This window comes from Gilliamella sp. B3892 (assembly GCF_026536305.1).
GTDB lineage: Bacteria > Pseudomonadota > Gammaproteobacteria > Enterobacterales > Orbaceae > Gilliamella.
On the sequence record NZ_JAFNOK010000004.1, the window covers coordinates 1 to 115343 of the forward strand.

A 115343-nucleotide genomic window follows, 5' to 3' on the forward strand; every position below is an offset into this window, starting at 1 on the left:
ACAATATAACGAGCTATCAATGAATAAGCCAACACAACGCTACTCACTTTATATATCGGAAGAGGGCATAAGATTTAACCGCACCGCCGGTGAAATTACAGCAACGGATGATAATTCAATGGTGCTGGCAAAACCTACGCATACAGAGAGCAAACCAATTTATACGCTTGAAGAATACAGAGGACTGGCTTATGCATAAAAACACGGCAGTTAATGAATTTATTAACAAGGTGATTGGTACAAAATGGGTAGATAGAGCATGTACTTTTAATGAAATGGATTGTTGGGGGGCTGGTGGTTCTTTATTATCGACATGTTTTAAGAATCCAACTAAAAACAATTACAGGTTATCAATCATAGAAAACGACAATTCAAAATTAAGCCATCCCAGAATCACTTAGAAACTGGAAACCATGTGAAAAGAGTAACAATGCAGTGTTTCTTGTTTATGTTGGTGATCTTCCGTCTCATGTGGGTGTTGTGATAGATACCCATATGTTGCACGCTAAAGGAAATGAAATTCAAGGCGGACAAGTTCAATATAACAAGCTGGAAGCAATAGAAAAAGCCTATACAAAAGTGGAGTACTACCAATATGCTGATATATCATAAAAACCCCAACGGACTGACCGAAAAAGAAATATATCAACTCGACACCTCTCTTTCACTTCTTCAAAATATTTGCAATAAATTTCCAAACGGCTTTGATAACAACATTACAGATGTCTAATTAAACAATGAAAAAAAATCCGCTTGATTATGATTTATCCAGAAAAGCGAGTGTTTTTGATAAAGTTGTCATTGTTAATCGTCACCAAGCGTCAGTCGTTGTTAGCCTAATTGTTGCTGTATTCGCCGCTGTTGTTGCATATGCATTAACACCAACACCAAAAATGCCAAATGCTATTGGGGAGCAGAAAGACAGTACTAATTTTTAACGCGATTAATACAATACTTAGAATTAACTTAGAATAAATTTCCTAGATGTCATTGATCAACAAATTCAGGCGTGGTACAAATATTAATCTATTATTCTAATGCTAACTTAAACTAATTATATAATCCGAATATGAGCTATTTTAACTATCATGCAAAAGCAAAAAAATTAATCAATGAAGGCTTTTTGGTGCGCTATGAATTTGTTGATAATTGGAATGGTATTAAACCAGCTTTAGTGTTGTATTTCGAAAATGCTAAACCTATGCCAATTCGAGAATACCGTTGGAATGAATATCTACCATTAATTTATAAAGATGATTCGTTATAGCGTTTAATAATCAAACGTGTTTTAATTGATTATTGCTTTTTTGCTTAATCTATCATTTGTCATCAATTAAATAATGTTTTTAGTTTTATTAATTATTTTAAAAATAACAAATCTTTCGTTTGTCCTTATCGAATGGGTAATAGTACGATGTTGCGTATTATTACCCATGAAAACTAATCGCTTTAGTTTTATGTTTGGCTAATTTTGATTAAACGAGCAATATTTTCACTTGTTTGCTCAATATTTTTAAAGCCGTTTAATAAGAGTTCTTCAATTGGTGATGCGGAAGGAATAATACCGAAAATTGCATCAATTCCATTTGGATAGAGCTCTTCAATATTTTTCCCGATAGTCCCCGCTAGTGCAATCACTGGCACATTTTGCGCTTTAGCAACTTGCGCAACACCATAAGGTGTTTTACCAAATTTAGTTTGATAATCAATGCCGCCTTCTCCTGTAAAACAAAAATCAGCACCTTTTAATTTTTGGCGTAGTTCACTGTAATGGATAACAATGTCGATTCCTTTTTGCATTTTACTGTTTGTAAATGCCATTAAACCTGCACCAAGCCCGCCGGCAGCACCTGCACCGGGAATCGTTGCTACATCTTTACCTAGCTGTGATTTAATGATTGAAGCATAATGTTGTAAATTCTGATCTAATTGTTTAACCATTTCAGCCGTCGCCCCTTTTTGTGGACCAAATACGCAAGATGCGCCTTTTTCGCCACATAATGGGTTGCTTACATCACTGGCAACAATGATTTCGATATTGCGTAAAAGTGGGTTAACTTCCATTATGTCTATTTTGGCTAATTTACCCAATGCACCACCACCTTTAGGCAGTTCTTTACCTTCATTATCATAAAATTTTATACCCAATGCTTGAGCCATTCCTGCTCCACCGTCATTAGTCGCACTTCCACCGATACCCAGTATAATTTTTTTAACGCCATGTTTTAGGCATTCAATGATTAATTCTCCGGTGCCGAAGGTTGTAGTAATGAGTGGATTGCGTTTTGTTTTTGGCACAAGATGAATCCCACTAGCGCTTGCCATTTCAATGACGGCGGTAGTTTTATCTCCTAAAATTCCATAATGAGCTGTGATTTTATCACCTAGGGGACTGGTGACTTGGCAAGCGTGTAATGTTCCATTTGTGGCATCAACTAAAGATTGAGTGGTTCCTTCACCACCATCAGCCATGGGAACATGGATAAATTTTGCATCAGGGAACACTTTTTTTAATCCGGACTCCATTGCTTGGCAAACCGCTTTAGCGGTCAAACACTCTTTAAAAGAATCGGGTGCAAGTACAAATGTTTTGTGTTTCATAATATTATTCCTGATATTAATAAATAAATGCGTAGAAAATTGTTGCAACTAATGTCATTGTTCCACCAACAAGCGCCTCATAGGGAATCAGCTTCATCCGTTGTTTTATTGACATGTTCATGCTATTGGCTGTGACATGGAAATAGTTGCCCTGTGGTAAGGAGTCAATAACTGTAGCGCCTGTGTGCATCATCACGGCAGCACTAATTGTTGGAACGCCCATATCCATAATGGTTGTCCCAAAAGCGCCGGTTGCAATAATGACGCCTGTTGATGTCGAAGCTGTAGCGGCTGCCATTAAAGTTCCCGAAATGGGGGATAAATAGTAACCTGAAATACCCATTGATTCGATCATTGCTATAACTTGACTGGCTAAATTTGATGATGCGATTAATCCAGCGATTGCACCTGCACCAATTAAAATTAGTACGGTTGGTGTCATTTTTTCAATTCCAGATTTGGTAAATAAAATAATTTTGCTCTGTTGTCCCATTGCTAGCATGCCAATCATTCCAGCGAGTGGCAATATAAATAATGCGTCTATTTTTAAATTGGCAAGGAATTGAATATGTAAAATATTACCGATAGGGTTAAGCATTAATAATAAAATTGCCGTGGCCGGTGCCACAATCGCTTTCGCTAATGATGGGGTGTCTAATTTATCTTGCTCTTGATTTTTTAATGCCATGACTTCTTGATTTGTAATTGTGTCACTTTTATTTTTAATCAAAGAAGCGATCAGTACTGTTGCTAATAGTCCAAATAGTGCCGGTAAAAAGCCTGCAATCATGACATCGCTTAAGCTTAAATTAAATCCATTAGCAACGGCAATGGTATTGGGATTGGGTGAAATAATGTTTCCTGCTTTTCCGCCACCGGATAAGGCTAATAACAGCGCTAAACGAGATATCTTCATTTTATTGCCAACAGATAGCGCAATTGGTGCAACAATTAAAACAGCAACCGGTATAAACACCCCTGAAGCCGTAATAATGCCAGTTGCTAAGGCTAAAGCTAGCAGTGCTTTTTTTTCACCTAATTTTTTTACAACAGCTTGTGCTATTGTTTCAGCAGCACCGGATTCCATCATCACACCAGCAAGGATGCCGGCAGCTAGTACCCGTATCACTGTGCCCATGATGCTTTGTGTTCCGTTAGTTAAAATTGCAACAGTTTGAATTAAATTCGCCCCGCCAATAAATGCTCCAATGATAGCGCCAAAGAATAATGAGTAGACCGGATTTATGCCCCTTAAAATTAACAATATAGCCAGGAATAATCCAATCAGCGCACCATACCAGTTAATCAGTTCTGACATTTGTTTTCTCCTCAACAATATAATTACAATAAATTTTGTGTATAAAATAATTAATGCTTGGATTTGTTATTAACTTTATGCGTTTAGTTAAAATACATAAAAAATTTTTGATACAACTGAATATTGTGAATTGATGTGAGTATTGTCATACTTTAATGTAAAAATCGTTTTCTTTACATCGAACATTTGTGATGTTTTTGGCATTTTTAAATATATTTGCCAAGCACAATGCTAAAGCGTAAAATGCCCAACTTATTTTGCTTAACCTATTACTAATAAGTAATACTGACTTGAAATCAGAGGCATTTTTTAATGACAAACTTGTATACAAAACCAGAGTTACTTTCTCCTGCTGGTTCTCTTAAAAATATGCGTTATGCTTTTGCATATGGCGCTGATGCTGTTTATGCAGGGCAACCACGTTATAGTCTACGTGTTCGCAATAACGAATTTAATCATGAAAATCTCGCTATCGGGATTAATGAGGCGCATGCTCAAGGTAAAAAGTTTTATGTTGTAGTAAACATTGCGCCGCATAACTCAAAGCTTAAAACGTTTATCCGTGATTTAGAACCGATTGTCAATATGAAACCGGACGCTTTTATTATGTCAGATCCTGGTTTAATTATGCTAGTTCGGGAACATTTTCCTGAAATGGAAATTCATTTATCGGTACAATCCAATGCAGTAAATTGGGCGACAGTTAAATTTTGGCACAAAATGGGTTTAACCCGAGTGGTGTTATCCCGTGAGTTATCGCTTGATGAGATTGCTGAGATACGAGAAAAAGTTCCGGAAATGGAATTAGAAGTGTTTATTCATGGTGCGCTTTGCATGGCTTATTCTGGCCGTTGTTTATTATCGGGTTATATTAACAAACGTGATTCAAACCAAGGTACGTGCACTAACGCTTGTCGCTGGGAGTATAAAGTTGCTGAAGGTAAAGAAGATGAAGTAGGGCAGATTGTCCATAAATGTGAACCTATACCGGTACAACAAGTTGAACCCACTTTAGGCATTGGTCCAACAACTGATAAAGTATTTATGCTCGAAGAATCCGGTCGACCGGGTGAATATATGCAAGCTTTTGAAGATGAGCATGGTACTTATATCATGAATTCTAAAGATTTAAGAGCTGTTGAATTAGTGGAAGATTTAACAAAAATCGGTGTTCATTCTTTGAAAATTGAAGGTAGGACTAAATCTTACTATTATTGTGCCAGAACAGCACAAGTTTATCGACAAGCAATTGATGCGGCATGCGAAGGCAAACCTTTTGATCCGCATTTGTTAGCTGAACTTGATTCATTGGCTCATCGAGGATATACCGAAGGCTTTTTGCGTCGTCATAAGCATGAAGATATGCAAAATTATGTGCATAGCCATTCGGTTTCAGAACGACAACAGTTTGTTGGTGAGTTTAGCGGTGAGCGTTTAAATGGGTTAGCTGAAATTATTGTTAAAAATAAGTTTTCAGTGGGTGATAGTGTTGAAATGATGACGCCAAAAGGCAATATAACCTTTGTTATTGAACGAATGGAGAACAAAAAAGGTCAACCGGTGCCTGCCGGATTAGGTGACGGTCATATTGTTTACATCCCAATTCCTGAAGATATCGATTTAAATTATGCATTGTTGATGCGTAATTTTGACTAGATCAAGCCAAATAGCTGTTCGGCTTTGCCGAACAGTGTGCTAGATTCATTCTCGTATTAAATCATCACCAAAACCTATCCATTTATAGGTTGTTAATGCTTCAAGTCCCATTGGACCTCTGGCATGCAATTTTTGAGTACTGACCGCAACTTCGGCTCCTAACCCAAATTGTCCACCGTCAGTAAAACGTGTAGAGGCATTGACATAGACGGCTGCGGCATCAACTTGGTTAACAAATTGCTCAACTTTGGCTAAGTTACGGGTCAAAATAGATTCTGAATGGCCACTCCCATATTCTCTGATATGTTTTATTGCACAGTCAATTGAGTTTACCAACACCACATTGAGATCTTTTGAGAGCCATTCTTGGCGTAATTGTTCGTCACTGACCAGTTCGACTGTCGCTTCACCCGATTTTAATTGTTCATAAGCTTTTTTATCAGCATGTAAATTTACCTGATTATCAGCCATTGTTTGACTTAATTTAACTAAAAATTCCGGCGCAATGTTTTGATGAACTAACAGTGTTTCAACGGTATTACAAGTACTTGGGCGCTGAGTTTTAGCATTGACAATTATGGGTAGCGCTTTTTCTATATCGGCACTTTCATCAACAAAAATATGGCAGACGCCAATCCCACCGGTGATCACCGGAATTGTGGATTGCTCTCGACATAATTGATGTAATGCTGCTCCACCTCTTGGAATAATCATATCGACATATTTATCTAGTTTGAGTAACTCAGAGATATATTTACGATCAGGATTATCGATTGATTGAATGGCAGATTCAGGTAAGCCTGCTTGATTTAATGCTTGTTGAATAATCGATATGATAGCCGCATTAGTATTAACCGTTTCTTTTCCACCACGAAGTATCGCTGCATTACCTGTTTTTAAACAGAGAGCCGCAATATCTATAGTAACATTAGGGCGAGCTTCATAAATTACACCAATCACCCCTAGCGGTACTCTTTGGCGTTGTAACTTTAAACCACTTTCTAATGTTGAGCCATCAATAATTTGCCCAATAGGATCGGTTAAGGTGACAACTTTGCGAACATCATTGGCAATAGAGGATAGTCGCTCTGGAGTTAATAATAAACGATCAAGTATTGCCTCACTTAATCCTTGATTTTTTGCTATAGCAATATCTTTTTGATTAGCCTCTAAAATACTTTGAAAGCTTTGCTCCAATAAATCAGCAATACTAATTAAAGCCTGATTTTTGATTTTAGTTGGGCACTGTGCTAATTGATATGAGGCTTGTTTTGCTAACTTTCCAATTTGGTTTATCATTACTTAACCTTAATAGATTTTACTCTCAACTGTGTTTGACAGAATACAGATTCTCTAACAAATAATTTATCTAATGATATTATACAGGTTATCCCACTCTAATCCTTATTAATAAAACCTATATAATAATTAATAGATTTAAAAAGGTAAGCGCTGTCACTTTAAACAAATTTTGCTAATAGGAATCAATTTATTCCAACAATAATGTATTTTTCAGGTGATTGTCAATTATGAAGCTTAAAAGCAAGCAGAGATAAGAAGGTATTTGATGTAAAAAAGAAGCCAATATAGCAAGTAAACAAATTTATCTGTTATAAAGGCTGTAAAATATGTTAATAAAGTACTCAAATTTGATCATCTATCGCTAATTTACACAATAGTTCTCAATACTCATTAGGTAACTTTTTAATTATGTTTTATTGATAAGCTGCAACCATTAGTTAAATATTTAAATTCATGATCTATATCATTCAATAATAATTAATTTCAATTACAGCATTGGCAATATATTATAAATTCATAAAATAAACTTTTAAATTAATAAAAAAGGTATGGCAAAGATCCCTTTTTTGCATAAAATTATAATTTTATAGTTTATTTTTCTTTATCTTTCAAGATGATATGTAAAGTGCTTAAAAGCTTCTCTTTTTCCGCGACTTCCATAACTGATAAAGGTATCTTTACAGTGTATTGCTTGTTACTAATTTTATTTATGTAATTGATTATCACTTTATTATTTTTATAACTAACTGATGTGATTTCCTTAAAAAGTATACTTATACTACTTCTTATTGGAGCTGCAGGTCGATAAGTAATAAAATCTTCTCCAATTGAAATATAAACCAATTTGTATTGCCAAAAAGCACGAATAACTAGGATTATGGGCAATCCTAAACTTATCTTTAGCTCATCAGGTAAAGACAAAGCAACAAACAAAGTAACAATACTTAATATAATTAACAGTACGACGTGTCGTCTGGCATGAAAACATTTTATATTTTGAGAGTCCATTCATGTCCTTAAAATTAATATCCAATTTTCTATAAATTACGTTTTTCTTCTCATATTTTTTCATCAACTTTGTTAATTATTTTTCTTCCACCAAAAACCCCTATTAAACCTAAAGGGATAAAGGGTATACTGCCAATAATAATAAAAATACTCGCTATTTTTTGATGATATCTTGCAAATAAAATACCTAATGTACTAATTAACGCAGATATTATTACATACGGTAATATTATTCGATAACTTGAGTTGTATAGTGAATTCGAGTAAATAATTAATACACCAAACCAGTTGGCTATTACACCACCTATAGCCAGTTCCATTTTAACCTCCTTATTATTTGATAATCATATCATTCCAATGTATGGCTACAGAGCCATATTCATAGCTAATAATTTGACTAATTTCTTGTGAGTGATGTCCTGCTATTTGTTTAGAACATCACTATTATAACGGCTTACACCTCGTTAGATTTGTTTTTCTGACCTGAACTTATATTTAGGTTATTTGGTAAAGACAAAGAAACGAACAAAATAATTATACTTAATAGAATAAACGGTATGACATGTCGTCGAGCATGAAAACATTTTATGTTTTGGAGTCCATTCATAACCTTAAAATTAATATCCTATTTATCTAAAAATCACGTCTTTCTTCTAATGATTTTTCATTAGCTTTGTTAATTATTTTTCTTCCACCAAAAATCCCTATTAAACCTAAAGGGACAAAGAGTATACTGCCAATAATAATTAAAATACCTGCTAATTTTTGATTATTTCCTGCAAATAAAATACCTAGAGTACTTATTAATGCAGATATTATTGTGTACGGTAATAATATTTGATAACCTAATTCATTTAGTGAATTCAAGTAAACAATTAATACACCAAACCAGTTGGCTATTACACCACCTATAGCTAGTCCCATTTTAACCTCCTTATTATTTGATAATCATATCATTCCGATGTACGGCTACAGAGCCATATTCATAGCCAATAATTTGACTAATTTCTTGTGAGTGATGTCCTGCTATTTGTTTTAGCGCATCACTATTATAACGGCTTACACCTCGTGCGATTTGTTTTCCTGATTTATCACAGATGTTTATTACTTCTCCCCGTGAAAAATCTTTTTCAACCGCTATAATTCCTTTTGGTAATAGCGAACTACCATTATTTAAAATAGCATTTATAGCACCGTCATCAAGCAACACCTTCCCTGCATTAGGTGCACCATATAGCCAATGTTTTCGATGCTCTAATGGGGTTTTCTGTGGTAAAAAACGCGTGCCCACCGATTGATTATTGACTGCATCAATAATCACATTTTCTTTATTCCCTGCTGCAATTATTACTTCTATTCCTGCACTACCTGCTACTTCAGCTGCTTGAATTTTTGTGCTCATACCGCCGGTTCCCAGCCCTGAAACACTATCACCAGCTATGTTTCGTAAACTCTCATCAATATGAGAAACTTCTTTTATTAATTGAGCATTGGTATCAGATCTTGGATCGGCAGTATATAATCCTTCAATATCTGTCAGTAATATGAGTTTATCGGCTTCAGCTAAAATTGCCGCTAGTGCTGATAGGTTATCATTATCACCCACTTTAATTTCGGCTGTAGCTACAGCGTCATTTTCATTGATAACAGGTACAATATGATTATCTAGCATCGCTTTTAGTACATCTTGTGCATTTAAAAAGCGTTCACGATCCTCTAAGTCAGCTCGTGTCAGTAACATTTGTCCAATAAAAATTTTATATATTGAAAACAACTGTTCCCAAAGCTGGATAAGTTTACTTTGACCAACAGAAGCAAGTAATTGTTTTGATGCTACAGTATTTGGAAGGCTAGGGAAGTTTAGATACTCTCGACCAGCAGCAATTGCTCCCGATGTAACTATAATAATTTTGTGACCAATTTGATGTAAATAAGAGCATTGCCGAATCAGTTCAACTATTCGAGCACGATCTAGCTGTTTAGTTCCACCAGTTAAAACACTGGTACCTAACTTAATAACGACAGTTTGCTTTTTTTTATTAGTCATAGCAATAATCTTATTTAAATCATCTATTACAAATAGATTCCATCCATTTGACTGATTGAGTTAAAGCGTTTTGTAAGCCTTTTTGTAACGGTGTTTTAGGAATAGTCACAATTTTGCTTAACTTTGAAGATTGGATTAATTTTGCTTCAGTTAAATTACTCAACTTATCCTCTTCAAAGATGACATTCATGATTGGCACAGGACAACAATGAGTTAATAAACCCTGATTTTTTAAAGAAAAGTAATTTAATTCAGCTGCTAACTGCTGATTTGATACTGATGTTAAACCTAAACGACAAGCTAACATATCTTTGTAACAATTTGGTAGATTTTGTTGTAAGGCTTTATCAACAAATATTTGATGCACAAAAGGTGTGAAGTTGAAAAGTCCCTTTATTTTATTTGGCATCAAATAAGCAAGACGTGTTGCAATGTGTGAACCAAAACGGAATCCTGCAACAATTACACGATTGCTATCGACCCAAGGTACTGTCGCTAGTTGTTCAATTATTGCTTGATGAATTTGGCTACTATTTTGAGTTAATACAAAATTTCGACTAAAGCCTACTGTTGGCAAATCTACTGTTAGCATTGCAAAACCTTGTGGAGCTAAGTATTCACTAAAGTAGCGATAATAGTCGATTTGTAAATTACCTAATGCATTACAGACTAACACGACAGGGCATACGCCATCACAGTTTTCGGGTAAATGTAAAAATGTTTTAACACTGCGATTTTCAACTTTAAATTCAATCTGTTTTGTTGTGTAAGGCGAAAACTCAAGTGCCTTTAGATAAGATTGATATGCACAAGTTTGGGCATACATCGCCAGTTCGTCATTTTTAAAATGCGGATAGCTCGCAATACTTGAATATTCACTGGCTATTAAAAAATAATCATGTAATTTTTTTCTATCTTCATCAGTCAGCGTTGCCAGATCGAAACTATCTGCTTTAGCTTGCCATTCGGCTGCTTGGTTTAAAAATTCATAAATCCAATTACCTGGTTGATACCCAATGACTGAATCAAGCCATTTATCATTGGTGTGACGTTTGGTTGAAGCAGCGATCTTAGATAACACGGCTTCAATTTCTAATTTGGGTAAACCACGCCAGAACCATAAAATAGGGTTGATGATTCGGTACCATCTGGAATCAACATCCCCGTCAAGCGGACTTATGCTACTACCGTTACTACTGTCTAACCGATTGATCAGTGATGATGTTTCTGGATAATCATACTGTGGTTTAAATATTTTTTCAGATAAATTTTCGGTAGTAGCCATAATGATGATTGATTCCTTGTTGACTATTTATGATCGCTGATTGGTTTTACAAACATAACACCTGTGTCCCAAGGTTGTTCAATCCATGTATCTTGATCAATATCAACAATATAATCATCGACTAATGGTTTGCCGGCTGGTTTGGCAAAAATTGTAACAAAACGTGCTTTAGGGTACATATCACGAATTGTATGTGCGGTGCTACCTGTATCGACTAAATCATCAACAACAATAAAGCCTTCACCGTCGCCATTAGCTTGTTTAAGAATTAATTTTTCACGTTGATGATCATGGTCATAACTTGAAATACATACAGTATCAACATAACGGATACTTAATTCACGAGCTAAAATTGCTGCTGGAACTAAACCACCGCGGCTAACGGCAATAATGCCTTTCCATTGATTAGCGGGTAATAGACGTTTAGAGAGTTGGCGCCCGTAGGCTTGTAGCATTTCCCAAGTGACAGTGAATTTTTCTTTTTCAGCAATAAGCTCTGCTTTGTGCTGTTTTTTTGCTTGAATTTCGTCTTCTGTTAATGTTTGTTCTATTGACATGAGTAACCTGCAATTTTAATCGAATTTACGATTTTAATAAATTAATATTAATGGACTAGAAATAGATGTAAAATTGCACCTTATTATAGAGTGATTAGACAAAAAAAACCACTCATTAATTTATTAGCTATCTAATATTGAGGATAAAATATGCTTTCACACTTAAATCCAAAATTTGTTTGGCAGATCTTTAACGATATTTGTAAAATTCCACACCCTTCTCATTATGAGCAAATGATAACTAAATATATTGTTGATTTTGCCATTTCTCATCATATTGAACATAAGATCGATAAAGCAGGTAATATTTTATTAACTAAATCTGCCACCAAAGGTATGGAAAATTGTCCTTCAATTGCCTTACAAGCTCATATGGATATGGTACCGCAAAAAAATGAAGGAACTAACCATGACTTTTTTACCGATCCTATTAATGCTTACGTTGACGGTGAATGGGTTAAAGCAAAAGGTACAACGTTAGGCGCAGATAATGGTGTCGGGCTAGCCTCTGCATTGGCTGTATTAATCGATCCTGCTGTTGAACATGGGCCAATTGAAGTGTTAGTCACCACATCAGAAGAGACAGGTATGCATGGTGCATTTGGTTTGCAACCTAATTGGTTAAAAAGTCAGTTTTTAATTAATACTGATTCTGAAGATGAAGGCGAAATATTTACCGGTTGTGCTGGTGGTGTTGATTTTACGACAACTTTTGCTGTGACTTATGCCGTAATGCCGGAAAAACATGATTGTTATATGCGCATTTCTCTTAAAGGCCTTAAAGGTGGTCACTCAGGCTGTGATATTCATCTAGGACGCGGAAATGCGATTAAACTAATGGCAAGATTTTTAGCTGAATATGCTCAAGATATCTCGTTTAGGTTAGCTGATATTCAAGGTGGCTCATTACGCAATGCGATTCCAAGAGAAGCATTTGTCGAAATCACACTAAGTAAAGAAGATTTACCTAAACTTAAGTCAATCATTGAACAGTATCAGCAAGTGTTACAAAATGAGTTTGGGCAGGTAGAACCATCATTATCAATTACGTTATCTGATGTTGAATCGGACAAAATTAAACGTGTTTTAACTACTGAACATCAAAATAAAATCATTAATTGGTTGAATGCAGCGCCTAATGGCGTGATTCGCATGAGTAATCAAATTCATGGTGTTGTTGAAACTTCATTGAATTTAGGTATTTTAAATATTTTAGATAATCAACTTAATGTTCATTTCTTGATTCGATCTCAGGTTGATAGTAATAAAGATGCCGTTGTTTCTACATTGGTTTCGCTTAGTCAATTGGTCAATGCTAATTATGAAATTAGTGGTGGTTATTCCGGTTGGGAACCAAATTTGAATTCGACCCTTTTACAATTGGCTAAAGATAAATATCAAGAAATTTTCTCTCAAAAAGCGAAAATAATGGTTATTCATGCAGGTTTAGAGTGTGGTTTATTTAAAAAATCTTATCCGGATATGGATATGATTTCGATTGGACCAACAATTGTATCGCCTCATTCTCCTGATGAGAAAGTGAATATTCAAAGTGTTTATCGTTATTGGGAGCTACTTATTGCGATATTAAAATCAGCCAGTCTTTTGAAAAAATAACCTTGTACTTCCAACCTGCTGAATTTTCAGCAGGTTGATATCTTTTTAAACTCATAAAAAGATTCCCATAATTAATATCAACGTTATCTGAGTTGCTCATAATAATGTTGCTTATGATAAAAATCGTTTATCATCTATAACACAACAAAGTGAAAATAAATTCATTAAAAGTGAATAAAAATTCAATTTGTGCTTGTATTTATTTTCTAAATGACCTACTATATCTTAATAATTATTAAAGAAAGATAAGGAATAGTATGTTAAAAGCAATAATTGTTGGAGCGAGTGGTTATGCAGGTGCTAAATTAGCTTATTATTTAAAGAAGCACCCAAATGTCGAACTGGTCGCATTGACGGTATCAGAAAATAGTCAAGATGGCGGTAAGCTACTTTCTAATTATGACTTATACCCACAATTAAAAGGTGTCGTTGATTTACCTTTAATTGCCACTAAAGACTACACTTCGCTCATTAAAGATATCGATATTGTTTTTTTAGCAACTGAACATTCAGTTAGTCATGATATCGCGCCTTTTTTCTTATCGCAGGGTTGCACTGTTTTTGACTTGTCGGGCGCTTTTCGGGTCAATTCTTCCTCTTTTTATACTGAATTTTATGGCTTTACACATAAGCATCAAGAGTGGTTAGAAAAAGCAGTATATGGATTAGCGGAGTGGAATTTCGAAGCAATTAAACAAGCGCAATTGATAGCCGTTCCGGGCTGTTATCCTACCGCCTCACAATTACCTTTAAAGCCTTTACTTGAAGAAGATTTACTCGATAAAACGCAATGGCCAATCATTAATGCCATAAGTGGGGTAAGTGGTGCCGGGCGCAAACCTTCACATAATAATTTGTTTTGCGAAGTGAGTTTGCATGCTTATGGATTATTTACTCATCGTCATCAACCTGAAATTGCTACCCATTTAGGGCAAGACGTTATCTTTACCCCGCATCTTGGTAGTTTTAAACAAGGTATCCATGCAACAATCAATTGTAAAGTAAAAGAAGGGGTGACATCTGACGATGTTCTTGGGGCATTAAATAAATATTATGACAATAAACCCTTTATCCGGGTTTATCAAAAAGATTGGCCAGCTTTAAAAGCCGTTGTCGATTTGCCATATTGCGATATTGGATTTGTTTTAAAAGGGCGCCATTTAATTTTAATTTCTGTTGAGGATAATTTGTTAAAAGGGGCTGCTGCACAGGCAGTGCAATGTATGAATATTCGATTCGGGTTTGATGAAACAACATCGCTGTTATAAAGGTAGCTGATAGTAAATGTTAAATTCAAACAAAATGTGATTAACGATAACCCAAACTAATAGGAAATTGAAATGAAACCATTAATTATCAAACTTGGTGGCGTGTTGCTCGATAATCAAGATGCTTTAAGTAAGTTATTTGTTGTTATTGGTGAATATAAAAAGCGTTTTGCACGCCCGCTGATTATTGTTCATGGTGGTGGTAGCCTGGTTGATTCTTTAATGGATCGTTTATCAATGCCAGTTGTTCGGCGAAATGGGTTGCGTGTGACACCAGCAGATCAAATTGATGTGATAGTTGGTAGCCTTGCAGGAAGTGCCAATACAAAGCTTCTTTCAGAAGCTAAAAAACAACAAATTCCAAGTGTTGGGCTCTGTTTAGCTGACGGTAATAGCGTGAAAGTTAAACAGATTTCAGAAGAGTTAGGTTATGTTGGTCAAGCTGATGCGGGGGATGCGACTTTAGTCAATCTGCTTATTGATCATGGCTATTTACCAATTATGAGTTCTATCGGCATTACCGAAGAAGGAAAAATGATGAATGTTAATGCCGACCATGCTGCTGTTGCTTTAGCAAAAACATTAGATGCAGATTTGATTCTTCTGTCAGATGTTGTAGGTGTATTAGATCAGAATAAAAAACTTATCGAATCATTAACCCAGTCACAGGCGGATCAGTTAATCGCTAGCGGCGTGATTACAGATGGCATGATAGTTAAGGTAAATTCTGCATTTGAAGCCGCTAAATCATTAGGAAGATCAATTGATATAGCAAGTTGGAAAGAAGCTGATAAGCTTGAAGAATTATTTAATGGTAAATCAGGAATAACCGGCACAAGAATTATTGCTTAAATATAAATCAACCAGTATATTAAACTGATAATTTATATTTATAAATTGACACAAAAAATCTTTAACGCATTTAACTATCGAAAGTTAATTTAGAAAGGGTATATCATGAAAAAAAGTGGAACTAAAAAGGTTGTATTAGCCTATTCAGGTGGTTTGGATACATCAGCAATCATTCCTTGGTTGAAAGAAAATTACGGTGGTTGTGAAGTGTATGCTTTAGTGGCAAATGTTGGGCAAGATCCCAAAGAGCTCAAAGATGTAGAAAAGAAAGCTAAAGCATCGGGCGCGGTTGCTTGTAAAGTTGTTGATCTACGAGAAGAGTTTGTTAAAGATTATGTTTACCCTGTATTAAAAACCGGCGCTTTATACGAAGGAACTTATTATCTCGGAACATCAATGGCTCGCCCAATTATTGCTAAGGCTCAAGTTGAATATGCTTTAGAGGTTGGGGCTGACACACTTTGCCATGGCGCAACCGGAAAAGGTAATGATCAAGTTCGTTTTGAAACAACTTATACGGCACTTGCTCCACAACTTAAAGTTATTGCTCCTTGGCGTGAATGGGATTTGCGTTCGCGAGAGGCTTTAATTGATTATCTAAAAGTCCGTAAAATACCAACTACTGCAACCGTTGAAAAAATCTATAGTCGTGATGAAAATGCATGGCATATCTCAACTGAAGGTGGAGTGCTTGAAAGTACATGGAATCAAGCTAATTCTGATTGTTGGGCGTGGACTGTATCGCCGGAAGATGCACCAAATAAACCGGAGTTTGTCACTATTGGAATCGAAAAAGGGGAAGTTGTTTCAGTTAATGGTAAAAAACTTTCGCCATATAACTGTGTTGCAACACTCAACAAAATTGGTGCAAAACATGGTGTAGGTCGGGTTGATATCATTGAAAATCGTTTAGTCGGTATTAAATCTCGTGGTTGTTATGAAACTCCGGGTGGTACTATTATGATGACCGCATTACGTGGTTTAGAGCAGTTAATTTTAGATCGTGACAGCTTTAAATGGCGTGAACAATTAGGTATTGAAATGGCTTATGTGGTTTATGATGGTCGTTGGTTTGCGCCATATCGCCGTTCAATTCAAGCTGCAGCCGACGTTCTTGCAGAAGATATGACCGGTGAAGTCGTCATCAAACTTTATAAAGGTAATGCAACTGCTGTTCAGAAAAAATCGCCAAATAGTTTATATAATGAAGAATTTGCGACTTTTGGTGAAGATGAGGTTTATGATCATAGTCACGCAGGTGGTTTTATTCGTCTATTCTCTTTATCATCACGAATTCGTGCCTTAAATGAAGAAAAGAAAAAACAACCGGCAAAAAAAGCGGTAAGCAAAAGCGTGAAAACCGATTCTAAAACGAAGACAACGACAAAAACGTCTGCTAAATCTAAGTCTGTAAGTAAAACTAAAAAGTAATATTAAAACTTTTTAGTGTGCAACTTTAAATGATATATACAGGCATAGTCCTGTATATATTTCTTTTAACGTATCGAAACAATTTAGCATCAAAATCAGAATGAATAAAAGTTGATAATTACAATCATTTTGCATTAATTTAAAGATTATATTTGAGGTATTTATGGCATTATGGGGTGGGCGTTTTAGCCAAGCAGCAGATCAAAGATTTAAACATTTTAATGATTCGTTGCGCTTTGACTATCGTCTTGCAGAGCAAGATATTATAGGATCCATAGCTTGGTCTAAAGCATTGGTGACCGTTAACGTTCTATCTTATGATGAACAAAAGAAATTGGAAAAAGCTTTAAACGAATTACGCATATCGGTTAATCAAGACCCTGAACAGATTTTACGAAGTGATGCTGAAGATATTCATAGTTGGGTTGAACAACAATTAATTGAGAAAGTGGGTGATTTAGGTAAAAAATTACATACTGGTCGTAGCCGAAATGACCAATCAACAACTGATCTTAAACTATGGTGTAAAAAAGAGATTAATCATTTGATTGAATCTGTAGATCATTTAAGAAAGTCTTTAGTCATTACAGCTGAACAACATCAGCAAGCTATTATGCCGGGTTACACTCATTTACAACGAGCTCAGCCCATTACTTTTGCACATTGGTGTTTAGCTTACTATGAAATGCTGACTCGTGATAAAGATCGTCTGCAAGATACACTTAAACGCTTAGATATAAGCCCGTTAGGTTCAGGTGCTTTAGCCGGAACAGCATATCCTATGGACCGTGAAGAGCTAGCGCAATGGTTAGGGTTTGCTAAAGCAACGAATAATAGTTTGGACTCGGTTTCAGATCGTGACCATGTGCTTGAATTATTAAACACGGCTTCAATTAGTATGATCCACTTATCTCGTTTTGCCGAAGATTTAATTATTTTCAATAGTGGCGAAGCCAATTTTGTTGAACTATCAGATCGCGTTACATCCGGCTCTTCATTAATGCCACAAAAAAAGAATCCCGATGCATTAGAATTAATTCGTGGAAAAGTAGGTCGAGTAGTTGGTGCGTTAACCGGTTTAATGGTCACTTTAAAGGGATTGCCACTTGCTTATAATAAAGATATGCAAGAAGACAAAGAACACCTTTTTGATGCAATTGATACCTGGCATGAATGCTTAGATATGGCTTGTTTAGTTCTTGAAGATATCAAAATAAACTATGAAGTTTGTTTAGAAGCTGCAAAACAGGGCTACTCGAATGCAACTGAATTAGCTGATTATCTTGTGGCTAAAGGGATTCCATTTAGAGAAGCACACCACATTGTTGGCGAGGCTGTTGTTGGTGCAATAGCTAAGCAAAAAGCATTGGAGGAACTCTCTTTAGACGAACTTAAATCATTCAGTCATGTTATTGAAGATGATGTTTATACTATATTATCGTTGGATTCTTGCTTAGCAAAACGGTGTGCTAAAGGCGGTGTTTCACCACAACAAGTAAGAATCGCTATTGCAGCAGCCAAACAACAACTCTCCTTATAGTTTAAATTTTATTTCTTGTTTGCCGGTTTATGCCGGCTTTTTTATGCCAAAACGTATAGTAAATCTGAAAGATCTTGTCAAAAATTTGATTGTATATACTTTAAGACAGTGTAAAAATATAACTTTATTTTTATAAATGGATTAAAGTGAATTGCAATGAATAAAAGTTACAACTTTAGTGCCGGTCCTGCTAAATTACCTGCTGATGTTTTAAAACAGGTACAAGCTGAGTTATTAGATTGGCAAAATACTGGCGCATCTGTTATGGAGTTAAGTCACCGTGGTAAGGATTTTGATGCATGTGCAATTGAAGCTACTAATAATTTACGAGACATACTAAATGTCCCCGATAATTATAAAATTTTATTTTGCCAGGGTGGAGCAAGAGCACAATTTGCCGCTGTGCCACTAAATATTTTAGGCGATAAAACGCAGGCTGATTATATCAATAGTGGCTATTGGAGCCAATGTGCTGCTAAAGAAGCAGGAAAGTATTGTAACGTTATCGAGCAAAACATCGTTGTTAAGACCGATGGAGTTACTTCGCTAAAACCTATGTCGGCATGGCAACTAAATGATAATGCCGCTTATATACACTATTGTCCAAATGAAACTATTGATGGGGTTGAAATATTCGAACAGCCTAATTTTGGCGATAAAATTGTTGTAGCTGATTTATCATCGTGCATTTTATCTCAACCAATTGACGTCAGCCGTTATGGAATTATCTATGCTGGCGCTCAGAAAAATATTGGTCCTTCAGGTATTACTATTGTCATAGTTCGGGAAGATTTGCTAGGGCACGCAAAAAAGGTGTTACCGTCGGTATTAGATTATAAAACTCTTTTCGATAACGATTCGATGTTTAATACACCGCCAACTTTTGCATGGTACTTATCTGGTTTGGTATTTAAGTGGATTAAAAATTTGGGCGGATTAAATGCGATGCAACAACGAAATCAAGCTAAAGCTCAATTGCTTTACCAGTTTATCGATCAGTCTGATTTTTATCGTAATTGCGTGGCTACCCCTAATCGATCAATCATGAATGTAACCTTCTTATCCCCAAATGAGGAACTCGATAAAAGGTTTGTTAGCGAAGCAACACAAGCAAATATCATTGGAATCAAAGGTCACCGAATTGCTGGCGGAATGAGGGCTTCGATTTACAATGCGATGGATATTGAAGGAGTCAAGTATTTAATTGATTTCATGAAAGCTTTTGAAAAACAAAATGGCTAATTATATTGGTAAAGTTCAATAAAAAAGGGATAGCATAATATCCCTTTTTTCATTTTACGATTGTTTATTTACAACTAAACACTTCACCAGTCATCACTGCATCTGTTGGCGCTATATCTGAAACATATTGTAATGATGCATCTTGAGCGTTATAAATCACATTACCACCCATTGACGCAGCTTTATTCATAAGATCGGTTGCTGCATCACGAATAAGCTCACTATGTGTTTTTAAACCTGAAAAAAGTGTATTACGGCGGCCTTCAGCTTTACCCAAAAATTGGCAGCTAGCCGCAGGTTTAGTATCAATAAATTGAACGTGTTGACCTGCTGATGTGAGTTGATAATTAGAATTGCTACAGGCGTTTAAAAATAAAGCACTAGAAAAAGCCGCACCGATAAATAGTAATTTTTTTATAGACATAATATTTCCTCAACCAGTAAAACGATAAATAATGATAAGCGTTGTTATTGTATCAGTTTAATAAAATAAAAAGTATCAGTTATTGTTAATGATTAGAATGCATTAAATTACAGTTTAATAATTAACCAAACCAACCCGTTTAGTTAATTAATTGTAGCAAATTAAAATTTTCTCCATTATAATCGCAACCCTACTAAGTCAGTAGAACCTCAAAAAGGCCCCTTAGCTCAGTTGGTCAGAGCAGTCGACTCATAATCGATTGGTCACTGGTTCAAGTCCAGTAGGGGCCACCATTTATAGCTAATATAATCAATAAGTTGTCCTTAAATATTTAATGCTAAAAATAAGCGTATTTTATCAAGTGGCATTAAAAAGGTGTTCATTTTTTTTGATTAAATTGCATTTTGTTATACAACCCAGATGGATGAATTAGAATATCAGTATATTTTGTCGCTTGCGGCTGCTGAGTGGTACTAGTATTTTGACTATTGGGTCTAGTCTTGCACTGGCTACGATAGTTTCAAGAACAGATTGCATAGTGGTGAATGTGTGATCGCAATAAATATTTGAGCATTGGTTGTATTGTTTTCTGGTTAAGTTACTGATCTCTTCAGTTGATCGAATGTAGGCTTTTGATCTGTTGTGTGGACATTTTATCAATATTGTCACTTCTTTTTTGAAGTTTTGATTAATTTTATGTTAACTTATTTCTAATTCTATTGATATTAATCGCTGGTTTTATTATTTTCTGCGTCAGTTTGATCTAACTTTTCTTTTGATTTTTAATCACCTTTTAACTTTATTTGAAAGCCGGTATTGATCGCCAGATTTTTGCCTTATTGTGACGGTTGGGATTGTTTTGTTACTTGTAGTTTGTACTACTCCTTTTATCAATTTAATTAACATGCCAATTTCAGTGCAACACAGAGTTAAAATCATTTAATATCCGAGTTAGGAGTGAAGCATCGGATTCTTTTGTTTGGTCAATCTGAAAAATATTCGCAAATTAGATCTATTTATGAATTCGATATCCCAACTATGTTTCTTTACAATATCAGCAACAATGACACCGAGCCATGTATTACCATCGTGCTTTTCTCGCTTTTCATTAAAAGGTCTCGCATAATGTCATTTCCAATCAAATTAAAAAACTAAGATAGAAAAGAAAACTCTTGTATTACTGGTTACATGGTATTAATGAGTTCTTCACAAAAACACTAATAGTTTCCCAATGCTTACGAATAAGTAGGGTAGCACTAATAATGGCAGTAATAACTCAATCGATAGGACTTATCGACTCTTGCAAATATAGTGTCTGATGTTTTAAAGCTTACACAAATAAAAGGCATTCCTGCCTTTGTGCTATATAATAATCCGCGAAAGTTTTTAAATGCAGATCCTAACTTTTAGACTTTAGTGCTCGAAAAAGCTAAAAAGTTTTTGCCAAGAGACCTTATTCTACCTCTGACAAGTCTTGTTTTTTGAATAGCCCACCGAGAGATAATCCTACTAGTGATAATATAAATCTGGCCATGAGCATAAGATCCAAGATGCTCATTAATAAAATGGCTAATCCACCTAAAGCGTTGGTCATAACCGCAAGTACGGATCCAAGCATAAATAAGGCTTTACTATGCGTAAAGCACCCTCAGCGTAATGTATGTACCATCTACAACGTAATATTTTTATATAAGGTTGCGCACAAGGTTGGAACGATAAAAATTCAAAACCCCCAATAAAATACCCGAAAGTTACGGTTAAAAATAGCCAAATGTTATTTAATCAATTTAAACGCGTTGTTGATGATGTGGGAAGATATAAAGAGTATCACTAACTCAAAGATGCAATGATTGCTGCACTGGTTATAAGACAGCGCAGATCTAACATTGCGACAGTCAAAAAAATAAAATGTAAAACGTAATTATCTTTTCATTGAACAATTCAAAACAGAATCAAAAATAGCATTGACAACAAAAATTAAAATACAAAAAAATAGCTGTAAGCATACGGGACATTATTCTATCCTTTACTTATGACTATCTGATAAATAAGAACTTCCAAACAGTTTTACCGGATGATACAATAAAACGATTTGCAAAGATTTAAGATAGGGTATTCAAGGGAAGTCATGGGCATGATACGCCTACATTTTTTATGAAACAAGATCACTTTCTGGAAGACTTTATAGAGATCAGAAGACCAATACTAAGGCATTACTTGGCCATAAATCACAAGCTATAACAGGCCTTTATAATGACACATGCGGGTGAGTTGGAAATGTTCAAATAGGTACACCACTCTATACGCTCAAAAATCTTGGATAATGGGAGACGTTAGGGGAGAACAAATATGCTCACTTAAATTTTGAACATATGCTTGAATAGTGCAAATAACGTGATATCTACAACGCAGTGATTATTTGCGTACTTATTAATTAGTAATTATTCAAATTTATTTAATTGAATGTTAAAATTTCACTATTTTTTGGAAAGTTAAGGAAAATTAATGCGTTACATAGTTCATTTATTCATAATAATAATACCTTTAATTTGTTTTCACTCATACGCAGATTATGAAGGTAGTGATTCACTCCCAATTAAAATAATAACGAAAGAAAATTATAATTCATTATTGCCGTCACTTGAGGATACTAATAAAAATGGTGGATTAATTATTTTATCATCCGATCTACCAAAAGAACCACTTCCTATATTACCTAATACTAACACAAGGATTTTAGATTTCCGTTACAATAATGGAATTCATTTTATTAAAGGTAACCATCCTAGACTTGATGGTTATTGGACACAATATTCAGGATTGAAAACAGGTCTTGGTAAAAATATTATTATAAGCGATGTGTTGCCATATGATATGCAAGTAGAATCAGCAACAGGGGAAAAAATGATTCCCCACGATGATAATAAAAACTTACATCAAGACTCGAATGAATATTCGAACACTCATAACCATTATCAAAATTTTCTAAGTGAAGTTTGGAGTTTTTCGCCAACTGTGAACGCAGTTTCTATTTGGGGGGACAGCGGTTCATTTTTTCCTGGCAGCAAATCATGGGGTGGGTTTTTAAGTGCAAGATCATGGCCTGTTCATTGGCAAAAATTTGTTCCTGAAGGAACGCCAACTTTCGAAGATAAAGATTTTGATGCTCAACTAGTCGGACTTGAAATAGATGTACTTAATGGTGGACTGCCAGATGGAACAATATCTCCAATTATTGGACGTCCATTATCTAAAAGTGGTTTGCAAATTGTAGGATTTGGAAATAGAAATACTGCTGCAATTGAAATTAGAACCGAAGATTCTGATGACCACTCAAAAAGCTCTGACGAACGCAAAGGCACTTGGAAATACGGTATTATAGCATACAATTCATTAAATAGTGATTCAACATTTATATTCTCTGCAACACCAACAGGTAAAACTGGGGTTGATTTAACTCAAACAACTTATTCTGATTCAGCTATAAAAATAAATTCAACAGGAACAAAAACTGGATTATCATTTAATGAATATGCTGCTGGTCAAATTTTTTCAGAAAATGACAAACTTATACTTGAAACAGGTAAAAAAGGATTTGAGTTAAGATCAAAAAATGGCTCTGTTATTTTAGATGTTGACGATCACGGATGGGTATCAATGAAATGGTATAAATTAAATCCAGCCTATTTATGTGTCTTTGCCATTATTATAGCTTTATTAATTTATATGACTATCCAGTTATATTTATTAAAAAGAACTATTAGACAAATGCAAAAGAGATAAACTAAATAATCACAAGATAACCAATAAAGGCTATTGGTTATCTGTGTAATTTAGCTCATTATGACTAAATCATCAATTGAAATCAAATATCCGTTTTCACCTGAAATAATGGCTGCATTGTGTGGATTGTCTAACAGCATAAACCAAAATGAAACATAATTACGGTCTTCTATTTATGTGCCAATCGGCGTAGTTAAAATATCTTTTACTGATTGATTAATATCATAGAGAATCTGTAATAGTTCTCCCTCTTTTCGTTCTCATACCTAAATTATTGTTGTTTACCTGTTGATTCACCGCCCATCTATACTTTTGTATAGCCAACTCTACCGCCACCTGTTGCACAAAATGATTTATAGGTGATTTGGTTTGTATATAAGGCTGTTGGCATATCAAGTATAATAAATATTCCTGCTTTTATAGTAACGCTAGTTTCTGCATCAATTAATACGGTTTTAATGCCTTTATTTGTTAATGCTATGTTGTAATTTCATATTCAAATGTTGCCCAGTCCGGAAATTCGAAAAAAAATCGTCTTCAGATATTGAATGCGTAGGATTAGCATAGCAATAAAGACTCGGTAATATGCAATCCAATCCTAAGTTACGTTAGAACTTAATATAAAAACTAGCCAACAATCATGTAAGGATTTTTTCTGCTTGAAGGGTCAACCATGGTAACCATAAAGTCACATTATTATCCGAATGCACTTTAATCCGATCACTTTTGGTTTCACATATAACATCTTGGCGGATCAGGTTTTCAATTTTATGTAATATTTTGATTAAGTAGGCAGGATGAAAATTTTTTTATAGTGCTAACATTATGATTAAAGGCAAAAAAAATAATGCAAGCTCACTTGTAAAAATGGATTCATCTACAAGATGGTAGAGGATAATATGTTGGATCATGTCATAGCCTTGCTGATTTATACCGCGTAGTTGCTGGGGGATATTTAACTGTCCAATTGTTGTTTTTATTGTCTCTAGTCTGTAATGATGAATATGTGTCATGCGAGATGCAGAGTTAATAAAATTAAGATATTGTACTTTTAATAATGCATTAGCCGAAGAATGACCGCATGTTTATACAGAATTAAATATCTAGAATCGTCGTTGATTATGTCGTCGGTTAGTTCGTTAATTGAATTTAACTTGTCAACTTGTTTGGTGAAATGCTAGCTATATAAATCTGCATTGGTATTGATGATGGCTTTTTAAGTCGTTCGGTTGTGATCGAGCCATCTAACCATTATGTGTCTCTCATATCTTTGATTTTAATTGCCAGGAAAAACAAAATATTACTGATTTCTATATCTTTTACTTAGTTGGCTTTGGATATAGCAATGAAATCGCTCATAAATTGCCTTGTATCTGAATTGTGAACGGGGCGGACAAAGGCGCTAACGTGCAAAATATATTTATTGCGTTTGTGTCGCTGAGGTGTAAGGGTTCATCTGATTGATAACCTTCCTTATTAAAGGAATTTTTTAAATATTTAATTTTGGTGTTGATACCTATTTTTTCATCTAGCACCAATACTCGCTCTAAATAAGCAAGCTTTTTTCTGGCTATGAAGTTTTGAGTGCCAAACTTAATGCTTTGTTCAGTTTAGCTTATGCCTCGTTAAATATATCTTTGTCATGCAAAATTTCTTGAATTTGAGTAATTTTTCAATGTCCACGGATTGTTTTGCTTGTCAGAGCTAAACGGTATTGACTAACTCTTAAGCAAATAAGGTGACTGTTTGTTGTTGGTATTCGTCCGGTGTTACCCAATTATACTTGATGACGTGTTCCGCAAGCGGATAATGCTTAGTATCAATCAATCAGACAAAAATACGGTTTACCTCTCAGGAAAGATATTGATGATTACGCCTTAAGAAGAAATGTTAAAACAATGAAAGTTGATGAGGATAATTTTTATCTTATATTTAACCTTTTTCAAATTATGTACATATTTTGCCCATAACTTTTTATCCTACAGAGTCTAATGAAAGAGATTCCGGATATACTAATGATGCGGATTTAAGTTATTTTTTCTTTTTTGAAACTGCGGAAGCTTCTTTATCAAGAGTATCAAAAGGAATGAAAAAATTATTTTTAATGAGCAGTTTTAAATGTCGGGGATTAAAATCTAAATTTAATATTAAAAATTAAAAAAATAATGTAATACGATATCCATATTAGCGATGTCAGTTGTGGTAAAATGACGGTTTAGAATGATTTTATAGGATTTAATGTGCCAATATATGCATATTTAGCTCCTTAATTATTGTTTATGAACGTCAAATTAAAGAAATTATAATCGATTGGTCACTGGTTCAAGTCCAGTAGGGGCCACCAACTAAAAAATTATATAGTCAATGAACTGTTAATGAGCAAACTTACCGAGCAGGTGAAAGACATCAAACGGTTTATTCAAAGTTTCACCAGCAATTCAAAATCCCACGTTTTCAAGATTACCAGCTAGTAGATTGAGGAACCCATTGTGGCTTGGCAGGTTACACTCTAGAATTGGCTTATCAGATGAAGATTTATATGATTTAGCATAGTTATATAAAACTGCTGAAACAATGCGATATCAAATAGAATCGGTACAGCCTGCATTACGTGTGATTGATTCAAGTTTTAGCGGTACTTTTTACTCTATAGCTCGTGAATATAAGCGAACTTTAAATGATACTAGAAGAATAATCGAACGAAAAACAGAGCATATACAATCTAAAGGAATAGCCGATAATTGGAATAGAGTTTTACCGATCATTAGGTTAAAAATGTCTAAATTAGCATAATCAATTATTATAAAAATAAAACAACCTAAGGGTAGTTCTTATTGCTTTAACTCGTTAAATAACATACCATTAATGAAAAATTAAGGAGATGGTATGCAGAAAAAATTATTTATAATTCTGTTTTGTTTTCTAAGCATTGGTTGCAATAAAAAAGAAACTAAAATTGAACTACCAAACCAACTGAAATGGGGAATGAGTGTTGATGATGTAAAGCATATGGGGGTTAATATTTTTTACAAAGGGGAAAGTGAGGATCATAATTTTCAGTATTATTTAATTAAATCCGATTCTTTTCCTGAGCTGGATTTTAAATCGGTTGTATTTAAAAAAAATGATGGATTAGTTAGTTATAATCATAATAATAATTACTATTCCTCGCCGGGACTGGATAGTGATACTAACTATGATTCAACAGGTGAAAAAGCTATATCGTTATATAACTCGTATATTAGTCAATTTGATAAATTATATTATTCGAGTTCAGCTCACAAAAACGTTGAACCTTATAATAATTTTTGGATTAACCCCATTTGTGAAGAAGAGGAACTCTGTATAATTTCAGAAAAAACGTACAAAGATAATATCGATACTGAATTAAAAATCGCCATATCCGTAATCAAAGCGGAAAACAGCATAAATAACATAGGTATTGTTCGGATTTCTTTTATAAAAAATGATAACTTTAATTAAATATTAAACTCTTTTGTTAAAAGCCGTTCCGGCGGGCTTTTTTCATGTCTAGAGAAATCAAAATTATGGAAACATTTCACTGGAGACCGTGCGGTTTAGAAAACAAAGCACTTGAAAGTTTAAACGGATATATATGACTATAATGCGGTTTCAAACGCATAAAATATAAGCTCACTTAATAGATGGGCTTTGTATTATTCATATGTGAGTAATTTTATGAGAACAAGAGCATGTAGACGACATCAAGTTAAGTAACAGTTTCAAATGAGTGGCAACAAAATATAAGCTTTTACACCTAAACTTTAAAAAATTCACGAGCAGTTATAAAAAATAACTGCATATTTAATCAACAGTCGTCTTGTGTGGCTTTTTATTTTTAAAGGTAGCATATGACAAAGGGCGAAAAGAAAAAATAGGTCGCCCAAGTGAGCTACCGATTGTTTGACTAAGGTTAAGGAGTATTTACTTGGAGGCAATAAAAAATTTGGTGATGTAGTTCTAAGCTTTAGAGGTTTAGCTTGTTTTCTTGGTAAGTATAAGTCTTCAATGTACAGCAATACTGAGTAAAGTAAGGAATTTTCCGACACGTTTGAAGCAATTAAAACGTTAATAATTTGTTGGTCACTGGTTCAAGTCCAGTAGGAACCATCAACTCAAAAAGTATGTAGTTAACAAATTATTTATAATCATATTTTATAATAATCTAATCTGATAAATTCAAAGTAATTTTATTCTTTTAATTTTAGATAGTTATTAAAAATAGATTAATAGACTTTGTCATCTTTGTTGATCTTACAATTAAGGATAGATATAAAAAGCATGGTTTAAATTGCCTTATAATCAAGAGAGGTGAATTTATAAAACCGGTTAATTCGCGAAAAAAATAACTATTTAATACCAAAATAATTTGCAACAATCGTAAATTATTACTAATGCAATACAGTGAATATAATGGAGTATGCTTATATTTTTGTTAAAAGAGTAGGGTATATTAATTTAATTAAAAATCAATTTTATGTTTTCCAACCCCAAATAATAACTAGGGTCCCGAGTAGGATAATCATGGTACCAATTAAATCAAATGTTGATAATTTGACATGATCAACTAACTTAAGCCAGATAATAGATGTTACCACATAAATACCACCATATGTTGCATAAATTCGACCACTAGCTTCAGGATGTAAAGTAAGTAGCCAAGCAAATAACATAAGACTTAATGCAGCCGGTATTAGAAACCAGGCAGAAACCACTTTTTTAGCCCAAATATAAACAAAATAACAGCCTGAAATTTCAGTTAAAGCGGTAAATATAAATAATACGATAATTTTTATCATAATTAAATTAAACTACTATTATCATTATTAATAAAATTGAGTTTAGTATAAACAAATTTAGATTGGTTTGAACCTTATTTCTGTTTTATTTTATAAACTTTTAAAGTTTAAAATGGAAATTAATTATTAACCAATGTTAATATCAAATTAATAAATTAAAGGGAAGATTGATTTATGACTACAAAAAAGAATTGTGAATTAGGAATGATTCATTTTCTATTCAAAGATCGGAACTTACTTTATGCACACGGTTTTTTTTATGTACTTATGTTTATAATTTTTAGGATTTCCATGGAGTTCGGCAGAGGCGGTTTTCATAGTTATTCTGAAAAGTTTGATCCTTTTATTATTATTTTTCTAGTTGCTACTCTAACCGTGCAAGTGATTTTATTTCTGTCGATGCTAATAAAACTCTTCACCAAACCAAATACTCACAAACTAACTTCTTTTCTTGGATTATATATTGGTATTTTTGTATGTTTTATTTGGTTTGCTATATTGGTAGCCTATTTTGAGAATAATGACAATAGTTGGGGATTTAATGGGCTTGCTTTTATGTTATTATCAATTTTGCCAAGCGTTTCAAGCATTTGTGGCTATATTTTGTTAATTCTTATTAAAGCGATTAGAAGTGGTATTTGTTTGTTAATCAATAAGCAAAATAGCGAGGATATGAAATAGATATTAATGCTATAGATAGAAAATAGCTTGAATTAGATATATAGCTTCCAGTGAATTTTTTAATGTTTCGAGTGGTGTGTATGTTTGTACATGGTAACTTGCCTAAGTATGTCGCAGGTCAGGAAAATGAAATATCTTAATTCCAGCTCTTTTTTATAAATTAGATTGACAAGAAAACCTATATTCAAGTTTTTTCACAGAAATATGTATAAGATAGTTTTGATGGATAAATAATATATGCTATTATAATTACACGCAGGAAGTGTATTTTGTAGGCGCATCATGGGACGATACCGTACTAATCCGATGAAATCTTTAGTGTTCAAGTTCATTAAGGAAGAGGATTTCCAAAATAAATTAAATATTATTTCAGAATTTAATTTTGTTCACTTTGAAAAATGGTTCCAAATCGAATTGGCATGTTATTTTAAGAAGAAAAAATTTTTCAACTATTGTCCTTTTAAATGGACAGCAGAATATTCTCATACTAATAAAAAAGGAAAAATTATTCCTGATTTTACTATTTTTTATAATACAAGTGGTAATGAGTTTTATACTGAAATAAAGCAATATGATAGTTTTATAACATGCTTTAATAAAATGGTTGATGACTTTTATAAAGTGAAAAATGCCGTTGATAAAAAAAATAGTGAGAATATTAATTGTATTGGTGTTTTTAAAACAGAATATTTTAGCGAAGATAAGTTATCAAATTTAAAAGATGGTTTTAAAAAAGATAAACACCTCATTACCAAAATAGAAGAAATCAAAATTAAAGAAATACCTAATACAAAGTATTCTTTAATGTATTTTTAGATTCTAATATGAAAATCTGATTTAGATGTAAGTCAAAAAAGAATTACATCATCTATAAAATTTTTGGACTGAATTTGTGTATGTTAGATAATTGGTTTTGGTTATTGTGATTATTATTGGCTAGACATTACTAACAGAACCTCAAGTTAGTAATAAGGCACCAGTAGGATTAATAATAATTTCTGTAGTTTAGTGATCTTGCCGATACTTTATATACTTAAGAGCCGTCAAAGGATGAGGTCTCGGCATTCTACTTAAAAGAAGTTGATTACGCAGATGAATATCTAGAATATCGCAATTTAATTCATATATTTTAAATTAATAAAGGCAATATTTACTCAATGGCGTGCAGGTATTGGTGTTGCCACAGGGCTTGATCACAATTGCCTCATGTGGTTAATAAAAATTAATTATATCTGTAAAATGGACGCATTTTTTGATCTACAAATCATGCAAGAATAGTCAGTGAAATTAATAAATAAAAGTAAATAACCACTTTCGAGTGGTTTTTTATTGCCCCAAACCTTTAAATAACATACCATTATCAAAAACTATGGAGAATGGTATGAAAAAGATTTTACTAGCTGGCTTAATTGGTTTCGCTTTAGTCGGATGTGTGAGCGATGTTAAATATAATTATGTGCCAGAAATTACTCAAAAAAGCTATCCTGATCTTAATGTAGTTACAACCACGTATGTAGGTGATGACATGGTTCGTCAAGGCAACGTTAAAACAATGGATGTGATATCTTTTCCAGTAACAACTCAAGTTAATAAATTTTGGTACTCTTATATCATTGATGCAGGCGATTATCCAAAGTTAGGTGAAGATAAAAAATATTTATTTTTTGCGATAAGAAGTGTAAACGGTAATTCTATTGTGAAAAGTTTCAATGTTGCTGTGGCTCCGGTAGGTATAAGAGTTAGTAAAGATTCATCTAAGAATCAAGTCTGTATATCTTTTCCAACAGGGACTGATTTTTGTGAGAATAATAAACAGTTTACTTATAAAAAGGTTAATGTGACGAGTCAGGATGGATTCCAGCAAACATTGATTTATAACGGTAAGGTTGGTAATAAAATTAACATAGGGTATCGAGAATTTAATAACGATATTGCTCGTCCTGCATTTTCCAATAATGTTGAATATGATTTATCAGAGTCAAAAATTATAAGATACAAAGGTGCAGAGTTAGAAATAATAAAAGCAACTAATCAATTTATTCAATATAAAGTATTTAGAAATTTCAATCATAAATAAAAAAAGCTCTTTCGGGCTTTAATTTTATCTATCATTTATATGATCAATTCTAGATAAGTACTTTTAAGAGAAGAGCAGTATACATTGTCTTAAGCATATAACAGAAGTCACAATAGAGTAATTTTATAGGGCATCTTCACATATACAATCCAAACCAATAGCAAATAATTCGCATAGTGTATTGCCTGAGAATATAGACATTAATTCAAAATGCAACAACATCGATGATGTGAGTTGTCTTTTATTTGAATTAAATTTACGTAGATCAATTAATCTAATTAAAAGGTAAATTTTATCATATTTTATAAAAATGAATATGTGTACTGTTAGCTGTATTTATTATCATGTAAGGGTTATTTATTGTCTATATTATAATTAATTGATTAAATTATTCGGGATAAACAATATGACAGATGCTTTTAAAAAAACATGTACCAATTGTAATAGTGATTTAGATGTTAATGGTGTTTGTAGTGATTGTGGGTATGATTCATCAATAGAACAAGAAGCGGTTGAATATTTGCCTCAATTTGCTATTACAGCAGATCTGAAGCGAGAAAATTCTAATTTTAGCTTTATACTTGGTAAATTATGGAAATTAACAGATAACGATATTTTGGAATTCATCGCTAAAGTAGATGAAAAATTCAAAAGGCATAAAAAAAATCATAGTTACATCTATAAAAGTATAACTAATACTAGTGTAGCTGTTAATTTATCTAAATATTCAAAAAGAGAATTAGAATTTGAATCTCTAGTTTCAACCATAATGGAAAAACTTTGTTCCGAGGCTAATGCTGATAGGCGAAGCAAAAAGGGAGGTTCAATAATATTTATTCATTACAATATTGAAAGTGAAGAAGATTCTTTAGGTAGGTTGTTTATTTTGATGGTTGATAATAATAATGGGTTTAATTTTGATGATGATTTAATCCCAAAAATGTTTTCAACTATTAACTTGGATTCGTTGAGACAGGCTGCAATGATTGATTTAACTTTATTTGATGCTACTTATCCTGATAATAAAGAAGAGCCTTACCTTCAGTTTATCACAGGTAAATCAACGAGTAACTTCTTTAAGAGAGCTTTGGGGTGTAACGAAACACTTGATAGTACTCTAAGTATTGACGAGGCTAAATGCGCTGTTATAGATTTTTTGAAACATTTTAATGTTAAAAAGAGAGATAAAGATAATGTTCAAGAAGCAATATCAAAATTATTGGAAAATACATTAAAAAGAAAAGCTGATAGGAAATTATCGATAGAAAATTTTCAAAACATTATAGACAGCACATTAGATGATGAAACAATTAAAGGAAAATTTAGTGATTTTGTTGCATCTAGGGATTATAAGATTAATGAATTTTTTGAACCTACTCCATCATCTAAGAAAATATTTGAAACGTTAACATTGGAAGATGCAGAAAAAGATTATTGTTGTCAAATTTCTTATAGTGCTTTAGGTATAAATAATAAAGAAAAAAAATCACTTACTTCCAGCAGATATCCTATTCATAGGGCAGCGTACTAAATTGAATTAACTGCCGATAAACAAGTAAATTATTAAACTCTTCATAAGGTAATTTACTATAGTTTATTTTGAGATATATTGAATTAAAAATCATATAACAGCAAAAAATAAAACAAATTCTGATAGATTAATGTTTTGTATGTACTGGCTCTAATATTAATGACTCATCTATCATTTTTAGGCACACTAATTAGTAAACATCCAGGGTGGTTAGAAAAAGTAACCGATTACAGTATTAACTATTTATGCAAGGGTAAATGCTATGAATACTTTAACACCAAAACAAGGATCAATTGTGACTATTTCCGCTTCTATGTCTAAGGGCGATATGACTGGATTAAGACAGGCTTTAATTGATGGTTTAAACCAAGGGTTAACCATTAATGAAATTAAAGAAATTTTAGTTCAGCTTTATGCCTACGTTGGTTTTCCTAGGAGTTTAAATGGGCTGAGTGTTTTCAAAGATCTGCTTGAAGAACGTCAAAGAGAAGGCATTACTGACACAGTTGGTTCTACGTCAGCGCCATTACCCACTAATATAAGCGTTTTAGAGTTGGGTACTAAAATTCAAACAAAAGTTGTTGGCAAACCCGTTACCGGCGGCATTATGGATTTTTCACCTGTTATCGATCTATTTTTAAAAGCCCATCTTTTTGGCGATATTTTTGGTCGAGATATTTTAAGTTATGAAGATAGAGAGATTGCGACATTAGCTGCGCTATCAACATTGGTAGGTGCCGATAGTCAGATTAAATCTCATATTCAAATTGCGCAAAATGTCGGGGTATCTTTTACTAAATTAGATGCCATTGCTAATATTTTAAAATCAAAAATTGGTGAAATGGAATTTGAACGGTTTAACCGTGCAGTAAAAGGCCAATAAAAAAATTATAATTAAATGGATATATCAATATTATATATGCCCATTTTCCACAGAATAAGTTCTTTTACACAAATAACTTTAAATCATTTCCTGACGAGGATAGTTATTATGAAAATAATCAGTCAATCTGAATTTGAAAAAAATAATATATTTGGCAAGGGCGAACCTAATGTAAATTATGCTAAATATTTTATTGGTCATTCATATCTTTATTAGAAGAATACCAAAAATTAAACAAATTTTCTAAACTCCAAAAATGTAAAGGATTACTTTAGCCTACGATCGAAAATATTTTAATTTTCGTAGATAGAATATTTAAATCTAATCTGTCAAATTAATACTTCCCTTATCTAGATTTATCTGTTTGATATGCCTTACAAAGTCGTAAAATTCTTAACAACTCTTTACATAAAATTCAGATACAAACTACCTTATCTAATTTATTATTGTGAAACCGATTTCAGGTTTGCTCATATCCTATTCTTATGTCAAACAAATCGTTTTAGTACTACCTCGAGATGGATCTTGTTAATTCAAAAAAAAACATAAAGAGAATCAAAAGGAGTAGTAATTCATGATAGCATTAAGTTGTACACAGTCTTCAGATATTTCAAGCATTAATCAAAAATATTCACCTCATGTTAGACATATCAGAAAGCGAAAATATACCACCGTTCTTTTTTATTTATCAAGTTATATAACCTTAAGCATCGTTGCTAATTCTGTTTCCGCACTATCAAACCAAACAGCAAAATTTATTAATGGTACTGCACCTTATTTAACTTTTGATAATGGTCAAACAAAAAGTACAGATACTAAAGCATTATCTTGGATAAGTTATATGGAAAATGGTCAAGAGGTTAAATATAATCAACCACCCAAGGATTCTAATAATAATCCCTTACCTATTGCCATTCCAAATAGTATTGCTACCTTTGCTGATATACAAACAATCGTTCCGGTTAGCTCTTCTATGGATAGTGATAAAGTACAATCAATCGATTTCAGTGCGATATTGCAAGCACCTTATAATTATGGTCGCGATGATGATGGTGATTTGGTAAATGCAGGGACCGGTAAAATTTCTATGAGAATTACAAATTCTCTAGGCCAAAATGTAGCGCGGACTGATGCTGTCGACAAATGTTTAGCGCCATATTATATCAATTTACATATCGAAAACAGTAGTATTAAGACTCAATATGGTGTTCCAGATTCAACAACATTTAGTGATCTTGATGATAATTATTTCCTTAATGTTGGTTCAAGTTCATTTTATACTTGTTTTGTTCAACCGAGAACATTAACACAAAATAAAGGTGTGTCTGGGCAATGGGACCAATATAAAAAAGTTTTTTTAGTCCAAAATGTTAATGATCCAGAATCTAACTTTCCTGCAACGGGCGCCAATGATCTTAATTTTAGATTGATTGTAGCGGGGTTGAAAAGTTATCGCCAACTTAGTTATACCAAAGAGCCTAGCAATTCTAATGTTGATTTAGAATTTAGTGAATCTGATGAAGTTGCTGTTGTGAAGTTAAAAGGCCCAAACTCTAATTCTCCTTCATCTAAAATGAGTTTTGTGCCAACACAATTTACCATTTATGCTGATCCAGGGAAGACTATTCCAATTTATCGATTTAAATTGCGCCACTGGTTTATTCCCCAAACTGATAGGAATGGTCGAGATACAATCGAGAACAAGTATAATAATGCTTTAAGTTATTGCACAAGCTTACCAGGTTATAGATTACCGATTGTGTCAGATCTGACTAATGGTAATGGTGGTGGTTGGACTGGCGGCTATCCTGGAAATGATCAAAAAAAATATAGACAAATTAATGGTGGATTGCTTTCAGAGTGGGGCTCATTAAAAAATTTAGATTATGGTAGTTCTTGGACTGTCTTTACCTTTTGGACAAGTTCACCAAGTCCATACGCTGATCAACATTATATTGTGTCCTCTGATGGTGACACAATTAGTGCTTTGAAAAACCAAATAACTCAAGCGCTTTGTGTTTCACCTTAAATAAAATTTAAGAAATATTTCCAGAAGTATTATTTTTAATAACAGTCAAAAAGGGGGAGAATAATACCCCCTTTTTAATTTTGTTATATTAATAGATAATTAACTATCAATGCTATCATTTAAAAGTAATTAGAGAATGTTTTAAATCAACTCAATCATTCCTATTTATCACCGAAAGCTGTTTGCTTGGCTGTTGACACAAATTGTACATTATCTTTTTTCAGCCTCCGGCTTCAAGATAGATTTTAGGAAAAGTTAGTTTATTTATTTAATGAAATATAAAATCTCAATTATCGAAGAATAATCTACTCAATTAATATTGAAAACGTTTTTTTGCGTAATTTTTGACAAACTAAAAAAGTCTTATTACAACAAACTTGTTGATGATAAGATCTCAAAATTTAGTAACCTATCGAATTTCGGAATTATAAAATTATCCAATTTATTTTAAATAATACCCTTAATCGTTTTGTTGATAAAAATTTTATACTTCCTCTATTTTTATACTGAAACGTAGGTATTTTCTGAAAGATTTTGACAAGATTTCCTATATTATTATCAAAAGATTGCTGGTGAAATAGTGCTTAAATTGTAGTTTTGTTTCAAATAATGATGTTAAATTCATTTAATAAAAAACGGTAAAATCGGGTATGATTAAAAAACATACTTGCTTTTTTTTTTATCAGAGCTTATAAATATCACTGATAAGTATTGGCTTATCTTAAATATAACTATACTGGAGGAGCTTATAATGGTACAAAAATTTGCTGCATACGGTAGTGATGTTTCAGCCGGCACTTATAAATGTGCTGACTGTGGATATATTTATTCCAACCAAAGTAAGAAATCGTTACCCCCTTGTCCGGATCATAATAAAAAACCACATAGTAAAAATGGTTGGTATATAGTTAGTGGGCAAGGTGATTCAGTTAAAGATCCTCATCCATCTAAAAAATAGTTTGTATATTTTTAAATCAAAAGGTAACCGGTTGTGTTACCTTTTATTTTCTGATCAATTTGATAAAAAATTTAACAACAATTTAGATCAATACGTAGCCTTTAGATTTTTTGATCCAGATGACTAAGAACAGCGTCCTTCCTAAACTGAATAAAATATATGAAAACCATAATCCATTATTTCCCCAAATTGGCACGCATATATATTGAGCAATCAACCAAAGTAATAGTGCGAGAATCATTGAATCTCGGATTGATGATGTATAGCTGATTCCGGAAAAAACACCATAGTAAATCAAACCACCTGCAACTGCTATTGGAAATATCATCAACCATAATTGATATTGCTGACACAACCCTATTATTTCTGTTTGATTCGTCAATAATTTTATAATTGCGGTATCGAAAGCTAACCAAATGGCAATTAAAATTATCGGACAGATTATGCATGCCTGCAATGACCATTTAAGGGTTTGATTATATAACGTAATATTTTTCGTCCCTTTAGCTTTGCCACTAAATACGCTTGAAGCATTAGCAAACCCATCAAAAAGATATGCCATTAAATAGTGAATTTGGAACAATACTGCATTGGCGGCAAGCACTTGAGTGCTGAAGCTAGAACCAATTGATATAAAATGGTTAGTGACAATTAAAAGACAAATAGTACGGATCATCAAGTTAGTATTGACTAAAATTACCCCTTTTAATGACTGCCAAGATAATATTGCTTTTAAATCGGTTTTTTGTTGTGTTTTTGGTAGATAACGATAGATATACCAAAATCCTAATAAACTACAGCTGATCTGTGCGCTTAAGGTCGCAGAAGCTACCCCTTCAATGTCTGAATGAAATCCCCAAACTAAGATTATAGCCAAAATAATGTTAAGTACATTAATAAGTACTTGTAAAAACAAAACCGCTTTTATTTTTGCCATTCCCATTAGCCAACCGACTAATACATAGTTGATAAGCACAAAAGGGGCGCCCCAAATCAAAATTGAATAGTAGGTTTTTGCGAAATGTGTGACTTCCTTATTCGGTTTAATCACTTGCATGGCCGCATCAAAAATAGGTTGCTGTAGAATAATAAATAAGATACCTAAAAATATAGCAATAACTAGCGGACGAATAAGCGAAGAACGCAATAATATAGGATCACTTAAAGCTTGTGCAGCAAAACCCGTTGTACTGACTCGCAAAAAGCCGAATAACCAATAAATGGTATTAAAAATGACTGCACCAACAGCGATACCGGCTATAAATGCTGGATTAGGTAAGTGCCCCACTAATGCTGTATCAACTACTCCAAGTAGTGGGGTTGTAATGGTTGAAATAATAAAAGGGATCACCAAGGCTAAATAGTCTTTAAAATAAAACTGTTTGTTGTTTTTTAATTCGGTTGTCATAAATTTAAAAACCTAATACAGATTCAAGAAGTTGCTTAGAATAAGCATTTTTAACATTGCCTAATTGTTCGATATTATCAACATGTTCAACAATTTGTCCCTGATAAAAAAACATGGCTCGATCACAAAGATAAGTGATTGTTGTTAAGTCATGTGTAATAAAGATACTGGTTAAATTTAATTGTTTTTGTAAATCGGACAATAACGATAAAATTTGTGCTTGCACTGAGATATCTAATGAGCTGACCGCTTCGTCGAATAAAATGAATTGAGGCTGACAAGCAATTGCTCGGGCAATACAGATACGTTGTAATTGGCCACCACTCATTTCATGAGGAAATCGGTTAGCAAAAGTATAATTTAAACCAACTTGCTCTAACAGTTCATCAATTCGTTTTTTACGTTGTTTATTAGGTATTTTTTCATAAATATCAATTGGTTCTGCAATAATATTCTCAACGGTAAAATAAGGGTTAACCGAAGCATTATAATCTTGAAATACTGCGCTAAGATTACGTCGCATCACTGACTTTTTCCAGGCTCTTTTTGAAATGTCTTGCCCATTGAAATAGATTTTACCACTGTCGGGTTTTTCCAGTCCAAGGATCAATTTCCCGAGTGTACTTTTACCGCTACCGCTTTCACCGATAATGCCCAGACACTCACCGTGTTTTAACGATAAAGAAACATTATTGATCACTTTAGTTTTTTTTCGACTAAATAATCCTTGATCGGGTTGGACAAATGATTTGTTTAAATTTTCAACTTGTAGTAAAACGGTCATTTAAATGCTCTCCAAGCTAACATTAAGAGGTTTAGGCTTAACTGCAGCGTTGAATTTTGTTACTAATTGTTTTCGAGCATTGATTAAGTACTGGGTATATTGATTTTTAGCATGATAAAAAATCTCATCTCGCGTTCCCTGTTCAACAATAGCGCCGTCTCTCATTACAATGATTTGATCTGCTATATGATGAATCACACCTAAATCATGTGAAATAAAGATCATGGCTGTTTTTGATTGTTGCTTAATTTGTTCAAACATCTTAAGGATATGATATTGACTAATCGTGTCTAAAGCCGTTGTCGGCTCATCGGCAATAATAAGCTCGGGTTCTAGCATTAGAGCAATTCCGATCATAATTCTTTGCAGCATGCCACCACTTAATTGATGTGGATACTTGTTGTAAATTATCTTAGAATTATCTAAACTGATGGTTTCAATCATGCATAGGGTTTTATTAATTGCTTCACTTTTAGTCATTTTACGGTGAGCAAGTAGCGTTTCAACAACTTGCTTGCCAATACAATAAAGTGGATCAAAAGCATTCATCGGGTGCTGTAGGATAACTGAAATAGTGTTGCCACGAATATTACGTAATACTTCTTTACGTTGTTTCAATAGATCAGCACTTGATGAAAAATGTCTGTTTTTTTGTTTTGGAAAAAATAAAACTTCGCCCTTAACTCGAAAATAGGGCTCTAGCAAGCCCATAATTGCTTTACATGTTAAGCTTTTACCGCTTCCACTTTCACCCACAATACCCATGCATTGATAATGGTCTATACTAAAAGATAGATTATCTAATAGTGTTTTGCCATTACTAAGTGTTACGTTAAGATCCTTGATCTCAAGTAATTTATGACTCATTTGATTTGTCCTTTGGATCGAGAATATCTCTCAAACAGTCGCCTAACATATTAAAGGCTGCCACCACAATTAAAATAGCTATTCCGGGAAAAACCATTTGCATTGGGTGTTGGATCATCACATTTTTTGCCTCGCTCAACATAAGCCCCCATTCAGCCGTAGGGGCTTGAACCCCCAATCCGATGAACGATAACGCCGAAATATTTAAAATAACCCAACCAGTATCTAAAGTTGCTAATACCACCAATTCAGACATAATATTTGGCAATAAATGACAGCGTATGATGAAGGTATTGGATGCGCCAATGGCTCGTGAAAAAAGAATATAATTTTTTCGACTGTGTTTGATTACCGAACTTCGTATCATGCGGCTATACCAAGCCCATTTAACGACAATATTAGCAATAATAACATTTTCAATTCCAACACCTAGCACCCCAACTATGGCCAGAATCATCACTTGACTAGGAAAAGACAGCATAACATCACAAAGGCGCATAATGCATTCATCAAGCTTACCACGTTGATAACCTGAAATCAGACCAATAACGGTACCAATGACAATGGTGATTATCATCGTAAGCAGTGATAAAAATAGGGTAGAGCGGATACCATAAAGTAAACGAGAAAAAATGTCTCGTCCTAAATGGTCACAGCCCAGCCAATGTTCGCCAGACATGCTAGCATATTTACGCACTATACGAACTTTATTCGGATCAAATGGGGCAATATAGGGTGCTAAAATCCCAAGAATAATGATTAAAGTAATCAAAACGATACAACACAAAGCCGTTTTATTTTTGATAAGTTGCTTTAGTATAATCATCTGATACCACCACTATCTCGTAAACGAGGATCGAGCAATTGATGAACGACATCAACAATGAAATTACACACCACAAATAAAATCGACATAATTAAAATATAAGCTTGGATAACCGGATAATCTCGATTCATAATGGCTGCAATACACAAACGTCCAAGCCCTGGCCATGAAAAAATATATTCCACAACAAAAGATCCCGCTATTAATTGGGGAATTGTCATACCTAATGCCGTTATGGTGGTATGTAATGAATTAACTAAGACATGTTTTAAAATAATTGAGCGTTCTTTTAAGCCTCGGCTACGTGCATAAAATACGCTGTAGTTATGCATATTTTCGAGCATATTATTACGAATAAATCGGACGTAGGTTGAGATATAAACGAAAGATAATGTTAAAGTTGGCAAAATTAAATTTTGCCATGTGCCATAGCCGTTAGTGGGTAAAAGATCTAAATAATTGGCAAACAACCATATAAAAAGCAGACCAAGCCAATAACTTGGCATAGCGGTACCTAAAAATATGATTATCCGTACAATATGATCGAATACCGAATTGGCGAAAATAGCACATAATACGCCTAAAATAACACTTACAATCAATGTAAAGATAAAAGACGAAATGGCTAAAACAACTGTTGGAACTAGGCTACGTAACATTTCATCCCAAACTAATCTGTCACGATGTATAAACGAACGCCCAAAATCAAGGTGAAAGACGTTATATAGCCAGGTAAAGTAACGACTCCAAAAAGGTTTATTTAATCCGAGTTCCTCTCGCATACTTTCAATAGCATCCGGTGTTGGCATGATTTCATTAAGACGCAAAGCAACTTCAGCAGGATCGGAAGGCGCTAAATTGATAAGTAAAAAAGCGATAAATGAGATACCAAATAAAATTGGTATCATCATTATTAAACGTTTTAAGATATAACTTAACATGCTAATTGATCAATAAAACCAGTAGATTAATAGTGCATTTTTTCAAATGGTATATCAAACTGAGAAGGTGCAAATTCGATCCCTTTTAATGATTTTACTGCAATAGCACGATTTCGTTCATAAGTTAGTGGGATATAAACCGCTTGATCATGCAGGGTTTGCAGTACATAACGATACAAGTTTTGACGTTCTTGCTCATCAGTCGAAATTAGCGCTTTACTAATACTGGCATCGATTTGAGGTTTTTCTTTTAATCCTTGTTGTGCCATATAGTCGCCATAAACCGGAAGTTTCATGCCAGATAGGAATGATTGAGGGTCATAAGGCATTCCCCATGAGATATCAAACACCATATCAAAATCGCCGGCTTTTTGACGATCACGATAGCCTTGTTCTTCCTCGCCATGAATATTGAGCTTTAATCCAACTTGCTCAAATTCGTCTTGCATGTATTGTGCAATGGTTTTTTGTGACGCAGTATTACTATCATAGTAAAGGGTAATTTCAAAAGGTTTGCCATCTTTTTGACGGTAATTTTCACCGTTTGCCTTAACCCAACCAGCCTGATCAAGTAATTGTTCAGCTAATTTAGGATTATACTCATACGGTTTCAGCCCTAGATTGGCATAAGGTATATTTGTTGCCATTAAGGTATCAGCTGGCGCTTCACTATTGTTAAATATACCTTCTGATATATCTTTTTTACTGATGATATGCTCAATAGCTTGTCTTACATGGATATCACTTAAAGCCGGTCTTGTGGTATTCATTAAAACTATACGGCTTGAAACAGGCTTAGACATTAGTGTCTGAAACTTATCCATTTTGGAAAACCGCTCATAAGAATCTGCATCAACCATGTTTTTACCATAAATGAGATCAATTTCACCTTTTTCCAGTGCCATTAAGCGACTCTGATTATCAGCAATAACTTTCATGGTGACTTTTTTGATTTGCGGTTTATTGCCCCAATAAGTCGGATTAGCCGTAAATATGGCATACTGATCTTTTTTATGATCAGTTAATACATAAGGACCAGTTCCGATATAAGCATTAACTCCATCTTTGGTTTCACCGTTTTTCATTGAATTTGGGGAAATAAAACGCATAGGGCGTGTCACTGCAATTTCAATCAAAAATGGATAATAAGGTTCGGATAGATTCACCTGCAACGTATAATCATCTATTGCTTTTATATCGGTAATTAAACGCACCATTTCAAGCCATGTATGACGAACTTTATTCGATAGTACAGCATCCCAATTAAGTTTTGCGCTATGTGCATCGAATTTTGCACCATCACTAAAGGTGACATCTTGTCTCAATTTAAAAGTATAGGTTTTACCTTGATTGGTAATTGTCCAACTCTCAGCTAACCAAGGCGAGAATGTACCATCTTCATTGTAGTGTACTAAAGATTCATAAAGCATGTTTTGTGCCCACATTTCACCAGAGTAGAGATGAGGGTTTAAATCACGAATATCACGAAAGTTTGCAAAAGTGATATCATCTTTAGCAAAGCAGTTAATACTAACGGTCGTTAAAATTAACGCTATTAGTATTTTTTTTGTACGGCTGAAATTAAAAAGCATACATAGTCCATTAATCAATTACAATTGGGGGCGAGATAGTAGCATAAATGGAAATGATAATAAATATCATTTGGGTGGTTTTTTATCAAAAACATTTTAAAAATCAGGGTGTTCATTTTTTATAAATTGCTATTTATTGAGTTAAAGCGAAGTAATCGTTACAAAAAATAGTCTTATCTTTTCGACTGTTATTGTTTGATACACAATGTTTTGATTCAGTATCGGTAAATAATCAAACAATTATAGTCGAATTGTTTTATAATAATTTTCGATAATTCAATTTTCGTTTATTTAGGAATCATTTCATGTCATTTGACTCTCTTGGCTTAAGTGTCGAGATTTTAAAAGCAGTAAAAGAACAAAACTATAACCATCCCACTCCAATCCAACAAAAAGCCATTCCAGTTATCTTATCAGGTAATGATCTTATGGCTAGCGCACAAACAGGAACAGGTAAGACAGCCGGCTTTGCATTACCTATTTTACAAAAGTTAGTTGAGCAACAAAATAATGCACCTCAAAGAACGACTGGTAGAAAAGGTAAACGCCCGTTGTATGCCTTGATCTTAGCGCCAACACGGGAACTTGCTGCGCAAATTGGCGAAAATATTCGTGATTATAGCCGCTATTTAGCAGTGCGTTCGTTGGTGGTATTTGGTGGGGTAAGTATTAATCCACAAATGATGAAACTTCGAGGCGGAGTTGATATTTTAATTGCCACTCCTGGGCGCTTGCTTGATTTGGTTCAACAAAATGCGGTTGACCTTTCAACTGTTAAAACGTTAGTACTGGATGAAGCTGATCGAATGCTTGATATGGGCTTTATTCATGATATTCGACGAGTGATTGCAAAATTACCCAAAAAGCGCCAAAACTTACTGTTTTCAGCGACATTTTCAGATGAAATTAAATCATTAGCAAATACAATTTTACATTCGCCCGAATCGATCGCTGTAGCAAAAACTAATAGTGCATCTGAGCAAATTACTCAATATATTCATCGGGTTGATAAACGGCGTAAACGTGAACTTCTTTCTTATTTGATTGGTAAAAACCAATGGCAGCAGGTGTTAATTTTTACGCGTACTAAATATGGAGCTAATCATCTTGCTGAACAGTTAACTAAAGATGGTATTAAAGCTTCTGCGATTCATGGTAATAAAAGTCAAGGGGCAAGAACCAAAGCCTTAGCGGACTTTAAATCGGGACAAATACGAGCACTCGTTGCTACCGATATAGCTGCGAGAGGGTTGGATATTGAACTATTGCCTCATGTAGTCAATTATGAATTGCCACAAGTAGCAGAAGATTATGTACATCGTATTGGTAGAACAGGGCGGGCACTAAATCAGGGGCAGGCAATATCATTAGTTTGTATTGATGAGCTTCCTCAATTAAAATCAATTGAGAAATTGATTAAAAAAACAATCCCGGAAATTTTTACTCAAGGATTTGAAGTTGATCCTCGAATTAAAGCCGAATCAGTAAAAAAAGCGACAGTCAAACAGGTTCCGGCAAAAAGAAGACGTGTTAGTCAAACACGAACTTCTAAAAATAACCAGAATAGTATGAAGCAATCTAGTCATCATACATATTCTAAAACTAACTAAATTATCTAAAGTAGAAGGATATCATTATGGCTAAGGTTAATCGCAGTCGTCGTTTAAGAAAAAAATTACATATTGAAGAGTTTAAAGAGCTAGGTTTTACTGTCAGTTGGACATTTGACGAAGGCACTAGCGAAGAAACTATTGATAACGTTGTCGATCAATTTATCATTGAAGCGATACAAGCAAACGGTTTGGCTTACGAAGGTAGTGGATATTTAAATTGGAAAGGCATCATTTGTACTCAAAAATTGGGTAATTGTACCGAAGAAAATCGTGACGTTGTCACAAAATGGCTTGAAAGCCATGGGCTTAAAAATGTTAAAACCAGTCCATTAATAGATATTTGGTGGGATGAGTTAGAGTTTTAATTTATCTAAACATAATTAACCTAAAAAAATAGCCACAGATGTGGCTATTTTATTAATCAGACGATATCTTTATTCGATCCCTTGGCTGCGCAAGTAATCTTCATAATTACCGGTATAATCAATCACTTTTTCCGGCGTTATTTCAACAATACGAGTTGCTAATGAGCTAACAAATTCACGGTCGTGCGACACAAAAAATAAAGTTCCTTGATATAGCTCTAATGCCATATTTAATGATTCGATCGATTCCATATCCAAATGATTTGTTGGTTCGTCCATGACAATGATATTTGGACGTTGCATCATCAATTTACCAAATAGCATACGGCCTTTTTCACCACCGGAAAGCACTTTAACTTGTTTTTTAATATCGTCTTGAGAAAACAGTAGTCGGCCCAAAATACTGCGAACGGCTTGCTCATCATCGTTGGGTTGTTTCCACTGACTCATCCAGTCAAATACAGTTAAATCTTCTTCAAACTCATATTCATGATCTTGGGCATAATAGCCAATATTGGCATTTTCCGACCACTTTATATCGCCTTGTTCAGGGATAATCTCCCCCATTAATGTTTTTAATAATGTTGATTTACCTATCCCGTTAGTACCCAAAATTGCGACTTTTTCACCCACTTCAACCATGAGATTTAAGTTTTTAAATAACGGGCCATTATCAAAACCTTTGGTAAGGTTTTCCACTACCAAAGCATTACGGAAAAGTTTTTTATCCTGTTCAAAACGAATAAATGGATTTTGCCGACTCGATGCTTTGACTTCTTCGAGTTTGATTTTTTCAATCTGTCTTGCTCGTGATGTTGCTTGCTTAGATTTTGAAGCGTTGGCACTAAAACGACTAACAAATGATTGTAATTCACTAATTTGCGCTTTTTTCTTAGCGTTGTCAGCTAATAGTCTTTCTCGAGCTTGGGTTGACGCTGTCATGTAATCATCATAATTGCCCGGATAAATACGAAGTTCACCGTAGTCCATATCCGCCATATGAGTACAAACCATATTTAGAAAATGGCGATCATGCGAAATAATGATCATGGTACTTTCACGTTCATTTAATGTCTCTTCTAACCAACGAATAGTATCAATATCTAAGTTATTGGTTGGTTCATCAAGAAGTAAAATATCCGGATTTGAAAAAAGTGCTTGAGCTAAAAGCACACGTAATTTCCAGCCGGGTGCAATTTCGCTCATAAGTCCATGATGTTGTTCAACCGGAATACCCACCCCAAGTAAAAGTTCTCCAGCTCGAGCCTCAGCACTATAACCATCCATTTCTGCATACTGTGTTTCTAAATCGGCAACTTTAAACCCATCCTCTTCACTCATTTCAGGTAATGAATAGATACGGTCACGCTCCTGCTTAATGTGCCATAGTTGAGTATGTCCCATGATAACCGTATCGAGCACTGTAAACTCTTCAAAGGCGAACTGATCTTGGCGTAATTTACCTAATCTTTCATGAGGATCTAAAGCAACATTCCCGGATGTTGGAACTAAATCGCCGCCAATGATTTTCATAAAAGTCGATTTACCGCTCCCATTTGCTCCAATCAGCCCGTAACGGTTTCCGTTACCAAACTTAACTGAAATATTTTCAAATAGCGGTTTACTACCAAATTGCATGGTGATGTTGTTTGTACTTAACACAAATATTTACTCTCTTTAACATGCGCTTGTTCGTAAAAGTTATCAAAAACTTTTTAGCAAAGTCGCAAAAATATAATTTGGCGCACATTATGCCACAATTGAACTTTTTTGAGGATGATTGTTTTTGAAGATGATTGTTTTAAAAATTGCTATTTGTTTAGCAAAGTTTAGGTAATATGACTTATTCGTCGGATTTATAATCCAATATATCAGAAATTATTGTTCTTTATAAAAGCAATCAGTAAATATTTTCATTATTATTTTATCTGTTGTACACAATTCAAATCCCATAATGTTTACAAGTGTAAGATGAATTGATACGATGCAGCCCATTTATCATTCTTTATTGTTATCAATTATGTCTTATCTTATTTTCGTGACCATTGTTTGGTCATTTTCATTTAGTTTAATTGCGATTTATATAAGTGGGCAGGTGGATACTTGGTTTGCTGTTGTGATTCGAGTGTTATTGGCTTTTGTTACTTTTATTCCTTTTTTACGTTTTGGCAACATTTGCCTTAAGCAAATGCTGTTATTAATGGGAGTAGGGGCGTGTCAATTAGGGATTATGTACTTTTTTTATTATAACTCTTTTCAATACATATCCGTGCCGGAAGTTTTATTATTTACAATTTTTACGCCAATTTATGTGACTGTCATTTATGATTTATTGCAAGGACATCGTCTCAGAGTAAATTATCTACTTACCGCTGTTCTAGCTGTCATTGGTGCAGCCATTATTCGCTATGATCATATTAGCCAGGATTTTATTATTGGATTTTTACTTGTTCAAGGCGCAAATATTGTCTTTGCTTTGGGGCAGGCTGGTTATAAACGCATTATGGAACTCTACCCTTTACCGCAACATCAAGCATTTGCTTGGGTTTACCTTGGTGCGGTAATTGTCGCAAGTTTAGGGTGGTGGTTATTTGGTGATTCATCCAAATTACCCACAACCAATATACAATGGATAGTCATTGTCTGGCTAGGCGTAATTGCATCAGGGTTGTGCTATTTTTTATGGAATTATGGGGCGACAAAGGTTGATTCGGGTACGTTAGCTATTATGAATAATGTCGTTATCCCGTCAGGCATTTTAGTTAATGTTATTGTTAGTCATCAATCTATTGATTGGGTGCGGTTTTTAATTGGTAGTGCAGTCATCGTTTTAGCATTAAAATTACACTACAAAGTGAAAAGTAATGCTAGCAAGGGTTAATTAAGTAAAAGGTAGTTGCATCATAATCGATAAAATCAACGGTGTTGTGATAGACGACAATGCCGTTGAAATTAGCAAACTCGACGCAATAGGTCCTTGAAGTACTTCAAATTGTCGAGCCATCATATAACAATTTATAGCTATCGATACTGAGCTTAATAAAACAACGACTTGCAGCTCTAGTGTTGGCAAACCGATTATCTTAGCTAAAATATAAGTAACAATCGGTAATATGGCTAATTTTAATATACAAATAGAGCCGGTAAGCAATAATTCATCCCGAATTTTATATTCTGCCAGTCCCATTCCTAATACAATCAATGACAATGGCGCAGTCATATCACTAACCATTTTGGCTGATTTATCAATAAATTGAGGTAATGGTATGCCGGTAAAGTTGACTACAATTCCTACAAAAATACCTAAAATAATTGGGTTTTTTGAGACATTTTTAAAGGCTTTAACAAAACCTTTAGTTGAAAGTTTCCCCATTTGAACAAACTCAATGCAAACTGTGGCAAGTGTCCAAAGTATCAGTGCATTGAAAATAACAATTATGGCAACAATTGGAATGGCGTTATCGCCTAACAACATTTTAATTATCGGTATACCGACAAAGACGGTGTTTGTGTAAATACCGCCCATTGCAAACATAGTGCTTTGAGTTCCATTTAATTTAAAGCATTTCGAAGCAATGATGCAGCCCAATGCAAAAACAATAAAGGAACTTCCAAAAAAGACCAACAACAATTTAATATCGATTTGCGAATGCTCAGAAAAATGGCTCATAATTTGAAAGAGCATAATTGGAAAAGCAATATAAAAAGTAAATTTAGTTAAACTATCGGTTACTGTTTTTTGCCAACGCCCAATTTTAATCGCTAAGTATCCTAATAAGATCAGGACAAATAGGGGCAAAGTCGCTAAAAACTGTTGTCCTAATGTTGTGAGAAATTCCATCTATCTTTGTCTATCGTGTTATGCATGGTTTCGAATAAAGAACCATTCTAATTCAGTTGAACGTTTTGAATCAAACTGATAACCTTCTAAATTAAAACTTTTAATATCATTACTTTGATTAATATTATTTTTGATAATAAATCGGCTCATTAACCCACGGGCTTTTTTAGCATAAAAACTGATAACTTTAAATTCGCCTTTGCTTTTATCTAAAAATACAGGCTGGATGATGCTTGCTTTGAGTTGTTTTGCTTTTATTGCCTTAAAGTACTCGTTAGACGCTAAATTGATCAAAGTTGGATTGGCTGATTGAGCAAGTTCCTTGTTAAGATAATCAGTTAACTTATCACCCCAGAACTGATAAAGATTAGAATTATGATCATTTTTTAATCTTATGCCCATTTCCAATCGATAAGGTTGGATCAGATCAAGGGGTCTTAATACACCATAAAGCCCTGATAATATTCTTAAATGGGATTGAGCAAAACTCAAATCTTTATCCGTAAAATCTTCGACATGAAGACCTTCGTAAACATCGCCTTTGAATGCTAATATCGCTTGTCTGGCATTATCAGGGGTGAAATTAGCATGCCAATCTTGAAATCGTTGATAATTCACTTCAGCCAACTTAGGACTGATGGACATTAATTTAGCTAATTCATTAGCTGAAAGTTTTTTACACACTTCAACCAATTGTTGAGTTTCTGGCATAAATTGTGGTTTAGAATAATCAGAAGTGATTAATGGACTTTGATAGTCAAGCGTTTTTGCAGGTGAGATGATCGTTAACATAAAGCTATTGCCCTATTGTAATTTGGATGAATTGGGGTTATTTTACACTTAATCTAATCAAATAAGGAGTCTTAATATGAATTCTACCAAAAAAGAAATACATGATATTCGTTCTTGGGCAAGTATTCGCGAAACTTCTATTGAAATTGCAGAGGCTATTTTTGAGTTAGCAAACTATGATGAAAAATTGGCTGAACAGATTTGGTCGGAAGGCAGTGATGAGGTTTTACCACTAGCATTTTCGAAAACCAAAGCAGATAAACTATTTTGGGGCGAACAAACTATTGAACGCAAAAATATCTAAAACATTATGAAATTAACTTTTTTGGGAACCAGTGCAGGGTCGCCGACACAAGAACGTAATGTCAGTAGTATTGTGTTAGATCTGCGGGAAGAGAGAGGAAAATTATGGCTTTTTGATTGCGGTGAAGGAACACAAATGCAAATGTTAAAAGCTAAATTAAGCCTTTCAAAACTTGAAGTTATTTTTCTTACTCATCTACATGGCGATCACCTGTTTGGTTTACCTGGGGTACTTACCAGCCGTTCTTTAATGCAACACCAATCTGCTTTAACGTTAGTTGGACCTAAAGGAATTAAGCAATTTATTCAAATAGTTATTGACTTGAGTTATTCATGGCTATCTTATCCGCTTAATATTATTGAATTAGAGCATGATTGTCTGGTTTTCGATGATAATAAGTTTTTTGTCGAAGCAAAATTATTGCAGCATCGAGTGCCAAGTTTTGGTTATCGAATTATCGAAAAAGATTTGCCGGCCAGATTAAACATCGATAAATTAAGAGCAGATAATATTGATATTGGCCCACTTTATTCACTTTTGAAAGCGGGGCAGAGTGTAACGCTTAATGACGGTCGAGTGATTAATGGTTTTGACTATCTGGATGAAGTGAGGAGCGGGAAAAAGATTGCTATTTTAGGCGATACTATCCCTTGTGATGCCTCGATTGAATTAGCAAAAGAAGTAGATCTATTAGTTCATGAGGCAACGCAAGAACATGCACTTGAAGAAAAAGCACTTGAGCGAGGGCATTCTACCACTATTCATGCAGCAACGATTGCTAAGCAAGCCAATGCTAAACGACTGATTATGACACATATTAGCCCTAGATATAGTTTGGAGAAAAATGAAAAATTAGTGAACGAAGCAAAAAGCATATTTAATAACAGTGAAATAGCTATAGATTTTGCTTCATTCAATATTTAATTTCTTTTACTTAGATTCGGCTAATTAAAGGCAAAAATCTTTAATCAATCTTTCAAGTGTCATTTTTGTTGGTTTCAAAAAGTCCATTGAAATAAATTCATCTGGTTGGTGTGCTTGTTCAATTGACCCTGGACCGAGCACAATGGTTGGTGAAATTTGATTTAAGTAAGGTGCTTCGGTACTGTAATTGACAGTTTGCGCAGTGTGACCAACCAGTTTTTCAATATGCTGTAGAGCCGGATGATCTTTTTTACATTCATAGCCGGGAATTGGTGAAACTTCGTACTCAATAGCAACCCGATTTGGGTATTGTTCCATAACTGGTTTTAGCGCTTCACAAAGTGCGTTATATAACGAATCAACATCATTATTTGGTAAAACACGAATATCAATAATAAGTTCACAGCATCCACATATACGGTTAGCCGCATCTCCACCATGAATAACACCCAAATTAAGCGTTGGATAGGGCACGCTAAACCCGTCATTATGATATTGCTCTTTGAATTTTTGTTTAAGGATTAATAAACGTTCAATGACTAAATGCATTACCTCAATAGCATTAATTCCTTTATCGGGATCACTTGAATGTCCCGATTTACCAATTACTTTTATCGAGTTAGAGATAAATCCTTTATGTGCTCGTATCGGAATTAATGAAGTCGGTTCGCCGATTATGGTACAGTCGGGTAGAAGTTGGGTATTTCTGGCAAAAAATGATGCACCGGCCATGGATGTTTCTTCATCGGCAGTAGCAAGAACATATATTGGTTTAGTTAATTTTTTTAGATCAATATCGCGTAGCGCATCTAAGATAAAAGCAAAAAAGCCTTTCATATCGGCTGTACCTAAACCATACAATTTATTGTCTTCTTCAGTTAATTTAAAAGGGTCTTTAGTCCATTGACCGTCATCAAACGGAACAGTATCACTATGTCCACTTAATAATAATCCACCTTGTGTTTTATTATCACTGTTGGAGTAGGTTGCTAACATATTGAATTTTTGGCGCGTATTAGGAACGGGCTGAATTTCAATTGTAAAGCCTAACTCTTCAAACCATGTTGCTAATTTGTCGATTAAAGGTTTATTGGAATAATCTAATTTTTCATTAGAAACATTACTAATTGTCGGTGTTGAGATTAATTCGTTATAAAGCGTTAAAAAAGAGGGTAAAGCCATGAAATTCACCTTTAAATAAAAATATACAATAGATCCATTTAGAATTTTCTAAGCATAGCATTTACTTCATTATTTGCCTATAACTAACCGATAGAGTTTAATCGCTTAGCTAAAATTAGCTTTTATTGCGCTTATTTCATGTCTTGATTTAATTTATAATAAACATTTGCTATTATTTAACAAATTATGGACAAATAGCATATAACGATTAATTCTTTCGTTAAGCTTGATATTAAAAATTAATCAGTTTAAAACAAGGTATTGGTTATGAAAAAAATAAGCAAAAAATGGATTATTATTGTACTTGTTATTATTGCTATTAGTTTTATTTTATGGCAACAATTTAAGCCTGAAGGTTATGGCGCCGATTTTACCAATGGAAATGGGCGTATTGAAGCAACTGAAATTAATATTTCAACTAAATTAGCCGGAAGAATTGAAAAAATTAATGTCGATGAAGGCGATTTTGTTAAAGCAGGCCAAGCGCTTGTTGTGATGCAAACTGATACTTTGCAAGCACAATTGAATGAGGCTCAAGCGCAGCTTTTGCAAGCAGTCAGCAATGAAACTAGTGCGAAAGCTCAAGTCGCCATTAAAATCAGTGATAAAGCAGTCGCATCAGCAGTAGTTAATCAATATGCCAGTGATTTAGATATCGCCGAAAAACATCTTCAACGAACAAAAACCCTTTCCCAAAAAGGGGCATTATCCATACAGCAATTAGATGATGATACGGCGAAAGTAAACAGTGCCAAAGCTACCCTAGATTCGGCAAAATCCAAAGTAGTTGCTGCCGATGCAGCAATTGACGTTGCTAAAGCTGAATTACAAAGCGCTCAATCTGCTATCCAAGTTGCTCAAGCGAGTATAAGACAAATTCAAGCAGACATTGATGATAGTACTTTAACTGCGCCTGTTGATGGACGTATCCAATACCGTATCGCTCAATTAGGGGAAGTTTTACCTTCTGGAGGTAAAGTCTTAAATTTAGTTAATTTATCTGATGTTTATTTAACCTTCTTTTTACCTGAAACAATAGCCGGGAAAGTAGCCATTGGTGATGAGGTAAGACTGGTACTTGATGCGCTACCTGAAAAACCAATCTCAGCCAAAATCTCTTTTGTTTCTAGCGTCGCTCAATTTACTCCGAAAACAGTGGAAACCAAAGATGAGCGTCAAAAATTGATGTTTAGAGTAAAAGCCCAATTAAGTCCGGAATTATTGAGATGTTATATCACTCATGTTAAAACAGGATTACCTGGCGTTGCTTGGGTTCGACTTGATCCTAAAACTGAATGGCCAGCCGGCTTATCTGATATTGCTAAATGTCCAACAAAATAATTGGAGATAGCTTATGTCAGAATCAGACAAACAGGATTTAGTGAACTCCGCAGAAACTAGCTCCGAAGATGATGCTGTCGTCAAAATCAGCGATGTTAGTTTGCATTATAAGAAAAACTGTGCGTTATCCAATATTAATTTAGCTATTCCACCTCGATGCATGGTTGGATTAATTGGTCCTGATGGTGTTGGTAAATCTAGCTTACTTTCACTCATTGCAGGTGCTCACGTTATTCAAGAAGGATTAGTCTATGTTTTAGAAGGTGATATGCGTGACAAAGACCATCGTAAATCGGTTTGTACTCGTATCGCCTACATGCCACAAGGGCTTGGAAAAAATCTTTACCCCACCTTATCTGTTGAAGAAAATCTTCAATTTTTTGCCCGTTTATTTGGTAATGATGCAGCAGAGCGACGCCGTCGTATTGATGAGTTAACACGAAGTACCGGATTATATCCTTTTTTATCAAGACCTGCTGGCCGTTTATCTGGCGGTATGAAGCAAAAAGTCAGTTTATGCTCTGCTTTAATTCACGATCCGGATTTGTTAATTTTAGATGAGCCAACCACCGGTGTTGATCCACTTTCAAGAGCGCAATTTTGGCAATTAATCAATAAAATTCGTAAACAAAGACCACAGATGAGTGTCATTGTTGCAACGGCTTATATGGATGAAGCACAAAACTTTGATTGGTTGGTTGCTATGTATGGGGGAAAAATCTTAGAAACCGGCACGCCTAAATCATTATTAGCTAAAACCGGTAAAGATAATTTAGATGATGCGTTTATTCAGCTAATGCCTGAAAGTGCCAGACAAGGTTATCAAGCGGTTGAAATTCCACCATTAGATCTAAATAAAGATTTGCAAATAGCTATTGAAGCTAAAGGATTGACTAAACAATTTGGCGATTTTATAGCTGTAGATCACGTTAATTTTTCTATTAAGCAAGGTGAGATATTTGGTTTTTTAGGCTCAAATGGTTGTGGAAAATCAACGACAATGAAAATGCTGACCGGGTTATTGCCCATTTCATCGGGTGAAGCATGGTTATTTGGTAAACCTGTAGATGCCAGTGATATTAATGTCAGACGACATCTTGGCTATATGTCGCAAGCTTTTTCTTTATACAGCGAATTAACTGTCGAGCAAAACCTGGTTTTACATGCTCGCTTGTACGGTATCAATGAAAGTAAAATTCCTGCACGCGTACAAGAACTACTCAAACGTTTTGGTTTAGTGCAAGAAGCGCAATATCTACCCGATAGTTTGCCTTTAGGTGTCAAGCAGCGATTATCTTTAGCCGTTGCGGTAGTGCATAATCCAGAAATTCTTATCCTTGACGAGCCCACTTCCGGTGTTGACCCTATCGCACGTGATGACTTTTGGCGTTTGATCATTGAACTTTCTCGCAAAGATAAAGTTACCGTTTTTATAACGACACACTTTATGAATGAAGCAGCAAGATGTGATCGCATCTCATTAATGCATGCCGGTAAAGTGCTAGCCAGTGATACGCCAGATAATATTATTGCTGCTAAAGGGGCAAAAACGCTAGAAGAAGCTTTTATAAACTACTTAATCGATGCAGGCGCAGACGATAATCATACTGAAGAAAATTCAACCACAGCCGAGAAATCTTCGCCAGAAAATCAAATACAAAAAACGCAAAACCCGCATTTTAGTGGCTTTAGTTTAACACGGATGATTGGGTGTTTATGGCGAGAAACGCTTGAATTATCGCGCGATCCCTTACGAGCTCTATTGGCTTTGTTAGGTTCGGCTATCTTAATGTTAGTCATGGGGTACGGTATTACAATGGATGTTGAAGATCTACGTTTTGCTGTTCTTGATCGTGATCAAACAGTGGTTAGCCAAAATTACACGCTTAACTTATCGGGTTCTAAGCGATATTTTATTGAAAGGCCACCGCTGACTAATTATGACGACATGGATGCACGATTACGTAGTAATGATATTGCGCTGGCGATCGAAATTCCCCCTAATTTTGGACGAGATATACAACGTGGTGATCCGGTTGATATTGCTGTATGGATTGACGGCGCTATGCCACTACGAGCTGAAACGATTAAAGGTTATGTTCAAGGCATGCATCTTGCGTGGTTAAGCCAAAAAGTGAAAGAAACCACCGGAAGTGATTCAACTAGTTTGGCCAATATTGAAACTCGATATCGTTATAATCCGGATATCAAAAGTTTGCAATCAATGGTGCCAGCCGTTATTCCTATATTACTTCTTATGATCCCTTCAATGCTTGCAGCATTATCTGTTGTTCGTGAAAAAGAGATGGGATCTATTATTAATCTCTACGTGACGCCAGTGACAAGAGCAGAGTTTTTATTAGGTAAACAGGTACCATACATTATCATTTCGATGTTGAGTTTTCTGTTACTACTTTTTATGGCTATCACTATTTTTGGTGTGCCGATAAAAGGAAGTCTCTTTACTTTATGCCTTGCGGCTTTTGCATATTGTATCATTTCAACAGGACTAGGCTTACTTGCTTCAACCGTCACTCGTAGCCAAATCGCCGTTATCTTTTTGACCTGTGTAGGCACAATGTTACCAGCAATTCAATTTTCAGGATTACTTAACCCGGTTGCTTCTTTAGAAGGAAGTGGTCGTTATATTGGTGAAGTTTATCCAACCACGCATATGTTAATTATTGCCAGAGGCGTATTTAACAAAGCACTAGGGCTTATTGATTTGCACCATTCTATTTTGGCTTTAATCATCACAATTCCAATTGTGCTTGGTGCCAGTATTTTGCTTCTTAAAAAACAGGATGGATAGATATTATGCAAAGTTTAATTAATATTTATCGTTTAGGTATTAAAGAGCTTTGGGGACTACTACGTGATCCTATTATGCTGTTGCTCATTGCTTATTGTTTTACCTTTGATATCTATATTGCCGCGACCGCAACATCAGATTCATTACATCACGCCTCAATAGCTGTTGTCGATGAAGATGATTCGCCACTATCAAGACAAATTACTGCCGCTTTTTATCCACCGATGTTTAACAAACCTGTTAAGTTATATTCCATGGATGAAGTGGATCGTGGAATGGATACTGATAGTTACACTTTTGCGTTAAATATCCCACCTAATTTCCAACGTGATGTGCTAAATAATCAAAGCCCTGAAATTCAACTCAATATTGATGCAACGAGAATGGGGCAGGCTTTTGTTGGAAATGGTTATATTACTCAAATTATTACTGGTGAAGTTACACAATACGTTAATCGTTATAGTCAAGCAACTAATTTACCTGTTAATATTCAAGTTCATACAGCTTTTAACCCCAATTTAAGCCGATCTTGGTTCGGTTCTGTTATGGAAATTATCAATATTGTCACAACGTTATCGATTATTCTTACCGGTGCGGCTTTAATGCGAGAGCGAGAGCATGGCACAATTGATCATCTTCTTTCCATGCCAGTGACGCCATTTGAAATCATGATCTCTAAAGTTTGGTCAATGGGGTTAGTCGTCTTGATATCAACATGGGTAGCTTTGCTGTTAGTTGTGCACAGTTGGCTTAATGTACCAATTGCTGGCTCGATTACGTTGTTTCTTGTCGGGGCGGCACTGCATTTATTTGTGACAACGTCACTTGGAATATTTATGGCAACGGTTGCTAAATCAACAGCTCAATTTGCGATGTTACTTATTTTGATATTGCTGCCATTGCAAATGTTATCTGGCGGTAGTACACCAAGAGAAAGTATGCCTGAGATCGTTCAAAATATTATGATGTTTGCCCCTACCACTCATTTTGTCGAATTAGGGCAGGCAATATTGTATCGAGGAGCTGGTCTAAATGTCGTTTGGACTTCTTTTGCATGGTTATTGGCAATTGGGACAGTTTTCTTTTTATTTGCTTTAAAACGTTTTCGTAACTCCATTGTTAATATGGGATCCTAAAAGCGTTGATATAAATGTAAACCAACAATCCGGTATTGTTGTTATTATTGCGCCATTATGAAATGCTGATTTACCTTTATGATTTGAAAATGCCTATAGTGAACTAGAAACATCAGCCCAAATTATTTGGCGCATTGCCATAATCGAGTTATTTGTAGAATATGTTAAGATTGTTTAGGAAAATATTATCTCACTAATGGTAATTCGTTCCAACGAGTAGTATAACGTTTACTTAATAGCTCTCGTTTGATTTGCCATGGTGCTGCTTTTCTGGTTCCACCTAATGAAATGGTATTTTTCCCCATTTTTTGATTTATCAGATCAATTGTTTTCATTAACTGATCATTCTTATGTTGTAAAGTTATTGATTGTTCAGTAATAAATAAATCAGACTGACAATAGTTATCTTTCGCCTTTAGATCAAGTAACATCACGCCAGATTTCATAAACATAAATCCCTTTTTATAAATTGTTTGTAACCCTTTTTGTGCTGCACGAATAATTAATCTTGAATCGTCAGTTGGCGAACTAAGCGGTACAACTATCGATGGATTATATTGAGCTAAATCCTGACGAAAGTGGTTTGTTTTTAAAAAAACAAGTACAGCATTTGCGACTGATTTTTGTTGCCTTAGTTTTTCTGCCCCTCGGCTTGCATGAATACGAATAGCTTCCTGTAAATCAAATAATTCGCCAGTTAATTGACCAAAACTACGAGATGTCATAATATTTTTTTTCGGGGTAGAAAGATCATCCAATTCTATACAGCTTATTCCATTTAGTTCAAGTATTGTGCGTTCAAGTACGACTGAAAATTGTTGCTTAATTTGTTTTAAGTTAGCACGACGAAGATCTAACGCAGTAGTAATACCTAGGTTTTGCAATTTTTGAGCAATACGCCTACCAACTCCCCAAATTTCATCAATAGGAAATGTTTTTAATATATTATCCAGTAAGTTGGGATCATCAGGAAGACAATAAACGCCTTGATGAATGGGTTGTTTTTTAGCAATATGATTTGCTAACTTTGCTAAAGTATGGGTATGACCAATACCGATACTCACCGGAATGCCTGTATCACGTTTTACAACTGCTCTTAAGTTTTTGCAATGTGTTGTGACATTTGTAAATCCGGTTAATTGAATAAACGCTTCATCAATAGAGTAGGGTTCAATATCAGCAGTATAATGACGAACTGTATCAAATACACGCTCACTCATATCACCATAAAGTTCATAATTAGAACTCAATAATTTAATTTTTCTTCTAATTTTGGGTTCAATTTTGTAAGCTGGCATTCCCATTGGCACTAAAGGTTTGAGCTCATTAGAACGAGCGATAACACATCCATCATTATTGGATAAGATACCAATGGGTTTTCCTTCTAATTTTGGGTTAAAAACACGTTCACACGAAGCATAAAAATTATTACAGTCAATTAATCCTATCATCAATGGCCTCGTTTTCGTAACGAATGAATGGTATGTATTACCACTCCCCAAATGTGGACATCTTTACCAGTTAGCGAAATAGGGGGATACTGTTTATTGCCGGATAATAAGTAGTATTGTTCTTCAATTATACCTAAACATTTACAGGTTAATTCACCGTCAACAGCAGCAACAACTATATCGTCTATTTTGGGTTCTAAAGATCTGTCAACAACTAATAGATCTCCACTGTAAATACCATAATCAATCATTGAGTCACCTACAGCTTTAATATAATAAGTCGCGCTAGGATGTTTGACTAAATGCTGTGTCAAATCAAGCTTGGTTTCCAAATAGTCATCGGCCGGTGAAGGAAATCCTGCTCTAACCGGTGTATCAACTAAAGGTAAATAGTTTTTGATTGAATTATCTACAATCCCTAATACTACACAATATTTATTCAAGAAAATTCTCCTAAAAACAACACGAAATTCATCAAATATTTTTATATCTGTTGATGCCATGTATAAATATACAGTATTTGTTGCCTGATTCAATAAAAAGAATGTAAAAAAAAAGAAATCCAAAATAATTACTGTTTAGTAAGTTTTTTTCCTTATTAATAAATTTTGTTATATGCTGTAGATCATAAAAAAGTATATTGCTTAAAATCTAAACGCCAAATAACTTAGATAAGCTTTATTACTTAAAAATTTTCTGTTGTATAGCTAAACTTTTATTATGATGATAAACAAAAAGGGTAAATAGGGATTGTTATTTAGAAATGATGATTTTTAGTGCCTATTTGATTTGAAAAAAGTTAAAATATATCCCAAATAAAAAATAAATTAATTGAGAAATATATCGGTTTACGGTCTAACGTAAAAAGTAATGCACTGCTGTCTATTCGTTTTTTTAGGTTCTATACTTTTTTAATTCATTAACAAAAGGAATAATACCATGAAAAGATTTTTGAGATTAGCATTATTGTTTTCTTGGATTTTTACCATTTCTTATGCTTATAGTGCTCAATTACCACCTGTTGCTAATATTACAAAAGGGTTAGCTGATAGTGCTAAAAATTCACTATTAGGTCCTAAGGAAAAATTCCCGGTTAAAGTCGAAGGCGGCTATGAAGTGGCTAATATTTTTTCTTATCTCAATTATGTTATTTTTGAATATAATATGCCAACAGATAGTCAAAGTATGTCTATTAGCGATTTTTCAGAAAATATTCGACAAGGTCTTAGTGACCAATTTTGTGATAAGCCAGATGTGATTGACGCATTAAGATTATATGATATTCGTTTTTTATTTCGCTTCAAATTTACCGATAATCGCAATATACCTTCCACGTTATCAATTGATGAAATTTGTGACAATAAATAGATTGGAGCAGATTAAAAATCCAAAAAATAGATATCGCCCTCATGTTAAACAGAGGGCTTTTTTATGTTCAGCGTATTTTTAAATTTATCGAAGATATAAATTAATTTCAAATTTTGCTATTTATTTATACCCAAAAAACCTATACTTCCTAACTCTCATATGATAATGATTATCATTATTATTTATGTGGGTAATATTAATTTAGTTGTGTTTATTTAATAACTATGCTTTTTAAAAGGAACTAAGTATGGGATATAAGAAAATAAGTATACTGTTACTCTGTATGAGTTTTTCTCTTCAAGCAGAATCTTCAACTGGTGAGAATATTTCATCAGAAAACAAAGATGAACAAGAATTACAGACAAAAAGGAATAAAAGTAACGTAAATAGTGAAGATATCGATGATGTTATTACCGTGATAGCAAGATCAAACTCACAAGATCAATTGAAAAAAATTAATAGCGTTATTGCGGGGCGATCAACACTTACATCAGGTTTGATAGATCAAAAACAAGCAGATAATGTAGCTGAATTACTCAATACATTACCAGGCGTGAGCGCCGCCGGTTCGGTTAGACCCGGTGGACAGACGTTAAATATTTGGGGATTTGGCAAAGTAGAAGATGTAAAAATTATTGTTGATGGTGCACAAAAAGGTTTCCAAAAATACCAACAAGGCTCGGTTTTTGTTGAACCTGAATTGCTTAAACGGATTGAAGTGAATAAAGGCCCGCATGATGTCAAATTTGGCAATGGTGGATTTGGTGGGGTAGTAACTATGGAAACTAAAGATGCGATTGATTTACTCGATCCTGATAAATATGTTGGTGCTTTAGTTAAATATAGTTTCCATTCAAATAATCATCAAAATATGGTAACAACTGCTGTTTACGGTAGAACAAAAGATGATATGTTTGATGGACTGTTTTACTACACTAACCGCGATAGTGGCAATTTTAAAAGACCGGATGGTTCTCGATTTGTATTCCAGAAGATGATATGGACACCTATATGGGGAAATTAAATTTTAGACCTAATGAAGAGCATACGTTCACGATATCCGGTATCCGCTCAAAACGAGATTCATGGCAGCCATGGGCAGCAAAATATGTCGAAAAGATGACGCCGCCAACGCCTGCTCAAATTAAAAAATATGGATATAAAGCAGCTTGGCTAAGAAAATTAGTCAAACGTGATCAAACAGATGAATCAGCGCAATTTAAATGGAACTATCAACCAACTTATAATCCGTTAGTCGATTTTACCTTACGTGCCACATATTCAAAAACAAAGCAACATGACACGAGGCCGGCCAAATATAATCCGGTTTCTTCTTTAGGTACCATGGGCAATGAGAGTTGGGTCAGTTACACTGATAAAACTGTTGAGCTTGAAAATAACAGTATTTTTACTACAGGGCCAATTGATAATGTTCTAAAAATTGGTGCGCAAGTGCATTTGCATGATCGTGATACGTTGATGTATTACAAAAATTATGAGAAAAAACCAAATTATAATCATGGTTATTTCCAACCTGCTTATATGCCTTCCGGAAAACAACAAAATTATAGTTTTTATCTACAAGATGAATTATCGATTAGCAATTTTGTCTTAACGCCAAGCCTTCGATACGATTATGTTCGTAATCACGGTAAGAAAAATTATGCATCAGCTTATAATGATCCGGATCCTCGTTATGGACACAATTATTCGCCTGTTACCTATGCCGGTTGGACACCTAGACTGGGTTCATATTGGCAAGCGACAGAAAATATCGGATTTTTCGGTGATATCAGCTATGCATGGCAAGCACCGACTATTGATGAAACTTATGAGGTTCAATTCACACCTAAAAATGGTGGTAGTGGTAAAATCTCTGCAACCAGTCGCAATTTAAAAAAAGAGCGTGATTTGTCGATTCGAGTGGGAAATATCCTCGATTTCAATAATCTAATGTTAGACGATGATAAATTACAAGTTCGAAGCACTTTATTTAGACAGCGTGTTACTAACGAAATTTTTGTTACTCGTGGTTTTAATGGCTCTATTTGTGGACCCGGTAAATCGTGTCCGGTTGGCCAATCTAATTATCGAAATCTGCCCGGAAAGTTAGTGGTAAATGGATTTGAACTAGAAACTTTTTATGATAGTAAATATTGGTTTGCCAGTGCAACTTATTCCATTCAAAAAGGAGAGCGAGACACCGCGCCACAAGCTCCATGGATGCATAACAAAACTTATGTTGCGACAATTTCACCTCGTACAGCAACTTTAACTACCGGTTTTAAAATTCCTCAATGGAATTTAAGAGCAGGTTGGAATGCTCAATTTGTCAGAAAACAAGATCGAACAGGGTCAGAAGATAGAAATCATGATGGACTTGCTGATCTTGGCGCGTATGGTTTAGGTCGTTCATCAGGTTATTCATTACATAATTTATTTGCAACCTGGCAGCCAACATTTTTACCAAAAGCTGAAGTTAAACTGGCCGTTGATAATATCTTTAACAAAGATTATCGACTATATTTAGGTGAAAATACTTATGGTTTAGCACGCAACTTTAAAGCAAGTTTTTCATATAAATTTTAATACTTATCTAACATTAAACTGTTAATTGGTAAGTTTAAAATAATTGAAAAAGTATTGCAGGATACTTGTTGAAAAAACGAAGTGTTGATGCCTTATTTATATTAAATAAGGCATCATTTAAAATTACTGCGGAGTTAAAGACATAATAACTGTTTCAAAAGGATCGAGTGTAATCATTGCTGATTTTTTAATTGATGTCGGCTTTTGAGCATAAGATTGACTATGATAATCAATGCTAATTTTGAAGGTCTGACCGGCATTTTCAGGTAACTCTAAATCATTCTGTAAATCAAGGTAATAAACTTGTTGTTTATCTGAAGGATTGCGTAATGTGATAATGGATTTATCCGGTGTCCAACCAGCCCAGCCATATACGCCTAGTTTTGTAGGATCTTTTCCAATCCAATGAGTGTCAAATAAAACCTTTTGATTATCTCTCGACCATTGTGCGGCAGCGGCAAGCGTATCCCAATCTTGAGCACTTAATAGTTCCGGTGTGATATACAACTCTTGTAATTGCGTTCCGGTACCAAAATAACTCCAAACTTGATCGGCGAAATCATTAGCACTTTCCTGTTGTAAATGTTTAGCCTGTTTAGCATAAACAATACCGTGTAACATTAATGAATTTAAAGGAAATAATGGACCTTTCAATACTATTGAGCGGTAAGTTTCTGCATCACGATAAGTTAACCACTGTTGTACTTTACTACCCGGACCATAATAGTTTACATCATCGCCACCACGCCAAATTGAATCGGCATAAAACAGCCAAGAAGGTGTCGCTTGAGTACCGGTCGTTAGATTAATATATAAATTATGATTAGCTTCACGCATATCTTTAATTAAATGAATCGCAGCATCGAAATCACTGGTAAATTGACTGCCTTTAATTACTTTATCGGCATTACCAGTACCATCAAGTTTGAACATGGTAATATTTTGATTATTGATTAATTCTAAAATACGTTTATGGAAATTCGCATAATACTTTGGACCAGATAGTGCTAATTTACCGTCCATTGTCTCATAACCAAAAGTTGCAGCATTAGCGACTCGAGTATCACGTGGTTTATTATATCCGCCCCATGGTGATAACCAAATACCAAGTGAGGCATGATATTTTTCTGATGCTACCTTTAACTTATTAAACTCATCAGGAAAATTATCACCAAAGCCCCAGTTACTCTTTAAGTTATCCCATCCATCATCAAACAGATAACCATCTAGTTTAACATGACGTTTTTCCACTAATTCTTGACCATATTGATCAATACGTAATAGGGCTTCTTTTTCAGTATAAGGGTTGAAAAATCCAATATCTAGCCACGAATTATAGTGTAGATAAGGTTGGTAAGGGCGCTCTCTAACATTATTAATAAATTGATTTATATTACGTCTTAACTGACCATTTTCATAAGTACCAATATAAGTTTTATAACTTAGAGTATGGTTGGCTTGTAGCGGGATTGCTTGAGGAATTTTTTGCGAAACACCACCTTCGTAAGCCACAGTATTGGTTAATGGATTTTCAGGAATGATAAAAAAGGTGTCGCTAATTATTGGAGAGCTAACCACAGAACCATAAACAAAAGGGGCTTGAGAATGAAATGGCATCAATGAAATAGATGTCATTGAAAGCGCATCTTTTTTAGGGGTAATTTGTAATTCGTAGCTGGCAAAATGCTTGTCGTCTTGTAAATTAAGAACCGTTTCAATGGTCATATTATGGCCATTATAGTTTAAATAAATACTATTATCTTTTTGCTGTAGACTGTCTAAACTAAAATCTTTATCCGTTAATTTCTGACCGGAATCTAATGTGATTTCAAATAATGTTTTGACATCAATTAAATCGTTGTTTTTGGGGTTAATAATTTTAAAAACAGTAATACTTTTTTTATCATCACTATTGCTAATCTTGATTTGAGTATTTTGACCAGATAATTGATAATCATCTGCGAAAGCAGAACTTATGGGCAAACATAATGAGGAAAGTAATCCCAGTTTGATCCATTTTTTTAAAGATTTTTTCATTTCAATCTCCTTAATATTAAACAAAGTTTGGTGACTTCAACTACCAAAGTTATCTGTAGTATAGGCACAGGTGCATTATGAAATTGTGATCTTTATTACAAATTATTAGGATTTTAAAAAATGGAAAAAATACTTTTGTTTAACAACAAATGAAAAATAACTATTCAGACTTTAAAAAAACAAAAAATGATTTTTATTAGATCTAACCTATGAATTAGAGAAGATTTGGCTTATAAAAACTGAAAGAAAATGACATCAACTTACCAAATCCTGCTTTTAATATCTAGCGTGATGAAGATCACAGTTCGAAAAAATTTTGATTTTTTTTGTGCCCGGAATTTAATTTTATATTTAAGATTTTGTGTGAATTTGAAACGTGCTAATAATTACATAAGAGGTATTTACATATCCATGTAAATACCCAAAATTAAATTTATTATTTTAAATTAGTTGTTATTATCCTCAATAAATCCTAATAATTTTAAATCTGAAATATATTTTCTGACTAACGATAATGTAATATGTGGTATTTCAAGATTATGTTTCTTAATATCACTTTTGAATCTTTCAGAAGGTATAATCGAACCTGCAATTACTTCTTGTGGCTCTTCAATACCATATAGTAGATGAAGATATGAATATTGTTTCAGGTTTTCAGAAAAATGAATCATTGAGTTTTCAAATTGTTTTATCCAATCTTTATAGTTTTCAACTTTATTAATAATAATTCCTGATTCAATAGCCCAATCCACTACGGTATCAAGCGATATACCATCATCATGTGGATTGACTAGATTATATGTAAGATGATTGTCATGATTATCTTTCGATAAAGCTAAAATGGCCGTTACCGTAAAATCTACAGGTAAACCATCATAGTGAGGTTTAATATTAAGTGATTGTTTATAAAAAGATCTAGGCGCTATTTTTGATTTTACAACACTTAATAATAACCGTGTAAACATATCGTTAATGTTAATTTGTTCATCATATTTACTATGCGCAAGTATCATACTCGATCTAAAAACGGTAACAGGTAAAGAATATTTTTCATGAGCTTCTTTTAACAACACCTCACTAGCCCATTTACTAATTGCATAACCACTTGCGTAATCAGCATTTATTTTTTGATTGGGAAGGCTTACTCTTATATCAGAGTACTCATCTAAATGTGAAGTGGCTGCAACGGCTATACTAGACATAAAAATAAATTTCTTAACACGTTTAGTTAATGCTAGCTCTATTAGCTCTACTGTACCTAAAACATTTGCATCAAATATATTCTCATAAGATAAAACATGATTAACTAATGCCCCAATATGATAGATTGCATCAATATCCGTAGCAAGATTTTCCCATTGTTTATTGGTTAAACCAAGTTTCGATTCTGAAATATCTCCTATTAATATTATTAAATATTTATCTGCAAGTGATTTAAAATAAGCATATAATTTTTTATCAGATGATGCAAAAGAGTTGTAAAGCCGTTGCCTAGCAGATTTTTCGTTTTTTCCTCTCACAATACAAATCAGTTTACCATTCCTTGTACTTAATTCTTCTAATAACTTTAAACACAAAAAACGTCCTAAAAAACCACTGGCGCCGGTAAGCAATATTTTTTTTGGAGGTAATTTATTTTCTATTTCTAATTGGGTTGCTTTTTCAAGAATTGTTTTATCTATAAAGTTATTCAACATTAACTGATTCGCATATACAGCTGTAGCTGTACTGCCATGTATTGAAGTAAAATCAGGTCTCGTATTAGTTGAGTCTTTTTGAGAATCAAGATAATTTGCAATATCATTCAATGTAAAAACTGGACTAACAATTTTATCTACTGGAATGCGCATTCCCAAAACTTCTTCTAATGTAACAGAAAAAGTTACTGCAGTAAGAGAATCTCCGCCAATATCTCTAAAGCTCAAATTGCCAGAAATATTTGTTTTATCTATATCTCCAAGCAAGCTACTAGCTATTTGAATTACTGTCTCAATGGTGCTTTGTGAATCTTTATTTTTATAAATTTTATTAAGTTCATTTATCTCATTAATAGATAGTTTTGCATATAATTTATTAAGATCTTCTTGGTAATACGATTTCAATTTAGGCCAAATAGGTTTACCGTGATCTGATAGCAATCCATTTTTTTGAGTGAATGGTTCTGATTCTATAATAAAGTCTCTTGGTATTTCATAAGGTTTTAATCTATGTTCACTTGCAATTTTTCGAATTGAATCTCTTATCAAAAGTTTTAATTCTTTATCTTTTGAATTGTAATGTTGTAGTACTTGAGGTGTGGGAACAATTACTGCTAATAAACTTGACCATGTACCATCCCCATAAACAAAAATTTGTTTAATTAGTGTGCTTGAACTAAAAATAACTTCAATCGCAGATAAAGTTACAAATTCTCCTTGTGAAAGCTTGATTACATTTTTTCTTCGTTCTATAAAATTCAGATTTGAGTCACTAATTTCTTCGATAATATCTCCAGTGATATAGTACCCGTCTTTGTCAAATATTTCGTCGTTTAATTCCGGCATTTTATAATATCCAGGAATTATTGATTTAGTTTTCAATAACAGCTCTCCTCTTGGATGAGGTTTATCTGTTGAGAAATAGCCTAATTCTGGGACATCAATGATTTTATAATCCATTACTGGAGGTTTTAATAATTGATTATCAATCCAAATAACACCTGCCTCTGTTGAACCATAAATATTATGGAGTTTTATTTCTAAAACTGATTCCATGAAAAGATACAATTCTTTGGATAAAGGCGCTGATGCACATCCTGCCCATGAGATTCTTCCACCTAAAAGATGATTTTTAATTTCTTTTTTTAGTTTAGTTTCAAGATTTAACCCATTATGCTCAGCTAGTCTATGTTTAATTATTTCACTATTGTAATATTGATAAATCATTTCACATACTCGAGGTACAAGTGATAGTTCAGTAGGTCTCACAAGTTGGATGTCTTCGAAGAAACTTGATAAATTACTTTTTGATGTAAAGTAACTAATTCCACCTCTAGCTAAAGTATTTTTAAGAGAAGAATGCCCCGCTACATGGCTCATTGGCATATAATGGATAGTAATGGCTACTTCGTCAGAAAAAATTTTAGACCAGCTTCCTCCCCACATTGCTGATGCTAATCGTTCTGTATAAATAGCTCCTTTGGGAGAACCTGTGCTACCTGATGTATAAATTAACATTGAAATGGGATCTTCTATGTTATTGTCTGGTAGAGGAGCTAAAGGTAGAGTAGCGCCTATTTTTACGATATTTGTTAAAGGATCTATGGAGATCGAAGATTTAGCATCTTTTAAAATAGAATTCAATTTATTGAGTTTATTTATATGTTCATCTACATTTTCATGAAAATCAAATACTATTATACGTTTTATAAACGGAGATTCTTTTGCTAGTTGCTTAGCAGTCTCTATATGTTCTACACTAGCTGCAATTATTGAAGGCTCTGTTTGATTTAAAATTTTTTGCATTTGCTCTTTAGTTGAACTTGTTTGTAAATGAATAGATATAGCTCCTAACCTAATACAAGCAATATCAATGCAAGCATAGTCGCTACTAGTAAATGCTAGCATCGCAACTTTATCGCCATCTCTTAATGGATACTGAGGATGATAGAACAATTCATTTGCGATATATTCAACCTTATTCCAAAGTTGCTGGAAAGTTATTGTTCTATATTTTGGTAATAGTTTGATTGATATTTCTTTTGTGATCGGGTCTTGTATGTACTGATAATCTCTTTCACCAATAGCGGGACGAGATGAATATTTTTTCATTAGATCAGATATCATATGAATTAAACGCATTATTAATATTTCCTTTAGATTTTATTTAGAACGTGAGTTAGGGATCCAGCATATAGCTAAAACACCAACGGTAAGAGTTAATATGCTTGCTACGACAACAGCTATATGCATTCCATCAACAAAGGCAAGTTTGGCTTGGGTGATTAATTCAAATGATATATTTGGATAATCAAGTGTTTCATTGAGAGTCCCCGCAAGATTAGGGCCAGAAACTCTAAAACAAAAAGCTGCTAAAGAGCCCAAAACAGTAATTCCTAATGCATTTCCTATTTCATTACTCGTTTCTGCTAATGAGGCAGCAGCTCCTGCATTAGTAGGAGGAACGGCTGAAACAGCTATTTCTGCCACCAGACTGAATGATAGACCATATCCTACTGCTGCAGTAATAGATGAAGTAATTACAGCAATAATACCATTTTCAGTATTTGTAAATAAAAGAATTGCAGATCCTATGCTAATAAATAAATGAGTCATAACTAATGAGCTTTTTTTTCCAATTCGATAAGCAATTTTATTTGTCACAATACATGTGATTATTAATACAATTGCTCCAGGTAAAGCTAATAATGCTGCTGAAAATACGGTAAGTCCTAAAACAGATTGAAGATAAATACCGGTCAAATACCCCGAAGCTGACCAGACAACTAAAGATAGTAATCCAGTGGCAATGGCAATAGAAAATACACGATCCTTAAATAAAGAAATGTTCAATAATGGATATTTAATATAATTTTGTCTTCTAATAAACCAGATTAAACAAACAATACCTATAAAACCAATTACGAGCTGTAAAGTTGTTAAACCATAAGCTGCCGCTGTTTTAATTGAATAAGTAAATAGTAAAATTCCTATGAAGGATAAAATTAAACTTAAAAAATCAATTTTTCCATAATTTGGTTGTTTTACTTCTCTTAAAAAGATAGGTGAAGCAATTAGAAATAAAATGATAACTGGAATGTTAATAAAAAATACGACACCCCAATCAAATTTACTTAGAAGAAATCCTCCTATAATTGGTCCTATAGCAAAACCTCCTGCAAATGTAGCTGCGAATATTCCAATTGCTTGTGCAAGTTCTTTGGGATTAAGAAATAAATTACTAAGAATAGCCAATCCTGAAGGTAATAATGTGGCTCCTCCAAGCCCCATAATTGCTCGACTAATAATTAGCATTTCAGGGCTTGTAGAAAGCGCTGCACAAATAGAACCGACACCAAATGTTATTGAACCAAATATAATTAATCTCAGTCTTCCATAATGGTCACCAATGTTTCCAAATGCGACTAACAAAGACCCAACAACAAATCCATAGATATCCAGTATCCATAATGATTGATCTGCTGTAGGTAAAATTGAAGATGTAATTTTGGGCATCGCTAGATAAAGTACCGAGCCATCCATTGAAACAAGTAGAACTAAAGCTAGAATTGTAATCAAGCCCAGCCAAGCTTTTTTACTTGCTTTAATATTGATATCATTATTTATTGTCATAACTAATTTCCTAAATTATTATTGTGAGTTAAATTTTCATTTTTTGTAAGAATATTTAACAAGCTTCTTTCTATAATATCGACACCTCTATGTGTTAGTATCGATTCTGGATGAAATTGCATTGATGAAAAATTCTTATTTTTTAATGCATGTATTTCATTAGTTTTAAAATCTTTGCTTATTTCAATTAATCCACTATCTTCTGAAATATGGTAGTTCTCAGATGCTATAGCTGAATAAGAGTTATAAAATCCAACTTTCTCAATTGAACCAAATAAGTTAATTTCTTTTTGAGTTCCTTGATTTGGTTTTTTTCTTAATGAAATAGGTAATCCGAGATGTTGACATAAAATTTGATGGCTTAAACAAATAGCTAAAAAAAGTTTTTTCTCTTCAATAAGTATTTTTATTATATTTTTTAAAGTAGAAACTCTAGCATCGTTATTATCTCTAGGATCCCCAGGACCGGGGCCTAAAATATATAATTGATAATCATTAAAATTGATTTTTTCATCATATTTTTTTAAATCAACATGTAAACCGAATGATTTTAAAATTTGATAGAGCATTGATGTAAAACTATCTTCAGCATCAATGATCAATGTTTTCACTTTGTGTAATACTTGTTTTTGATGACGTGTTTTTTTATTAGGTAACCAAAATTCAGATAAAAATAAGTTTCTAATTTTCAGAGTTTTTATTACTTCTGGATGATTTGTTAACATTGTTTTTCTAGGAGTAATTTGTGAATTATTAGAAGTACTATTGATGGCTTTTAATAATCCATTTGCCTTGGCTTTTGTTTCTAAACTTTCTAATTCTGGTTGAGAGTGGCGAACAATTGTCGAACCAACATTAATCTGTAATTTTCCTTTATAAGAAATATCAGCAGTTCTTATTAAAATAGATGAATCAAGTGTTACATTCGAATTAGAATCTATTCCAAATAATGCTATAACTCCACTGTAATAGCCTCTTCCCTCAGGTTCATATTTTTTTATTACTCTACAAGCACTTTCAAGAGGACTTCCTGTAACTGTTGGAGCAAAAAGTGTTTCTTTCAAAATTTGTTGCGGAGGTAAATTTGATTTTCCTTTTATAAAATATTCTGTATGAGCTAAATTAGCCATTTGCCTTATATATGGTCCTTCAAGTGTTATGTTATCATGGCAAACTCTGGACATCATTTTGAGCTCTTCATCAACAACCATATAGAGTTCTTCGATTTCTTTAGGATTTTTAAGAAATGTTAGAAAGTCATTAAGCAAGGGTTTTGATTTAGGATAACGATAAGTACCACTTATAGGATTCATTGTGACAACATTATTTGATAGGCTAATGTGGCACTCAGGTGTAGCACCTATTAAAACTCGTTTTCCTGTACTTATGATAAAGGTCCAATAGGCTCCCATTTCCATGTTAAGTAATTTTTTAAAGATAAATAACGCCTTTTTTATGTTATAATTTTTTATATCAGCTAAATATGTTCTTTTTAGAACAAAATTAGCTCCAGAGCCATTATTTATCTCGTTAGAAATGATTGTTTTTACAAGATCTTGGTAATCTTCATCGTTAATATCATAATGCTCCTTTTCGAGAGATATAGATTGATCTTCAATTAACTTAAATATTTTCTTTTTTTCAAGCTTAATATGTTTTTTAATTTTCATTGCTACCAGATCTGATTCATCGTCAACAAACTCAAATCCTCTCTCTTGGACTTGTTTAAATGGTATTAAAGCTAAGACATCTTGTGACTGACTTTGATGAGAATCGCTGGGCTCAAATGGAAGTTCATCTAATGTATTGTGAGTAGTAATATCTCCAGAAAAAAACTCAACATTATCATTGTCTATTTTTGGTCTGTATAAAAAAGCAAAAGGGTGTTTGAAATCTGAGAAAATTTGCTTTAAATCCTCATTTATATTATTTATTTTCATTTAATGAAGTCTCCAACAGTGGTTAATGCTGCACAACATTTAGTAGTATAATTTAGAGTATTCATATGAAGATCTTCTGAAAAATCAGCAATTCCATCAGCAACAACAAATGTTTCAATGTCATTTGTATAAGATTCAAGTGATGTCATTAATATGCCAATATGGCCGTAGACACCACAAATAATTAATTGATTTTTATTATTTTTATTCATCTTTTCTAAAAGGTTTGTTTTATGAAATGCGCTATACCTCCATTTGGTAAAAATCCAATCCCTCTCTTCAGGACTAATAAAATTTGGAACGGCTTTATCTTCCGCAACCATTTTCATGCCTTCTCCCCAAAAATCTTTTAAAAGTCCTCTTTGTTCTTTCGTCATTCCTCCTGGTTGCATTGTATATGCAACGGGTACATTATTTTTGTAAGCCCAATTTTTGATTACTCTTATATTTTTTATTAAACTATCTTTCATCTTAGGCTCGAAGAAATTTAAGAAAAAATGTTGCATATCATGGATCAGCAACACACTTCTAGATGAGTTAATTTCCCAATTAGGTACGTTTTCAGGTAAATGTTCTTTTAAGGGGAGAGAATAGTTGATTTTAGAAGGTATATATTCCATGTTAATGTCCTTTTAAATTATACTAAAACATAGCTGTTATTTAGTGAGTCCAATATTAGATGCAAATATCTAAAATGGCATTTAATGAAAAATGTCCCTTAATGATATTTGTCACTCTGTGTCATAAATAAGTATATGAAAAGTATCGTTAAATAACAAGAATAATTATTCGAAATATAAAAATTTGCTTACATGTCAATTATAGTCTTATACTATCAATGTTTTTATTTAGTTGATTAGGCGTAAAATATTGAATATCTAACTTTGGTTTTGATGGAGTATTTATAAGTGATAGAAATAAACAGCTCTCTTCGGGAAAGAAAGAAATTAAAAATGCGAGAGGATCTAATTGAGGCTGCATACAAGTTATTTGTACAACATGGATTTGATAATACTACAGTGAATGACATAGCAAACCTTGCTGAAGTATCACCTAGGACTTTTTTTCGCTATTTTTCGTGTAAAGAAGATGTAATTATAGATTATGAATTAGTTGAATATGATGAAATTATAAGTGCATTGAAGTCTCGACCTGCAAATGAATCCATTTGGATTGCATTAAAAAAAGCGTCAGTTAATGTTACTAGATGTTGTGAAGAAGGAGCATATGGTATAGATCCTAATCGTTTTAAAACACTTAGGGATTTAATACGTAATCATCCTTCAATTCGTGCAAAAAATAATGAAATTTTACAATCCAAAAAACAACTTCTAACCAAGTTAATAGCAAAAAAAATGGGAGTTAATTATTTGCAAGACATAAGACCTGCAATGTTATCTACTTTATTAGAATTTTTATATAGCGCAACTTACGATGCTTGGAAGGAGAAAAAAGATTGTGCATCATTCTATGATATACTTGAAGAGACATTTATTCTTATTGAAAATGGAATAAACTACCCTTGCGTATGTTAGATATTATATGAAAGAGATTCCATATAAATTTATTAACATGAATGATCCTTTAAGTATTTTCTTTTCATCTCATAAAACTTATTTAAGTATTTATAATGCTCATTTTTTCCTAGATTTTTATAATGATGACTTATTTAATAAATACAAGATTTTTCCTATTAGTAAATTACATGAAATATCTAAAAAAAGAAAGGCAGAATATTTAGCTGGTAGAATAGTTGCCTCTTGGGCACTAAATGGTTTAAAAAAGACAACATTTAATCTCGTTTCAGACGAAACAGGTTGCCCTATATGGCCTAAGAATGTTGTTGGGTCAATCAGCCATTCAGATAATATTGCCATTGCATGTGTTATTCAAAATAACAAAACTTTCTATTCAAGTATTGGAATTGATATCGAACCAGTTATTCCTACAAAAGTAGCAGAATCAATTGCAAATCGCATAGTAACTGATAAGGAAATATATTATATCCAGAAAATTTTAAAATGTCATTTTTCTGTAGCTCTAACATTACTATTTTCTGCAAAAGAAAGCATTTATAAGGCGCTATTTTCTATGTTGAAAATTGAAGTTAGTTTTTTAAATATCAGATTTATTGGAATAAATGAAAATCTTTTAAGGTTTACTTTAAATAACTCATTAAATATTAAACATCAATTAAGCTCTATTATTCAGGTTTATTATTTAATTGACGAACAATCAATTTTAACAGCAACTCTACTCTAAATTTAGGGGTAAATAATAAAGATTACTATTCTTTGCTTTCTTGGTTTGAAGTTAATAAATACTTTATTTACAAATAAATTTATAGCAGATTAAACTGTTATTCTTTATCCCTTATTTATCATATCAACAAGTCAACATAATTATTTATATTCATGAAACAGTCATTTTTTTCGTGAATGCTCGTAACTATCTTGTTCTCTTTATTTCTTGAATTCATAATAATAATGATCGCATTACTTCAATCACTAATAAATTCCCCCTTATTTCCTTCACTAAATTAATTATTTGAAGTCGCGCATAGTTTATGCGCATTTTTATTGTCAGCAATATAGTTAAAGACTAATATGAAATCATCTTGAAAAGGTTTTTCATAAATTAGTAGGAGGATAGGGAATGATGAAATATAGTCTGTTATTTATTTCGTTATTAAGTCAAATCAGTAATATAGCTTTAGCTGTGTCACCCGATTCAATCGTTGAGCGTTGTAATGCGTTGACGGAAATGAAATTTGACAATGCTAAAGTCATAAAAAGTGAGCTTATTGAAGAGCGATTTACGCCTTTAACAAAATTAGCTGATACGCTGAGGGGCGCAGAAAATAACGTGATAACGGGGCTTCCACAGTTTTGTCGAGTGGAATTAGCCATTCAGCCGGAAATTAATATAGAAGTTTGGTTACCGACACAGTGGAATCATCGGTTACAAGCTATTGGAGGAGGCGGTTATGCAGGTTTTATTCCTTTTGATGAGTTAGCTGTAGCTGTTAAGGACGGTTATGCAACTGTTGCAACAGACACCGGACATCAAGGTAATCTTTTAGAGGGAAATTTTGTATTCAAAAATAACCAGCTACAAGCAGATGCTATTGCCGATTTCGCTTATCGTAGTGTGCATGAAATGACAATTAAAGCCAAGCAGGTTATTGAAAACTATTATGGTCAAATGCCAAGTTTTTCTTATTGGAATGGTTGTTCAACCGGCGGTCGTCAAGGGTTAATGGAAGCACAAAAATTTCCAGCTGATTACAATGGATTATATATTACCGCACCGGCCATACAATGGGATAAATTTCTTCCTTCAGAATTATGGCCACAAATTGTCATGCAAGAAGAGCTAGGGCAGCCAATTGATTCAGCGAAATTAGATAAAGTACGCCAAGCAATTATAAATTTAGCCGATGAACAAGATGGGATTAAAGACGGCATTATCGACGATCCAGCCTCGCTTGAAATAACTGATGAATTTTTAAAACAGCAGGGATTAAATAATAATGAAATTGTCGCATTAAGAAAAATTTGGCAAGGCCCAACGACTCAAACAGGACAATTTTTATGGTATGGCATAGAGCCGACTGCACAAATGGATGCTTTAGCCGGAAGTACACCTTTTCCTATTCCGGTTGATTATCTGAAATACTGGATCAACCAAAATCCTACTGTTGATTGGAAACAATTAGGTTATAAAGGATTTGAAAACTATTTTAATGACTCAGTCGATCTATATAGACCCATTATCGGTACTGATAATGCTGATTTAAGCCAATTTAAGCATTTAGGCGGAAAAATGATTATTTGGCACGGTTGGGATGATAAGTTGATACCGCCGAAAGGAACAATTCATTATTACAATCGGGTATTAAAAATAATGGGCGGACAGAATGATACAGACGAATTTTTGAAACTTTACATGGCACCAGGTGTTGATCATTGTAAAGGTGGGGAGGGTGCAGATAAGATTAATGGTTTTCAATCACTGGTAAATTGGGTCGAAAACAAACAGCCGCCAACAACACTTACAGCCCAGAAAATAGAAAAAGATCAAATTACTTTACAACGACCATTATGCCCATATCCGCAAAAAACAGTTTATAAAGGAAAAGGAGATACCAATAATCCGACTAATTTTGAGTGTCAGTAAATACCCTAATTAGATACAATACTTAAGGTTTATTTAATATTAATCTAACAGTTGGCGATATATCAGCTTTCTGTTAGATTAGATTTTATCCTATAAAAACTCCTGCAATCATCATCACACACGGATATAAAAATATTATGAGTCAAATCATGGTTGATTCTGATTAATGAAAAATTTTCATTAGTCCATATTGTTTTACCTACATTATCATTATTGTTTGTTGGTTTATGTTCTTCCTTAATTTGACAGTATCGGTTTACTTGATTAATGGGTAAGATACTTATAACATACAATAGCTAAGTTAATTGGGTTAACGGAGAACTAACTATGATCTATCAGGACAAAAAGCAATTATTAGATGAAATCAATAAAACGGCTGAGTTATTTATTGAAGAGTTTAAAACGGTCCCTGAAGATAAAAAAGATAATTTAGTGGATGGTGTTGATAAAACACCGGCTCAAATGATTGCTTATCAACTAGGTTGGTTAGCGTTAGTAAAGTCATGGGATGATACCGAACTCTCGGGAGAGATTCCCATTTTACCTGCCAAAGGTTACAAATGGAATCAATTAGGTAAGCTTTATCAGTCATTCTATCAAGCATATAAAGAATTATCTTTAAAAGAGCTTATACAGCACTTTGAACAAGCGGTCGATATTTGGACTGGCTGGATTGGTTCATTGTCGGAGGAGACACTATTTATAAAAGATAGCAGGAATTGGACTAAGCCTTATCCTGAAAGCTGGACTGTTGCAAGATTTATTCACATCAACTCGGTTGCTCCCTTCAAAAGTTTTCGGACTAAAATCAGAAAATGGAAAAAATTAACGCAATAAATGTGTATCTGATAAAAAATACCTACATATAGTAGGTAAATTAAAAGACATAGCCATTTTTGGTATTTGGGTAATAGAAAGGTGAAAAGTTACCCTTTAGGCCCTTTAGGCTTATATAAAATCTTTACATATTAGCTCATCGCCGAGTATTAATAGTAAGACAATAGGGCAAGTGGTATTGCGTTGGTTAGCACAAAGAGGCATTGCAAGCTTGGCTAAATCTGTGCGTAAAGAGCGTATAATTGAAAATCAAGATATCTGGGATTTTGAGCTTTCGGATAATGATATGCAACAAATAGCAGCGCTTGATACAAATACAAGTCAATTTTTTGATCATCGAGATCCGGAAAAAGTAAAATGGTTAACGAGTCGACGGCTTGATATTTAACTATACGATTTATATTGAAATGTTTATTGAGCTATGTTTTTCGATATTTTAATAGGCATTGTTTCGATATTCCTTAGATTGACTTGAGAACATAATCTTGACGACTACACTTTTCGCAGTTAAATTAAAAGTGTAAATGGAATTTAATGAAATATATTATTAAGCATTTTGTGAAGTTATATTGATGCCGGATAGTTATTTTAGTTTACCATTTGAGATTCTTATAAATTGATAAATGATTGATTTTCAAAATGGAAAATTAAAGATATTGTTTTAGAAAAGCATTATTTTAACAATTTGTAGGCATACATTGTTTTATTGATATAATTTATATGAAAAAAATATTATGCTTAATGGTGCTTTTATTATCAGGGATTTTTTTAATGTGCTCCTGTGCTGATAAAAGTGTTCGTATTGTTGACTATAAGTTAATAAACTCCTCTGATTCTAATGAGCTTTTACATGTAAGTTTTCAACTTGATGATTTTTACAATCCTTTTTTAACTCGCAGAGAAAATGAGAATTTTAAAAAAAATTTTCCACAAAAGAATATCAAAATCATTGCAGTATATGAGCCTATAATGGATAAAACGGGTTCTGTTATTAAAAAAACTGACGAAAAAAATTATCATACATTTATGCAGTGGGAGAGCGATGAAACTGTGTATAACAAGATAAATCGATTTGCATTTGCGACAAATTTACATGTTAATAGAGACAGTCAGATCATAAACTTTGATATTCCCAAACCTGTTCAAAATAAAAAACAACACTATGTTCTAAAAGGTATTTTTCTTTATTATCCGGATTTTCATTCATCTACTGAAAGTTTTTATTCTAATAAAATTGATACAGTTAAATATATTCCAATTTTTTATAATATCATTGATATAAATAAAGTAATTGATTATAAAGATAGATTTACATTCATGGAGCCATTGAGTCTTGAAATAGAAACAGATAAATTTGTTGAGTCATCTTCTGAAAAAATCATGGTCAAAAATAGTGTCTTAAAAACAAGTGTTTGGTTTGAAAATGATAAACCTTTAGAAAAAGACTTGCTAAGTGAGGAGCAGAAGATTGATCTTTTTGACAGTATAGAAATCTTTAAAGATCGAAGAATAATCCCTCTTGATGAAGATAAAGTGGATATAACTATTCCAGACTCGATGTTAAACAGGACAAATATTGAGATTTCTTCGGGTTCTTACTTCAAAGGCAAAACGTATGAAGTATTACACCTTGTAGGGCAAACCTCCAAGTATGGTGTACCGAAGTGGCTGCAGGAGATTTGGATAAGACAAAATGGGGATTTGCTGTATATAACTCATTTTTCTAATTATGGATGTGAGCTTGGATATAATATAATTTTTGAGAAAGAAAGTCATCCTCGAAGATATATCGATTACGGAGTTTGGTTAAAATTAAAAGAAGATAAAACTGAAATTCGTAAAACCTATATAACACCCGAGAATTTAAACTTCTTTGAAAAAATAAAACAAGAAAAAGAAGAATACTATGCCAGAAGATTAAAACAGATCACTGATTTTTATACAAGAAGCGATAAACGAGACCCTGGTGAAAAAAGAGTCGTTAGTGATCGTGAGAATGAAGATCTTCTTAAAAATAAAGCGTCAAAACGTGCTTGTATGAGGGAAATTGATGATATGAAGAGATTATTCGCTACACCAAAAGAAGAACTAAACCAACAATTTAAAATATACAAAAAAACTATCAATAGGTGAATTTTGTAAAACAACGACTCTTATTTGCTAAGCAACAAAATTTAACATGGTGATTATATGAGAACATTTTTATTCTTCATACAAGATGAAAAATTAGTGATTCTTGATAAAAATGAAATGGATACAAATAAATTAGACAATAATGTATATAAAAAATTGGATATTGAGATTCAAGCTGAAAACGAAAAGGATGCCATTAAAAAACTGAAGAAAGAAAATACAGATAAATATAATGAATTAAAAGAATTTATTAGTGATGTTACATTTTCTTCGATTATTTCCACTTTTTTACGGTAATGTTCATCGTGCGTAAGCGCATCATTCAGCAGGTAAAACTCGATCTATTGGCGTAAGTAATTTTTAACCTGATCGATTAGCTAATTTAACTACAATCATTCCTGCTGTTAATCAGATTGGATTTAACCCATTCTAATAACAGCAAGAAGCTGTGCCATATATGCAAAGATTTACTTCTCAATATCTACTTTGTAGAGTTTCTTTTCTTCATGGAGGCGAGCAAGATAGATTGCAAAGATTCAATATCTATTTTGCTTCCATTTGTAAATAATTCTTATATTAAAAAATATTGCCTACCACCATTGTTTTTTTATCATTGATTATCATTTCTAATGCAAATATTATTCAGTTGTTGTAAAAAAACGACTTTCAAAGCTACCCTTGAGAAGTTTAATTTCATTGTCAATATTATTACTTTTACCTTGATAAACGATAGACGTTTCATGTCTTACATATTTACCTTTTCTTTGAGCGCCAAGCCAGTTAAATGAACCTACACACAACAGATCATTGTCTTTAATCAACAATTTACTATGTACATTGTTAACATATTTAGCTTCGATACCTTTATTTTTAAACTCTGTCATAATGTTAGACAGTTCTTTTTTTAGTTCTTCTCGTTTTTCATTATTACAGTAAGAGAAATTTAGTTGTTTATCTGTATAGACAGAAACTTTGACGCCTTTTTTTACAGCTATTTCCATGATATTTAATATATTGGTGCTTTTAATAGCCGCTAATCTAACCCATGGTGAGACAATAAGTATCTCTTTTTCAGCATTTTTAATAGAATTTTGGAGAAATGCATCATGTTCTTTTGCACCATTAAGAACCAGATAATCTACATTACTTGAATTAGTTAAATCTTCCCTAGCGATATATTTAAAAGACAATTCATTATCTTCATTGGCGAACAAGTATTTGGCCAGAATACCTCTCGGTGTTTTTGAAATGGGGTCGAATATATCCATATCACCAAAAACTAAAAAGCTATCCTTTGCTCGTGAAATCGCCACATTCAACATGCTTGGTTTATCATCAATGAAATCGCCATTGGCATGTTTTGAATAAACAGGTGAAAAGATAATGAGCTTTCTTTCTGCTCCTTGTAGGGAATGAATTGTACCGACAGTTAATGAATCTTCTTCATCATCAATGTTGATACTGCATCTTGATTCCCTAATTACTCTTTTTATTTCTGCTACTTGAGCACCAAAAGGGGTAACAATACCAACAATTTTATTTATTGGCTCCTTGTATTGGTTTTCTAATATCTCTTTATTTTCTGTAAGCCATTTGGCAATGACAGTCGCTTCAAGCTTATTGATACGGCTTCCGGAACTGACCTTTTGGCCGATACCATCAATATGTAAGTAACCTAATGCTGGAAAGGTTGCCTTTCCAGATGCGCTTCCCCGCATTGGTTTGAGTTTGCCTTTATAGACTAATTCATTGCAAAAACCAATGATTTCATCATAACAGCGGCGATGCTCATACAAAAACATTCCCGGCTCCATATCTTGATCATAGTGATATTTTGAAGCTTGTTGAGCAATTCTCATCACACTACCGGAGGAGGCCGTTTTTCCTAAATGTTTAAGAAATTCATATTCTTTTTCAATATCTGCACTACAAATAACTTTAGCGCTTTGCATATTACCGATATCGACTTTAGGTGGGATTGACCAAATAGGCTCAATTTGGAATGTATCGCCAATAACCAATGCTTTTTTACTTAAAGAAAATGATGCTCCGGCCACCTCAGGTAAAACTTGCCCAGCTTCGTCCACGATAAGTAAATCAGCAAAATTATATAAGTAATTCTTTTTATATTCGGCCCCAGTGTAGATAAATTTATCCGGTAACATAAAAAAGGTAGAGACAATACAAGGGGTGATCTTCATTCGCAAATGCCAACGCTTCTTAGTAGGAATATAACCATTTTTTCTTCTCCACTTTTCTAAGTCTGGAAGCAGTTCTTCCATATCCATTAACCAACGACCTTCCCAATAATGAGTTGTCAGTAAGAATACTTTAAAACGAATTTGAAGATCTGCAATACTGTCAACCTGGGTTAATGTTATTTCTTGGTTTTTATCAGTTATACCTAAAGGCTGTAATGCAACATTCCAATCATACAGAGACTTTTCCAACTTCAACCAAAAATCATCTATCTCTTTTATAACTTTTTTATTTTTTTGTATTATCAGCTCTTGAGAGTCAATTTTACCTTCAACAAACAGAGAAATGCTGCTTATCGTTTGCCATTGCCGTTGTGTTTGTTCGGCAGGCCATATTTTTTTAAGAAAAAGCTTGGCTTTTAATAACCGTTTTTGAGCTACTGGTGGTATCCATGAAAATAGTGAATACCATATGCTTTCATTAGCAAGATATTCCTGCCAAGATGTTTCTACATTTTGCCAGTTAGTTTTTGTTTCTTGTTCAGTTTGCAAAAGTTGTTCATATTTAGCTTTAGTTTGTGTTATAGGCTCACCATAAAGCTGTTGTATTGTTTGGCGTATGTTAGATAAGTTTAGCCATGATTTTTCTATTTGTTCTAATTTATCAACTTCTATTTTTAAAGTTCGGTGGAGTTTATTAATGATATCTTTGATAGAACAATCTTTTGCATTTAACTCAGGAAAAGCTTTTAGAGCGCAATTGATATAGTGCTGTTTTGCCCTATCATAGTATTGAGGAGTTTCAATATGAGTGAAGAACGATTCGGTCTGATATATATTTTCAACTTTATCAGCTTTACTTCGAGAAGGGTAATAGGCGCCAAAGCTAGCAATGTCCGGTAACCATCTCGCTGCAAATAATCCTTCCCCTTTAGAAAAGTCTTTTCCAAAAGCATCGATGATGTTGGTAACAGCTTGATTATTGGTGGAAGCAGCTACGATGACCGGAGGTTCACTTTCATCTAATGCATGTTTTGCCCATAATGAAGCCACTACAGAAAGTAGCATTGTTGTTTTTCCTGTTCCTGGTGGACCATTCACAGCTAAAATTTCACCATTTACTGTATTTAATAAATGATTCAGTGCATCTCGTTGTGCATCAGCTAAAGGAAATTTATCGCCTGAATGAGCCAAACGTTTTGAAAAAAGACTATTGCTAGCTAAACAAGGTTGTTTTATGGTTGCCTGTTTTGAGGCTAATTTGCTAAAAAGAGGGATGTCATCAGTAGATTGACGCAATTGATCATATAATGAAACTATATGCATTGCTGCATTTTTGACAATATCTTTCTTGATAATGTAACCATAATTCAACAACTCAAAAGTATTATCGCTTTCAAGCCAATTTTGAGCAATGGCTTTTAGTAGTGAATCACAATGTTTTAAATAGGTATTCCAAGCAACAGCATATTTCTCATCGGTTAGTTCACAATTACCTTGCTCATCTTCTTGATAGCCAATACCAGACACAATATTGGATGTTAAATAACTATCAAGACTATCTACTGAACCTATTGAAAAGGATCCTTTTACCAGCGGCTCTAAAATGTCGCGGGATATGATAGTATGATTCCTAAGGGGATATAGTCGGCCATTTCTCGCCAACAATGCATTGGTCGCTATTGGTACAACATATTCGGGGATATCTTTTTTGGCATAAGCATGTTCAGTTCTATTTCGATAAATTCGGGGTCTTAATACAATCTCAATAGTTCTGCAATCCTTTGACTCATCTTGAAAAAGTTTTTTAGTTAACTCATCACTAATTTGACCTTTTTCCCATACAATTGAATCACATGTGATAAACTGCTCAATGTCCTTGCTATCTAAGCCACCTTTGGCAAAAACAGCATCGACTAAAGAATTTCGCCAATAACCAGCAAAAAATTGAGCATTTTTGTCCATAAATTATCCTTTTTTATCTAGCATCCATTTAAAAAACATCTACGATAGTACGTAAATTTTATTATTCATTAAATTAATAATTCTTCTATTGCTTTATTAAATTTATACATTAATTTTTTTTTAAATAGTTGAAATTACTCTTATAAATATAGCCGTTTCTCAGAATAATAGATTGAGAATCGACTTTTTAAATCTAAAACCTTATATATTTTGCAAAAGCGCTTAATTATTACTGCTTTCGATTATCTGTTTTAGAGTGGTTTTATTTGTTGTTTTTAGACGTTTTATAGAAGACTTCAATCTAATTTTTCAGTATTTTTTGAAAATTATCCATATAAAAATGATTGTTCTATCTTCTATTATGACTTACATCATATTCACTATCAAATCTAATGTAAAGAATGCAAAAACGGTATTTTTAGTTTGATGTTATTTAGAATATGTTATTTATGATGACCCATTAGGAGAGATATTGCTACAATTTTGGCACCACTAGGTGTAACATGTGATTTGTTGTACGATTTACCTAAATCTCATCCGGCATCAGAATAGATAAAAGCGTTAAACAACGGTATCATAATTTGTTATTTGTAAGATAGCGCTTTTAATCATTTTACCGAAATGGATGAAAACATTGCAAATAAAATCCCATTTTTTAGAGAAAACTTAATTATTAATAATATGAAAAATTTAATTTTAATTTCTTGTATATGTATGTTTTTTATTGGGTGTAGTGAAAACAAGACTGCACATGAATTTACTATTAATGGTGGAATGATAACTTTAGATACTAAAAAGAACAATGAAAATATATTCAATATCGAGTTTGGAGATGATATTGTACTAAGTTGGGATAGTCTTGAAGATAATTTTATTATTGATCAATATTATATGGATCTTAAAAAAGATAAAAAAAAGATAAAAGTCCTTCTAGACAATATTACAAACAATCAATTGGTTAATGTAGAAACAAAATTAAAATCAACAAAACTTAAGAAGGGTGATTTAGCGTTTTTATATTTAATAAAACTTGATAAAATATATTATTTCGAATGCTTACAAATTCAGTTTGATGTTTTTTCTAAAAATTCTTCATATCCAGATTCTCTTGTAGATTATTTAGAAAATAATCGTAAAGAAGCTCAGAAAAAAATGAGTATATGTTTGCATAAAAAAGGCTATATCTAGATAAATTTACTTTTTTCCTTCCTTCGTGCCAATCTTACACAGGTATGACCTGCGTAGGATTCGATAACGAAGCATAGTGAGGCGTTAGTTATACGGAATTGTGCTATATGTTGTCCCAGTTTTTAGCTTATCCTGCCTGTCTGACTTGTTAAGTTTTGAGGATCAATTCCTTGTAAAAGTTTCTGCCGTATGTCAAAAACTTTAATATATACCTTTTTTGAAATTATTTTAGAATATTCAATAAAACAAATCATTTGTTGTTTTTTAGCCAATAATAACGTAAATGCTAACGACTTCAATTAGTATCGACTAATAACTAAAGACCGTTACCATCTTTAAATGTTTAAAGTTTGTTTTTTAGATTCCGTTTTCCAAATCATCAAACCGCATGAAAGGGGCGTATTAACAACTATTGTGTTGAAAATTATCATTTATCATTAAAGAGTTCAGACTGCATCAGCCATGAACTTGATGATACGATTCAATAATAAAATGATTATTACCTTAAAATAAACAACATAAACAACCCAGCAATAGATAGAGAATTATTACTGGGTAATAAAGGAACAGAACAGATACTCATACAAGTAACAATTCATTTTATCTTAAATGTATCGATATTAATAAAAACCTATACGGACAGATAAAACGTAAACCGCTCGATTTCTTAATGAATAAAAGATGTATAGAGAAGTTTTTAAACGCGATATTGGAGCGGGAAACGAGGTTCGAACTCGCGACCTCAACCTTGGCAAGGTTGCGCTCTACCAACTGAGCTATTCCCGCATAAGAGAAGTGTTTTAAATGGTGCCCGGGGCGAGACTTGAACTCGCACGGCCAAAAAGGCCGAGGGATTTTAAATCCCTTGTGTCTACCGATTTCACCACCCGGGCTCAAAACTTATTACGTAAGGTAATTCGCTTTGAATGCAGTGCATTTTACCTATCTTGAGATTTCAGTCAACATAAATTTTGGATTAATTGTTTAATTGCTCAATGTTTAGCTTATTGTTGGTTTAATATTGAGTTTTTGGGGATTGAAAAGTGTAATTTTGTGAACTTACAGAAGATAACAAAATTACACTACAATTAACGATTATCGACTTTCCGATAAATTATTCTTCATCTAACAAATCACTTTGTGCTATCCATAAATATTGGAACATGGACAATAAAGTTAGAACTGTAGCAAAGAAAAGCGCTGCCAGCCCCGCATAGATGACAAGATCGCATGGACGCCAAAGTAGCCAGGTTAGTGCGGTCATTTGGGCAATGGTCTTGATTTTACCTATCGATGAGACGGCAACGTTATTGCGTTTACCAATTTCAGCCATCCACTCACGTAAAGCGGATATAATAATTTCTCTGGAAACGATAATGATTGCCGGAATTGAGATCCACCAAGCTTGATAATATTGGGTAATAAGTACCAAAGCGATAGTGACCATAATTTTATCGGCAACAGGATCAAGAAAAGCACCAAATTTTGTCGTTTGTCCTAAACGACGAGCAAGATATCCATCTAACACATCAGTAACGGCAGCGATTAAAAATATTAATGCTGAAAAAAAACCAGACCAATCATGAGGAAAAAGGTAAAAAGCTAGCACAAAAAAAGGTATTAATATAACGCGAAACAGTGTTAAGAAAGTAGGGAAGTTGATTTTCATGTGACATAAGCTCTTTTTTTTGTTTTATTAATCAATAGAATAGCAATAATTAAAAAACAGTGATTCTTTATGATTATGTTGCCTGAAATATGTTAATTTTTCAATGTGCTATTGTTGTAAATTTAGATAAATTTTTTCAGCTAAAGATTTTGAAATACCTTGTACTTGAGCAATTTCATCAATACTTGCATTTTTCAACTCTCTTAATCCGCCAAAATGTTTAAGAAGAGCTTGTCGTCTTTTACCGCCTATGCCTTCAATATGCTCTAAAGCACTATCAGTTAGCTGCTTCACGCCTCTTTTGCGTTGCCCAACGATAGCATGATCGTGTGAAGCATTGCGAATTTGCTGGATAAGCAACAGAGCAGGGGAGTGATCATCAAGGTAATGACCTGTTCCATGTGCTTCAAAGAAAAGTGTCTCTAATCCCTCTTTGCGTTCCGCACCTTTGGCAACACCAATTAAAATAGGATGATTTTTATCCCAATTAACATTCAAGTTTTCAAAAACTTGTAACGCTTGATTGAGTTGTCCTTTTCCGCCGTCAATAAAAATGATGTCCGGAATTTTCTCTTCCGGTAAATCTTTTTTGTTATATCGACGAGTAAGAACTTGTTCCATAGCCGCATAATCATCGCCTGGCGTAATGCCGGTGATGTTATAACGGCGAAATTCTGATTTAACCGGGCCTTTATCATCAAACACAACACAAGATGCAATCGTATTTTTCCCCATAAAATGGCTGATATCAAAGCATTCCATACGCTTAATTTTTTCAATCCCTAAAAACGCTTTTAAGGCATCATATTTTTGCTTAATGGTCGAGTTTTCTAATAGTTTATTTTTCACTTCGGTTCGAGCGTTAACGGTGGCTATATTTAATAGCTTAAGATTGTCACCTTTTGGCTCATCAACCAGCTTAACTTGGTGTTCAGCGATAAGTGACAGGGTCTCTTCCATTGGCTGTTTATCAGACAATGAAAAATTAAGTAAGATCTTTTTCGGGATATTTCTATTTTGGTTACCCTGAAGATAGAATTGCCCTAAAAATGTTTCAATAACTTCTTCAAGCTCAGTGTTTGAAGGCACTTTAGGGAAATAAGAACGGTGACCAAAAGTTTGCCCGTTACGAATAAATAACACGTAAATACAAGCTAAACCCAACTCATAATGGAATCCAATCACATCGAGGTTATCATTATTATTATAAATTGCTTGTTTTTCATTTATGTGCTTAATGGCTTGTAGCTGATCACGCAACACAGCCGCTTTTTCAAAATTTAGGTCACTGCTTGCCTTTTGCATATCTTCAGTAATTTTCTGCAAGATTTGCTCTGATTGCCCGGACAGGAACAGTCGGACATAGTTAACTTGTTCATTATAATCCTCATCACTGACCAATCCCGGCACACAAGGCCCAAGACAGCGTTTGATTTGATATTGCAGGCAAGGGCGAGTTCGATTTCGATAGGTCGTGTTAAGGCATTGCCTTATTGGAAAGGTTTTCTGTAATAAGGCTAATATTTGTTTAACCGCATATCCACTAGGATAAGGGCCAAAAAATTCATCTTTTTTCCGATTAACTGCACCTCGATATAGCGATAGTTGTGGATGACGTTCCTTGCTTAATTTGATAAAAGGATAGCTTTTGTCATCTTTTAACAAAACATTATAACGAGGCTGATGTTTTTTAATATAAGTCTGTTCAAGCAGTAAGGCTTCAGTTTCGGTATTGGTAATAGTAAATTCAACCCGATTGATATGGCTTACTAGCATATCGGTTTTTAATGTTTTTTTACTGCTGTTAAAATAGCTTTTTAATCGGTTATTAAGATCTTTAGCTTTTCCCACATAAATAATCGTATCTTTATCATTAAACATCTGATAAATACCCGGTTTATGCGGGACTGTTTTTAGAAAAGATGCAGAATCAAATTGGCTCATATTAGTTTTCGAATGTGAGGGCTTTTTTCTCTATAATCCTCATAATGGTGCTTAAAATACCATTTATCAAGAGGTAGATTAATCCAGCGACAATAAAAATAGAGAAATCGTAATAATCTCCATTGAGCTCATTACTGTATCCCATAATATCCATTACCGGAATCATGGAAGCTAACGCAGTGCCTTTGACCACAAAGACCACTTCATTGGAATAGGTGGAAAGAGAACGTTTTAAAGCATATGGCATAACTATTTTTAAGCTTTGTAGCTTATTCATGCCTAACGCTTCACATGCTTGCCATTGTCCCTTAGGCACCGATTTTAGTGCACCGTAAAATATTTGGGTGGTATAAGCCGCACTATTTAAGGTTAATGCCAAATAAGCACAGAACCAAGGGGATGAGATGAATGCGTAAAAATTTGGCATTGTACTTAAAATATCACCAAATTGAGAAGGCCCGTAGTAAATTAAAAACAGTTGCACTAATAAAGGCGAACCGGTAAAGATGATAATGTAAGTTCGAATAACCTTAGTTAGAATTGACGAATTTAATGATAATAAGCAAGAAAAACAGATAGCTAAAAGTCCTGCCGATAATATTCCCAAAATTCCCAAACTCAATGTATCAGGAAGTCCTTTAAGAATAACGCTAAGATAATAGATAAAATTATCAGACATAATATGACCTTACTAACTATTTGTTGATGTTGGTTGTTCGAAATAAGTTGCTCGTTTTTCAATTCGTGTTATCACTTTCTGACTCAAAATCGAAATAATCAGATAGATAATCATTGCAATGAAATACCATAAAAACGGTTGATTAGTCCGGGCTATAATGGTTTTGGTTTGCATCATAAGATCATCGATTGCAATTGCCGATACTAAAGCGGTATCTTTCAATAAAATTAGCCATTGATTACTTAAACCCGGTATGGCATGGCGCCACATTTGCGGCATAATAATGCGAAAAAATGTCCTTGTTTTGCTAAGCCCTAAAACTTGAGCTGCTTGCTTCTGTCCGTTTGATATGGCTTTAAAAGCGCCACGAAGTGTTTGAGAAGCGTAAACTGCATAGAGTAGCGACAACGCAATAACACCACACAAAAATGGAGACGGTTGAGTGTTTTCAATGTGCATTTTTACAGTAAAAGAGGTAAAACCGAGTGAAACAGTGAAACCGTCATCTAATGCGATTAACAATAGAGGCAAACCGGTGTAGATAGCGACAACGATCAATAATTCCGGTAACGCTCTAATTGTCAAATTAAAAAGAGACATCAGCCATGCAACCGGTTTAACCGGTACCGATTCTAAAATGGTAAATATAAAGGCAAAAAACATTCCAATAATCAGCGACACAAAAGCCAATGATAATGTGATTGCTGTCGCTTGGGTAAGCGGCAATATATACCCATCCATTGAAGAGAGTATTGAGTCTATACCGTGTGCAAAAAAATCTGACATAAAAAAACCGTAGTTAAATTAAAAAATAAACTCGCCGCAGAATATGCGGCGAGATCACAATAAGACAGTAGCTAAGTGGTTAATAATTATTTATTAAACCATTTTTTATAAATCGCATCTAATTCGCCATTGGCTTTCAGTTTATCAATGGCGTTATTAAATTGCTCAAGTAATTGATCATTACCTTTTCGTAAGGCAATACCTAAGCCTTCACCAAAAAATTCATGGTCGGTGATTTTATCGCCTAATGCAACAATATCCGCATCTTTACCTAACCAGTCACCGGCAACAAAAGAGCTTGAAACAATAGCATCAATACGTTTGGCTTTTAAATCTAAGAAAGCAAATTGATAGCTATCGTAGCTTACTGCTTTAACATCCGGGAACTTTTCAGCTAAGTATTTTGAATAAGTTGTCCCTTTTTGAATACCAACACGTTTACCTTTTAATTGATCAAGGCTAGTTAATGTATCTTTTAATGTGATGAACTGGATCGAACTGTCATCATAATAGATTTTCGTGAAATCGACCTGTTTTTGACGCTCAGGAGTGATGTCTATGCCGGCAATTGCCGCATCAATACGACGGGTTTTTAAGCTTGGAATTAAACCGTCAAAAGATTGATTAACAATTTTGCAAGATACTTTCATCTCTTCACAAACTTTGTTAATTACATCAATATCAAATCCAACAATTTCATTTTTATCATTGGTAAATTCAAACGGCGCATAAGTTGCTTCTGTACCGATTGTTAAGTTTTCTGCTGCTTGAGCTGTCAATGCAGCACCGGCAAGAAAAATGGCTAGTAATGTTTTTTTCATATATCCACCCAAATTGATTATTATTAATGTGATAAATAAGCTTTAAATGCTTCGGTTTTTGGATGAGCAAAACATTCAAGTTGTCCTTGCTCAACAATTTTACCATGCTCCATGTAAATTACTTGTGATGCCACTTTGCGAGCAAAATCAACTTCATGTGTGACAATAATTTGAGTAATACCTGTTTGTGACAGCTCGTTAATAATTTCCGCAATTTGTGATGTAATTGCGGGATCTAAAGCCGCAGTAGGCTCATCAAATAATAAAATTTGTGGCTCCATCATTAATGCTCTGGCAATCGCAACTCGTTGTTGTTGTCCTCCGGAAAGGTGGAGAGGGTAGCGATCTGCCATTTCTGCAATCTGTAACCGATTTAAAATTGCCATCGCTTTATCACTTGCTTCTTTTTTTGAAAGCTTTAATACCTGACAAGGTGCTTCAATTAAGTTTTCAAGCACAGTTAAATGTGGCCATAAATTATAATTTTGAAAAACCATGCCGACATTTTTACGCAATGATCGAATCGCTGATTCGCTTATTTTTTTGGAAAAATCAAAATGTGAATCGGCAATTGTCATTTCGCCTGAGGTTGGTATTTCAAGCAAATTAAATACTTTTAATAACGAGCTTTTACCTGCACCACTTTGACCAAGTAATACGATCGTTTCACCTAATGGATAACACAGTGAGACATCATTCAATGCCTGATGATCACCATAAAAACAGTTAATATGGCTTAATTCAATATTCATTATTCGTTTAACATAAATTTCAATTGACTAAATATTACTTTTTTTTGCATAAAAATGCAATCTAAAATTTGAGACTCAATAAAATTTAAATTGGTTTTTATACTAAAACGTATATATTTTCTGAAAGTTCTTGACAGGATTTTTTGTTACTAGCAAGTGACGATTATTAATAATAGTAAAGGCATTGCCAGTTATTTTGATTGTTTAGGTATCATGGAGCTTTCAATTGATGTGTTAACCTCAGTTGCTAATTGTGAAATATGCATTAAATTCAGTCGTAGAACTTATAAAGCAGTCAACCGTTATCCTAAGATTCCTTAAACATAAGAGCTGGAAGTCAATTTTCAAGATTAAACCTTTTTAATTGCGATGATTTAACCATTTTTATACTTAAACGTATATATTTTCTGAAAGTTCTTGACAAGATTTTAACGTTCTAATTATTGATCATCAGTAATGATAGGCATGGCAGGTCCAAGGTATTTCGGTTGATTATCCAGTATGTACAGATCGATAAATGCTTTAACTCGCGCAAATATTTCACGGATTCGAACTAATTTCATGCTGCTAGGCGACGGAACAGCAAAACACTGTGCTTGAATCCCTTGAGCAAGGGCAATAAAGATTGCTCGTTCACAATGAAATTCTTGAGTGATAATAGTGAAATCATCAGCATTAAATACTTTATTGGCTCTTACCACTGAGTCTAAAGTTCGAAAACCGGCATAATCTAAAACAATCGATTCTTGAGGGATCCCGGCTTTTATTAAATCTTTTTTCATCGTAATTGGTTCATTATAACTTAGCAGGGCGTTATCACCGCTAAGAATTAAATAATCGACTTTTTTTTGCCAATAGAGATTGATCGCTCCCTCTATTCGGCTTCGATAAAAACCGTTAATACCGCCACCTTGAACATATTTTGACGTGCCGAGAACAACACCGATTGCTCGATGAGGTAGTTTGTCTGCATCATGATAGATGTATGGCGCTGTTTTATAGCTAATCCAGCGATCTAGGCCGATAATTATCACCATGATTAATATGCAAAATCCGACCAAACAGCCAATAAATTTTTTCAACGTCATACTAAAACCAATTAAAAATAAATACCATTATTGGAAATAAAAAAGGTGCTGTCAATGATGTCATGATACCGCAGAGAACTAATGACAAAGAGCTATAGGCACCTTCATTGTAATTTACCTCAATGCAACGAGCTGTACCAACAGCATGTGATACTGCACCTATTGATAAACCTCTTGCTGACGCTGATTTTATTTTCGCAAAATTGAGTATTTGATGTCCGAATATACCACCAAGCGTACCGACAAGTATTACGCACAATGCAGCAATAGACGGTACACCACCTTGATCACTTGCAATGGTCACGGCAATGGCAGTTGTCACTGATTTAGGTAAAACTGATGCCGCCACTTCATTATCTCCACCTAGCCAAAATGCAATACAAACACCTGTAATCATTGAAGCAATGGAAGCCGTGAAGGTGATTATCATTATCGATTTCCAGCGAGCTTTGATTTGAGGTATTAACTCATACAATGGATAGGCTAAAGCAACTACGGAATAAGGCAGCAAATCGTTGATAATTTTTACATTGCTCAGATATTGTGTATAGGTGGTTTGGGTTACAAGTAAAATTGGAATTAAAACAATGACCGAAATAACCAAAGGATTAAATAACGGTGTTTTAATTTTAAAAGCGATTTTACGGATAATAAGAAAAATAAATAGTGTAAGAGGTAACATCCATATCATGATTGTTTTTCCTCGTTTGGTGTTTGATGAAGTGATGATTTTTCTGGTTTATGTAAAAACTCAGTTAAATAAGCAGTTAAGAGCAATACGATAAATGAACCACCAACACTAGCAAAGATAATCGGTACCCAGTTTTTTAACAACAAAGCGTAATTATCCATGATGCCCATAGCTGCGGGAATAAAAAGCACCGTCATATAACGCATAAACAGATTACAACTGTTTTTAATCCAACATGTTGGGATCAATTGAAAAGCCAATAAGAAAAATAAAATTAATAAACCGATAATACTGCCGGGTATCATGATCGGTAACAGCTCAGAGAGAATATTCCCTGCCCACAAACAAAGGGTTAATATGATTAGACCTCGTCCGTAACTGAAAAGTGTATAGTATAAAGAATAAAGCCGATGTTTTACCGTGGCATGTTTGGCTAAAAAATGTTTCATAACGTCAATGCTATTATTTTTAAACTTTAATGATGATCATCATTCCGGTCGCTGTGAATGACACAAATATTTTTAGGCGTATGATACGCCCGTAAAATTGAATTATCCAACTAAATAATGGCAATAATGATAAAGTTGTTTAATTATTGCGATTTTATCCGGTTGTTGATAGCTAGCTTCTGCAAGCTGTTCGAGTGTTAATAGATAGTCTTGGACTTTTGCTGATGTGAGCTTGTCACGACAATGATCTCGCCAAATCATTTGTTCTTGTTCTGTTAAAGTTTGAGGATAATTTCTCGCTTTATACCTAAAAAATAGCTTACTCAGACGAGGATCATCAAAATCCAATGATAAACTTGTCAATAATTCAATAGGTGTTGTTCGAATGGTCTGGCAACGCAGTTTATCCTGACTATTTAAAAAACCGTTATAAATTTGGGCATCGACATCATCACTTATCGGGTAGTCCTGCTGAGTATCAAATAATGCGCGCATTTTGTCTTGCAGTACAATTTGATGTTGTAATAGTTTTTGTTGCTTTGCTAAGCACTGGTCAATATCGATATTAAATCGCTGAGCATTTTGTGGTAACAATGTTTTTAACGGTGCCACAATAGGGCATTTGTTGCTATGTATTAATTTTAGCGGAATGCGAGATTCATTAAGTTCTAAATCTTCTGTTTTGGTATAAAGCTTTTCTTTAATTTGCTCAACGGGTAAATTGATGATTGAATCCACATCCCCGGTGAGATCACAAACAATAACGGCATTACTGTTACTTGGATGCCAGGCGATAGGGCAGACTAAAGACAGATTGCCTCGATAGCTGCCTAGCATTCCTGAAACATGGACTATTGGTGTCATATTGATTACATCAATAAGTTCGGCAACTTTGTTTTTATGTCGCATTGAGAGAAAATATTGAAAAAGTTTTGGTTGTTTCTCTTTTATCAGTTTCGCCATGGCAATGGTGGCATAAACATCAGACATCGCATCATGCGCATGTTCGTGAGCAATATTATTGGCTTTTGTTAAATGTTCTAACCTAAAGCTGGGTAAACCTAAATCGTTAGTTGGCCAGTTAATTCCATCCGGTCTTAAGGCATAACAAGCTCGAACAACATCAAGAAGATCCCATCTGGAATTGCCATTTTGCCAACTATACGCATAGGGATCATAAAAATTACGGTATAAAATATTACGAGTGACTTCATCATCAAAGCGAATATTGTTATAACCCAAAATACAGGTATTAGCTTTGCTAAACGCTTGATAAATTAATTGGGTAAATTCAGCTTCGCACACACCTTTTTGATTGGCAATTTGTGGTGTAATACCAGTAATTAGCGCAGCTTCTGGATTGGGTAAATAGTCTGGCGCTAATTGACAGTAAATGACCAAAGGCTCTTCAATTATATTAAAATCACAATCGGTTCTAACGCCGGCAAATTGAGCGGGGCGGTCTAAAGCAGGGTTGATACCAAAAGTTTCATAATCATGAAAATAAAATGTTGGCTGTTCTGAATTGTTTTTCATTGTGTAACTTTGCCCGTGATTGTTATTTTTATTTATATTTTATTAGATATAATCTGTTTAGCACATTTTTGTTTTTTGGCTGTTTAACTGTTTTTATCTGTTCACTTGCAAATGTGTACAAATTGAGTTCCGAACTAGCTTTTTAATACCCGATAAAAACTGAAAGTCTATGGTATAACATGATAGCTATTTGACTTAATAATGAATAAGCGTGTTTCGCCGTCTTCTCAGTATAGAATTCTAGTTATCCATTGACGCTAAGCATAGCATAAAATGTCACAATTGCCTTTCAAATTTGTCATTAGAAGAGTTTGAGTGCCGATAAACAGCCAGATTAAATCCCTTGCTATCAAAAAAAGCCCTCATTAACGAGGGCAAAAAGGATGTAGTATATCGCTGTCTTTCCAGCTGTCAGATTTTTCAAGCTATTTTGGAAGGATAGCTTTTATCGGAATGAAACTCGTTTTGATTTCAGAAATGACTAACGAAAAGCGAATAATAAAGAATAACTAATTAACTGATTTTGTTTTTCTTTCATTTTTCACTTTAAGTAAACCTATCTAAAATTCAAAACGAGTTGTCTATTTAAGACATCTAAAATTAAATGTCAATAATAAATTTAAGATTTCTAAATTTAATTAACATTTTTATCAAATTTGAAAAATAAATAAGGGATTTTTATAAAAAAAATTTTAAAAGTATAAAACGCTGTTTGAAATTGAACGGAATTAAATACGATTTTTTAAATAATTATCTAAAATGATAAGCACATAACTCCCAGTTTTGTTGGAGTTATGATCTATACTTTTTAGTGTTGGTTATTTGAAGTGATTTGTTGCTATGGGGTATGTTTTTGATTTGATATCTTTATCATTAAACTATACCGATTATCTGTTTTGGTGTAATAAAAAAATTTTTATCTTTTTCTTCTAAATATTCTATGCTCAACCATTGTGCCAACAATACTAATTTGTTGTTTTTTATTGCTCATTGCCGTGTAATCGCGATTAAGTGGCATAATTTCAAACAGCATTTTTTCGTCGCTATCCTGACCTAATTCACGATATTTTCGAAAAGTTGCTTGCCACTCCGGAATAATTGCTACGATAAATTCGCCGGGGGTAGGTTGTATATCGGGATCAATGATAACAACATCACCTTCTTTAAATTCTGGCTCCATTGAATCGCCAACTATTTCAATGGCAAATGCTTTATTGGATAATTTCAATGATGTCATAATATGAGTTAAAACAGTGACATTTTTCTGTTCTTTTGAATCTATCCATATTCTAACTTGGGAGTAATCGATAAGCGGGACTTTATGGGATTTGAATGAAGCAGGAATCACGCTTGATTCTTCACCACCATTAAGTAACCACACAAAATCGCATTCTAATGCTTTAGATAAATCATATAAATTTTTGGCACTTGGTGATGTTGTATCTGATTCCCATTGAGATATAGAACCATGAGTTGCGTCATTTAATGTTTTTGCTAAGTTTTTTTGCGTTAAATTTAAAGCTTTTCTTCGTTTACGTATTCGTTGACCTATTGTTTCTGTTGCCATATGACACCTCATTTAATATTTGAGATATCTTAAATCATGTTGACTTAAGATTTCTAATAATATGATTTTTAAGAAAACTAAAATGAAAGTACTGAAAATGTCACATAAACCAGCGTTTATTCGTTTTCAGAGAGTTGAAAATAATGATGTTCACATGATTCGAAATAGGGTCACTTTTATGTATTAATGGCAATAGTTAAAATTATCTGATTTTGACCATATTATATCGTCTCAGATTATTGGTATCTCCTCTCTTTATTATTGATAAAATTTATTGTGGTGGCTTATCTGATCAGTAAATGATCAAATATTTATAATTTTTTTTATATGTTTTATTTCAGCCAAATGGTAAGTTTTCAAAATTAATTGATTTAACAAAAGCAGACAGATAATCAAGATCAAAAATCATTAATCTTTGATAAAACACTTAAGAAAATAACCTTTAGTTTATGAGTATAGGGCGTTAAAAAACTATTTAAATCGTTAAATAGAAAAGGGGAGTTTAGTGTCACATAGCCCCCAATAACTGAGGGCAATATATTAATGGATTGGCGAGGTTTGGATAATATCTGCTAGTTTTTCAAGCGTTAGCCTTAAGAATTTAGGCATTGCTTCGAGTTCAATAGAATCCATTAGGTTTTTCACATATAACCCTAATTCAGTGTCTCCTTCAACAATTAATCGGCGTTGAAAGAAAAGGGTATCCGGGTCTTGGCGCCGGGTGGCTATCATGATTAAATCATTAGCATTACCGATAAAAGAGACATCTGCAATTTCTTCCCGACTGACTACTAATTTGTTTTCAATAAGGCTAACAAACCAAATAAGATCTAAATCGGTCACTTGAATTTTCAACCAACGATCTTCTAAAAAATCAAGGTCACCATCTTCAAGCGATTGTTTAAATTGCAACTGTAATAATTGCTCAATAGTGCGTTTTTTTACTTCAAAAGGCACGCATTTGAGTGTAAGCCCCAGCATTTGAGGGGCTTTATCGACAAATTGTGAATGGATTTTGCTTAGAAATTGATGCTTGTTTCCAATCATTTAGGCATCTCCGGAAATCATTTTTTCATAAATATCTAAGTCAGTATTTAAATGTTCAAATGTTTCTTCACTTACTTCATTACGAACTTTCATTTGTAATAAAGCTGTACGCTCAGCGCCGATAGCAACTAAACGCATACGTCTTTCTAGGTTTTCTGCTTCTAACGCCTTTTGTTCTAAATCTTTAAGGCCAGTTCTTCGTCTTAATGAACCTATAACACGTGAACCGACTTCATGGATAATTTCTTGATCCAGACCCGCTTCAGAAGTTTCTTGCAGTAAATTGCTTTGCATCTTTTCCAGACTAACAATCGCTTCTTCTGCCATTTGCCCTTTGACGGTTAAAATTTCATTATCTTGTTCTGAATTATCTAAAATCACACTACCACGTAATAAAATAGGTAATACAATGACCGCTACAATCAATGAAACTAAGATAATACCCGTTGCAATAAAGACTAACTGGTAACGGCCACCAATAGTCATCGGAATGGATAAAACACCAGCCAATGTAATGGCACCGCGCACACCAGCAAAGGTTGAAACTAAAAGATCTCTTGTCGTGTATGATCTAAATGCAAGAGGGCGTTTTGTACCAAATGGCATCGTCGGCATGTGTTTCATTGCCCATAACCAGGCAAATCTGGTGGACATTAACACAATAAATACAAACAACACAATTAAGCATAATTGCCATAATTCAATTGAGGCATCAGTTTGGTTTTCAGCAAAAGTATTATCTAAAATACTCGGTAACTGAATGCCTAATAAAATAAACACAAATCCATTAAAGACAAAGGTTAACATAGACCAAGTGCTATCGGATTGTAACCGTGCAGTTAATGGAGCATTTCGCATCATATTGGAGTGGTTAACTGTCATACCGGCACTCACTGCGGCTAAAATGCCTGAACAATGGCACTCTTCAGCGATGATATAAGCGGCAAAAGGGAGTAAGAATAGTAGAACAATTTGAATTGCCGGGTCATTGTGAGTGAGCTGATTAATTTTACGTAAAATACGTGCATATAACCAGGTAAATAATACACCGACAGCCAAACCACCAATAGCAACAATAAAGAATGTAATACTAATTTGAATTAAATTAAATTGTAAAACTCCAGCGGCAATGGCAATAGCAAATTTTAACGATACCAAGCCTGAAGCATCATTCATTAACGCTTCACCTTCAATGATTTCCATTTTTTCTTTATCAATGCGGCCTTTACCCACAATACCACTTAATGCGACCGCATCGGTTGGGGATAATACTGCTGCTAAAGCTAAAGCTGCCGCTAATTGTACGTTTGGTAACATCCAATATAAAAAATAGCCTAAAGCGATAATCGATATAACAACTAAAACAAGTGCTAGTCCAACAATCTCTCTAAAATTGTACACAAAGTCTTTAACTGAAGTTTTTCGACCATCAGCAAAAAGTAATGGTGGAATAAATAAGACAAGGAATAGTTCCGGATCAAATTTCAAATAAACACCAAAAGCAGCTAACATACAACCTAATAGGATTTGCATTAGCGGTAGTGGAATTTGTATTGGTAGCATTTTTATAACGACACCGGAAAGTGATACAATTAATACAAGAAGTAAGATTGTTGAAAATAGTTCCATAGTTTTTAATTTTTCTTTTAGTTATCCCATAATTAGTTATTGATTATATCGGATTTTCAGCAGAAGTTCAGTTGAAAATTTCATAAAATTACTCAAATTTTGGTCAGATACTATTTTTAATTAAATAAACTAGGTAATTAAAAGGTTTTTTGAATGGAAAATTGGCAAAGAGCATTTGTGCTACATACAAGAACTTATAGCGAAAGCAGCTTATTGGTTGACTTGTTTGTAGAAAATGTCGGGAAAATTACCATATTGGCAAAAGGTGCAAGGCGAAAAAAATCGTCTCTTAAAGGCATATTACAACCTTTTACGCCATTAATTGTGCAGTATTCTGGGCACGGTGAAATCAAAAACTTACGTCAGGTTGAGGCGATTTCGCTCACGCTACCTTTGGTCTCGATTTGGCTATATAGCGCTTTTTATCTAAATGAATTATTACACCGGGTGTTAGTCGCTGAAACCGAAATGACAACCCTGTTTGATGATTATCTTAAAAGTATCCAACAATTGGCTCAACAAACGCCTGCCGAAAAGGTATTAAGAGTTTTTGAATTAGCATTATTAGAGAATCTGGGTTATCACGTTGATTTTTTCCATTGCAGTGTAACCGGCGATGAAATTGTTGAATCAATGTCCTATCAATATCAATCAGAAAAAGGATTTATCAGTAGTTTAATGCAAAATAGTACCAGTTTTACAGGTAAACAAGTATTAGCATTAGGTCATAGGCAGTTTGATGATGAAGATACCCTCAAAGCGGCCAAACGATTTACCCGTATGGCGATGAAACCTTATGTCGGTTCAAAGCCGTTCAAAAGTAGAGAATTATTTTTAAAAATTTAGCAGTTTTAATCGAATGTTTTTTAAAACTGACTGTAAGAGCTGTTTAATATGGTGACACTGTCACTTTTTTGTTTAACATGATTATCACATATTTGCTGCTTATCGGTATTTTTATTAAAAGCCGATATCATTACGGGCGCTATCAAGTTCCACTTGATGCCCGAATCACTAATTCTCCATTGACATAGATCGTACGAATCGGTAGTGCCGGGTTATTGACTCGCTGAATTAACGTTTCAACCGCCGTTAAGGCAATACTTGCCAATGGTTGCCTGTATGTTGAAAGTGGGGTAGCAAGATGACAAGCGTAATCTGCATCATCAAAGCTGATGGTAAATAATTTATGTTTTGGATTGATTCTCTGATTTAATGAAATTAATTGCATTGCGGTAAAGTCGTTACCGCAAACAACATGCTTAATATTTAATTTTGCTAATTGATTTATTACTTTTTCATCTATTTGTGGAATTTGAATAATCCAATCTTTGGTAATTCCTGCATCAACCAGCGCTTGTTTATAGCCGATAATTCTTAATGCAATAGTATTGGCAGAATCACTTTTGGAAACGAAAGCAATTTGCTTATGATTCTGTTCAAGAAAATGCTGAGTAACAATATATCCGGCAGCAATATTGTCAATACTGACTAAGTCGGCCATACCTCGATGAGGAAACCGACAATAATCACGCTCAAGCAATATACAAGGTATCTCATATTGATTCAGGAGATCGATAATTTTTTGATTAATAACGCTTGCATAGGGATGAAATTCTAAAGGTGTAAAAAAGATGCCATGGATATTATTTTTGGTGTAATTAATGATAACCTTCTCTACATCATTCAAAATAGATTGAATATCTTGGCTTTTAGTTAGCATGCCCGCCCATAAAAGAGAAAACTGATAATCATTTGCTAAACTAGCGATTTGAGAATATAAACTATCAAGAATCATGCGACTTTCATCTTGTTCTAGCCTTGGTGCTAAGATGCCAAAAATATATTTTGTTACTTGTTCATTTTCCGGTTGTCTAACATAAAACTTTCCGCCTTGTTTGCCTTCAATGTAGCCTTCATTTTTTAACTTTGAAAATACTTTGCTTATTGTTGGTCGAGATGTTTTATAAACCAGACTTAAATCGGATGAAGAGGGCAGAGCACTATGACAATCTAAAACGCCACTTTTGATTTGCAACAATATTTCTTGATATATCTGCTCACTTTTATTTGCCATAGTAATCCCTAATCAATTTTGAATAATATATATAGTATGACATAACCGCTAAACTTGATAAATTACATTTTACAAGTTTTTAAAAAAAGTGACTTTGATATCATAAATAATAAAAAAGTAAAGATTAATATTGTCAAGGTCATCTCGGATAATTAGGCTGGATTTGCTCAAAATAAATATTTCAGCATTATTTTAATGCTTTAACTTTATGAGTAAATTTTGTTTATAAATCATTTGATTATCCGAGGTGGCTTTATGAAAAAATTCATAACAACATGCTTAACAATTTTAATTGTATTTTTTACAGGCTGTTTTCAACTTGTAAATGCTGATGATAATAAGCCGATCAAGTTTGCTTTTATCACTTCAACTTTGAACAACTCATTTTTTACTGCTATCTCCGATACTTTTTCTGAAATAGCTAAACAAAATAATGATCAATATATTCTGATTGACCCTCAATATGACCAAGCCAAACAGATATCTATGATGGAAGATGTTATCAATCAAAAAGTAGACATCATTTATTTAATTGCTGTCGATTCAGAAGGAATCAGACAAGGCTTACTGGCAGCTAAACAAAAACAAATTCCTGTTGTCGTTATTGATAACCCGATTAGTGATGATGACTTAGTTGTCAGTACTGTAGCGTCAGATAATTTCCTGGCAGGTAAAATTAATGGTGAACAAATGGCCAAAGATTTTCCAAATGGTGCAAAAATTGCAGTAATTGATTGCCCGTTTAACCGTGCCAGTGTGTTAAGAGCGGATGGTTTTTATGCCGGCTTAGGTGATAATAAAAGTAAATTTGAGGTTGTATCTCAACAAAATGGAAAATGTGCTTTAGAAGTAACTATGCCAATTGCTGAAGATATTATTCAAGCTCACCCCGATTTACAGGCTTTCTTTGCCGTAAATGATCCTTCTGCATTAGGTGTCGTTGTTGCTTTAAAAGCATCTAATAAACTAAAAAATGTCAAAGTTTACACAGTTGATGGCTCACCCGACGGTAAAAAAGCGTTCAGCGATGGTGATTTAACATTAACGGTTGCACAAGCACCAATTCAGTTGGCTAAAGAGACATATAAAATCGGCAAGCAAGTCTTAGCAGGAGAGCCTGTAGCTAAAGAGATCTTAGTACCAACTTTTCCTATCACTAAAGAGATGATTGAAAAAAATGGCGTAAAAGTTTGGCAATAGCAATCTGCTTAAGCTTTTTCCAGCGATTGCTATCAATAAGGTGATATTACTATGGAACAAGTTGTATTACGACTATCTCATATCGAAAAGAAGTTTGCTGGTGTTCATGCATTAAAAGACATGCATTTTAATTTAAAACAATGTGAAGTGCATGGATTATTAGGCGAAAATGGTGCCGGCAAATCAACATTAATCAAAATTATCGGTGGCATCTATAAACCCGATGCCGGTGAAATTATGATTTACGGTAAAACCGAAATAATTAATGGTATTAAAGATGCGCAATTAAGAGGAATTAATGTCATTCATCAAGAAATTGTATTAGTTCCTTATATTAGTATATATGAAAACATCTTTTTAGGGCGTGAGCCTAGGACTAAATTAGGTTTTAAAGATCATCGTCAAATGATCGTCAAAGCACAAATCATGATGCAAAGCATGGGGTTAACCATTGATGTATTGCGTCCTGTTCATGAATTAACCATTGCACAACAACAACTTATCGAAATCATTAAAGCCATTTCATTTAATGTGCGCATACTAATTATGGATGAGCCTACTTCTTCTTTAACCGATAAAGAAGTCGCACAGCTTTTTGTAATGATTAAAAAGTTAACCGAACATAACGTTAGTATCATCTATATTTCACACCGTATGGATGAGTTATTTGCTATCACTGACCGAATTACTGTTATACGTGACGGAAGTTATGTCGATACAGTCAATACCAATGAAACCAATATTGATGAATTGGTCAAAATGATGGTCGGTCGTCATTTAAATAATTACTATCAACGACATTATCAATCAAATGGTCAATGCCTATTAGAGGTAAAGAATTTCACTAAGAAAGGGTTTTTTAGTGATGTCAATTTCAAATTGAAGAAAGGAGAAATTTTAGGCTTTTCTGGCCTTATGGGTGCAGGAAGAAGTGAAATCATGCAGGCCATTTTTGGTGCAGACAAATATGATAGTGGAGAAATTTATTTTGATAATAAGCTGGTTAAGATAAATTCTCCTCAAGATGCGATTGATATTGGTATCGCATTAATACCTGAAGATAGGAAAAAACAGGGGCTGATATTATCTCATAGTATAGCATTTAATCTCACACTCACGGTATTGCAACAATTTATGCATGGTTGCTTTGTTAATCAACATAAGCAGAAGGAGATGATTCAATATTATATTAAAAAACTCAATATAAAAACGCCAAGTGCTGACAAAATAGTTGGCCAATTAAGTGGTGGTAATCAACAAAAAGTGGTCATAGCCAAATGGTTAGCCACTCACCCTAAAGTCATCATTTTAGACGAACCGACTCGCGGAATAGATATTGGCGCCAAAGCTGAAATCTATCAAATCATCGATGAACTTTGTTCAAGCGGTATAGCCATTATTATGATTTCATCAGAACTACCCGAGATTATCAATATGTGTGACAGAGTTTATGTGGTCGCTAATGGCCAAATCCAAGGTGAACTATCTCATGATGAACTTACACAGGAAAAGATTATGAAATTAGCAACAGGGAGAGCTTAAAAATGGCTAGCCAATCTATCAAACAATCAGATGATACGCTCTATCATCGATCGGCAATAACCAATAATTTTATTATCAGAAGTTTTAAAAATTTCATTACGCATAATATAGGGATATTAATTGCGCTTTTATTGATTAGTGTCATTTTAACTTTTGCAAGCCCTGTATTTCTGACTCAAGAAAATATGTTATCTGTGTTACGACAAGTATCTACCAATATGTGCTTAGCATTAGGAATGACGTTGATCATCATATTAGGTGGAATCGATTTATCGGTGGGGTCTATTGTTGCAATGGCAGGCACGCTGACGGTTGGCTTTATCTCAATAGGTGAAATGGGCATCATTCCGGCAATTTTATTAGGCTTGCTTATCGGTACGCTTTGTGGTGCAGCTAACGGCGTTGCTATTGCTTATACCGGTATTCCGCCCTTTATTGTTACTTTAGCGATGATGATGATCGCACGTGGTGTTGGTTACATTTATAGTGGCGGTCAATCCATTCGCATTTTTGATGAGAATTTTACTCGCATTGGTACGGGTTATTTGGGAATGATTCCATACCCGGTAATTTATATGTTGGTATTTATTGTCATTATGTTAGTTCTGGTAAATCGTACTCGTTTAGGCACTTATATTTACGCGTTGGGTGGTAATCGTGAAGCAGCAAGATTATCTGGTATTGCTATTAAACGGGTTGAAATCATTGTTTATACCATTGCCGGTTTTTTAGCAGCTTTCGCCGGAATCGTTCTTGCTGCCCGAATGTATTCCGGGCAACCTTCAGTGGCACAAGGATATGAAATGGATGCAATAGCCGCTTGTGTACTTGGCGGCATATCTATGTCAGGCGGAATAGGTCGGATTAGTGGCACCATTTTAGGTGTCATTGTTATCGGTATTATTAATAATGGCTTGAATCTATTAGGTGTCAATTCATTTTGGCAATTGGTTGCCAAAGGCGTAATTATCTTCTTAGCGGTATATGTCGATATGTTAAAACGAAAAAGATCTCAATAAGCCATAAAAAATTGATTTCTTTGCTTATGTGAATAATACCCAATTTAATTAATAGGACAATAAAATGAAAAAATGTACGTTGATGTTAAACAATCCGGACGGTATCTGTCGACATAATGAACCTGTCATTACCCGCCTTTTTTTTAAGCAACAGCCAGTTGATCCTGCTCAAATGAAACTTATCAATGAGCAAGGAGAGGTTGTACCACATCAATTATTCGATATGGTTTATGATCAAACGAATAAATTTATTACGGCTTGTTCCATTGCTTTTATCGTAACTAATTTAAATCAATTGGTTGAAAACTATACGTTGTATTTAGATGCAAACACGCAATCAAATACTTTTACAGGAATAAAACAATTAGCGCCTACATTAGCAGACGGAATTAAAAGGTTGGATACCGGGCATTATATTTTAGAATTATGTCGTGGCACGGCTGATGGTACATCATATGGAAAATGGGGGATTCGCTATTTTGAAGCGAAAGCTCAAGGACTCAATTTGATTAAAGATTGCTCTAATGCTATTGGTGGATTTTATGGACCATTTTTTACACCTGCAAATGGCTTAATTAATCCGCCAGAACATACGGTCGTTGAGTGTGAGACAGAAGTTGAAGGTGCGATTTATTGTCGTTATCGATTTAATGGTCAAATACCTAATGGATTAGATCCCGCTTTACGCAATAAATCATTCTCAATTGTGTGGGAATTTTTCTATCAATCACCCTGGTTTAGACGTACTTATTATGTTGATGACTTTGAAACGTATGTTGATGGCATGCCGGTCATAAATAAGATCACTGTGGGCGATGAGTATGAAAGTGGTCAAAATAATTTGGTATTTTCTCGTTTTGCTAGTTACGGCGGCACTTATTATCGACAAGGAGATCGTTATGCCAATATTTTAGCCGATGAAGTTAACCGAATTTTATCCCAACCTCTTGATAAACTTTCTCCAAATGCGAGAAGTTATCGACAGTCAATTGGTGATAACATTAATGCCGTATCGTGGGATTACTTCTGGCGGCTATTTTGTGTGAAAGAGGGTATTTTAAGTGATGAAGAAATAAAAGCGCATGTTGAGACTATTTTGCGTAAAGCACATCATGTTGTTCATAACAGTGAACGTAATAAAGAAATATTATTTGCCAAAGAAATTGATGTTAATCATGTACCAGATCAAACGATTTTTCCTCTAGCTGCAAATAAAACGGCTGAAATTAATCCGGAAACAGGGTATTGTATGGTTTGGTATACAAGCAATATTGTTGGGCGTTATCAAATTGTTCAGCGTAAAGATTCCGGTTGGGTGAATTGGGGGACCAATGGTGAAAATGAATACCCAGAATTACCAACTGGATCGACTATATATACTGCATATGATCAATTTGATGATTGGCAAAAGCAAGCCGACAGTATGGAAAAAAACATTGATGTCAAACAAGGACTAATTGAAGATGAATGATGTAAAAGTTGTCGCAATAGGTGAGTTTTTATGGGATTGTTTACCAAATGGCAAAAAAATTGGCGGAGCGGCTGCCAATTTTTGTTACCATGCTAAATCAGCTGGGGCAAATGCTATATTAGTTTCTGCTATTGGAAATGATGAAAACGGTAAAGAATTAAGTAATGAGCTTGAGAAGCTAAAAATTCCACATCAACTCCAAATATCAAACAGTTATCCAACAGGAACGGTATTAGTTGAATTAGATTCAGCAGGGAAACCGACTTATGACATAGTTAATCCTGTTGCGTGGGACGATATCGCCTTAACCGAGCAATTATTAGCGCTTATCAAACAAAATGATTTAGATGCAATCTATTTCGGTAGCTTAATTCAACGTAATCCACACAATCATGAATTACTAAAAAAAATTATTGCGCATCTATCGCCACAAACCAAAATTATTGTTGATATCAATCTACGACAAAATCATTATAATCCTTCAACATTACTTTTGTGTATTGAGCATGCCAATATCTTAAAGTTAAATGATGAAGAATTACCTATTATTTGCCAATTGTTGAAAATAAAATCTGATCCAAAAGAGCTGTTTAATTACCTTAACCAGCATTATCAATTAACGTTATTAATTTATACTTGTGGCAGTGAGGGCAGTCATCTCATCACCCAAAGTGAGCAAAATTATCAACCGGCTGAAAAAATCACAGCGATTGATACTGTTGGTGCCGGTGATTCATTTATGGCAATAAGTAGTATTTTATATTTGAAAGGTAAAGCGTTGCAGGAAATTAACAGTAAAGCAAATCATATAGCTGCTTACGTTTGTACGCAAAGTGGTCCAATGCCAATTTTGCCTGAAGCCTATTTATCTGAATTATAATTTATTATCACGCCTGGCTTTTTTCCCAAATGATTAAAGCTAGGCAATTTCACTTCTACTATGTCTTTTCACTTTATACTTAGACGATAAGTTAAAAATCTATTTTTAAATCAAGTTTAAGCCTATTTAAAATGATTATGATAAGTGATAGTATACACGGTCTATTTATTTATGTACGCATGTGCGCTTTCGTGTGGCGCACCACTGTTATAAGGATTTATTATGCCAATTATTACTCTTCCTGACGGAAGCCAACGTCAATTTGATAAACCCGTAACTGTTTTAGAGGTTGCCCAAAGTATTGGTGCCGGACTGGCTAAAGCGTGTATTGCAGGTCGTGTTAATGGTGAACGTAAAGACGCTTGTGATGTTATTGATCACGATGCAACGGTAGCGATTATTACGGCTAAAGATGAAGACGGACTTGAAATCATCCGCCATTCATGTGCGCATTTATTAGGGCATGCTATCAAACAATTATGGCCAGATACTCAAATGGCTATTGGTCCAACAATTGACAATGGCTTTTATTATGATGTCGATTTAGATCACTCTTTGACTCAGGAAGATCTTGATGCATTAGAAAAACGAATGCATGAACTGGCTAAGAAAAATTATGATGTCATTAAAGAAGTCGTGAGCTGGGAACGAGCAAGAGAAGTCTTTTGGGAACGCCGTGAACCGTATAAAATCGCTATTTTAGATGAAAATATTCCAAAAGATTCAACCCCTGCGCTTTATCATCATGAAGAATATATTGATATGTGCCGTGGCCCACATGTACCAAATATGCGTTTTTGCCACCATTTTAAACTACAAAAAGTAGCCGGTGCCTATTGGCGTGGTAATAGCGAAAACAAAATGTTACAACGTATTTATGGTACTGCATGGGCTGATAAAAAACAGCTTGAAAGCTATTTACAGTTTTTAGAAGAAGCGGCGAAACGAGATCACCGTAAAATAGGTAAACAACTAGACCTTTATCATATGCAAGAAGAGGCGCCAGGCATGGTGTTTTGGCATAATGATGGCTGGATTATTTTCCGCGAACTTGAAGTATTTGTGCGTACCAAATTAAAAGAGTATGACTATCAAGAAGTTAAAGGTCCATTTATGATGGATCGGGTTTTATGGGAAAAAACAGGTCATTGGGGTAACTATAAAGAGTTAATGTTTGTTACGTCATCTGAAAATCGTGAATATTGTATCAAACCAATGAACTGTCCGGGACATGTTCAAATTTTCAATCAAGGTTTAAAATCTTATCGCGATTTACCACTAAGAATGGCTGAGTTTGGTAGTTGTCACCGAAACGAACCGTCAGGCTCATTACATGGTTTAATGCGTGTTCGTGGTTTTACTCAGGATGATGCACATATTTTCTGTACTGAAAATCAGATTCGCAGTGAAGTCAATAGCTGTATCAAAATGGTTTATGATACATATAGTACATTTGGCTTTACCGACATAACTGTTAAATTATCAACTCGACCAGAAAAACGAATTGGTAAAGATGAAACATGGGATCTGGCTGAAAAAGATTTAGCAGAGTGCCTAACTGAAAACGGAATTGAATTTGAATATTTACCGGGTGAAGGTGCATTTTATGGTCCAAAAATTGAATTTACCTTACATGATTGCTTAGGCCGTGCATGGCAATGTGGTACTGTTCAACTAGACTTTATGTTACCCGAACGCTTAGATGCGACCTATGTAGGTGAAGATAACGAACGCCATACCCCTGTTATGATCCACCGAGCTATTTTAGGTTCAATGGAACGCTTTATGGGGATTTTAATCGAAGACTGTGCCGGATTCTTCCCAACATGGCTTGCACCGTTACAAGTATCGGTTATGAATATCACCGATAAACAAGCTGATTATGCTAAACAATTAGCCGAGGAATTGCAAAAAGTTGGAATTAGAGCAAAAGCAGACTTGAGAAATGAGAAAATTGGGTTTAAAATTCGTGAGCATACTCTAAAACGTGTTCCATATATGTTTGTCTGTGGTGACAAAGAGATGGAATCTGGTACGATTTCAGTTCGAACTCGTCAAGGTAAAGATCTTGGTAGCTTTGAAGTGAAACATGTTATAGAATTGTTGCTTAACGAAATTCATACTCGTTCATTAGAACAAATGAATTAAAGATAAACTACTTTGGAGGAATGAGATATTAAAGTCAGTAAACGAATTCAGTCAACACGCGCGCATAAAATTAATGATGAAATAACTGCTCGCGAGGTGAGGTTAACCGGCGTTGACGGTGAACAGCTCGGTATTGTTAGCTTAGATGAAGCTTTAAAACAAGCTGAAGAAGCAACATTAGATTTAGTTGAAATAAGCCCTAATGCAGAGCCGCCTGTTTGTCGAATTATGGATTATGGCAAGTTCCTCTATGAAAAGAGTAAAGCAACAAAAGAACAGAAGAAGAAGCAAAAGGTTGTTCAGGTTAAGGAAATTAAATTCCGACCTGGTACAGATGAAGGCGACTATCAGGTAAAACTCCGCAGCCTGATTCGCTTTCTTGAAGATGGCGATAAAGCCAAAGTCACGTTACGTTTTCGTGGACGTGAAATGGCTCACCAACAGTTAGGAACTGAAATGCTTGATCGCATTAAAGAAGACTTAGCTGATTTGGCAATCATTGAATCTTATCCAACTAAGATCGAAGGTCGTCAAATGATTATGGTGCTAGCGCCGAAGAAGAAATAGTGGTTCAACAAGCTAATTTTTAGTTTACTAATCATTACACCATTATTTTATTTTTATTAACAATGCGAAGTGGAAATTATTAAAATGCCTAAAATTAAAACTGTAAAAGGCGCAGCAAAGCGCTTTAAAAAAACAGCTTCTGGTGGCTTCAAGCATAAACAAGCGAACAAAAGCCATATCCTAACTAAAAAATCAACTAAGCGTAAACGTCATTTACGTGGTTTGACTACTGTGTCAAAAGGCGATTTAGGTTTAGTTGTTGCGTGTGTTCCATACGCTTAATTTATTGGTTAATTATTTAGAGGATATAGTTTATGGCTCGTGTTAAACGTGGTGTTATTGCTCGTGCACGTCACAAGAAAATTTTAAAACAAGCAAAAGGTTATTATGGTGCTCGTTCACGTGTATATCGTGTTGCTTTCCAAGCAGTAATCAAAGCAGGACAATATGCTTACCGTGACCGCCGTCAACGTAAACGTCAATTCCGTCAATTATGGATTGTGCGTATCAATGCAGCTGCACGTCAATGTGGTCTTTCTTACAGCCGTTTTATTAATGGATTAAAGAAAGCATCTATTGAAATCGATCGTAAGATCCTTGCAGATATCGCTGTATTTGATAAAAATGCATTTGCTGCATTAGTTGAAAAAGCAAAAGCTGCACTTTAATAGCATTATAAGAGCCGAGTTATCTCGGCTTTTATGTTTATATTTAGAGTAAAATATTTTATTAAGAGTAGATTAAACATGAAATTAGTTATTTTTCGTTTCTTTTTTAGCTTTGTTAACAATCATCGTTCGTGAGGCATAAATAAAAAACGAAAAATAATTATAAAAGCCTCAGAAGAGGCTTTTTTTATGTAATGAACAATAAGCAGGAGAACTGTATGTCTCAATTAGTTGAACTGGTAAACAACGCCAAATCCGCTATTGAAAGTGCTAATGACATTAATACTATCGAACAGATTCGGGTGGAATATTTTGGTAAAAAAGGCTATTTTACAATGCAAATGGCTTCATTACGTGATGTTCCTGCTGATCAGCGCCCGGCTGTCGGTCAAAAAATTAATGATGCCAAACAAGAAGTCGTTGAAATATTAAATCAAAAACGCAGCTTTCTAGAGCGTCAAGCCCTTGATGCAAAATTAGCTAATGAAACAATCGATATCACCTTACCGGGTAAAACGCTTGAATTAGGTGGATTACATCCAGTTACTAAAACAATAAATCGTTTAGTTGAGTTTTTTGGCGAATTGGGATTTGCTGTTGAAACCGGTCCAGAAATTGAAGATGATTATCACAACTTTGATGCATTAAATATTCCTGCTCATCATCCTGCACGTGCCGATCACGATACATTTTGGTTTGATGCAAAACGTTTATTACGTACCCAAACTTCAACGGTACAAATTCGAACAATGGAAAGTCAAAAACCACCAATTCGAATTATTGCACCAGGAAGAACTTACCGTAATGATTATGATCAAACCCATACTCCAATGTTTCATCAAATGGAAGGGCTATTAGTTGATAAAGATATCAGCTTCACACACTTAAAAGGCCTTTTACATGATTTCCTCCATTGCTTTTTTGAAGAAGATATGGAAATACGTTTTAGACCGGGATACTTTCCGTTTACTGAACCGTCTGCCGAAGTCGATATTAAGGCTAAAAATGGTAAATGGCTAGAAGTGCTTGGTTGTGGAATGGTACATCCAAATGTCTTACGTAATGTGGGTATCGACCCAGACGTATATAGTGGTTTTGCCTTTGGTATGGGTATTGAACGGTTAACTATGTTACGTTACGGTGTCACTGATTTACGTTCTTTCTTTGAAAATGATTTACGTTTTTTAAAACAATTTAATTAATTCTGGAGATCAAAACATGAAATTTAGTGAAAGTTGGCTACGTGAATGGATCAATCCAGAAATTAGTAGCGAGATGTTAGCCGATCAATTAACCATGGCAGGATTGGAAGTCGATGATGTTGAAAAAGTTGCCGGTGATTTTTCGGGTGTCGTTGTTGGAAGGGTAGTTGAATGTAAACAACATCCTAATGCCGATAAACTACGGGTAACGAAAGTTGATATTGGTAAACCTGATTTACTGGATATTGTTTGTGGTGCACCAAATTGTCGTCAAGGTTTAACTGTTGCTTGTGCAACCATTGGAGCGGTGCTACCGGGTGATTTTAAAATTAAAGCGGCCAAATTACGTGGCGAACCTTCAGAAGGTATGCTTTGTTCATATTCAGAATTAGGTATTTCTGAAGATCACAATGGTATTATTGAACTGCCTGATGATGCACCTTTAGGACAAGATATCCGTGAATATCTAAACCTTAATGATGTTATGATCGATATTAGCGTTACGCCTAATCGGGCTGATTGTTTTGGTATCATTGGTGTTGCCCGAGATATCTCCGCAGTTAACAATATTCCAATGAAACAGCTTAATATTGAAAGTGTTCCAGCTACAATTGCTGATACATTACCAATTAACATCAATGAACCTAAAGCCGCTCCACGTTATCTTGGCCGAATAATAAAAAACATTGATGTTACTGCAACAACGCCACTTTGGATGAAAGAGAAATTACGTCGTGGTGGCATTCGCTCAATTGATGCGGTTGTTGATATTACTAATTATGTATTATTAGAGCTAGGTCACCCGATGCACGCATTTGATTTGGCACAAATCGATACAGGCATTATTGTACGTTATGCTCAGCAAGGTGAAAAACTTGTTTTATTAAACGGTAACGAAGTAAAACTAAATGATAAAACACTCGTTATTGCCGATCATCAGAAAGTATTGGCAATGGCCGGTATTATGGGTGGCGATAAATCGGGTGTAACAAACTCAACCAAAGATATCTTCCTTGAATCAGCATTTTTTGCACCATTGGCAATAACCGGTAAAGCTCGTGAATATGGTTTACACACTGAAGCTTCACATCGTTATGAACGTGGGGTTGACCCGTATTTACAACATGCTGCAATGGAGCGAGCAACTCAGTTGCTTATCGAGATTTGTGGTGGTGAAGTGGCACCTATTGTTGATGTTACTAATCAAAATGAACTACCAACACAAGCAACCATAAAACTGCGTCGAGAAAAGATAGATCGCATTATTGGTTATGCAATTGAAACGCAAAAAATTACAGATATTTTAGTAAGATTGGGCTGCATTGTTGAATCTACCAATGATCTTTGGACAGTTACTTCACCAAGTTGGCGTTTTGATTTACAGATTGAAGAAGATCTTGTTGAAGAAGTTGCTCGTATCTATGGATATAACAATATTCCGAATGAGCACATGAAAACTGAATCTGTCATGAAACCGAAACCGGAAAGCCAAATTTCATTGCGTCGAGTGAAAGATTTACTCGTAGATATGGGCTATCAAGAAGCAGTGACCTATAGTTTTGTCGATCCTAAAGTTCAACGAACGCTACACCCGGCTCAGCAAGACATAGTTTTACCTAACCCAATCTCAAGTGAAATGTCAGTAATGCGTTTATCATTATGGTCAGGATTATTAGACGCAGTAGCATATAATCAAAATCGTCAACAATCACGTATTCGTTTATTCGAAACGGGCTTGCGTTTTATACCGGATGAAAAATGTGAGTTTGGTGTTCGTCAAGAATTAATGTTATCCGGTGTTGTAACCGGTAATTTATATGATGAACATTGGGCATTACCTAAACAAAATGTTGATTTTTTTGATGTAAAAGGGGACTTAGAATCTATCTTTTCATTATTAGGTTGTACCGAAGAGGTTGAGTTTAAGAAATCTGATCTTGAAGCACTACATCCGGGACAAAGTGCAGCAATTTACATAAACAACGAACTTATTGGACATTTAGGGGTTTTACATCCAGAAATCGAAAAAAAATTATCTTTAAATAGTAAATCGCTTGTTTTTGAAATAAATTTAGCTAAAATTAATGGTAAAGAAGTACCTGTTGCTCAAGACCTTTCTAAGTATCCGTCAAATAAGCGAGATATTGCTATTGTAGTTTCTAACAAAGTTCCAGCAGCAGATATTATTGCTGAGTGTAAGCGTGCCGGTGGCGAGCAACTTATCAAAGTTAGTTTATTTGATGTATATCAAGGTGATAATATCAAAGCTGATCAAAAGAGCCTTGCTATCAGTTTGATTTTACAAGACAAATCACGTACACTTGAAGAAGAAGATATAACAAACATTGTAAGCAAATGCGTTATTGCTTTACAAAATCGTTTCAAAGCCATATTAAGAGAATAATCATATGACATTAACTAAAGCTGATATAGCAGATCGTCTTGCCGAGAAATTTGATATCGATCGTCAAGAAGCTAAAGTCCTTGTTGAACTTTTTTTTGAAGAGATTCGAGTCGCTTTAGAAAAAGGCGAGCCAGTTAAATTATCAGGTTTCGGTAATTTTGCCATACGTGATAAAAATTCACGTCCTGGACGTAATCCTAAAACAGGTGAAAGTGTTGATATTTCAGCTCGTCGAGTGGTTACATTCAGACCTGGCATTAAATTTAGAGAGCGTATAGAAAAAAATCTAACAATTTAATATTGTTGAATTAATTCTATAAGCATTCTTGCAAATAATCGCCTTTCTTTTGTTTAAGGCTTAAGAAAGGCCGATTAGTCTTTTTATTCAAAAAAATAGTTGTAAAATTTCAAATATTCAAGCATAATACTGCCTCTTCTATGGAGGCTCTATGGGTCCTCTTGCAACATTTCTTTGCTCATCAGGTCAGGTCCGGAAGGAAGCAGCCAAAGTAAAAAATATGTGTGTGGGATGTGGCTGATAGAGTCTCCACCCAACCTATTTAATTTTAAATTTATTTCCTTCTTCATACACCTAATCATCATTGCATAATAAATCCGCAAATAATTAATTATATTTAAATTTGAAATTAAATC

The 115343-nt window shown here is 34.0% G+C and carries 97 protein-coding genes, 3 tRNA genes, 1 other RNA gene and 3 pseudogenes; 56 read left to right on the forward strand and 48 right to left on the reverse strand.

Features of this window, described 5'->3' with window-relative positions:
* The 5 genes from J3U74_RS05685 to J3U74_RS05705 form a co-directional block, all read left to right on the forward strand.
* Nucleotides 1-199: hypothetical protein (locus tag J3U74_RS05685; protein WP_267337951.1), on the forward strand; the 199-nt coding region annotated here is incomplete at its 5' end.
* Entirely contained in the window at nucleotides 192-401 is a 210-nt protein-coding gene (locus J3U74_RS05690) for a hypothetical protein (RefSeq protein WP_267328855.1), read from the forward strand. The genes J3U74_RS05685 and J3U74_RS05690, both read left to right, overlap by 8 nt.
* Nucleotides 402-435: 34 nt before the next feature.
* Nucleotides 436-612, forward strand: a complete 177-nt coding sequence (locus J3U74_RS05695) for a hypothetical protein (RefSeq protein ID WP_267337952.1) — start codon at nucleotides 436-438, stop codon at nucleotides 610-612.
* A gap of 125 nt (nucleotides 613-737) precedes the next feature.
* Complete coding sequence (locus tag J3U74_RS05700) at nucleotides 738-938, forward strand: hypothetical protein (protein ID WP_267329492.1); 201 nt, start codon at nucleotides 738-740, stop codon at nucleotides 936-938.
* A gap of 131 nt (nucleotides 939-1069) precedes the next feature.
* Entirely contained in the window at nucleotides 1070-1267 is a 198-nt protein-coding gene (locus tag J3U74_RS05705; RefSeq protein ID WP_220217419.1) for a hypothetical protein, read from the forward strand.
* 188 nt (nucleotides 1268-1455) lie between these two features.
* On the opposite strand, the gene J3U74_RS05710 is transcribed toward J3U74_RS05705, so the two are convergent.
* Together J3U74_RS05710 and J3U74_RS05715 are read right to left on the reverse strand one after the other, a co-directional pair.
* Nucleotides 1456-2601 carry a glycerate kinase gene (locus J3U74_RS05710; protein ID WP_267329493.1) on the reverse strand — a complete coding sequence of 382 codons (1146 nt, stop codon included), beginning with the start codon at nucleotides 2599-2601 and terminating at the stop codon, nucleotides 1456-1458.
* A gap of 16 nt (nucleotides 2602-2617) precedes the next feature.
* Nucleotides 2618-3919 (reverse strand): GntP family permease, encoded by a 1302-nt coding sequence (locus J3U74_RS05715; protein ID WP_267329494.1) that lies wholly within the window; start codon nucleotides 3917-3919, stop codon nucleotides 2618-2620.
* A 312-nt stretch (nucleotides 3920-4231) separates the two neighbouring features.
* Between J3U74_RS05715 and yegQ the strand changes: the two genes are divergently transcribed.
* On the forward strand, nucleotides 4232-5575 hold the full coding sequence (gene yegQ, locus J3U74_RS05720; RefSeq protein WP_267329495.1) for a tRNA 5-hydroxyuridine modification protein YegQ: 1344 nt from the start codon (nucleotides 4232-4234) through the stop codon (nucleotides 5573-5575).
* 45 nt (nucleotides 5576-5620) lie between these two features.
* Here the strand turns inward: yegQ and proA are convergent, their stop codons facing one another.
* From proA to gpt, 8 genes and pseudogenes are all read right to left on the reverse strand, one after another.
* Entirely contained in the window at nucleotides 5621-6874 is a 1254-nt protein-coding gene (gene proA / locus J3U74_RS05725) for a glutamate-5-semialdehyde dehydrogenase (RefSeq protein WP_267329496.1), read from the reverse strand.
* A 594-nt stretch (nucleotides 6875-7468) separates the two neighbouring features.
* Nucleotides 7469-7885 (reverse strand): hypothetical protein, encoded by a 417-nt coding sequence (locus J3U74_RS05730; protein WP_267329497.1) that lies wholly within the window; start codon nucleotides 7883-7885, stop codon nucleotides 7469-7471.
* 50 nt (nucleotides 7886-7935) lie between these two features.
* Complete coding sequence (locus J3U74_RS05735; RefSeq protein WP_220217413.1) at nucleotides 7936-8205, reverse strand: hypothetical protein; 270 nt, start codon at nucleotides 8203-8205, stop codon at nucleotides 7936-7938.
* A 13-nt stretch (nucleotides 8206-8218) separates the two neighbouring features.
* Nucleotides 8219-8346, reverse strand: a pseudogene (locus J3U74_RS12545) (glutamate 5-kinase); the annotation flags it as partial.
* 172 nt (nucleotides 8347-8518) lie between these two features.
* Nucleotides 8519-8809 carry a hypothetical protein gene (locus J3U74_RS05740; RefSeq protein ID WP_267329498.1) on the reverse strand — a complete coding sequence of 97 codons (291 nt, stop codon included), beginning with the start codon at nucleotides 8807-8809 and terminating at the stop codon, nucleotides 8519-8521.
* 13 nt (nucleotides 8810-8822) lie between these two features.
* Nucleotides 8823-9932: a glutamate 5-kinase gene (gene proB, locus J3U74_RS05745; protein ID WP_267329499.1), complete on the reverse strand. Its 1110-nt coding sequence runs from the start codon at nucleotides 9930-9932 to the stop codon at nucleotides 8823-8825.
* Between the two features lie 19 nt (nucleotides 9933-9951).
* Complete coding sequence (gene frsA / locus J3U74_RS05750; protein ID WP_267329500.1) at nucleotides 9952-11217, reverse strand: esterase FrsA; 1266 nt, start codon at nucleotides 11215-11217, stop codon at nucleotides 9952-9954.
* 23 nt (nucleotides 11218-11240) lie between these two features.
* Nucleotides 11241-11774 (reverse strand): xanthine phosphoribosyltransferase, encoded by a 534-nt coding sequence (gene gpt / locus J3U74_RS05755; protein WP_220217409.1) that lies wholly within the window; start codon nucleotides 11772-11774, stop codon nucleotides 11241-11243.
* 150 nt (nucleotides 11775-11924) lie between these two features.
* On the opposite strand from gpt, the gene J3U74_RS05760 reads away from it, so the two are divergent.
* The 6 genes and pseudogenes from J3U74_RS05760 (at nucleotide 11925) to serC (ending at nucleotide 19724) form a co-directional block, all read left to right on the forward strand.
* Nucleotides 11925-13391 (forward strand): aminoacyl-histidine dipeptidase, encoded by a 1467-nt coding sequence (locus tag J3U74_RS05760; protein ID WP_267329501.1) that lies wholly within the window; start codon nucleotides 11925-11927, stop codon nucleotides 13389-13391.
* 257 nt (nucleotides 13392-13648) lie between these two features.
* Nucleotides 13649-14659 (forward strand): N-acetyl-gamma-glutamyl-phosphate reductase, encoded by a 1011-nt coding sequence (gene argC / locus J3U74_RS05765; RefSeq protein ID WP_267329502.1) that lies wholly within the window; start codon nucleotides 13649-13651, stop codon nucleotides 14657-14659.
* Nucleotides 14660-14731: 72 nt separating this feature from the next.
* A complete protein-coding gene (argB, locus tag J3U74_RS05770; RefSeq protein ID WP_267329503.1) occupies nucleotides 14732-15511 on the forward strand; it encodes an acetylglutamate kinase in 780 nt (259 codons plus the stop codon).
* A gap of 105 nt (nucleotides 15512-15616) precedes the next feature.
* Nucleotides 15617-16834: pseudogene (locus J3U74_RS05775) on the forward strand (argininosuccinate synthase); the annotation flags it as partial.
* Nucleotides 16835-17105: 271 nt separating this feature from the next.
* Complete coding sequence (gene argH / locus J3U74_RS05780; RefSeq protein WP_220217404.1) at nucleotides 17106-18482, forward strand: argininosuccinate lyase; 1377 nt, start codon at nucleotides 17106-17108, stop codon at nucleotides 18480-18482.
* 156 nt (nucleotides 18483-18638) lie between these two features.
* Nucleotides 18639-19724 carry a 3-phosphoserine/phosphohydroxythreonine transaminase gene (gene serC / locus J3U74_RS05785; protein WP_267329505.1) on the forward strand — a complete coding sequence of 362 codons (1086 nt, stop codon included), beginning with the start codon at nucleotides 18639-18641 and terminating at the stop codon, nucleotides 19722-19724.
* A 64-nt stretch (nucleotides 19725-19788) separates the two neighbouring features.
* Here serC and J3U74_RS05790 read toward each other — a convergent pair whose 3' ends face one another.
* On the reverse strand, nucleotides 19789-20148 hold the full coding sequence (locus J3U74_RS05790; protein ID WP_267329506.1) for a DUF4156 domain-containing protein: 360 nt from the start codon (nucleotides 20146-20148) through the stop codon (nucleotides 19789-19791).
* A 216-nt stretch (nucleotides 20149-20364) separates the two neighbouring features.
* Between J3U74_RS05790 and J3U74_RS05795 the strand changes: the two genes are divergently transcribed.
* Nucleotides 20365-20441, forward strand: a tRNA-Ile gene (locus J3U74_RS05795).
* 136 nt (nucleotides 20442-20577) lie between these two features.
* Here J3U74_RS05795 and J3U74_RS12550 read toward each other — a convergent pair.
* Together J3U74_RS12550 and J3U74_RS05800 are read right to left on the reverse strand one after the other, a co-directional pair.
* Entirely contained in the window at nucleotides 20578-20817 is a 240-nt protein-coding gene (locus J3U74_RS12550) for an ogr/Delta-like zinc finger family protein (RefSeq protein ID WP_416379782.1), read from the reverse strand.
* 784 nt (nucleotides 20818-21601) lie between these two features.
* The gene (locus J3U74_RS05800; RefSeq protein WP_267329507.1) at nucleotides 21602-21766 is read right to left on the reverse strand and encodes a hypothetical protein; all 165 of its coding nucleotides are present in this window, start codon (nucleotides 21764-21766) and stop codon (nucleotides 21602-21604) included.
* 887 nt (nucleotides 21767-22653) lie between these two features.
* Between J3U74_RS05800 and J3U74_RS05805 the strand changes: the two genes are divergently transcribed.
* The 3 genes from J3U74_RS05805 to J3U74_RS05810 all read left to right on the forward strand — a co-directional run bounded on the left by J3U74_RS05805 (nucleotide 22654) and on the right by J3U74_RS05810 (nucleotide 27414).
* Nucleotides 22654-23931: a hypothetical protein gene (locus tag J3U74_RS05805; RefSeq protein WP_267329508.1), complete on the forward strand. Its 1278-nt coding sequence runs from the start codon at nucleotides 22654-22656 to the stop codon at nucleotides 23929-23931.
* Nucleotides 23932-26505: 2574 nt separating this feature from the next.
* Nucleotides 26506-26724 carry a P22AR C-terminal domain-containing protein gene (locus tag J3U74_RS12555; RefSeq protein ID WP_416379783.1) on the forward strand — a complete coding sequence of 73 codons (219 nt, stop codon included), beginning with the start codon at nucleotides 26506-26508 and terminating at the stop codon, nucleotides 26722-26724.
* Nucleotides 26725-26817: 93 nt separating this feature from the next.
* Complete coding sequence (locus J3U74_RS05810) at nucleotides 26818-27414, forward strand: hypothetical protein (protein ID WP_267329509.1); 597 nt, start codon at nucleotides 26818-26820, stop codon at nucleotides 27412-27414.
* 1013 nt (nucleotides 27415-28427) lie between these two features.
* Here J3U74_RS05810 and J3U74_RS05815 read toward each other — a convergent pair.
* The gene (locus J3U74_RS05815) at nucleotides 28428-28751 is read right to left on the reverse strand and encodes a YnfA family protein (RefSeq protein ID WP_267329510.1); all 324 of its coding nucleotides are present in this window, start codon (nucleotides 28749-28751) and stop codon (nucleotides 28428-28430) included.
* 174 nt (nucleotides 28752-28925) lie between these two features.
* On the opposite strand from J3U74_RS05815, the gene J3U74_RS05820 reads away from it, so the two are divergent.
* The 7 genes from J3U74_RS05820 to J3U74_RS05850 all read left to right on the forward strand — a co-directional run bounded on the left by J3U74_RS05820 (nucleotide 28926) and on the right by J3U74_RS05850 (nucleotide 36910).
* Entirely contained in the window at nucleotides 28926-29432 is a 507-nt protein-coding gene (locus J3U74_RS05820; protein ID WP_267329511.1) for a hypothetical protein, read from the forward strand.
* 282 nt (nucleotides 29433-29714) lie between these two features.
* The gene (locus tag J3U74_RS05825; protein ID WP_267329512.1) at nucleotides 29715-30248 is read left to right on the forward strand and encodes a hypothetical protein; all 534 of its coding nucleotides are present in this window, start codon (nucleotides 29715-29717) and stop codon (nucleotides 30246-30248) included.
* A 565-nt stretch (nucleotides 30249-30813) separates the two neighbouring features.
* Entirely contained in the window at nucleotides 30814-31509 is a 696-nt protein-coding gene (locus tag J3U74_RS05830) for a hypothetical protein (protein ID WP_267329513.1), read from the forward strand.
* A 406-nt stretch (nucleotides 31510-31915) separates the two neighbouring features.
* On the forward strand, nucleotides 31916-33040 hold the full coding sequence (locus J3U74_RS05835) for a nucleoid-associated protein (protein ID WP_267329514.1): 1125 nt from the start codon (nucleotides 31916-31918) through the stop codon (nucleotides 33038-33040).
* Nucleotides 33041-33302: 262 nt separating this feature from the next.
* Nucleotides 33303-33923 (forward strand): carboxymuconolactone decarboxylase family protein, encoded by a 621-nt coding sequence (locus tag J3U74_RS05840; RefSeq protein WP_267329515.1) that lies wholly within the window; start codon nucleotides 33303-33305, stop codon nucleotides 33921-33923.
* 574 nt (nucleotides 33924-34497) lie between these two features.
* Nucleotides 34498-35952 (forward strand): hypothetical protein, encoded by a 1455-nt coding sequence (locus J3U74_RS05845; protein ID WP_267329516.1) that lies wholly within the window; start codon nucleotides 34498-34500, stop codon nucleotides 35950-35952.
* 751 nt (nucleotides 35953-36703) lie between these two features.
* A complete protein-coding gene (locus J3U74_RS05850) occupies nucleotides 36704-36910 on the forward strand; it encodes a hypothetical protein (RefSeq protein WP_220217391.1) in 207 nt (68 codons plus the stop codon).
* Between the two features lie 82 nt (nucleotides 36911-36992).
* Here the strand turns inward: J3U74_RS05850 and J3U74_RS05855 are convergent, their stop codons facing one another.
* The 6 genes from J3U74_RS05855 to nikA are packed head-to-tail and all read right to left on the reverse strand — an operon-like array spanning nucleotide 36993 to nucleotide 43328.
* Nucleotides 36993-38318, reverse strand: a complete 1326-nt coding sequence (locus tag J3U74_RS05855) for an MATE family efflux transporter (protein WP_267329517.1) — start codon at nucleotides 38316-38318, stop codon at nucleotides 36993-36995.
* Nucleotides 38319-38322: 4 nt separating this feature from the next.
* Nucleotides 38323-39102 (reverse strand): ABC transporter ATP-binding protein, encoded by a 780-nt coding sequence (locus tag J3U74_RS05860; RefSeq protein WP_267329518.1) that lies wholly within the window; start codon nucleotides 39100-39102, stop codon nucleotides 38323-38325.
* A complete protein-coding gene (locus tag J3U74_RS05865) occupies nucleotides 39103-39969 on the reverse strand; it encodes an ABC transporter ATP-binding protein (RefSeq protein ID WP_267329519.1) in 867 nt (288 codons plus the stop codon).
* Entirely contained in the window at nucleotides 39959-40789 is an 831-nt protein-coding gene (gene opp1C, locus J3U74_RS05870) for a nickel/cobalt ABC transporter permease (RefSeq protein ID WP_416379784.1), read from the reverse strand. The genes J3U74_RS05865 and opp1C overlap by 11 nt, the downstream gene beginning before the upstream one ends.
* Before the next feature lie 2 nt (nucleotides 40790-40791).
* Nucleotides 40792-41736: a nickel/cobalt ABC transporter permease gene (gene opp1B / locus J3U74_RS05875; RefSeq protein WP_267329521.1), complete on the reverse strand. Its 945-nt coding sequence runs from the start codon at nucleotides 41734-41736 to the stop codon at nucleotides 40792-40794.
* Nucleotides 41737-41762: 26 nt separating this feature from the next.
* Nucleotides 41763-43328, reverse strand: a complete 1566-nt coding sequence (gene nikA, locus J3U74_RS05880; protein WP_267329522.1) for a nickel ABC transporter substrate-binding protein — start codon at nucleotides 43326-43328, stop codon at nucleotides 41763-41765.
* Nucleotides 43329-43633: 305 nt separating this feature from the next.
* Here nikA and J3U74_RS05885 point away from each other — a divergent pair, with 305 nt between their 5' ends.
* Together J3U74_RS05885 and J3U74_RS05890 are read left to right on the forward strand one after the other, a co-directional pair.
* Complete coding sequence (locus J3U74_RS05885; RefSeq protein ID WP_267329523.1) at nucleotides 43634-44938, forward strand: DEAD/DEAH box helicase; 1305 nt, start codon at nucleotides 43634-43636, stop codon at nucleotides 44936-44938.
* A gap of 26 nt (nucleotides 44939-44964) precedes the next feature.
* Entirely contained in the window at nucleotides 44965-45306 is a 342-nt protein-coding gene (locus J3U74_RS05890) for a YggL family protein (protein ID WP_220217383.1), read from the forward strand.
* A 69-nt stretch (nucleotides 45307-45375) separates the two neighbouring features.
* On the opposite strand, the gene J3U74_RS05895 is transcribed toward J3U74_RS05890, so the two are convergent.
* Nucleotides 45376-46968 carry an ABC-F family ATPase gene (locus tag J3U74_RS05895; protein WP_267329524.1) on the reverse strand — a complete coding sequence of 531 codons (1593 nt, stop codon included), beginning with the start codon at nucleotides 46966-46968 and terminating at the stop codon, nucleotides 45376-45378.
* A gap of 358 nt (nucleotides 46969-47326) precedes the next feature.
* Between J3U74_RS05895 and J3U74_RS05900 the strand changes: the two genes are divergently transcribed.
* Nucleotides 47327-48187 carry a DMT family transporter gene (locus J3U74_RS05900; protein WP_267329525.1) on the forward strand — a complete coding sequence of 287 codons (861 nt, stop codon included), beginning with the start codon at nucleotides 47327-47329 and terminating at the stop codon, nucleotides 48185-48187.
* On the opposite strand, the gene J3U74_RS05905 is transcribed toward J3U74_RS05900, so the two are convergent.
* Nucleotides 48188-49147: an AEC family transporter gene (locus J3U74_RS05905; RefSeq protein ID WP_267329526.1), complete on the reverse strand. Its 960-nt coding sequence runs from the start codon at nucleotides 49145-49147 to the stop codon at nucleotides 48188-48190.
* 18 nt (nucleotides 49148-49165) lie between these two features.
* Nucleotides 49166-49939, reverse strand: coding sequence for a peroxide stress protein YaaA (gene yaaA, locus J3U74_RS05910; protein ID WP_267329527.1), 774 nt, complete (start codon nucleotides 49937-49939; stop codon nucleotides 49166-49168).
* Nucleotides 49940-50015: 76 nt separating this feature from the next.
* On the opposite strand from yaaA, the gene J3U74_RS05915 reads away from it, so the two are divergent.
* Both J3U74_RS05915 and rnz read left to right on the forward strand, forming a co-directional pair.
* Complete coding sequence (locus J3U74_RS05915; protein WP_220217378.1) at nucleotides 50016-50243, forward strand: YccJ family protein; 228 nt, start codon at nucleotides 50016-50018, stop codon at nucleotides 50241-50243.
* Between the two features lie 6 nt (nucleotides 50244-50249).
* Nucleotides 50250-51167 carry a ribonuclease Z gene (rnz, locus tag J3U74_RS05920; RefSeq protein WP_267329528.1) on the forward strand — a complete coding sequence of 306 codons (918 nt, stop codon included), beginning with the start codon at nucleotides 50250-50252 and terminating at the stop codon, nucleotides 51165-51167.
* A gap of 24 nt (nucleotides 51168-51191) precedes the next feature.
* Here rnz and argE read toward each other — a convergent pair whose 3' ends face one another.
* Nucleotides 51192-52349, reverse strand: coding sequence for an acetylornithine deacetylase (argE, locus tag J3U74_RS05925; RefSeq protein WP_267329529.1), 1158 nt, complete (start codon nucleotides 52347-52349; stop codon nucleotides 51192-51194).
* A gap of 267 nt (nucleotides 52350-52616) precedes the next feature.
* Between argE and J3U74_RS05930 the strand changes: the two genes are divergently transcribed.
* Genes J3U74_RS05930 through J3U74_RS05940 form a run of 3 tightly spaced genes read left to right on the forward strand, consistent with a single transcriptional unit; the run spans nucleotide 52617 to nucleotide 57638 of the window.
* Nucleotides 52617-53690, forward strand: coding sequence for an HlyD family secretion protein (locus J3U74_RS05930; RefSeq protein ID WP_267329530.1), 1074 nt, complete (start codon nucleotides 52617-52619; stop codon nucleotides 53688-53690).
* A gap of 13 nt (nucleotides 53691-53703) precedes the next feature.
* Entirely contained in the window at nucleotides 53704-56502 is a 2799-nt protein-coding gene (gene rbbA / locus J3U74_RS05935) for a ribosome-associated ATPase/putative transporter RbbA (protein WP_267329531.1), read from the forward strand.
* A gap of 5 nt (nucleotides 56503-56507) precedes the next feature.
* Entirely contained in the window at nucleotides 56508-57638 is a 1131-nt protein-coding gene (locus tag J3U74_RS05940) for an ABC transporter permease (RefSeq protein WP_220217373.1), read from the forward strand.
* 185 nt (nucleotides 57639-57823) lie between these two features.
* Here J3U74_RS05940 and J3U74_RS05945 read toward each other — a convergent pair whose 3' ends face one another.
* Together J3U74_RS05945 and J3U74_RS05950 are read right to left on the reverse strand one after the other, a co-directional pair.
* Entirely contained in the window at nucleotides 57824-59089 is a 1266-nt protein-coding gene (locus J3U74_RS05945) for a Y-family DNA polymerase (RefSeq protein WP_267329532.1), read from the reverse strand.
* A complete protein-coding gene (locus tag J3U74_RS05950) occupies nucleotides 59089-59532 on the reverse strand; it encodes a LexA family protein (protein WP_267329533.1) in 444 nt (147 codons plus the stop codon). The genes J3U74_RS05945 and J3U74_RS05950 overlap by 1 nt, the downstream gene beginning before the upstream one ends.
* Before the next feature lie 496 nt (nucleotides 59533-60028).
* Here J3U74_RS05950 and J3U74_RS05955 point away from each other — a divergent pair, with 496 nt between their 5' ends.
* The 3 genes from J3U74_RS05955 to J3U74_RS05965 all read left to right on the forward strand — a co-directional run bounded on the left by J3U74_RS05955 (nucleotide 60029) and on the right by J3U74_RS05965 (nucleotide 63046).
* Nucleotides 60029-60457, forward strand: a complete 429-nt coding sequence (locus J3U74_RS05955) for a hypothetical protein (RefSeq protein ID WP_220217370.1) — start codon at nucleotides 60029-60031, stop codon at nucleotides 60455-60457.
* Nucleotides 60458-60704: 247 nt separating this feature from the next.
* Nucleotides 60705-61481: a TonB-dependent receptor plug domain-containing protein gene (locus tag J3U74_RS05960; RefSeq protein WP_267329534.1), complete on the forward strand. Its 777-nt coding sequence runs from the start codon at nucleotides 60705-60707 to the stop codon at nucleotides 61479-61481.
* Nucleotides 61469-63046: a TonB-dependent receptor domain-containing protein gene (locus tag J3U74_RS05965; RefSeq protein ID WP_267329535.1), complete on the forward strand. Its 1578-nt coding sequence runs from the start codon at nucleotides 61469-61471 to the stop codon at nucleotides 63044-63046. Before J3U74_RS05960 ends, J3U74_RS05965 begins: the two co-directional genes overlap by 13 nt.
* A gap of 123 nt (nucleotides 63047-63169) precedes the next feature.
* Here the strand turns inward: J3U74_RS05965 and J3U74_RS05970 are convergent, their stop codons facing one another.
* The 5 genes from J3U74_RS05970 to J3U74_RS05990 form a co-directional block, all read right to left on the reverse strand.
* Nucleotides 63170-65083 (reverse strand): enterotoxin, encoded by a 1914-nt coding sequence (locus J3U74_RS05970; RefSeq protein ID WP_324099761.1) that lies wholly within the window; start codon nucleotides 65081-65083, stop codon nucleotides 63170-63172.
* A gap of 446 nt (nucleotides 65084-65529) precedes the next feature.
* Nucleotides 65530-68922 carry a carboxylic acid reductase gene (gene car, locus J3U74_RS05975; RefSeq protein WP_267329536.1) on the reverse strand — a complete coding sequence of 1131 codons (3393 nt, stop codon included), beginning with the start codon at nucleotides 68920-68922 and terminating at the stop codon, nucleotides 65530-65532.
* 21 nt (nucleotides 68923-68943) lie between these two features.
* The gene (locus J3U74_RS05980) at nucleotides 68944-70413 is read right to left on the reverse strand and encodes an MFS transporter (protein ID WP_267329537.1); all 1470 of its coding nucleotides are present in this window, start codon (nucleotides 70411-70413) and stop codon (nucleotides 68944-68946) included.
* A 2-nt stretch (nucleotides 70414-70415) separates the two neighbouring features.
* A complete protein-coding gene (locus J3U74_RS05985) occupies nucleotides 70416-72353 on the reverse strand; it encodes an anthranilate synthase family protein (protein WP_267329538.1) in 1938 nt (645 codons plus the stop codon).
* Nucleotides 72350-72973, reverse strand: a complete 624-nt coding sequence (locus tag J3U74_RS05990) for an isochorismatase family protein (protein ID WP_267329539.1) — start codon at nucleotides 72971-72973, stop codon at nucleotides 72350-72352. The genes J3U74_RS05985 and J3U74_RS05990 overlap by 4 nt, the downstream gene beginning before the upstream one ends.
* Before the next feature lie 288 nt (nucleotides 72974-73261).
* Between J3U74_RS05990 and J3U74_RS05995 the strand changes: the two genes are divergently transcribed.
* The 7 genes and pseudogenes from J3U74_RS05995 (at nucleotide 73262) to J3U74_RS06025 (ending at nucleotide 79799) form a co-directional block, all read left to right on the forward strand.
* Nucleotides 73262-73888, forward strand: coding sequence for a TetR/AcrR family transcriptional regulator (locus tag J3U74_RS05995; protein ID WP_267329540.1), 627 nt, complete (start codon nucleotides 73262-73264; stop codon nucleotides 73886-73888).
* Nucleotides 73889-73895: 7 nt separating this feature from the next.
* Complete coding sequence (locus J3U74_RS06000; protein ID WP_267329541.1) at nucleotides 73896-74615, forward strand: 4'-phosphopantetheinyl transferase family protein; 720 nt, start codon at nucleotides 73896-73898, stop codon at nucleotides 74613-74615.
* A gap of 393 nt (nucleotides 74616-75008) precedes the next feature.
* Nucleotides 75009-76532 (forward strand): tannase/feruloyl esterase family alpha/beta hydrolase, encoded by a 1524-nt coding sequence (locus tag J3U74_RS06005; protein WP_267329542.1) that lies wholly within the window; start codon nucleotides 75009-75011, stop codon nucleotides 76530-76532.
* A 327-nt stretch (nucleotides 76533-76859) separates the two neighbouring features.
* Nucleotides 76860-77369 carry a ClbS/DfsB family four-helix bundle protein gene (locus tag J3U74_RS06010; protein ID WP_267329543.1) on the forward strand — a complete coding sequence of 170 codons (510 nt, stop codon included), beginning with the start codon at nucleotides 76860-76862 and terminating at the stop codon, nucleotides 77367-77369.
* Between the two features lie 157 nt (nucleotides 77370-77526).
* Nucleotides 77527-77757: pseudogene (locus J3U74_RS06015) on the forward strand (aldo/keto reductase); the annotation flags it as partial.
* Nucleotides 77758-78089: 332 nt separating this feature from the next.
* Nucleotides 78090-79502, forward strand: coding sequence for a hypothetical protein (locus J3U74_RS06020; RefSeq protein WP_267329545.1), 1413 nt, complete (start codon nucleotides 78090-78092; stop codon nucleotides 79500-79502).
* Between the two features lie 57 nt (nucleotides 79503-79559).
* A complete protein-coding gene (locus J3U74_RS06025) occupies nucleotides 79560-79799 on the forward strand; it encodes a hypothetical protein (protein ID WP_267329546.1) in 240 nt (79 codons plus the stop codon).
* Between the two features lie 341 nt (nucleotides 79800-80140).
* Here the strand turns inward: J3U74_RS06025 and J3U74_RS06030 are convergent, their stop codons facing one another.
* Nucleotides 80141-83665 carry an AAA domain-containing protein gene (locus J3U74_RS06030; protein ID WP_267329547.1) on the reverse strand — a complete coding sequence of 1175 codons (3525 nt, stop codon included), beginning with the start codon at nucleotides 83663-83665 and terminating at the stop codon, nucleotides 80141-80143.
* Nucleotides 83666-84286: 621 nt separating this feature from the next.
* On the opposite strand from J3U74_RS06030, the gene J3U74_RS06035 reads away from it, so the two are divergent.
* Complete coding sequence (locus tag J3U74_RS06035) at nucleotides 84287-84853, forward strand: hypothetical protein (protein ID WP_267329548.1); 567 nt, start codon at nucleotides 84287-84289, stop codon at nucleotides 84851-84853.
* Between the two features lie 710 nt (nucleotides 84854-85563).
* On the opposite strand, the gene J3U74_RS06040 is transcribed toward J3U74_RS06035, so the two are convergent.
* The 15 genes from J3U74_RS06040 to J3U74_RS06110 form a co-directional block, all read right to left on the reverse strand.
* A tRNA-Gly gene (locus J3U74_RS06040) sits at nucleotides 85564-85639 on the reverse strand.
* Nucleotides 85640-85658: 19 nt separating this feature from the next.
* Nucleotides 85659-85746 (reverse strand) — tRNA-Leu (locus tag J3U74_RS06045).
* Nucleotides 85747-85967: 221 nt separating this feature from the next.
* Nucleotides 85968-86522: a CDP-diacylglycerol--glycerol-3-phosphate 3-phosphatidyltransferase gene (pgsA, locus tag J3U74_RS06050; RefSeq protein ID WP_220217359.1), complete on the reverse strand. Its 555-nt coding sequence runs from the start codon at nucleotides 86520-86522 to the stop codon at nucleotides 85968-85970.
* A gap of 108 nt (nucleotides 86523-86630) precedes the next feature.
* Nucleotides 86631-88466: an excinuclease ABC subunit UvrC gene (gene uvrC, locus J3U74_RS06055; protein WP_267329680.1), complete on the reverse strand. Its 1836-nt coding sequence runs from the start codon at nucleotides 88464-88466 to the stop codon at nucleotides 86631-86633.
* A gap of 1 nt (nucleotide 88467) precedes the next feature.
* Nucleotides 88468-89145, reverse strand: a complete 678-nt coding sequence (gene artM / locus J3U74_RS06060; protein ID WP_267329679.1) for an arginine ABC transporter permease ArtM — start codon at nucleotides 89143-89145, stop codon at nucleotides 88468-88470.
* 12 nt (nucleotides 89146-89157) lie between these two features.
* Nucleotides 89158-89886, reverse strand: a complete 729-nt coding sequence (gene artQ, locus J3U74_RS06065; RefSeq protein ID WP_366518659.1) for an arginine ABC transporter permease ArtQ — start codon at nucleotides 89884-89886, stop codon at nucleotides 89158-89160.
* 131 nt (nucleotides 89887-90017) lie between these two features.
* Nucleotides 90018-90752 (reverse strand): transporter substrate-binding domain-containing protein, encoded by a 735-nt coding sequence (locus tag J3U74_RS06070; protein WP_220217355.1) that lies wholly within the window; start codon nucleotides 90750-90752, stop codon nucleotides 90018-90020.
* 23 nt (nucleotides 90753-90775) lie between these two features.
* Nucleotides 90776-91504, reverse strand: coding sequence for an arginine ABC transporter ATP-binding protein ArtP (gene artP, locus J3U74_RS06075; protein WP_220217354.1), 729 nt, complete (start codon nucleotides 91502-91504; stop codon nucleotides 90776-90778).
* 440 nt (nucleotides 91505-91944) lie between these two features.
* Nucleotides 91945-92592: an ElyC/SanA/YdcF family protein gene (locus J3U74_RS06080; RefSeq protein ID WP_267329678.1), complete on the reverse strand. Its 648-nt coding sequence runs from the start codon at nucleotides 92590-92592 to the stop codon at nucleotides 91945-91947.
* 1 nt (nucleotide 92593) lies between these two features.
* Nucleotides 92594-93283 (reverse strand): CidB/LrgB family autolysis modulator, encoded by a 690-nt coding sequence (locus tag J3U74_RS06085; protein ID WP_220217352.1) that lies wholly within the window; start codon nucleotides 93281-93283, stop codon nucleotides 92594-92596.
* A complete protein-coding gene (locus J3U74_RS06090) occupies nucleotides 93280-93732 on the reverse strand; it encodes a CidA/LrgA family protein (RefSeq protein WP_220217351.1) in 453 nt (150 codons plus the stop codon). The genes J3U74_RS06085 and J3U74_RS06090 overlap by 4 nt, the downstream gene beginning before the upstream one ends.
* A gap of 102 nt (nucleotides 93733-93834) precedes the next feature.
* The gene (sbcB, locus tag J3U74_RS06095) at nucleotides 93835-95268 is read right to left on the reverse strand and encodes an exodeoxyribonuclease I (RefSeq protein WP_220217350.1); all 1434 of its coding nucleotides are present in this window, start codon (nucleotides 95266-95268) and stop codon (nucleotides 93835-93837) included.
* A gap of 916 nt (nucleotides 95269-96184) precedes the next feature.
* Nucleotides 96185-96835, reverse strand: coding sequence for a S24 family peptidase (locus J3U74_RS06100; RefSeq protein ID WP_220217349.1), 651 nt, complete (start codon nucleotides 96833-96835; stop codon nucleotides 96185-96187).
* Nucleotides 96836-97375: 540 nt separating this feature from the next.
* A complete protein-coding gene (ubiT, locus tag J3U74_RS06105) occupies nucleotides 97376-97882 on the reverse strand; it encodes a ubiquinone anaerobic biosynthesis accessory factor UbiT (RefSeq protein ID WP_220217348.1) in 507 nt (168 codons plus the stop codon).
* On the reverse strand, nucleotides 97883-99511 hold the full coding sequence (locus J3U74_RS06110) for a Na+/H+ antiporter (RefSeq protein WP_220217347.1): 1629 nt from the start codon (nucleotides 99509-99511) through the stop codon (nucleotides 97883-97885).
* A gap of 153 nt (nucleotides 99512-99664) precedes the next feature.
* On the opposite strand from J3U74_RS06110, the gene recO reads away from it, so the two are divergent.
* Nucleotides 99665-100357: a DNA repair protein RecO gene (gene recO, locus J3U74_RS06115; protein ID WP_220217346.1), complete on the forward strand. Its 693-nt coding sequence runs from the start codon at nucleotides 99665-99667 to the stop codon at nucleotides 100355-100357.
* Nucleotides 100358-100499: 142 nt separating this feature from the next.
* On the opposite strand, the gene J3U74_RS06120 is transcribed toward recO, so the two are convergent.
* Nucleotides 100500-101588, reverse strand: a complete 1089-nt coding sequence (locus J3U74_RS06120) for a GntR family transcriptional regulator (protein ID WP_267329677.1) — start codon at nucleotides 101586-101588, stop codon at nucleotides 100500-100502.
* A 255-nt stretch (nucleotides 101589-101843) separates the two neighbouring features.
* Here J3U74_RS06120 and J3U74_RS06125 point away from each other — a divergent pair, with 255 nt between their 5' ends.
* The 13 genes from J3U74_RS06125 (at nucleotide 101844) to ffs (ending at nucleotide 115233) form a co-directional block, all read left to right on the forward strand.
* On the forward strand, nucleotides 101844-102788 hold the full coding sequence (locus J3U74_RS06125) for a sugar ABC transporter substrate-binding protein (RefSeq protein ID WP_220219596.1): 945 nt from the start codon (nucleotides 101844-101846) through the stop codon (nucleotides 102786-102788).
* Nucleotides 102789-102839: 51 nt separating this feature from the next.
* Nucleotides 102840-104330 carry a sugar ABC transporter ATP-binding protein gene (locus J3U74_RS06130; RefSeq protein ID WP_267329676.1) on the forward strand — a complete coding sequence of 497 codons (1491 nt, stop codon included), beginning with the start codon at nucleotides 102840-102842 and terminating at the stop codon, nucleotides 104328-104330.
* Between the two features lie 2 nt (nucleotides 104331-104332).
* On the forward strand, nucleotides 104333-105349 hold the full coding sequence (locus tag J3U74_RS06135; RefSeq protein WP_267329675.1) for an ABC transporter permease: 1017 nt from the start codon (nucleotides 104333-104335) through the stop codon (nucleotides 105347-105349).
* A 64-nt stretch (nucleotides 105350-105413) separates the two neighbouring features.
* Nucleotides 105414-106820, forward strand: a complete 1407-nt coding sequence (locus tag J3U74_RS06140) for a hypothetical protein (RefSeq protein ID WP_267329674.1) — start codon at nucleotides 105414-105416, stop codon at nucleotides 106818-106820.
* Nucleotides 106813-107700 carry a carbohydrate kinase family protein gene (locus J3U74_RS06145; RefSeq protein WP_267329673.1) on the forward strand — a complete coding sequence of 296 codons (888 nt, stop codon included), beginning with the start codon at nucleotides 106813-106815 and terminating at the stop codon, nucleotides 107698-107700. The genes J3U74_RS06140 and J3U74_RS06145 overlap by 8 nt, the downstream gene beginning before the upstream one ends.
* Nucleotides 107701-107922: 222 nt before the next feature.
* Nucleotides 107923-109848: a threonine--tRNA ligase gene (gene thrS / locus J3U74_RS06150; protein ID WP_220219591.1), complete on the forward strand. Its 1926-nt coding sequence runs from the start codon at nucleotides 107923-107925 to the stop codon at nucleotides 109846-109848.
* A gap of 27 nt (nucleotides 109849-109875) precedes the next feature.
* Entirely contained in the window at nucleotides 109876-110415 is a 540-nt protein-coding gene (infC, locus tag J3U74_RS06155; protein ID WP_065612958.1) for a translation initiation factor IF-3, read from the forward strand.
* A gap of 84 nt (nucleotides 110416-110499) precedes the next feature.
* A complete protein-coding gene (gene rpmI / locus J3U74_RS06160; RefSeq protein ID WP_065557738.1) occupies nucleotides 110500-110697 on the forward strand; it encodes a 50S ribosomal protein L35 in 198 nt (65 codons plus the stop codon).
* A gap of 32 nt (nucleotides 110698-110729) precedes the next feature.
* Nucleotides 110730-111083, forward strand: a complete 354-nt coding sequence (gene rplT, locus J3U74_RS06165) for a 50S ribosomal protein L20 (RefSeq protein WP_024496189.1) — start codon at nucleotides 110730-110732, stop codon at nucleotides 111081-111083.
* A 218-nt stretch (nucleotides 111084-111301) separates the two neighbouring features.
* Nucleotides 111302-112285 (forward strand): phenylalanine--tRNA ligase subunit alpha, encoded by a 984-nt coding sequence (gene pheS / locus J3U74_RS06170; RefSeq protein WP_220219590.1) that lies wholly within the window; start codon nucleotides 111302-111304, stop codon nucleotides 112283-112285.
* A 16-nt stretch (nucleotides 112286-112301) separates the two neighbouring features.
* Complete coding sequence (gene pheT / locus J3U74_RS06175; protein WP_267329672.1) at nucleotides 112302-114689, forward strand: phenylalanine--tRNA ligase subunit beta; 2388 nt, start codon at nucleotides 112302-112304, stop codon at nucleotides 114687-114689.
* A 4-nt stretch (nucleotides 114690-114693) separates the two neighbouring features.
* Nucleotides 114694-114987, forward strand: a complete 294-nt coding sequence (locus tag J3U74_RS06180) for an integration host factor subunit alpha (RefSeq protein WP_220219588.1) — start codon at nucleotides 114694-114696, stop codon at nucleotides 114985-114987.
* 150 nt (nucleotides 114988-115137) lie between these two features.
* Nucleotides 115138-115233: signal recognition particle sRNA small type (gene ffs / locus J3U74_RS06185), an RNA gene on the forward strand.
* Nucleotides 115234-115343 lie beyond the last annotated feature (110 nt).

What these genes read in the sequence shown, in the direction of transcription:
- J3U74_RS05690 (WP_267328855.1), top strand. Translation starts at nt 192, where the DNA reads ATGCATAAAAACACGGCAGTTAATGAATTTATTAACAAGGTGATTGGT.
- J3U74_RS05700 (WP_267329492.1), top strand. Translation starts at nt 738, where the DNA reads ATGAAAAAAAATCCGCTTGATTATGATTTATCCAGAAAAGCGAGTGTT.
- J3U74_RS05705 (WP_220217419.1), top strand. Translation starts at nt 1,070, where the DNA reads ATGAGCTATTTTAACTATCATGCAAAAGCAAAAAAATTAATCAATGAA.
- J3U74_RS05710 (WP_267329493.1), bottom strand. Translation starts at nt 2,601, where the DNA reads ATGAAACACAAAACATTTGTACTTGCACCCGATTCTTTTAAAGAGTGT.
- J3U74_RS05715 (WP_267329494.1), bottom strand. Translation starts at nt 3,919, where the DNA reads ATGTCAGAACTGATTAACTGGTATGGTGCGCTGATTGGATTATTCCTG.
- yegQ (WP_267329495.1), top strand. Translation starts at nt 4,232, where the DNA reads ATGACAAACTTGTATACAAAACCAGAGTTACTTTCTCCTGCTGGTTCT.
- proA (WP_267329496.1), bottom strand. Translation starts at nt 6,874, where the DNA reads ATGATAAACCAAATTGGAAAGTTAGCAAAACAAGCCTCATATCAATTA.
- J3U74_RS05730 (WP_267329497.1), bottom strand. Translation starts at nt 7,885, where the DNA reads ATGGACTCTCAAAATATAAAATGTTTTCATGCCAGACGACACGTCGTA.
- J3U74_RS05735 (WP_220217413.1), bottom strand. Translation starts at nt 8,205, where the DNA reads ATGGAACTGGCTATAGGTGGTGTAATAGCCAACTGGTTTGGTGTATTA.
- J3U74_RS05740 (WP_267329498.1), bottom strand. Translation starts at nt 8,809, where the DNA reads ATGGGACTAGCTATAGGTGGTGTAATAGCCAACTGGTTTGGTGTATTA.
- proB (WP_267329499.1), bottom strand. Translation starts at nt 9,932, where the DNA reads ATGACTAATAAAAAAAAGCAAACTGTCGTTATTAAGTTAGGTACCAGT.
- frsA (WP_267329500.1), bottom strand. Translation starts at nt 11,217, where the DNA reads ATGGCTACTACCGAAAATTTATCTGAAAAAATATTTAAACCACAGTAT.
- gpt (WP_220217409.1), bottom strand. Translation starts at nt 11,774, where the DNA reads ATGTCAATAGAACAAACATTAACAGAAGACGAAATTCAAGCAAAAAAA.
- J3U74_RS05760 (WP_267329501.1), top strand. Translation starts at nt 11,925, where the DNA reads ATGCTTTCACACTTAAATCCAAAATTTGTTTGGCAGATCTTTAACGAT.
- argC (WP_267329502.1), top strand. Translation starts at nt 13,649, where the DNA reads ATGTTAAAAGCAATAATTGTTGGAGCGAGTGGTTATGCAGGTGCTAAA.
- argB (WP_267329503.1), top strand. Translation starts at nt 14,732, where the DNA reads ATGAAACCATTAATTATCAAACTTGGTGGCGTGTTGCTCGATAATCAA.
- argH (WP_220217404.1), top strand. Translation starts at nt 17,106, where the DNA reads ATGGCATTATGGGGTGGGCGTTTTAGCCAAGCAGCAGATCAAAGATTT.
- serC (WP_267329505.1), top strand. Translation starts at nt 18,639, where the DNA reads ATGAATAAAAGTTACAACTTTAGTGCCGGTCCTGCTAAATTACCTGCT.
- J3U74_RS05790 (WP_267329506.1), bottom strand. Translation starts at nt 20,148, where the DNA reads ATGTCTATAAAAAAATTACTATTTATCGGTGCGGCTTTTTCTAGTGCT.
- J3U74_RS05800 (WP_267329507.1), bottom strand. Translation starts at nt 21,766, where the DNA reads ATGCTTGGATCCGTACTTGCGGTTATGACCAACGCTTTAGGTGGATTA.
- J3U74_RS05805 (WP_267329508.1), top strand. Translation starts at nt 22,654, where the DNA reads ATGCGTTACATAGTTCATTTATTCATAATAATAATACCTTTAATTTGT.
- J3U74_RS12555 (WP_416379783.1), top strand. Translation starts at nt 26,506, where the DNA reads ATGCGATATCAAATAGAATCGGTACAGCCTGCATTACGTGTGATTGAT.
- J3U74_RS05810 (WP_267329509.1), top strand. Translation starts at nt 26,818, where the DNA reads ATGCAGAAAAAATTATTTATAATTCTGTTTTGTTTTCTAAGCATTGGT.
- J3U74_RS05815 (WP_267329510.1), bottom strand. Translation starts at nt 28,751, where the DNA reads ATGATAAAAATTATCGTATTATTTATATTTACCGCTTTAACTGAAATT.
- J3U74_RS05820 (WP_267329511.1), top strand. Translation starts at nt 28,926, where the DNA reads ATGACTACAAAAAAGAATTGTGAATTAGGAATGATTCATTTTCTATTC.
- J3U74_RS05825 (WP_267329512.1), top strand. Translation starts at nt 29,715, where the DNA reads ATGGGACGATACCGTACTAATCCGATGAAATCTTTAGTGTTCAAGTTC.
- J3U74_RS05830 (WP_267329513.1), top strand. Translation starts at nt 30,814, where the DNA reads ATGAAAAAGATTTTACTAGCTGGCTTAATTGGTTTCGCTTTAGTCGGA.
- J3U74_RS05835 (WP_267329514.1), top strand. Translation starts at nt 31,916, where the DNA reads ATGACAGATGCTTTTAAAAAAACATGTACCAATTGTAATAGTGATTTA.
- J3U74_RS05840 (WP_267329515.1), top strand. Translation starts at nt 33,303, where the DNA reads ATGAATACTTTAACACCAAAACAAGGATCAATTGTGACTATTTCCGCT.
- J3U74_RS05845 (WP_267329516.1), top strand. Translation starts at nt 34,498, where the DNA reads ATGATAGCATTAAGTTGTACACAGTCTTCAGATATTTCAAGCATTAAT.
- J3U74_RS05850 (WP_220217391.1), top strand. Translation starts at nt 36,704, where the DNA reads ATGGTACAAAAATTTGCTGCATACGGTAGTGATGTTTCAGCCGGCACT.
- J3U74_RS05855 (WP_267329517.1), bottom strand. Translation starts at nt 38,318, where the DNA reads ATGACAACCGAATTAAAAAACAACAAACAGTTTTATTTTAAAGACTAT.
- J3U74_RS05860 (WP_267329518.1), bottom strand. Translation starts at nt 39,102, where the DNA reads ATGACCGTTTTACTACAAGTTGAAAATTTAAACAAATCATTTGTCCAA.
- J3U74_RS05865 (WP_267329519.1), bottom strand. Translation starts at nt 39,969, where the DNA reads ATGAGTCATAAATTACTTGAGATCAAGGATCTTAACGTAACACTTAGT.
- opp1B (WP_267329521.1), bottom strand. Translation starts at nt 41,736, where the DNA reads ATGTTAAGTTATATCTTAAAACGTTTAATAATGATGATACCAATTTTA.
- nikA (WP_267329522.1), bottom strand. Translation starts at nt 43,328, where the DNA reads ATGCTTTTTAATTTCAGCCGTACAAAAAAAATACTAATAGCGTTAATT.
- J3U74_RS05885 (WP_267329523.1), top strand. Translation starts at nt 43,634, where the DNA reads ATGTCATTTGACTCTCTTGGCTTAAGTGTCGAGATTTTAAAAGCAGTA.
- J3U74_RS05890 (WP_220217383.1), top strand. Translation starts at nt 44,965, where the DNA reads ATGGCTAAGGTTAATCGCAGTCGTCGTTTAAGAAAAAAATTACATATT.
- J3U74_RS05900 (WP_267329525.1), top strand. Translation starts at nt 47,327, where the DNA reads ATGTCTTATCTTATTTTCGTGACCATTGTTTGGTCATTTTCATTTAGT.
- J3U74_RS05905 (WP_267329526.1), bottom strand. Translation starts at nt 49,147, where the DNA reads ATGGAATTTCTCACAACATTAGGACAACAGTTTTTAGCGACTTTGCCC.
- yaaA (WP_267329527.1), bottom strand. Translation starts at nt 49,939, where the DNA reads ATGTTAACGATCATCTCACCTGCAAAAACGCTTGACTATCAAAGTCCA.
- J3U74_RS05915 (WP_220217378.1), top strand. Translation starts at nt 50,016, where the DNA reads ATGAATTCTACCAAAAAAGAAATACATGATATTCGTTCTTGGGCAAGT.
- rnz (WP_267329528.1), top strand. Translation starts at nt 50,250, where the DNA reads ATGAAATTAACTTTTTTGGGAACCAGTGCAGGGTCGCCGACACAAGAA.
- argE (WP_267329529.1), bottom strand. Translation starts at nt 52,349, where the DNA reads ATGGCTTTACCCTCTTTTTTAACGCTTTATAACGAATTAATCTCAACA.
- J3U74_RS05930 (WP_267329530.1), top strand. Translation starts at nt 52,617, where the DNA reads ATGAAAAAAATAAGCAAAAAATGGATTATTATTGTACTTGTTATTATT.
- rbbA (WP_267329531.1), top strand. Translation starts at nt 53,704, where the DNA reads ATGTCAGAATCAGACAAACAGGATTTAGTGAACTCCGCAGAAACTAGC.
- J3U74_RS05940 (WP_220217373.1), top strand. Translation starts at nt 56,508, where the DNA reads ATGCAAAGTTTAATTAATATTTATCGTTTAGGTATTAAAGAGCTTTGG.
- J3U74_RS05945 (WP_267329532.1), bottom strand. Translation starts at nt 59,089, where the DNA reads ATGATAGGATTAATTGACTGTAATAATTTTTATGCTTCGTGTGAACGT.
- J3U74_RS05955 (WP_220217370.1), top strand. Translation starts at nt 60,029, where the DNA reads ATGAAAAGATTTTTGAGATTAGCATTATTGTTTTCTTGGATTTTTACC.
- J3U74_RS05960 (WP_267329534.1), top strand. Translation starts at nt 60,705, where the DNA reads ATGGGATATAAGAAAATAAGTATACTGTTACTCTGTATGAGTTTTTCT.
- J3U74_RS05965 (WP_267329535.1), top strand. Translation starts at nt 61,469, where the DNA reads ATGGGGAAATTAAATTTTAGACCTAATGAAGAGCATACGTTCACGATA.
- J3U74_RS05970 (WP_324099761.1), bottom strand. Translation starts at nt 65,083, where the DNA reads ATGAAAAAATCTTTAAAAAAATGGATCAAACTGGGATTACTTTCCTCA.
- car (WP_267329536.1), bottom strand. Translation starts at nt 68,922, where the DNA reads ATGCGTTTAATTCATATGATATCTGATCTAATGAAAAAATATTCATCT.
- J3U74_RS05980 (WP_267329537.1), bottom strand. Translation starts at nt 70,413, where the DNA reads ATGACAATAAATAATGATATCAATATTAAAGCAAGTAAAAAAGCTTGG.
- J3U74_RS05985 (WP_267329538.1), bottom strand. Translation starts at nt 72,353, where the DNA reads ATGAAAATAAATAATATAAATGAGGATTTAAAGCAAATTTTCTCAGAT.
- J3U74_RS05990 (WP_267329539.1), bottom strand. Translation starts at nt 72,973, where the DNA reads ATGGAATATATACCTTCTAAAATCAACTATTCTCTCCCCTTAAAAGAA.
- J3U74_RS06000 (WP_267329541.1), top strand. Translation starts at nt 73,896, where the DNA reads ATGAAAGAGATTCCATATAAATTTATTAACATGAATGATCCTTTAAGT.
- J3U74_RS06005 (WP_267329542.1), top strand. Translation starts at nt 75,009, where the DNA reads ATGATGAAATATAGTCTGTTATTTATTTCGTTATTAAGTCAAATCAGT.
- J3U74_RS06010 (WP_267329543.1), top strand. Translation starts at nt 76,860, where the DNA reads ATGATCTATCAGGACAAAAAGCAATTATTAGATGAAATCAATAAAACG.
- J3U74_RS06020 (WP_267329545.1), top strand. Translation starts at nt 78,090, where the DNA reads ATGAAAAAAATATTATGCTTAATGGTGCTTTTATTATCAGGGATTTTT.
- J3U74_RS06025 (WP_267329546.1), top strand. Translation starts at nt 79,560, where the DNA reads ATGAGAACATTTTTATTCTTCATACAAGATGAAAAATTAGTGATTCTT.
- J3U74_RS06030 (WP_267329547.1), bottom strand. Translation starts at nt 83,665, where the DNA reads ATGGACAAAAATGCTCAATTTTTTGCTGGTTATTGGCGAAATTCTTTA.
- J3U74_RS06035 (WP_267329548.1), top strand. Translation starts at nt 84,287, where the DNA reads ATGGATGAAAACATTGCAAATAAAATCCCATTTTTTAGAGAAAACTTA.
- pgsA (WP_220217359.1), bottom strand. Translation starts at nt 86,522, where the DNA reads ATGAAAATCAACTTCCCTACTTTCTTAACACTGTTTCGCGTTATATTA.
- uvrC (WP_267329680.1), bottom strand. Translation starts at nt 88,466, where the DNA reads ATGAGCCAATTTGATTCTGCATCTTTTCTAAAAACAGTCCCGCATAAA.
- artM (WP_267329679.1), bottom strand. Translation starts at nt 89,145, where the DNA reads ATGTCTGATAATTTTATCTATTATCTTAGCGTTATTCTTAAAGGACTT.
- artQ (WP_366518659.1), bottom strand. Translation starts at nt 89,886, where the DNA reads ATGGATGGGTATATATTGCCGCTTACCCAAGCGACAGCAATCACATTA.
- J3U74_RS06070 (WP_220217355.1), bottom strand. Translation starts at nt 90,752, where the DNA reads ATGAAAAAAACATTACTAGCCATTTTTCTTGCCGGTGCTGCATTGACA.
- artP (WP_220217354.1), bottom strand. Translation starts at nt 91,504, where the DNA reads ATGAATATTGAATTAAGCCATATTAACTGTTTTTATGGTGATCATCAG.
- J3U74_RS06080 (WP_267329678.1), bottom strand. Translation starts at nt 92,592, where the DNA reads ATGACGTTGAAAAAATTTATTGGCTGTTTGGTCGGATTTTGCATATTA.
- J3U74_RS06085 (WP_220217352.1), bottom strand. Translation starts at nt 93,283, where the DNA reads ATGATATGGATGTTACCTCTTACACTATTTATTTTTCTTATTATCCGT.
- J3U74_RS06090 (WP_220217351.1), bottom strand. Translation starts at nt 93,732, where the DNA reads ATGAAACATTTTTTAGCCAAACATGCCACGGTAAAACATCGGCTTTAT.
- sbcB (WP_220217350.1), bottom strand. Translation starts at nt 95,268, where the DNA reads ATGAAAAACAATTCAGAACAGCCAACATTTTATTTTCATGATTATGAA.
- J3U74_RS06100 (WP_220217349.1), bottom strand. Translation starts at nt 96,835, where the DNA reads ATGGCAACAGAAACAATAGGTCAACGAATACGTAAACGAAGAAAAGCT.
- ubiT (WP_220217348.1), bottom strand. Translation starts at nt 97,882, where the DNA reads ATGATTGGAAACAAGCATCAATTTCTAAGCAAAATCCATTCACAATTT.
- J3U74_RS06110 (WP_220217347.1), bottom strand. Translation starts at nt 99,511, where the DNA reads ATGGAACTATTTTCAACAATCTTACTTCTTGTATTAATTGTATCACTT.
- recO (WP_220217346.1), top strand. Translation starts at nt 99,665, where the DNA reads ATGGAAAATTGGCAAAGAGCATTTGTGCTACATACAAGAACTTATAGC.
- J3U74_RS06120 (WP_267329677.1), bottom strand. Translation starts at nt 101,588, where the DNA reads ATGGCAAATAAAAGTGAGCAGATATATCAAGAAATATTGTTGCAAATC.
- J3U74_RS06125 (WP_220219596.1), top strand. Translation starts at nt 101,844, where the DNA reads ATGAAAAAATTCATAACAACATGCTTAACAATTTTAATTGTATTTTTT.
- J3U74_RS06130 (WP_267329676.1), top strand. Translation starts at nt 102,840, where the DNA reads ATGGAACAAGTTGTATTACGACTATCTCATATCGAAAAGAAGTTTGCT.
- J3U74_RS06135 (WP_267329675.1), top strand. Translation starts at nt 104,333, where the DNA reads ATGGCTAGCCAATCTATCAAACAATCAGATGATACGCTCTATCATCGA.
- J3U74_RS06140 (WP_267329674.1), top strand. Translation starts at nt 105,414, where the DNA reads ATGAAAAAATGTACGTTGATGTTAAACAATCCGGACGGTATCTGTCGA.
- J3U74_RS06145 (WP_267329673.1), top strand. Translation starts at nt 106,813, where the DNA reads ATGAATGATGTAAAAGTTGTCGCAATAGGTGAGTTTTTATGGGATTGT.
- thrS (WP_220219591.1), top strand. Translation starts at nt 107,923, where the DNA reads ATGCCAATTATTACTCTTCCTGACGGAAGCCAACGTCAATTTGATAAA.
- rpmI (WP_065557738.1), top strand. Translation starts at nt 110,500, where the DNA reads ATGCCTAAAATTAAAACTGTAAAAGGCGCAGCAAAGCGCTTTAAAAAA.
- rplT (WP_024496189.1), top strand. Translation starts at nt 110,730, where the DNA reads ATGGCTCGTGTTAAACGTGGTGTTATTGCTCGTGCACGTCACAAGAAA.
- pheS (WP_220219590.1), top strand. Translation starts at nt 111,302, where the DNA reads ATGTCTCAATTAGTTGAACTGGTAAACAACGCCAAATCCGCTATTGAA.
- pheT (WP_267329672.1), top strand. Translation starts at nt 112,302, where the DNA reads ATGAAATTTAGTGAAAGTTGGCTACGTGAATGGATCAATCCAGAAATT.
- J3U74_RS06180 (WP_220219588.1), top strand. Translation starts at nt 114,694, where the DNA reads ATGACATTAACTAAAGCTGATATAGCAGATCGTCTTGCCGAGAAATTT.